The following is a 115,343-nucleotide window of genomic DNA, read 5'->3' as shown; positions in this document are numbered from 1 at the left end:
CCATACCGATTTCGAGCGTGGCTTCATCCGCGCCGAAGTCATCGGTTACGACGACTACGTCGAACTCAGGGGCGAAAAGGGGGCCAAGGAAGCCGGCCGCCAGCGCCTCGAAGGCAAGGAGTACCGGATGGTGGAAGGCGACGTCGTCCACTTCCGATTCAACGTCTGAATGTCGCCGCCGGCAGCGACTGAAATCATCTGCCGACAAGCCTTGACAGGATATGTCCGGGCGAAGAAACTACGCGGCTTTCCGGCTATGTAGCTCAGGGGTTAGAGCACAGCATTCATAATGCTGGTGTCGCTGGTTCAAATCCAGCCATAGCCACCAACATAATCAGGGCCTTACGGCGCCTGGCCCGCATGCTCCCCTCGGTCCGGGGGAGCTGTGGGGAACCTGCCTTCCCTCGCCGTGTCATTCGGGGGCGCTTGTCTTTGCGACTACGCGTTTTCGCCCATGCCAAGCGCGCGGGGCAAGCTGATAGACTCGCAGCTTTGCGGGCACCCGACACACGGCATGGCTGATCCATCGAAAGGCGGTCGTAAAAAACCGCTCAAGCTCAAGACCGGCTCGTTCGACCGCAATGCGGCCATGGCTCGCATGGGGATGCTCGCTGGGGCGCAGTATGCCGGCCACACGCTCGGCAACCTGTTCCGTAACAAGGCCGACCGCGAAGCCCGCAACCGTGATTTTTACGTCCGGCAGGCACAGTTTCTGGCCGACGAGCTCGGCCAGCTCAAGGGCAGCGTGATGAAGGTCGGGCAGATGCTGTCGGTCTACGGCCAGTATTTCATGCCGCCCGAAGCCATCGAGGTGTTGCGCAGTCTCCAGGACGACAGTCCGCCGGTGGCCTGGTCGGATCTGGAGCCCGTGGTCGTCGAGCGGCTCGGGCGTCGTCGTCTCGACGAGCTGGAGATCGATCCCGAACCGCTGGCCGCGGCCTCGCTGGGTCAGGTGCACCGGGCATGGCGGCGCTCGGACGGCCGCGAGCTGTGCGTCAAGGTTCAGTATCCGCGCCTGGCCGATGCCATCGACAGCGATATCCGCACGCTGACGCAGATTGTGCGTCTCGCCCGGCTTGTGCCCAAAGGCATGGAGCTGAACGCGATCATGGAGGAAGTGCGGGAGATGATCTATCGCGAGGTGGATTACGACCGCGAACTGCGCATGACCCGCGAATTCGCCGAGCGGCTGGCCGAGGACGATCGCTTCGTGGTGCCGGAGGTCTTTCCCGAATATTCCACCGAGACCGTGCTCGTGACGTCCTACGAGTCGGCGCACCATGTCCAGAGCGAGGCGGTGAAGCAGCTCGACCAGGCGCGCCGCAACGCGCTGGGCGAGCAGGCGCTCGAGCTGTTCCTGCGCGAGTTCTTCGTGTGGGGCATGGTTCAGACCGACCCGCACTTCGGCAATTACAAGATCCGGCTGAACTCGGAGGGCCCGGACCAGCTGGTGCTGCTGGACTTCGGCGCCACCCGCGAGTTCGCGCCGCGTTTTCTGGGGTCCTATTACGCGGTGGTCACCGGCGCCTTTCACGAGGACGCCGAGCAGCTCATCGACGGCGCCATCGGCATCAATCTGCTGCGCCGGGATTCGCCGCAGCACGTCTTCGATGCCTTTGCCCGCGTGGGTATGCTGGTGATCGAGCCGTTCGGACGGCATCCGCCGGATGCGCTGGTCACCGCGGACGGCGCCTATCGCTGGGGCGAGTCCGACCTGCCGTTCCGCGTCTCGCGGGCGATCTCCGATGCGGCGATCTCGCGCTGGTTCCGGATCCCGCCGCGGGAGATCGTGTTTCTCCACCGGCGCATGGGCGGCGTTTTCGTGCTGCTGGCTGTGCTGGACGCCGAGATCAAGGGGCGGCCGATGCTGGCCCACTATCTCGAGCGCGAGGACGTCCAGCACGAGCGCGAGCATCGACAGTCCCCATGAGGTGACGCGCGCACCGCCGCTCTCTGGACCGGCCGGCCGCGTCGCCGCCATCCCATTAGTCACCGTTTGCACGGAAGAAACCGCCGATGAAATTCGAGGAATCGTTCGATTTTGACCACGATGTGGATACGGTCGCCCGCATGTTCGGCGACCGCGACTACTACGTGGCCAAGTACGAGCGCCTGGGCGGGCGTTCGCCCGAGATCGTGGCCTGTGACCGCGCGGGCGATCGTTTCTCCATCACGGTGCGTCACGCCCTCGAGGCCACGGCGATGTCGCTGCCGGATCTGCTCAGAAAGCGTATCGGCAGCCGCCTGACCCTCGAGCAGACGGATGTCTGGCAGTTGGACGCCGGCCACGGCCGTATCGACATCGATATCGAAAAGACACCGGTCGCGATCACGATCGATCTGCGGCTGCGGGATGATCGCGGCACCGCGCGGCTCGACCTGCGGTTCGACATCGATGCCGAGGTGCCGCTGCTCGGCTCCAAGATCGAAAAGGCCGTCGCCGAGCCGATCACGCGGCGCGTGCGGGACGATCTCGAAGTCTCGCGCGCCATGGCGGCGGACTACGCCGAGCCTGCGGCATGAGCGCCCGGCACCGCGACAACGCGAGTGAGAGCGACGACGGGCAGCGGCCGCCGACGCTGTGGCAGAGCTGGATGAGCGTGCTCGCGGCGTTCTTCGGGGTACAGTCCAGCGCCAATCGCGAGCGCGACTTCACCCGCGGCCGGGCGAGCCACTTCATCCTGCTGGGGCTGCTGGCGACGGCGCTGCTGGTGCTGGTCCTGGTCGGCGCGGTCTGGCTGGCCATGGCGATGGCGGACGCCTAGACGGCCCACGCATTCGATGATGCCGCGCGCCGAGCGGTGCGTCCGCGGCCGGCGGACATGGTTGCCAGATGTCGGCGCGGTCGCGCGGTGTCCATCCAGTCGGACGTTTCGCGCCCTCATCGTCGCGCCGTCCACGGCTATTCCGTGTCCGTTAGGGCCTTTAGACGATAGATCGCCTCCAGCGCCTGGCGTGGTGTCAGGTCGTCGGCCTCCAGCTCGGCCAGCGCCTCGCGCAGCGGATCCGGCGCGTTTGTCCGCGCATCCTCGGTCGGCGCCGTCTCGAACAGGCCCAGCTGTGGCCCGGCCTCGGCCCGGTCGGCGGACTCGAGCTCGGCCAGATGCTTTTCCGCGTTGCGGATGACGCCCCGAGGCACGCCCGCCAGCGCGGCCACTTGAAGCCCGAAGCTGCGTGAGGCCGGACCCGGCCGGATGGCATGCAGAAATGCCAGTTTCTGCTGCCCGCCGCTGTTGTATTCGGCGACCTCGAAATGGGCGTTGCGGCTGGCCGGCCAGTCGTCGGCCAGCCGGGTCAGTTCGAAGTAGTGGGTCGCGAACAGCGTGTAGGCCCGGTTGTGCCGGGCCAGCCGCTCGGCGACCGCGCGCGCCAGCGCCAGACCGTCGTAAGTGGAGGTCCCGCGGCCGATCTCGTCAAGTAGTACCAGCGAGCGATCGGTCGCGTGATGCAGGATCTGGGCGGTCTCGCTCATCTCGACCATGAACGTCGACTGGCCGGCGGACAGATCGTCGCCAGCGCCGATGCGCGTGAACACGCGATCCAGTGGGCCGATGGTCGCCGCATCGGCCGGGACGTAGCTGCCGATGTGCGCGAGGAGCACGATCAGCGCGGTCTGGCGCATATAGGTCGACTTGCCGCCCATGTTCGGGCCGGTGATCAGCAGCAGGCGGCAGTCCTCGTCGAGGCGCGTGTCGTTGGCCACGAAGGGCTCGTCGGCAAAGCGCTCGACGACCGGATGACGGCCGCCGGTGATGGCGATGCCCGGGGTGTCCTCCAGCACCGGCGCGACCCAGCGATGATCCAGCGCGCAGCGGGTCAGCGCGCAGAGCACGTCGATCTCGGCCAGCGCGGCCGCGATCGCCTGCAGGCGTGCCAGATGGCCTGCGAGCGTGTCCACGAGTTCGCTATAGAGCGCCTTTTCGCGCGCCAGGGCGCGTTCCCGGGCCGACAGGACCTGATCCTCGAAGCGCTTGAGCTCCGGGGTGATGTAGCGCTCGACGGCCTTGAGCGTCTGTCGGCGCTGGTAGTCGGTCGGCGCCTTGTCGGCGTGCGTTCGGCCCATCTCGATGTAGTAGCCGTGCACGCGGTTGTAGCCGACCTTGAGCGTGTCGATGCCGGTCCGCTCGCGCTCGCGCGCTTCCAGTTCGGCAAGAAAGCCGTCGGCGTTGGCCGACAGTTCCCGCAGCTCGTCGAGGGTCGTGTCGAACCCCGCGGCGAGCACGCCGCCGTCGCGCACGACCACCGGGGGATTGTCGACGATCGCGCGCTCCAGCAGGTCGGCGACCGCGGTCACCGGGTCGAGCCGTGTGTCGAGCTGTGCGAGCAGCGGGGCGTCGAGATCGGCGAGATGCACCTTGACCCGCGGCAGTGTGGCCAGCGCGATCGACAGTCCGGACAGATCGCGCGGGCGGGCCGAGCGCAGCGCGATGCGGGTCGCGATCCGCTCCACGTCCGCGATCTCCGCGAGCACGGCGTGCAGCGGATCGTGGCGGCCCGCGGAAAGCGTGTCGATGGCCTGATGACGGTGCCGGAGCGTGTCGAAGTCGCGCAGCGGCTCGGCCACCCAGCGGCGCAGGGCGCGCGCGCCCATGGCGGTCGCACAGCGGTCGAGCAGGCCGACCAGGCTGTGGCGGGTGTCGCCGGTGGCGCTGCGATCGATCTCCAGATTCCGGCGCGTGGCGCCGTCGAGTACCAGGGTGTCGGTGACCGAATAGGTCCGCATGGCCGCGATATGCGGCAGCGCGGCCTGCTGGGTGGTCTCGACGTAGTCGAGCAGGGCACCGGCGGCGGCGATCGCCCGCGGCTTGTCGGCACAGCCGAATCCGTCCAGCTGGGCCACGTCGAAGAAGGCGGTGAGCTTGCGGCGCGCGGACACCGCGTCGAACAGCCAGGCCGGGCGTTCGCTCACGGCCGCGCCCGCCGGCGGCTGTGCCAGCGCGCTGTTCTCGGCGATCACGATCTCGCTGGGGGCCAGCCGCGCCAGCTCGGTGGCGAGCGCGGTCTCGTCGGCGACCTCCGTCACGGCGAGGTCGCCGCGCGCGAGCTCCAGCACCGCGAGGCCGATGGCGCGCCGGGCCGGGGCGATCGCGACCATCAGATTCGCACGGCGGGCATCCAGCAGCGCCTCGTCGGTGACGGTGCCGGGCGTGACGATGCGCACCACCTCCCGACGCACCGGGCCCTTGCTCGCGCCCGGCGCCTCGAGCTGCTCGCAGATCGCCACCGACTCGCCGCGATCGAGCAGACGCGCGAGATACTGCTCGGCCGCGTGGTAGGGCACGCCGGCCATCGGAATCGAGGCGCCGGCCGATTCGCCGCGTGCGGTCAGGGTGATGTCCAGGAGATCGGCGGCGCGCTGCGCGTCGTCGTAGAACAGCTCGTAGAAATCGCCCATGCGATAGAACAACAGCATGTGCGGATAATCGGCCTTGATCGCCAGGTACTGGCGCATCATCGGCGTATGCGCGGACTCGGGCGGGTTCTCGGCGCGGTTCCGGGGGCTGCGCTCGGGCATCGGCGGGCTCGTGGTCAGGCTGCGTGGGCGGCGGGGCGGTCAGGGCGCTCCGCCGAGCGCCGATTGTAGGCGTGGCGGCGCCTTTTCGCAGGCGCCGGTGTTGGCATAATGCGTAGATGATCGCATCGTACGACCCGAACCAGTCCATCGCCGAGCTGGTCGAGCAGCTCGCCACCCTGCTGCCCTCGCGCGGCCAGCGGCTGGCCACCGCCGAATCCTGTACCGGCGGGCTGATCGCGGCGGCCTGTACCGATCGCGCCGGCAGTTCGCATTGGTTCGAGCGGGGTTTCGTGACCTATTCCAACGCCGCCAAGCAGGCCTGTCTCGGCGTCGACGCCGCCTTGATCGAGGCGCACGGCGCCGTCAGTGCGCCCGTGGTCGAGGCGATGCTGGCCGGCACGCTGGCGCACAGCCCGGCCGACTGGGCCGTGGCGGTCTCCGGCGTGGCCGGCCCGGACGGCGGCAGCGATGACAAGCCGGTCGGTACGGTCTTCATCGGCTGGCAGGCCCGGGGCGACGCGCCCGACGTGGTGGGCTATGCCTTCGACGGCGATCGCGCCGCGGTGCGTCGCGAGAGCGTGCTCGCCGCGCTGGTGGGCCTGCGCGAGCGCGTCGACGCGCAATAACCGATGGCCGGGGCCGGGTCGCGTGGCGGCCGACTGTTCTTCGCGCTGTGGCCGGACGCGGCGACCGCTACTGACATCGACGCCCGGGCGGCGTCGCTGGCGATACGCGGTCGCCGCATTGCACGCCGGCGTCTGCACATGACGCTGGCCTACCACGGGCTCTGCGATGCCGCGCAGGCGCGGGCGCTCGTGCGGCGGGCGGAGGCGATCCGGGTGCCGGCCTTCGACCTGATGCTCGATCGCTGCGGCGGCTTCGAGCGAGCGGGTGTCGCCTGGCTCGGGCCGGCGAGTCCGCCGTCGGCGCTGCATGAGCTGGCCTCGCTGCTGGCCCCCGAAGGACTTGATTCTGCGGCCTTCGTACCCCACGTCACGATCGCGCGCCGAGCGGAGCCGCCGTCGCGGACGTCCATCGCACCATTGCCATGGCCGGTGACCGGTTTTCATCTGGTGGAAAGCGCGGCCGGCGCCCGCTCCGGTGCCTACCGGAGCCGGGGCTACTGGCCGCTGACACCACGGCCGATAAAGCGTGCCGGGGTGTGAAATAATGCGCCGGTCACGAAGGATCCACGCGCCCCGGCGGCGCCGTCAACGCAAAAGATGACTTATGGATGAAGATCGCAAGAAAGCACTCGCCGCGGCGCTGACGCAGATCGAGCGCCAGTTCGGCAAGGGATCGGTCATGCGCATGGGCGACGTGGACCATTCGAATGTCGCCTCGATTTCCAGCGGCTCGCTGTCGCTGGACATCGCGCTCGGCATCGGCGGCTACCCGCGTGGCCGTGTGGTCGAGATCTACGGTCCCGAGTCGTCCGGCAAGACCACGCTGACGCTGCAGGCGATCGCCGAGACGCAGAAGGCCGGCGGCACCGCGGCCTTCATCGACGCCGAGCACGCCCTGGACCCGACCTATGCCGAGGCGCTGGGCGTGGACATCGAGAATCTGCTGATCTCGCAGCCGGATACCGGCGAACAGGCGCTGGAGATCGCGGACATGCTGGTGCGATCGGCCGCGGTCGATATCGTGGTGATCGACTCGGTGGCGGCCCTCACGCCCAAGGCCGAGATCGAGGGCGAGATGGGCGATTCGCATGTCGGTCTTCAGGCCCGGCTGATGAGTCAGGCACTGCGCAAGCTCACGTCCAACATCCAGCGCACCGGCACCACGGTGATGTTCATCAACCAGATCCGCATGAAGATCGGCGTGATGTTCGGCAGCCCGGAGACCACGACCGGCGGCAACGCGCTCAAGTTCTATTCCTCGGTTCGGCTGGACATCCGCCGCATCGGCTCGATCAAGAAGGGCGACGAGGTGATCGGCAACGAGACCCGCGTCAAGGTCGTCAAGAACAAGATGGCGCCGCCTTTCCGCAAGGCCGAGTTCGAGATCCTCTACGGCGAGGGCAGCTCGCGCGAGGGCGAGATCATCGATCTGGGCGTGGCCCACAACCTCATCGAGAAGGCCGGCTCCTGGTATTCCTACAACGGCGACCGGGTTGGCCAGGGCAAGGACAACGCCCGCCAGTTCCTCAAGGACAACCCCGAGATCGCGCAGAAGCTCGAGGCCGAGTTGCGCGCGAAGCTGATGCCGGCGCCCAAGCGCAAGAAATCCGAGGAGAAAGCCGAAGCCGAAGCCGCCGGCGACGCCGATCTGCTCGGCGCGGACGACAAGAGCGCCTCCGGCAAGGCGTAATCGAGGGCGGCGCTGATGGAGGCGGACGGCGACCTAGAGTCCGGTCGGGATGCGCGGTTGGCGGCTCGTCGGCAGGCCATGGATCTGCTCGCCCGGCGCGAGCACGCCCGCGCCGAGCTGGCCGCCAAACTGAAAAAGCGAGACCACGACGCCGAGACCGTCGAGGTCGTGCTCGACACGCTGATCGATGACGGCCTGCTCAGCAACGCCCGTTACGCCCGGGCGGTAGTCGCCGCGAAGTCCGCCCGCGGCATCGGCCCCGTGCGTATTCGCGCCGAACTGGCCGCACTCGAGGTCGCGGACGCCGAGATCGAAAGCGCGATCGACGAGGCCGAGGTCGACTGGTCGGCGCTGGCCGAATCCGCTCGCGTCAAGCGTTTCGGTGCCGCGCTGCCCGACGATTTCCCGGCGCGCGCCAAGCAGATGCGGTTTCTGCAGCGGCGCGGCTTCGATGCCGACCAGCTGCGGTCGGCTTTCGACGACTGAACGGCGCCCCGCGCGGCGACGCGGCCTGCCGGGCCGATTCGAATGAACCCGTGTCGGGCCGGCGATGGCATGATGGGCATCTCCTGTTCATCGGAGCCGAACCATGCGCGTCACCGCGGAAATCTGTGTCATCCCGCTCGGCGAGGGCGTCTCCGTCTCGCGCTATATCGCGGCCTGTGGTCCGATCCTCGAGGCTGCGGGTCTGAATCCGCAACTGCACGCCTACGGCACCAACGTCGAGGGCGAGTGGGATGCTGTCTTCGCGGCGTTCAAGGAGTGCCATCAGACCATCCACGACCTCGGCGCGCCGCGAGTGTTCACCACCATCAAGGTGGGTAGCCGGACCGATCGGGAGCAGACCAACGCGGACAAGATCGCCAGCATTCGCGGCGACAGCGACGTTCGGTGACGGTATCGCTTCGGCCGTCGGAACGGCTCTGCTAGACTAGCGCGCTGTTTACGTAGCGCCTTTTCGGGAGACGCGGCTAGCCATGATGTCCACCAACGCCCTGCGTGCGCGTTTCATCGAGTATTTCCAGAATAACGCGCACCGCTTCGTGGCGTCATCGTCTCTGGTGCCGGCTTCCGACCCCACGCTGCTGTTCACCAATGCCGGCATGGTGCCGTTCAAGGACGTCTTTCTCGGCCGCGAGACGCGCGACTACGCGCGGGCGGTGTCCTCCCAGCGCTGCGTCCGCGCGGGCGGCAAGCACAACGACCTGGAGAACGTCGGCTACACCGCGCGCCATCACACCTTCTTCGAGATGCTGGGCAACTTCAGCTTCGGGGACTACTTCAAGCGCGAGGCCATCCATTTCGCCTGGGAATTTCTCACCGGCGAACTCGGACTGCCGGCGGAACGCCTCTGGGTGACGATCTACGAGGAGGACGAGGAGGCCGCCGATATCTGGCTGAACGACATCGGCGTCTCGGCCGATCGTTTTTCGCGGATCGGCGCCAAGGACAATTTCTGGCAGATGGGCGACACCGGCCCCTGCGGGCCGTGCTCGGAGATCTTCTACGATCACGGGCCGGATGTGCCGGGCGGCCCGCCGGGCACGCCGGAAGAGGACGGCGACCGCTTCGTGGAGATCTGGAATCTGGTCTTCATGCAGTACGACCGCCAGGCCGACGGCGAACTGCAGCCGCTGCCGAGCCCGTCGATCGATACCGGCATGGGCCTCGAGCGGGTCGCCGCGGTGCTGCAGGGCACTTACGACAACTACGGCATCGACGTCTTCCAGACGCTGATAGGCGCGGCCGCCGATGCCGTGGGGGTGGACGCGGCGACCGGCGACGAGCGGCTGGCTTCGCTCAAGGTCGTTGCCGATCACATCCGCGCCACCGCCTTTTTGATCACCGACGGCGTGATGCCGTCCAATGAAGGCCGCGGCTATGTGCTGCGCCGGATTATGCGGCGCGCCATCCGCCACGGGCACAAGCTCGGGGCGACTGATGCCTTCTTCTACAAGCTGGTCGCGCCGCTGGTCGAGCTCATGGGCGAAGCGTTTCCCGAGCTGGCGGATTCCCGGGCGCAGATCGAGCGCGTGATCGAACAGGAGGAGCAGCGTTTCGCGATCACGCTCGCCCAGGGGATGCGCATTCTGGAGGATGCGATCGAGAGCCTGGAGGGCGACGAGATCCCGGGCGAGACCGTGTTTAAGCTCTACGACACCTATGGTTTCCCGGTCGATCTAACCAACGATGTCGCGCGTGAGCGGGGGCTGACGCTCGATACCCGCGGCTTCGACGCCGAGATGCAGGCCCAGCGCGAGCGCGCCCGGGCGGCGAGCCAGTTCGGCGCCGACTACACCGCGCGTGTGGATCTGAGCCAGGCGACCGAATTCCTCGGCTACACCGAGACCGAGGCGTCGGCCCGGGTCGTCGCGCTGGTGCAGAACGAAGCGCCGGTGGATGCGCTCACGGCCGGCGATGAGGGTGTTCTGGTGCTCGATCGGACCCCGTTCTACGGCGAGTCCGGCGGCCAGGTCGGCGATACCGGCGTGATCGCGGGCGAGGGCCTGCGCTTCGAGGTCAGCGACACCCGCCGACAGGACGGCGTGTTCCTGCATTTCGGCCGCGTCGCCGAGGGCACGTTCGAGGCCGGCGTGGCGGTCGAGGCGCGTGTCGATGCCGGCCGCCGGCACGCCACTGAACTCAACCACACGGCCACGCATCTGCTGCACGCGGCGCTGCGCGAGACGCTGGGCTCGCACGTGCGTCAGAAAGGCTCGTTGGTCGCGCCCGAGCGGCTGCGTTTCGATTTCGCCCACTACGAGCCGGTTTCCGCCGAGGTGCTGGCCGATATCGAGGCACAGGTCAACGCCCGGGTGCGCGAGAACATCACGGGCGAGTTCTATCTGCGCCGCTACGACGACGCGATCGCCGAAGGCGCGCTGGCGTTCTTCGGCGAGAAATACGGCGAAGAGGTGCGGGTGGTGCGCTTCGGCGACTACTCGGTGGAGCTGTGCGGCGGCACGCACGCGCCGGCCAGCGGCGCTCTGGGTCTGGTCAAGCTCACGGACGAGCGAGGTGTCGCCGCCGGGGTCCGACGCGTGGAGGCGGTGACCGGTGCCGAGGCGTTGGCTCGGGTCCAGGAGCTGGCGGCCCGCGAGCAGCGCGTGTCCGCGCGTCTGAAGGCCGCACCCGCGGAACTGGAGGACAAGCTTGACCGCACGCTGGATCGCGTGGCCGCGCTCGAACGCGAACTCGACGCCGCGAATCAGAAACTCGCCGCCAGCCAGGGCGACGATCTCGCGGACAGCGCGCGCGAGATCGGCGGTGCCCGCGTGGTGGTGCAGCGCATGGACGGCGCTGATCGCAAGGTCCTGCGCGACACTGTGGATTCGCTCAAGAACAGGCTCGACAACGCCGTAGTGGTGCTGGGCGCGGCCGATGGCGGCAAGGTGGCCCTGATCGCCGGTGTGTCGAAATCCCAGAGCGGTGCGCTGCCGGCGGGCGATCTCGTCAATTTCGTGGCCGAGCAGGTCGGCGGCAAAGGCGGCGGGCGTCCGGACATGGCCCAGGCCGGCGGCAGCCAGCCGGAGCGGCTGGACGAGGCGCTGGCCAGCGTCTATGACTGGGTCGAACGGGCGCTGGCGACGTAGGATAGGCCTCGGGATCGTTCAATTCACGGCGCGGGCATCGCGCCCGGCGAGGGAATCGACAAGTCCATGGCACTGATAGTCCAGAAATACGGCGGTTCGTCCGTCGGCTCGGTCGACAAGATCAAGCGCATCGCCGAGAAGGTCAAACGCTATCGCGACAACGGCGACGAGGTCGTGGTGGTGGTGTCGGCGATGGGCGGCGAGACGGATCGCCTGCAGGGTTTGGCCGAAGAGCTCGATGGCCGTCCGGTGGCGCGCGAGATGGATGTGCTGCTCTCCACCGGCGAGCAGGTGACCATCGCGCTGCTGGCCATGGCGTTGCGCCACCTCGGCGCCGAGGCGCAGTCGTTCACGGGTTGGCAGGTCCCGATCGTGTCCGACGACGCCCACGCCAAGGCGCGCATCCAGCGGATCGAACCCGACAATCTCCGCAGTGCGCTGGACGCGGGCAACGTCGCCGTGGTCGCGGGCTTTCAGGGCATCACCGAGTCGGGCGAGATCTCCACCCTCGGGCGGGGCGGCTCGGACACGACCGCCGTGGCGCTGGCTGCGGCCCTCGGTGCCGACGAATGCCAGATCTATACCGATGTGGACGGCGTCTACACGACCGACCCGCGCGTTGTGCCCAATGCCCGCCGGCTGGAGCAGATCACCTTTGAGGAGATGCTCGAGATGGCCAGCCTCGGCTCCAAGGTGCTCCAGATCCGCGCGGTGGAGTTCGCCGGCAAGTACGGCGTGCCGCTGCGCGTGCTGTCCACCTTCGACGATGGCCCCGGCACCCTCATCACCCTGGAGGATCAAGTGGAAGAACCGATCATTTCCGGCATCGCCTTCACCAAGGACGAGGCCCAGCTGACCGTGCTCGGCGTCCCCGACCGGCCCGGTATCGCCTACTCGCTGCTGGGGCCCATCGGCGAGCACAACATCGAAGTGGACATGATCCTGCAGAACGTCTCCGGCGATTCCAGCAGCGATTACACGCTCACCGACTTCACCTTCACCGTGCACAGCCGCGACTTCGATGCAGCCAAGGAACTGCTCGAAAAGTCCGCAAAGGAGCTGGGTGCGCGTGAAGTCTCGGGCCAGTCGGGCATCACCAAGGTCTCGCTGGTCGGCGTGGGCATGCGCTCGCACGCCAACGTCGCCGCCCGCATGTTCAAGGCGTTGTCCGACGAGAACATCAATATCCGCATGATCTCGACGACCGAGATCAAGATCTCGATCGTGATCGAGACCAAGTATCTCGAACTCGCCGTACGCGCACTGCACGACGAGTTCGAATTGGACGAGGAACCGCAGCGGGTCGACTCGGGACTCACGCCCACGGCGGATCAGGACTAGACACCGCGGATCCGGATCGGGCCGGTCTCGATCCCGCATTTGCGGCGGAGGCCTCCTCGGGACGCGTGTGTTCCGCAACGTGGGTCTCGAGCGGCGGGGTGAGGGTGATCCGAACCGCGCTGCGGCGATCATGTCGGGCCCGATGGGTCCCGTTGCAGCGTTCCGAGTGGGCGGGGCGGGATCACTGCTCCCGTCTCGGCCGATACGGGGGTTTACCCGCAGTGCCCGAGTCGATATAGTCTTGCGCCTCGCGCAGCGGGTTTAGTTTGTGATCAAGACGGCCCGTTTCGATGTCGGTCGCCGGTCGAAACCGGACCCGATGAGGCCGGCAACCATGTCGGCGGCGTGGTACGGAATACGGGAGAGGTGGCCGAGTGGCTGAAGGCGCTCCCCTGCTAAGGGAGTAAGGGGTTTATAGCCTCTTCGAGGGTTCGAATCCCTCCCTCTCCGCCATTCCCCGTGCTGGCGTGCCGAATCCTTCGGGACTTTCTATTGGTCCCACGGCTGTGTCGCTCCAATCGCCAGTGTGTTGCCGCGTCGCGTCGTTCGTGACGGCAACCGCTGTTGTGCAGGCGGCGGCAGAGATGGCGCGCGTGACTTGCCGATTGACGCGGCACCGCCTGGCGAGCGTGCCGGCGAGCGGAGCGACAGTGCGGCGTCGGGCGATACGAGTGTTCAACCAGTCGTCCGGTCGTCTGATACAGCACTGGACCCGTGTTTCAGGCTCGCGTACAATCACGATCTCTCGGTGGGGTAACGTCCTAAAAACGGTTGATAACTCTTTTGGAGTCAACGGTTTGAATTGGATCCGGTCGAGTAAAGTCAAAGCGCCCGTAGCTCAGTTGGATAGAGCGTGCGGCTACGAACCGCAAGGTCGGGAGTTCGAATCTTCCCGGGCGCACCAGTAGCTAAAGCCAGACGCCTCCGGCGTCTGGCTTTTTTATGGGTATAGCCGAGCCGAGAGGCTCGATAGGCTTTTCTACGGTCGGCATACGAAAAACAGACTCGAGGCATCCCGTCGCTCTCGGCAACGGCGCCAGCGCCAGGCTTGTAACCCTATTGCGGACCGATGTGCCCGCCGACGATCTGGCATCGCGCGTCCCGAATGTTCTTCCATGGCCGCCAGCCCGCCAGCCCGCCAGCCCGCCAGCCCGCCAGCACGCCAGCACGCCAGCACGCCAGCACGCCAGCCCGCCAGCCCGCCAGCCCGCCAGCACGCCAGCACGCCAGCACGCCAGCACGCCAGCACGCCAGCCCGCCAGCACGCCAGCACGCCAGCACGCCAGCACGCCAGCACGCCAGCACGCCAGCACGCCAGCACGCCGTGCCCACGTTCGTCAGGCGGCGCCGATCCGGCGCGTCCGTCGGCAACGCGCGACAGGGTAAGAACCCCGTCGCTTCAACCCGAGATGTCCCGCGCGGGGACGGTTCCCATGAAACGAGCCTATCAGGCGGCGCGTGGCCGCCGCGGGTTCTGCATGTCGCTCTTGGCCGCCCAAGCCGCCGCTTCATTTATCGCGTCACGAAGCGTTAGCGGACGTCGTCGCAGTGTTCGTGGTGCTGTCTGCGATTCCGGTGCCTATCGTGACGATTAGACACATCGGTATAAGGCGACGGAAGATCGACGTCGACCGTAACCCTTGACCATTCAGAGATCGCAATACCCGCCGATACCCCTTCACGAGTGGGGGAGGCGATACGATTTTCGTTTCGAAACGGTGGTTCGCGCCGTCGAGGTCGGCTCAAGCGCCGGCTGGGGCGAGAGCACATCGAATCGCCAACCGCATGACAAGGGCAAACCTGTCGAAAGGCAGTGACGCAAAGCCACGGATCTAAAGCACGCGGGACACCGCGGGTCACGACCGCCGGGCTGCCGTTGGCAGACGCCATACGGCGAACACTTGAGCAATCAAGGTTTCCGCACATGGCGCGTGCCTGAACACGTCTGTCGGAAACCTCCAACAGGTGGTTTCGCGCATGCGTATTCGAATGTCCTGGGGTGTCTTGGCGTTGTTGTCGACGCTGCTGCTGTTCGGCTGCGGCTCCGGTGGCGGTGGCGGCAGCGACGATGACGGCGGCGCAACGGAGGCGCCGCCGGCGTCGCAGGAGGCCGAAGCCGGCGAAGAGGGTCCGAGCGAAGAAGGCCAATCGCCCGATCCTCAAGACTCGGCGGACGGCGATGACCCGTCTTCCTCTCCCGACGAGACGCCGTCCGCGGCTCCGAATGACGAGGATGCCTCGGACTCCGACAGCGACGGAGACACGACTGACGGCGGCACTGTGGTCGTCACCCCGCCGGCCGAAGATGTCGCGGATCAATTACCGAATGAGCCGGAAGACGGCTCCGTCGTCGAGTCCCCGCCCAATGGTTCCGACGACACCACAGACGATGCGTCGAACGACAGCCCGGACAATGCCTCGGATGATTCCTCGGACGACTCCCCGGACGACTCCTCGGACGACTCCCCGGACGACTCCCCGGACGACTCCCCGGACGACTCCCCGGACGACTCCCCGGACGACTCCCCGGACGACGCCACGGACGACGCCACGGATGACGCCACGGATGACGCCACGGATGACGCCACGGATGACGCCACGGATGACGCCACGGATGACGCCACGGATGACGCCACGGATGACGCCACGGATGACTCCACGGATGACTCCACGGATGACTCCACGGATGACTCCACGGATGACTCCACGGATGACTCCACGGATGAGGGCGTCGTCGAAGATGATCCGAGCGAAGACCCAGCGCCCGAACCGGGCGACGACATTGGAGAGGCGCCCGAAAACGACGGTGGCGAGCTGCCGGATGAGGCGACACGTGTGGTCGATGTCGGCCTCGCGGCGGCTGCGGATGTCCGTTCGGCCCGCGCTTTCTCCGCGGCGGCCACCACGCCGGTCACCTTCGGTCAGGTTTTTCGCCGAGGCGACGTACCGTCCGGGCACACTCTGATCGCCGAGACCGACGGACAGGCGCTGCCGACGCAAGTGGACGCCAAGGCGACCTGGTCCGATGGCTCACTGCGCCATGCGGTCATCACCGTTGCGCCCGGCAGCGCTTCGGAGTTCGCTCTGTACAGCGCGGATTCCGATCGCAAGTCGTTGGATGCCGGTGACGCGGCGGTGCAGATCGGCGATCTGCTGGCGACGAGCTTTGATGCACGACTTGAGATCACGCAAAACGGCTCGATCTACGTCGCCAACGCGCGCGATGCGCTGACAGCGGCTGTTCAATCGGGAGATTGCCCGGCATGGGAGGACAGACGCTGCAGACAGTGGCTATCGGGTCCGCTGGCCTCCGAGTGGATCGTGCCGGCGGCGCTGGTCTCCGGTTCGCAGACGAACGACCGGCTCCAAGTCTATTTTCATGTTCGCGCTTACCGCAGCGACGGGCGCATCGATAATGTGCGCGTGGATACCGTGGTGGAGAATGCGCTCGCCTATGGCGTCACGCCGCAAAACCGTCATTACAATGCCGAGATCACCGTCGGCGCGAATCGCTATTCGGTAGCGGATCTGACGCAGTATCGGCAGTCGCGATGGCACAGAATCCTCTGGTCGGCGAACGCGCCCTCCCGCACCGCTCGGATCGACACCGATTACCTCCAGAGCACTCGGGCCATTTCCAGTTACGCCACATTGACGCCCAGTGATGACCTGCTTGATAGCGTGCGTCAGGACATCGAGCCGATGACTCACGGCGATCAGACGAAGTCGATGGGCAACACGGGTGCGCAGGCCGCCATCGGTCCGCTGCCTCGGTGGACATCGGCGTACGTGGTGTCATCTGATCCGCGGGCCTATCGCTGGATGTTGGCCAATGACGACGCGGCCGGTAGTTATTCCTTTCACTACCGGGACGGTGAAACGGGACGCCCGCTCGAGATCACCCGCCACCCCTACGTGACTCTCGCTAACCGGAGCTATGCATCCAGTGCAGGAGGCCAGTTTCAAGACGATTTGCTGCCCGGCTGCCCATCGGATTGCGGCTCGCCCTTGAGTTTCGACATCGCGCATCATCCGTCCATCGGGTATGTGCCCTATCTCGTGTCGGGTGACTACTACTATCTGGAGGAGCTGCAGTTCACGGCCTCTTATGTTCAGCTGTGGGCCAACCAGCGTTATCGCGACTATGACAAGGGCCAACTTCTGGGCGCACAGGGGCAGGTGCGCGGGCAGGCGTGGGCGATGCGCTCGATTTCGGACGCCGCATTCGCGACCCCCGACACGGATCCTTTGAAGTCGTATTTCACGGACCAGATCGAATGGATCATCCAGGATTACGTCGAATCCTTCGTCAACGATGACGAAGGCAATCCGTTCCATGTCATCGACAACTGGGGTGCTGTCATTTATCCCGCGAACGGCCAGAGTCGGGTCGGCGTCGGCCCCTGGCAGGCCGACTTCCTGACCTGGTCCGTGGGCCACGTGGCGGAGCAACAGGTCGAGGGCGCCGCGAAACTGCTCGCCTGGCTGTCCCGCTTTCAAGTGGACCGCATGACCGATTGGCAGTCGGATCCCGAGGACGGATACTGCTGGATCGTGGCGTCGACCTATTCTCTGCAGATTCGACCCGCCAAGGGCGCCGAGAACTTCCCGGATATTGCCACCGCGTACAAGGCGGCCTATCCGGAACTGAGCGGCCTGCCCTGTGGTGGCCAGGAAATGGCCAATGTGTTGAGTCGCGACGGCAGCCGTCGGTATGCCGCGGGGGAAATGGTGGGTTACGCGGACTCGGCGACCGGCTTCACATCGAATCTGCAGATCGGTCTGGCGATGGCGGCCGGAAGCGGCATAACCAAGGCGACCGAGGCATGGCGCGTATTCGACGAGCGGTCGGTCAAGCCCAACTATGACGACTACCCGAATTTCGCGGTCGTTCCCCGGTGAACGTTGAGCCGCACTGCCATTGTGACTTGATGCAAAGTCGTTAGACTTGCGGCTGAATCAAATCACTGAAGAAGCGAATGAGTGCAACGGTTCTGGTCGATGTGATCGCAGCGGCGCGTCCGAATTTCATGAAGGTCGCGCCGCTTTATCACGCGCTTTCCAAGGTGTCCTGGTGTCGAGTGCGTCTGGTGCATACCGGCCAGCACTACGACGCCAATATGTCGGATTCCTTCTTTCGCGATTTCGGTCTGCCGAAACCAGACGTCCATCTGGAGGTGGGCAGTGGCAGTCACGCGGAGCAGACGGGCCGGGTGATGATGGCCTACGAGAACGTGTGTCTCGAAGAGCGGCCCGATTGGGTCATCGTCGTCGGGGACGTCAATTCGACGGCGGCCTGCGCGCTGGCTGCAGTGAAACTCGGGATTCGTGTCGCGCATCTGGAAGCCGGGCTTCGAAGCCGTGATCGCAGCATGCCGGAAGAGATCAATCGGCTGGTTACCGACGCCATCGTCGATCTGCTCTGGACACCTTCCCGTGATGCCGATGCGAATCTGCTTGCGGAGGGGATTCCGCCGGAGAAGATCGACTTCGTCGGCAACATCATGCTGGATTCCTTCGAGCTGGTGCGTCCGCGGATTGCCAAAGCGGATACGCTGGCCAAGCTGGGCCTCGACCTCGATCGCTATGCCATCGTCACGCTGCATCGGCCTTCGAACGTCGACGATCCCGCCACATTGGCACTGCTGGTCGAACAGCTGGTCGAGTCGAGCGAACGGGTGCCGCTTGTTTTTGCCGTTCACCCGCGTACGCGAGCTCGCCTTGAGAGCAGCGGTCTTCTGGAGCGTCTGGAGTCGGCACCGGCAGTATATCTGATCGAGCCTCAGGGCTACATCGATTTCATGCATCTGGTGACCTCCGCGCAGATCGCAATCACCGACTCGGGCGGAATCCAGGAAGAGACGACCTATCTCGGCATCCCGTGTCTCACGCTTCGGGAGAATACCGAACGGCCGGTGACGCTGACGGAAGGGTCGAACCGGCTACTCAAGCCCGCAGAGCTCGTTGCGACCGTCGACCAGGTGCTCGGGGATGAGATCCGTCGTCGCACGCCGCCCGAACTCTGGGACGGCCAGGCGGCAGGTCGTATCGTCGCGAGTCTGGCGCAGCGTATCGGCTGAGCGTCCGGGCATGACTGGAAACCTTTAGTGGCTTCGATGTCGACGTTCCTTACAGGTAACGGCAAGACGAGCGGTGACGCATGCGTGGCCGGGGCTAGCGTCCTGGAGAGGAGCTGGTAAAATCAGGCTTGTAGATGGACTTCAATTTTCAGGCACGAGTGTTGCATCTGTTCATGTCGGCAGACTCGTGAGTCGAGCGACCACGGCATGGAGGCTTTGTAGGATATGCGTAATCGTTTGATCAAAATGCTCGCGGGCGGTATCGCCATCGCGGCGATGACGGCCTTCGCCGGCCCGGCCTGGACACAGGGTTCCGGGAATGCTGCGCCAACTGGGGCGGCCTATCTGACATGGAATGGAAATGCGTCGCATGCGGGCAATCACTCCGGCGGCAACGGTATTCCCGGCCCTCGCCAGACTTGGCACGATATCCCCGAGCCGTCCTCGTGGGCGCTGTTCGGGATCGGGCTCGGCATGGTCGGGTTGATGCGGTTCGCCGCCAGTAGAAACCGCGGATAACCCGCACAAGCCGATCGCTGACACGGTTCGAGAAATCGCGCCAGCGTCGATGACCTGAAAGCCATGGCCGTTTCGCGGTCATGGCTTTTTTGCGTGTGGGCGTTGCGTCGGTTCTCGCTTCAGCCCGACGTTTTCGCGGTAACCGATTATGTCGCTTTATCTTACACAATGCTGAAGACGATATTTTCGCGACGGACGGACAGGAAAAAAAACAAAGTCATAACAACGTTTTGAGCTGTTATCGAAGATTGGCATCCGAATTGCATCACTGTTCGGCAGCCGTATGGCACGAGGAGCCTCGACGGCATTCTCAGCATCCCCAAGGAGCAGTTCTGATGACATTTGGTAAATACATAAGCCGCAGCGTCGCGATCGCGGCCCTTTCGACGTTCGCCTGTGCCGGCGCTTCTGCGGCCACGATCAATTTCGATCAGGATTCCAGCGCCGCAACCGGCAGCTTCAGCTATGACGGTCAGGGCGGCGGCCTGGTAGGCCAGGGCATTTCCTTCAGCTTCGTCTCCGCCGATACCGGTACGGGTTCGAAAGTCAACTGCGTGAACTGCGCACTGAATTTCGTTACCGGTGACAACATTTCCGAGGGTGACAGTGTCGGTACCAACTACGCGTTCGGTAGCGGTGGCTCGTTCACGCTGACGGGTGAGGTCGTCAACGGCGGTTCCTCGATCGCCAGTGGCACGTTGCTCGACGGCGAGTTCACCGGCACCCCGAATCTCACGCGCGCCTCGAATCGCACCGGCCTGTTCAGCGCCATTGGCGTGAATACGGTCAATGATGAACTCGCAAGCTTCTTCGGCATCGAGTCCGGGGCGGATTTCACCTTCGCCACGACCGAGTTCAGCTTCGGCGAGCTCGCCTTCAATGGCGACAACGGCTTTTCCGGTAACGTGACCGCGGCGGACCTGCAGACGGGCACCGACGTTCCGGAGCCGCAGGAACTCGCGATCTTCGGTCTCGGCCTGGTGCTGCTCGTCGGCGGTATCGCGGCGCGTCGCCGCAGCACCGATGGCGATCTGATCGGCTGATCGATCGTGTGAATGCGGCCCGGTCACAGGGCCGTCGACCCATCAGGGTCGAAAGGGGCGGCGTCTTCGGATGCCGCCCCTTTTTTGTCGAAAACTCTTACAGCCTGCGCACAGCCATGCATTCGATGGTATAAATGCCCGCGTTGTTACTCGTGCGTGGCCCTGGGGCGGCCGGCTTGTCAGCATGCGGACCCTGGCGAGTTGGCCGGTGGCCCTAATGGATGCGCGAGATCAGCCGATGTGGTGATACGTGGGGTGGAGCGCCACACGCCGCATCTCGCCAAGACATGCATTCCCGGCTGCGGCACCGAATGAATACGCTACGTATATTCAATCACCACATCCACATCAAGTTCGTCATTCTCGGTATCGTGCATTTCGCGCTGGCCGCGGCCTCCGTGTATGCGGCTACGGAGATCCGCTACGTCGGAGACGACGCGGCGATGATGCGCGACTACGCGGTGTTGATGTGGCGTGCCGTGTTCTTCGCGGTCGTGGTGGTGGCCTGCCTGAGTGCGATGGGCGTGTACCGTCCGCAGCGTCAGAATCGCCATGTGCCGGTTCTGGTGCGGGTCGTGGCGGCCATGGTCATGGCCTCGCTGGTCGCCGCATTTGCGTTCTACGTCCTCCCGGGTCTGTTTCTCGGGCGGGGCATCCTGTTCATGGCGCTCGTGCTGTCGCTGATTGGTTTGAGCATCGTTCAGCTGGGCTTTTATGCGTTGATCGACCAGCGCTCCGCGCCGTGGCGCGTGCTGTTCTACGGCGCCGGACACAATGCGGCCGAGACGCTGGCCTACATGCGGCGTCGCAGCGATCATTCATTGTTCAATCTCGTGGGCTGTATCCTCGCACCGGGGGAGACGCCGCAGGTGGATTCGCAGCTGGTCCTGCATGCTGACTGTTCGCTTGCCGAGTACGCGCGGCGTCACCGCATCGACGAGATCGTGGTGACCATGGACGATCGTCGGCACCAGTTTCCGTCGGACGATCTCATCGACTGCCGTATCGCCGGCGTCAATATTGTCGACACGCTGACGTTTTACGAGCGCCAGACCGGCAAGGTGAAGACCGAGCTGCTGCAGCCGAGCTGGATCATCTTCTCGCACGGTTTCCGGCGCAGTTTCGCGCAGGATGCGGTCAAGCGTCTGCTCGATCTGGCCGTCGCCTCGGTGCTGCTCGCGATCGTCTGGCCGATCATGCTCGCTACCGCAATCGCGATTCTCGTCGAGGACGGGCTGCGCCAGCCCGTGTTGTTTCGGCAACGACGCGTCGGCCTGAACGGCGGGATCTACTGGATATACAAATTCCGGAGCATGCGCACCGATGCCGAGACGCCTGGCGTGGCCCAATGGGCCAGCGTCGACGACCCGCGGGTGACGCGCGTCGGCTTCTACATTCGCAAATATCGGCTCGACGAACTGCCGCAGCTGTGGAACGTCTTCAAGGGCGACATGAGCCTGGTGGGCCCGCGGCCGGAGCGCCCCGAGTTCGTCGATCAGCTGGCCGATACGCTGCCTTACTATCGAGTGCGCGAATGCGTCAAACCGGGCATTACCGGGTGGGCGCAGCTCGGTTATCCCTACGGCGCCTCGGAAGAGGATGCCAACGGCAAGCTCCAGCACGATCTCTACTACGTCAAGAATCGCAGCTTCTTCCTCGACCTGCTCATCCTGATGAACACGGTCGAAGTCGTGCTTTTCCGCAAGGGCGGACGCTAGCGTCCGCCGGCGGCCCCGATCGCGCTGCCTACATCCGTGTTTCCCGAGCTGACCTCGATCGAGCTGTGGGTGGTATCCAACGGTATCGGGGCCGTTGCCTTCGCCCTGCTCACGCTGTTTCTGGTGCTTATCGAGCCGCATCATTCGGCCGTGCGGCCGCTGGCGGCGGCCTGCGGCGTCAACACACTGTGGCTCGGCCTGCTCGCCGCGGCGCCGCTCATCGGTGCCGGCGGGCCGGTGCTCGATCTGGCGGAGACGACCCGCAACGGCATGTGGCTGGTGCTGGCCTCTTCGCTGCTGCCGAGCTTTCCGGGGCGGGCGACGCGGCCGCTGCTGATTGGTGTCGCGCTCGGGTTACCCCTGCTTCTGCTGGTCTACCTCGCCTGGCGCCTTGCCTCGACGAGTGTCGTGGGCTCGCCGATGTCCGGCCACAGCTTCCTCTTTGCCGTCGGTGCCACGCTCACGAGTTTCTGGGCGCTGGTGCTCGTGGAGCAGACCTGGCGCGTCGGCGGCACGGATCGGCGCTGGGCCATCAAGTATCTGTGTCTGGCGCTCATGACCTTGTTCGTCTACGACTTTCTGATGTATTCGTTCGCGCTGGTCTATGCGCATATCGATATCAACGTCTGGGACGCGCGCGGTGCGGTCAACGCGCTCGCCGCGCCCATGATCGCGATCGCGGCGATGCGCCATGCGAGCTGGTCGGCTCGCGTGGGCATGTCGCACCAGGCGGTCTTTCGCTCGGGCACGGTGCTCGCGGTCGGTGTCTATCTCGTGATCGTCGCGCTCGGCAGCTATTACATCCGTCGATTCGGCGGCAGCTGGGGCTCGGTGGCCGCGGTCTTCTTCCTCGCCGCCACCACGATCGGCCTGTTCGTGCTGCTCGCTTCGGCCCAGATCCGCGCGCATATGCGCGTGTTCATCAACAAGCATCTGTTCAGCTACAAGTACGATTATCGCGAGGAGTGGCTCGCTCTTACCCGTCGCCTCAGTCATCAGGAGGCGGGCGTGGACCCCTACGGACGGGCCATCCGCGCCGTCGCCCAGCTGCTCGACAGTCCGGCCGGTGCGCTCTGGCTCGATCGCGATGACCAGTTCGTGGTCGTCGCGGAGTGGAACCTGCTCAAGGCGACGGAGATCGAGCTCCCGGTGGATTCAGAACTCGCGACCTTCCTGCATGAAAACGGCTGGATCGTCGATTTTCGGGAATCGGGCAACGTTTCCGCGGCCGCGTCGGCGCTGGCTCTGACGCGCGCGTTCCGGGAGTTGCCGCGGGCACGACTGCTGCTGCCGTTGTTCGCCGAAGAGCGCCTGCTCGGATTCATGGTGCTGGCCGAGCCACGCGCGCAGTATCGTCTGGGCTGGGAGGAGCTGGATCTGCTCAAGACGCTCGGACGCCAGGTCGGCGTGTTCCTGGATCAGCAGGAGAGCAATCAGGCATTGACCCAGGCCCGTCAGTTCGAGGCGTTCAATCAGCTCACGGCGTTTCTCATGCACGATCTGAAGAACATCGCGGGCCAGCAGTCCCTGATTCTCCAGAACGCGGAACGCCACAAGCACAATCCCGCCTTCGTCGACGACATGATTCTCACGGTTGAGAACTCCGTTGCGCGGATGCAGGAGGTTCTGCGCCAGCTCGAGCGCGTCTCCGCCGGACCGCGCCAGGGCGGACGCGTGGCCATCGACGCGCTGGTGACGGAGGTCCTGGACAACCTCGCCGGGACGTCGCCGGTGCCCGAGCGTCAGGACGACGGCTGCGACGCGATCATGATCGCCGATCGCGAACGCTTTGCCATGGTGCTGCGGCACGTCATCAAGAACGCGCAGGATGCGACGGGGCGTGACGGCTGGGTGGGCATACGCGCGACCGTCGAGGCCGGAACGGTGGCGATCGCTGTCAGTGACAACGGCGAGGGAATGACGCCCGCGTTCATTCGTGATTCTCTGTTCAAACCGTTCTTCAGCACTAAGTCGGCGCGGGGAATGGGGATCGGCGCGTATCAGGCCCGCGACTTCGCGCGGGGAGCGGGCGGCGATGTCACCGTCGACAGTACGCCGGGCGTCGGCACGGTGTTTACACTGCGTCTACCGGCGGCGGAATCGGAGCATGGACGGAACGGCGAGTTGAACGGGGATACGGGGGGACCGCAACAGTCATGAAGACTCAAACCGAGCGTCTGCTCGTCGTGGAGGACGATCCGGGGCTGGCACGCCAGCTCCGCTGGTCGTTCGACCGCTACGAGCTGCTTTTTGCCGAGGACAGGGAGGGCGCCATCACGCACCTGCGCCGCAACGAACCGCAGGTGGTGCTGCTCGACCTTGGCCTGCCGCCGGAGGCCGACGGCGTCGGCGAGGGCATGAACGCGCTGGCCGAGATCCAGCGGCTGGCGCCGGGCACGAAAGTCATCGTGGTCACCGGGAACGGCGACGAAGACAATGCCCTCCGCGCCATCGGCATGGGCGCCTACGATTTCTATCAGAAACCGGTCGACACCGAGATTCTCGGCCTGATCATCGATCGCGCGTTTCACATCTGGCGTCTCGAGGCGCAGAACCGCGCCCTGCGACAGGACATCGCGCGCCCCCTCGAGGGGGTCATCGCGACCAGCGAACCGATGCTTCGCGTGGTCCGCCAGATCGAGAAGGTCGCCCCCACGAACGCGACCACGCTGCTGTTGGGCGACACCGGTTCCGGCAAGGAGGTCATGGCGCGAGCGCTCCACGGTCTGAGCAGTCGCGCCGAAGCGCGCTTCGTGGCGATCAACTGCGCCGCAATCCCCGAGCAGCTGCTCGAAAGCGAGCTGTTCGGCTACGAGAAGGGGGCCTTCACCGGCGCCAATCGCCAGACGCCGGGCAAGATCGAACTCGCCGAGGGCGGCACGCTCTTCCTCGACGAGATCGGTGACATGCCCGGACAGCTCCAGGCCAAGCTCCTGCGTTTTCTCCAGGAGCGGGTGATCGAGCGCGTCGGCGGGCGCCAGGAGATTCCGGTCGACGTGCGCGTCATATGCGCCACCCATCGGAATCTGCGGGAGCTGATCGATGCCGGCGATTTCCGTGAGGATCTCTATTACCGAATCGCCGAAATCACGATTCTCATCCCCTCGCTGCGCGAGCGTCCGGGCGACGCCACCGCGATGGCCAAGGTCTTTTTCGAACGCGCGGTGACCGAGCATCAAAGTGGCCTTCGGGGGCTCGCCCCCGAGACTCTGGCCGCGATCGAGGCCCACGACTGGCCCGGCAATGTCCGCGAACTGGAGCACCGTGTTAACCGGGCGGTCATCATGGCGGATGGCAAACTACTCACACCTGAGGATCTCGGTCTGGTTCCCGCCGAAGACGGCGGGGAACAGCTCGAGCTGAACCTGCGAAAAGTCCGCGATGACGCGGAACGCGGTGCGCTCGAAAAGAGTCTCAAAGCGGCGGACGGCAACGTCTCTCAGGCAGCGCGCCTGCTAGGCGTGTCGCGTCCGGCCATCTACGACCTGATGCGAAAACACCATATGGCGCCGGATTCGGCCTAGGACGACACGGTGGACACCACGGACATGGCCGAGGGGGCCGAATAACGACAATGAAACAGCATGCGTCCAGACGCCGCGTTGCGGCGACCATTGCAGCAGGCCTGTTGGGCCTGTCGGTTACCGCCTGCGGTCCCGGCACGACGACGGGTGAGCGTATCGACCGTGCCGAGCAGAATCTCGCCGGCGGCGAGTATCGCGAGGCCGAAGTCCGGCTCAAGCAGGTGCTACAGGACAACCGTGATAACGGTAGAGCATGGCGCATGCTCGGTCGCGCCTCGCTGGCCCAGGGCCGCTACGAGGACGCGGTGCACCAGTTCGAGCGCGCGCGAGAAAGCGGTGAGCCGCTGGATACGTTCGCGCTCGCCCTCGCGCAGGCTCATCTGGGCAGCGGCGAGGACGCGCAGGCACTGGAGGTGCTCGAGTCGTTTTCGCCGGACGAAGACGATGAACGCCTCCGGGCGCTCGTGGTCGAGGGCAACGCGCTCTCTCGTCTGGAACGCAGTGATGAGGCCGGCGCCGCCTACGCTCGGGCGCTCGAAATCGATTCCGGCCATGCGCCGGCGCTCATCGGCCAGGCTGAACTCGCCTCGGCCGCGGGTAATGATGATCGAGCCCGCAGCCTGCTCGAGCGCGCCGTCGAGGCGCAGCCGGACTACGCGCCCGCACGGGCCGCTCTGGCACGGCTGGACTACAGCGAAAACCAGTGTGAGCGCGCCATCGACGGCTTCAAGAAGGCGCTTGACCAGAGTGGCCCGAGCGCGCTGCATGCCGGCCAGCAGTTTCAACTGCGGACTTTCCTTGCCGACTGCCAGCTGCGCACCGATCAGCCGGAGGCCGCCGCGGAGGTGGTCGCCGGCCTGGTCAAGGCCGCGCCGGACAACCCTTATGTGAATTATCTGCAGGCCATCATCGATCTGCGTTTTGAGCGTATCGACGATGCGGCCTCGCACCTGCAGCGCGTGCTCAACGCCGACCCGAACAACGTCCGCAGTCTGATGCTGATGGCCTCGGTCAAGATCGCCCAGGGTGATTCGCAGACCGCGCAGACCTATCTCGACCGCGTCATCGCGCGCACGCCGGACAACACGGACGCGCTTCGCATGCGGGCGAACATCTATTTGCGGCAGGGCGAAGAGCAAAAAGCGCTCGATAGCGTCCGCAGCGCCTACGAGGAGAACGAGGACGCGCCGGGCGTGCGCTCGCTACTGGCCGAAATCATGGCCGGGCTCGACGCTGAAACGGGTTCCGCGGATATCTCGGAAGGCGGCAGTGATACGGCGCTTCAGATCGATCTCGCCGCGGCCCTGGCGCGCCAGGGCAACGATGCGGCCGCGCGCGCAGTGATGCAGCGGGTCACGCCCGGAACGGCTGACGAACGCGCACGGCTGGCGCTGGTGCGCATCGGAACCGACCTGGCGGCCGGGCGGACCGCGGCGGCGGTTTCCGAAGCCGAATCGCTGGTCGAGCAGAGCCCGGAGAACACGCGCGCCTACCGGGCGCTCGCACGCGCCTACGTCGCCGATGGTCAGGACGCCAGGGCGGCCGAGGCCCTGGTGCGTGCGGAGGAGCTGGCGCCGGACGATGCCGGCGTCGCCCGTGATCAGGTTCGGCTGGCCGTTCAGCAGGAACGCTACGACGATGCCGCGCAGCGGCTGCAGGCGCTGCGGGCCGCCTCGCCGGACGACGTGCAACTGACGCTCGATCTGGCCGGGGTCTATGCAGCCGCCGGGCGTACCGAAGAGTTGGTGTCGATGCTCACCGGGGCGCATGAAGACAAGCCCGACGAGCTGCGTATCGCGGTCGCGTTGACGAACGCGTATCTTGCGGCCGCCGAGCCCGAACGAGCGGTCGCGCTCGCAGACGAACTGGTCGAGACCCACGCCGACAACGCCGATCTGCGTCGCGTGCAGGGGGTGGCTCGGCTGGCGGCCGAGCAGACCGATGCCGGGCTCGAGAGCTTGGCCCGGGCCGTGGAACTGGCCGATGACGGCCAGCCGGCCTATCGGTTCGATCTGGCTCAGGCGCAGCTCGGCGCGGGCCGCGTCGATGCCGCGGTGGATACCCTGCAGGCCTTGCGCGAGCACGCGCCCGACTTCATGCCGGCGGTGCGACTGCTGGCTGCGACCCTCGCGAGTCAGGGCCGCACGGACGATGCGTTGCCGCTGGTCGAGGTGCTGCGTGACAACGGCAACCCAGTGGCGGCGTCGATACTCGAAGGCGATGTGCGACGGGCGGCCGGCCAGAACCGGGAGGCCGCCGCCGCCTACGAAAGCGCCTTTGCGGAGAGTCCCAGCGCGGAACTGGCGATCGGCCTGTTCGAGGTTCGCCGCCAGGCGGGAATCGACGCGCCACAGCGATCGCTCGAGGACTGGAGCGAGCGGCAGCCGGACAATACCGCGGTCGCGCTGCGCCTTGGTCAATGGTATCAGTCGAATGGCGAGGACGCGGCCGCGGCCGAACAGTATCGACAGGTTCTCGACGCGCGGCCGGACAACGCGATCGCGCTGAACAACCTGGCCGTCATCTATCAGGCGCAGGACGATTCGCGGGCACTTTCGGTGGCACGCCGCGCCCACGACGCGGCGCCCGACAGCCCGGCGGTCGCCGATACGCTGGGCTGGATCCTGGTGCAGGCAGGGCAGCTGGCCGAGGGGATCGAACTGCTCGAAACCGCCACGGAAGCCCCCGAGTCGCCCGCCGGCATCCGTTATCATCTGGCCTATGCGCTGGCGCAGCGTAACGATGCCGGCGACGAAGAGCGCGCGATCGAGATCCTGCGGGATCTCGGCGATTCAAAAGTGGCGTTCGATGAACGGGACGAAGCGCGTCAGCTGCTGGAAGAACTCGTTGGTGAGGGGACGCCGTAGATGATAACGGCGGCGGGTACCGTTTAGCGGCTGTTCATGGAAAACGGATACAATACGCCGTTCGTCGTATGGAAGTGCCGTGCTGTTTCATGTTCGCGCGGTCGGGTGTTCGAAGAATCGGCCGCGTCCCTGGCGCAGCCTGGCGTGGCGGGTGGGCCGCCGCGAACGCGAATCAATAACAAGGGGTGTTCACGTGCAACGTCATAATCCAATACCGGCGCTTCTGGCCGGCTTGATCTCGCTCGTCCTGCTTGCAGGTTGCGCGGCTTCGCCGCCTCCCGCAGCCAGCGATTCGCCGATTGAGAGCAGCTACCGGATCGGGCCTGGGGACGGCCTTCAGATCTATGTGCGCAACAATCCGGATCTCACCATGCAGGTGCCGGTCCGCCCCGACGGCAACATCTCGATCCCGCTGGTGGAGAGCATGGCCGCTGCGGGCAAGACGCCGCAGGCGCTCGCGGACGATCTCGAGGAATCTCTGTCGACCTATATTCGCAATCCGATCGTCACCGTGATCGTGACCAACTTCGTCGGCACCTATGCGGACCAGGTTCGAGTGGTCGGTGAGGCCGCACGGCCCCAGTCGATGCCCTACCGCGAAGGCATGACGCTGCTGGACGTGATGATCAATGTCGGTGGCCTCACGCAGTTCGCCGCCGGCAATCGAGCGAAACTCGTGCGCGAGACGGGCGAGGAGGGCGAGACCACCTACGGTGTGAATCTCCAGGAGCTGCTCAACGGCGAGATCGACAACAACGTGCCGGTTCATCCGGGAGACGTGATCATCATCCCGAGAACCTACTTCTAGCAAGGCAACCGCGGGGCCGCGCGTGACGTGCGGTATTCGAATCCGACGAGCGATCCACCATGCAGGAACTCTTCTCCCTAGTTCTCGAGCAGTTGCGCAATATCTGGCGCTTCCGCTGGCTTGCGCTGGCGATTGCCTGGGTGATTGCCATCGTCGGCTGGGTGTATGTCTACAGCATGCCGAACGAGTATCGCTCGCAGGCACGCGTGCACATCGACACCAAGTCCGCCATTCGGCCCCTGCTGAGTGGGATGGCCGTCATGCCGGACGTGTCGCGCCAGGTCGAGCTGCTTATCGGCACCGTGCTCAGCCGCCCCCACCTGCGGGATATCGCCCGCCGCACCGGACTTGATCTGCAGGCCACGACGCCGGAGGAAGAGCAGGCGTTGCTCGACCAACTCGATCAGCGCATTCAACTGTCGAGCGTCAACCGCAACACGGACGTCTACCGGATCTCCTACACCGGCGGCGATCCCGAGGTGGCGCAGGCCGTGGTGCAGCAGGTGCTCAACATCATGACCGATATGGCGGTCTCGGATAACGCCAACGGCGAGGATTCGGCGAACGCCACGGCCTTCCTGAGTGAGGAAGTCGACAATTACGAAGAGCGGCTCGCCGAGAGCGAACGCAAGCTCGCTGAGTTCAAGAAGAACAACGCCGAGCTGATTCCCGGCAGCGACGACTACGTCTCTCGCGTCAAGCGTGCGAATGCGCGGATCGACGAACTCAACGACCAGCTCGCCATGGCACGCCAACGCCGGTCGAGTCTGCAGCAGCAGCTCAGCGGCCGGGGCGGGTCGGCTTCCGTGACCCCGGAGCGGAGTCAGCAGGTGCAGAGCATCGATGCCCGTATCGCGGAACAGCAGCGCAAGATCGAGCAACTGCTGACCAAGTACACCCCGCAGCATCCCGATGTCGCCTCCGCCCGGCGCGAGATCGAGCGCCTTCGCGAGAGTCGCTCGGACACGATCGCCGAACTCCGGGCGAATCCGGGCCAGGCGATATCCGCCTCGGCGGCCGTGGACAATACGAGTGTGCTGAGCCAGCAGCTGGATGCCGCGAATGTCGAGATCGAGACCCTGCAGTCGTCGATCGAGCGCCAGCGTTCCCAGATGGAGGAGCTGCGTTCGGGCGCCGACGAGATGACCGACGCCCAGGCGCAGCTGGCCAAGCTGACGCGCGACTACAACGTCACGCAGGACCAGTATCAGAAGCTGCTGACCCGCCTGTATTCGGCGCGGCTGTCGACCGATGTGCGTCAGCACAACGATCCGCTCGAGTTCCGGGTGATCGATCCGCCGGAAGAGCCCGCAGAGCCCTCCGGCCCCCAGCGCGTCATCCTGCTGACCATGGCGCTGTTCGCCGCCACCGCGGCCGGCATCGCCTTCGCGTTCTTCATGGGCCAGATCCGCCCGGTGTTCATCAACCGCAAGTCGCTCACCGATGCCACCGGCCTGCCGGTGCTCGGCTCCGTCTCCATGGCCTGGAGCACGGGCCAGCGCGCCCAGCGTCAGACCGGTCTACTTCTGTTTCTTGTCTGCGCGGGTACGCTCATCGTGGGCTACGTCGGCGCGGTCGTGCTGGCACCTCTCGGCGCGCGTCTGGTGCCGGCATTGTTCACAGGCCAATTGCTATGAGTATCGTCGAGAAAGCCGCGCAACGATTGCAGCGCGAGAAGGGGCGAGAGCAGCCGACCAATCGTACGTCGAACACGGAGCAAGCCGCGGAGACCGGTGAGCGCCGCCCGACGGCCGTCGAACGCAGCGTGAGCCGAAAGACGCCGGAGCCGAGGCTTGCGGAACATGCCGGCGAGTCGGCTTCCGGCGGCGCCGTAACGTTGGACTGGGCTTCACTGCGCCGTAGCGGGGTGGTGCCACCGAAGTCGATGAGTGCCCAGCTGGGCCGTGAATTCCAGCGCATCAAGCGCCCGATCCTTGCCGCCTTGAATCCGAACGACGGCACGGCGCTGCCCAACGCGAATCGCCTGATGGTCACCAGCGCGCATCCTGGCGACGGCAAGACATTCATGTCGATGAACCTGGCGATGAGTCTGGCGCGCGAGATGGATCACTCGGTGCTGCTGGTCGACGGTGACGTGGCCAAACCCGGCGTGAGTCGTAGTCTCGGGGTGTCAGACCGTCCCGGTCTCATGGATCTTCTCGAGGATAGCGACGCGGCCGTCGAGGACGCGATGGTCGCCACCGACGTGCCCAATCTGTACGTGCTGCCGTCCGGGCAGCGCAGCGAAGAGGCCGCAGAGCGGTTGGCGAGTCGTCGCATGGCGTCGATCGTCGCCGAACTCGCGGCCGATCCGACGCGCATCGTGATATTCGATTCGCCACCGCTGCTGGCCACGGCCGAAGCCCAGTCGCTGGCGTTGTCGATGGGTCAGATTCTGCTGGTCGTGCGCGCCGGCCAGACCGAGCGTCGCGCGCTGGATTCCGCTTTGTCACTTATCGAGCCCGCGAACGCGGCCATCAGCCTGGTGCTGAATCAGACCCGCAAGGGTTTCGGGGAGGACTACGATGGCTATTACGGCGTCTATTCGGGCGAGGGTGAGAAGGTTGGTTGACGATCACGCGACCGGTGCGGGCGTCGATGACGGCCGGTCGGCGTCGCCGATGACGTCGGTCCGCAGTGAGGCCATGCGCCTGCGCGCGGCCTGTGCGCTGCTGGCCGTTCCGGCATTCTGCTTCCCGCTGGCCGTGCTCGCGCAGGACGGTGATGGCGGCTCGACCGGTGGCGCGAGCTCGGGCGCGAGCGGTGCACAGGGCGGCGATAGCGAGGGCGCTGCGGCTGCGTCGGGCGGTGCCAATCCGTTCGCGCGCCTGTTCGGCGGCGGCGACGCCTCAGGGCTCCTGGGCATGAGCGGGCTCGCGTTCCGGCCAGGTTTCGGTGGGGGTTGCGTCGCGGCAGCCGGGTTCAGTGGCGCCGGTGAGCCGGGTGTCTACGAGTCGCTGGAATTGACCAGCGCGTCCGCTGGCAACGACGGACGTTATGCGCGCTTGTCGGTCTCGGCCTCGGAGACCTACACCGACAACCTGAATCAGGAGCCCGACGACGAGGCGACGAGCGACTACATCACCGCGGTTTCGCCCCGTCTGGATGCCTGTTCCCAGACCGGCCGCATCCGCGGCCAGCTCAGCTATCAGCTCGAAGGGCTGATCTACGCCAACAACAGTCAGTACAACGACGTTTACAACGATATCCAGGCGGAGACCACGATCGAGCTGGTCCCGGGCCGGTTCTATCTGGATGCCGACACGCGTTACGGCCAGACGGTGGTCGATCCGTCGATCAATTTCTCGGCGTCGAACAGCATTCGCCCCGACCAGAACAAGACCACGGCCTGGGTCAGCAACGTGAGCCCGTATCTGGTGCAGTCGTTGGGTCCGGTCGGGCAGGCGATGCTGCGTTACCGCTACGGCTACTCGGACTACGGTGACCGCGACGTGCCCGACAGCACCGTTCAGGGCGTTTTCCTGAACATCAACAGCCCCGAAGCGCGACAGCCCCTGAGCTATCAGTTCAGTGCCCTGACGCAGCGCGTCGAGCGTAGCGGCGGTGATGAGTCGCGTTTTTTCGAGAGTTTTCCGGAAGAGCTGCAGGATTCGCCCTTGCTGCCCGATGAAGAGGCGCTGGAACGCGACCGGACGACGTATTTCGACCGCGTCATGCTTGATCTGGGCTATCGCCTTACGCCGACACTGCAATTGGTGGGCGCCGGTGGTCTGGAGAACCGCTACAACCGCGACGGCACCACCGACCGTCTGGAGGAGCCGTTCTGGAACGGCGGATTCCGCTGGGATTCAGCACGCAATTCGCTTGAAGCTCGCGTCGGCGACCGCTACTACGGCACGTCGTACGAATTCAGCGCTTCGCATGACGGGCGCCTTTTCGATACCCGGGTCGGCTACGACGAGGAGACAACCAACCAGGCGCTGAACACGCTCAACGGCGGTGGCTCCATCGGCTCCTCGGGCGGTGGACTCGGCGGCTTTGGTGGTTTCGGCGGGACAACGACCTCCCAGTTCGATCGCGGCGTGTTTGTGCAGAAGCAGTTGTCGGCGTCGATTGACTTCGACACGGCGTTGACGGAGACCAGGCTGACCGCCTCCCGTCAGGAGCGCGAATATCAGGACAGCGACGAACCCGACGAGACGTACAAGCGGCTGGATCTGGAGACGCGTTACAACGTCACCCGCCGCATGACGTTCGTGCCGCGCGCGCGCTGGCAGAACCGCGAGGGCTCGTCCCGCGGCGGCGAGTACGACACCTACGCGGTGGGCACGTCGCTGATCCGCTCGCTGACCCCGACCTCCCAGGGCGCGGTCGGCTATGTGCGCAGTTGGCGCGATGACGATTCGGACGCGTCGGAGTACGAGGAAAATCGGATCGTCGTGCAGTTCCGCAAGAGTTTCTAGCCGCATGTACGAACGTTTCTACAAGCTGAAGGGGCGCCCCTTCCAGCTCATGCCCGATCCGCGGCTGCTGTTCGAAAGCCGCAATCACACGCGGGGCCTGTCGTATCTGATCTACGGCGTGGAGCGCAACGAAGGGTTCGTCGTCATCACCGGCGATGTCGGCACCGGCAAGACCCTGCTGCTGCAGACGCTGCTCAATCAGCTGCAGACCCAGCATCTGTCGATCGCACGCGTGGCCATGGCCAATGTCGACGGCGATGCGGTGCTGCCGGCGGTGGCCGGCGCGTTCGGCGTGGCGTACAAGGCGCGCTCCAAGTTTGAGCTGCTGGACGCCCTGGTGGCGAAGCTGGCGCCGAATCGGTCGCGCGGGTCGCTGCTGATCGTTGACGAGGCCCAGACCTGCAGCCCCGAGGCGCTCGAGGAGCTGCGGGTAATCTCCAATCTGCAGGCCGATGGCCAGGCGCTGCTGCAGGTGATTCTGATCGGCCAGACCGAGTTGCGCAGCGTGCTGTCGCGCCCGTCCATGGCGCATCTGCGTCAGCGCATCGTGGCCTCGTACCATCTCACGCCGCTGGATGCCGACGAGATCGCCGGCTACATCGAGCATCGTCTGGAGAAGGTCGGCTGGCGGTCCGGGCAGCCGTCGTTCGAGCAGGGCGTCTATGCCCGTGTGCATGAATGGGCGGGCGGCATTCCGCGCCGCATCAATCTGATCATGGATCGACTGCTGCTCTACGGTTATCTCGACGAGCGGATGATGCTCACGGTCGAGGACCTCGAGGTCGTCATCCAGGAGTTCGAGGACGAGTTCGCCAGTGACGACCTGGCGCTCGACGACGCGCCCGCGCCGAGCGGCACCCACAGCGCGGTGTCGACGAGCGCGAACACATCGGTCACCGCGCTCACCGACCGCGTCGCCGGGCTCGAGCGGGCCTTGCGGCGGCAGTACGGCGACGCGCGCGCCGATACCCTGCTGGCCGAGCATGCGGCCAGCGCGGAACAGCGGGCACTGGTGGATGCGCTGTTGCGGGTCGAGCGTCTGGAGACGCTGCTGTCACACGCGCCCGATGAGACGCCTCGAACCGACGCCGACGCTAACGCGGATGCATCGCAGCCGGCGGATGCCGAAACCCCGGCTGAGCCCGATGCGTCGGCGGCGCCGGCCGCCGAGATCGACGACGAGAAGCTGTCCTGGTCGTCGCAGTCGCGCTTCAGCGAGACCGAGGATTCGGCACTCACCCGCTATTTCCGTTGGGGGCGTCGCTATGAGTGACGCATTCGTCTCCGAGCCGTTGGCCGCGACGGACGCCAATCCGATCAATGCCATGAGCGTCGACGTGGAGGAGTACTTCCAGGTATCGGCGTTCGAGTCGCATGTGCCCTTCGAACGCTGGGAAACCATTCCGGGGCGCGTGGAAGCGGCGATGGATCGTATTCTGGCGATGTTCGAGCTCGCCGGCGTGCGCGCGACGTTCTTCACGCTCGGCTGGATCGCCGAGCGCCATCCCGGGATGCTGCGGCGCGTGGTCGATGCCGGTCACGAGATTGCCAGTCACGGCATGCATCATGTCCGCGTGATCAACCAGGATCGCGCGACCTTCGCTGCCGACATCCGGCGGGCAAAGGGCATGCTGGAGGACGTGACCGGGCAGCGTGTCCGGGGGTATCGCGCCCCCAGCTACTCCATCGGCCGCACCAATCTCTGGGCGCTTGACGAGCTGGCCGAAGCCGGTCACGTCTACAGCTCGAGCATCTTTCCGGGTGCGCACGACGCCTACGGCATGGCCGAGGCGCCGCGGTTCGCGTTCCGGGTCCAAGACAGCGGCATCCTGGAGATCCCGGTGACCACGGTCGAGGCCGGCGGCAAACGTTTCCCCTGCGCGGGCGGCGGGTTCTTCCGGCTCTACCCGTATGCGCTGACCCGCGCGGCCCTGCGCCGCGTGAACCGGCGCGACGGCCGGGCGGCGCTGTTCTATTTCCACCCCTGGGAGCTGGACCCGGCCCAGCCGCGGGTGCCGGGCGTGAGCCTGAAGACGCGTTTTCGTCATTATCTCAACCTTCACCGCGTCGAGCCGCGCTTGGCGCGGCTGCTGGCCGACTTCCGCTGGGATCGCATGGATCGCGTGTTTCCGGTCGAGGGCGCTGCCTCGACCCATCGCGACGTGTTCGACAACCCGCCGTACAAGACTGCGAGAGCCTCATGACCGCCAGCACGCCCGTCGTTCACGTGCTCGATACGGATACCCATCGCTGGGATGCGTTCGTGGCCGAAGCGCCCGACGCCACCTTCTTCCACCAGGCCGGCTGGAAGCGCGTCATCGAGGGGGCGTTCGGCCACCGCTGCCACTTCCTGTACGCGGAAACGGACGGACGGATCGAGGGCGTGCTGCCGTTGGTGCACGTCAAGAGTCGTTTGTTCGCGAACGCGCTGATCTCGACCCCGTTCTGCGTCTATGGGGGCGCGCTGGCGGCCACCGAGCGTGCCGAGGCCGCGCTCTATGCCCATGCCTGCGAGCTGGCGCGTCGTCTCGGCGTGGACTATCTGGAGGCCCGCGAGCGCACACCGCGCCACGCCGACTGGCACGGCAAGGATCTTTATTACACGTTTCGGCGCGAGATCGCGGCCGACGACGAGGCCAATCTCCAGGCGATTCCGCGCAAGCAGCGGGCGGTCGTGCGCAAGGCGATGAAGCTCGGGATGGCGGCCGAGATCGACAGCGACGTCGAGCGCCTGTATCCGCTCTACGCCTACAGCCTGCGCAATCTCGGCACGCCGGTGTTCTCCAAGAAATACATGACGCTGCTGCTGGAGACCTTCGGCGACGCCGTCGAAGTGCTGACCATCACCCACGAGGGCGAGCCGGTGGCCAGCGTGCTGAGCTTCTATTTCCGCGACGAGGTGTTGCCCTACTATGCGGGCGCCGGCGAGCGCGCCCGCGAGCTCAAGGCCAACGACTATCTCTACTGGGCGCTGATGTCGCATGCCGCGGCGCGAGGCGTGCGGGTTTTCGACTTCGGGCGCAGCAAGCGCGAGACGGGCCCGTTTCACTTCAAGCGCCACTGGGGTTTCGAGCCGCAGCCGCTGGCCTACGAGTATTATCTGGTCGAGGCCGACAGCCTGCCCGATCTGAGCCCGGCCAATCCGCGCTACCAGCGTGTGATCCGGGCATGGCAGAAACTGCCGATCCCGGTCACGCGCGTGATCGGGCCGCTGCTGTCACGCAATCTGGGCTGAGACTCCCGCCATGGGCGACATCCTCTTTCTCTGCCACCGCATTCCGTATCCGCCGAACAAGGGCGACAAGATTCGTGCCTATCACTGGCTGCGCGCGCTTGCGGCGCACCACCGCGTGCACCTGGGCACCTTCGTGGACGATCCCGCGGACTGGTCGCATCGCGAGGCGCTCGACGGACTGTGCGCGGAGCAGTGCTATCGGCCGCTGCCGGGGCTGCGTGCCAAGGCGCGGAGCCTTAACGGTCTCTGGCGCGGTGAGGCCCTGAGTTTCGGCTACTACCGCGACCGTGCCATGACCCGCTGGGTGCGCCGCGTACTCGGCCAGCATCCCATCGACGCGGTGTTCGTGTTCTCGTCGACGATGGCGCCCTATGCCCTGGACGCGGGGAGCGATGTGCGCCGCGTGCTCGATTTCGTCGACGTCGATTCCGACAAGTGGCACCAGTATGCCGGCAGCAGCCGCCTGCCGATGCGCTGGGTCTATGCGCGTGAGGCGAAGCGGCTGTTCCAGGGCGAGCGCGCGCTCGCGGCCCGGTTCGACGCCAGTGTTTTCGTTTCCGAGGCCGAGGCCGACTTCTTTCGCCGTGCCGCGCCCGAAGTCGCCGGGCGCGTGCATGCCCTCGGCAACGGCGTGGATGCGGACTATTTCGATCCCGGTCTCGGGTACGACAACCCGTACGGGAACGAGACGGGCTCGCAACTCGTGTTCACCGGGGCCATGGACTACGGTGCCAACGCCGATGCGATGGTCTGGTTCGTGGAGGCCGTGCTGCCCCGGATTCGGGAGACGCGGCCCGAGGCCCGTCTGAGCATCGTCGGCACCCGCCCGACAGCGCGTGTTCGCGCGCTGGCGTCGCATCCCGGGGTGCAGGTCACCGGCGCGGTGCCGGACGTGCGGCCGTATCTCGCGCATGCCGACGCCGCGATCGCACCCATGCGGATCGCGCGCGGCATCCAGAACAAGGTGCTCGAGGCGCTGGCGATGGGGCGGCCCACGGTGATGACCGAGCAGGCGGCCGCCGGACTGGTACCCGCGCCGGCGCAGGTGGCCCCGGTTGCCGGCACGGCAGACGATTTCGCCAGCGCGGTCGTCGAGATTCTCGGCCGCGAGACCGGCCGCGCCGAGGCCGCCGGCCGCGCCCGGGATTACGTGCTGCGCCACTACGGCTGGGACGCGCGCTTCGCCGAGTTGCGGTCGCTGGTCGGTGTCGGTGAGTCGGCTGGTGCGGCGATGTCGGGCACGACCGCGGGGCTGTCGGCATGAGCCGCGCCGGGACGACGGCGGGCACGATGTCGGGTACGACCGCGGCCGGTGCATCGGTCAACCGGGCCCTGCACGCGGGTTTCGTGCTGACCATGGCGGTCTATGTCGCGGCGTTCGTCTCGACCTATGCCTCGCTCGTCGCGACCTGGGGGCGTACCGGTACGTTCGAATACGCCTATCTCATCTTTCCGGTCTGTGCGGTCCTGGTCTGGGGGCGCCGCGCCTGGCTGGCGCGCGTGGCCGCCGAGCCGCGGCCGCGGGCATTGTTGCTCGCCCTGGGTCTCGGCGGGCTGTGGCTGATCGGCGCGGCGGCGCGCATCAACCTGTTCCAGCACGTCGCCGTGGTGGCGATGTGGCCGGTGCTGATCTATGTCTTCTACGGGCGGGCCGTCGCGCGCGTGCTGGCGTTTCCGATGGGCTATGTGCTGTTCGCGATCCCGTTCGGCAATTTCATGGTCGAGCCGCTGCAGACGGTGACCGCGCATCTGTCGGTGTTCGCACTCGGATTCACCGATGTGCCGGTGTTCATGAGCGGGCACATGATCGATACGCCGGTCTCGGCCTGGCATGTCGCCGAAGCCTGCAGCGGGATCAAGTTCTTCGTCGCCACGACCGCCTTCGGCGTGCTCTACGCCTATCTGTTCTATCAGAGCCTGCATCGGCGCCTGATCTTCATCGCGGCCTCGATGATCGTGCCGATCATCGCCAACGGTCTGCGTGTGTTCTTCACGATCCTCATCGGCGAATACTTCGGTCTCGAATACGCCACCGGAACCGATCACGCCATCTTCGGCTGGCAGTTCTTCGGCACGGTTCTGGTGTTGCTGTTTCTCGCGGGCTGGCCGTGGCACGAGCCGCCGCCCCGACCGCCGGCCGCGGCAGCCGCCGACCGGCCGGTGGCCGGCCGGCGAGCGATCGTGGTCACCGCTCTGGCGATGGTCGTGATCCTCGTCCCCGCGGTCTGGTTCGGCGTCGCCAGCGCCATGGCGCATGCCGCGGACCGGGCCGCGCCGACGCTGCCGCAGACGCTGGCCGGAAAGAAGGCGGACGATACCGGCCCGTGGGACGGGCCCGGAATGCCGCTGGCCTCCGAGCGCCCGCATGTCAGCCGTGTCTATGGTGAGAGTCAGGGCGCGATTCGCGTCGACTATGTCCGCCTGGCGCCGGACGATGCTGCGGATCGCGTCCATGACGACCAACGCTGGCAGGTGCTGCGGCAGGGCAGTGCGGCGTTGACGGGCGACGCCGCGCCGACATTCCGGCGGCTCGAACTTCAGCGCCGCAACGCCAGTCAGCGCTTGGAGATCTGGTCCGTGGCGCGCATCGGTGACCGCTGGCTCAACCCCGGGCCCATGCTGCGTGCATGGCAGGCGCTGTATATGCTCTCCGGCCAGCCCGGCGATGTGGCCGTGCTGCGTCTGGCGCAGGCCTCCGCTGCGGCTGCGGAGGACGACGCAGCGCTCGTCGACATGGCCCGCGCCGCGGTCGAAGCCGTCGAGCGCGAACGGTCGTGACCGGCATGCCGCGGACCCAGGCCCACGCCGAGCATCCGATCGCCGCGGCGCGACCGGTGATCGTGCATGTGCTGGACGAATTCGGTGTCGGCGGTATGGAAACGGTGGCGCTCACCGTCATTGCGCGAACCTGTGATCGCTATTCGCATCGCGTCCTCTGCCTGCGTGGCCGGGGCGTGCGCGCCGATCGGGCCGAAGCCCTCGGAGTGCCGGTCGAGGCGCTGGGCAAGCGGCCGGGCAAGGACGTGGCCGCCTATCTGCGCCTGACGCGCCGGCTGCGTGCGCTGCGTCCGGCCATCGTGCACACCTACAATATCGGGGCGCTGGACGTGGCCTTCTGGGCGCGGCTCGCCGGCGTTCGGCGGATCGTGCACGCCGAGCACGGGCGCGATGTTTCGGATCCGCAGGGCAGCAATCCCAGATATCGCTGGATGCGGCGAGTGCTGGCGCCGGCCATCAGCCGTTTCGTGCCGGTGTCCGCGGATCTCGAACGCTGGCTTGTGGACGAGGTGCGGGTCGGGCGCGCGCGCACGCAGCTGATCTATAACGGAATCGATACCGCGCGCTACACGCCGTCCGAAAGCGAGATTGGAATCGATCGCGCCGCACCGGATCTGGTTGCGTGCGATATATTGTTCGGTACGGTGGGGCGTCTCGACCCGGTGAAGGGCTTCGACACGCTCATCGATGCCTTCGCCGAAGCCTGCGCGGCCGAGGGCGATCAGCGGCTGGGACTCGTCATCGTCGGCGACGGCCCGGCGCGGGCCGCACTCGAGGCGCGGGTGGCCGAATACGGTCTCGCGGACCGGGTCCGGCTGCCGGGTTCGCGCGATGACGTCGAGGCGGTGCTGCGCGACCTGGACATCTACGTCTGCTCGTCGGTGGCCGAAGGCGTGGCGCTGACGATCCTCGAAGCCATGGCCAGCGGCCTGCCGGTGGTGGCCACGGCGGTGGGTGGCAACCCGGAATTGGTGGCCCCGGAACGCACCGGCATGCTCGTGCCGTCCGGCGACGCCTTGGCGCTGGCCGAAGCGATGCGGTCGCTCGCCGCGGCACCGGAGACCCGGCGCGCCTACGGCGAAGCCGGCCGGGCCCGCGTGTGCGAGGCGTTCAGCGTGGCGGCCATGACCGACGGCTACATACGCCTCTACGACCAGTTGCTCGGAGACTAGCACTCGACGCTATGTGTGGATTGACAGGCATCGTCACCGCCGACGGACGCACCCCCGAACGGGCGACCCTCGAGGCGATGAACACGGCGCAGGCGCACCGCGGGCCGGATCAGCACGACTGCGCGCTGCTGGCCGGGGCGGGGCTAGGTCATCGTCGGCTGACGATCATCGATCCGGCCAGCGGCGAGCAGCCGATGCGTAGCGAGGATGGGCGCTACACGCTCGTCTACAACGGCGAGATCTACAACTACCGCGCGCTCAACGCCGAGCTCGAGCAGGCCGGTTATCATTTCGACGGTCACTGTGACACGGAAACGCTGCTGCGGGCCTGGCAGCATTGGGGCGAGTCCTGCGTCGATCATCTGCGCGGCATGTTCGCCTTCGCGATCTGGGACGCGCAGACACAGCGCGTGTTTCTTGCCCGCGACCGGCTCGGCATCAAGCCCCTGTACTACGGGCTGACGGCCGACGGCGATCTCGTCTTCGGCTCCGAACTCAAGACCTTGATGGCGCACCCGCGCATCGGGCGCAGCGTCGAGCCGCGGGCACTGGAATGCTATCTCGCGCTCGGCTACGTGCCCGAGCCGTACGCGATCTTCCGCGACACCTTCAAGCTGGCCGCCGGGCACACGCTGTCATGGCAGCCCGGTGCGGCGCCGTCGCCGACGGCCTACTGGGATCTGGACTTCGAGACCCGACAGAGCGACGCGCCCGAGGCCACGGCCACCGAGCTGCACGAGCGGCTGGACGAGGCGGTGCGCATGCGTCTGGTCGCGGACGTGCCGCTCGGGGCGTTTCTGTCCGGGGGTGTGGATTCCAGCGCGGTGGTCTCGCTCATGGCCGGTGCCTCCGACGAGCCGGTCAAGACCTGCGCGATCGGCTTCGACCATGCCGACTTCGACGAATCCGACCACGCCCGTCAGGTCGCGCGTCAGTTCGGCACCGATCATCGTGAGCATCGGATCGCGAGTCAGGAATTCGGCCTCATCGATACGCTGGTCGACGTCTACGACGAACCCTTTGCCGACAGCTCCGCGCTGCCGACCTATCGCGTCTGCGAGCTCGCCCGGCAGCAGGTGAAGGTCGCGCTGTCCGGCGACGGCGGCGACGAGAACTTCGCCGGGTATCGTCGCCATCGGCTGCACTGGAACGAATCGCGTGCGCGCGCCAAGCTGCCGGCCTCGATTCGCAAGCCGGTGTTTGGTGTGCTTGGCGCGCTCTACCCGAAAATGGATTGGGCGCCGCGCGTGTTCAGGGCCAAGACCACCTTCCAGTCGCTGGCCATGGACACGGCGGAGGCCTACTGCCACAGCGTCTCCGTGATCCCGCAGGATCTGCGCGAGCGCCTGTACAGCACGGCGTTCAAGTCCGAACTCGACGGTTATCGCGCGCGGGACCTGTTCCGCGCGCACGGCGATAACGCCGGCACCGAGCACGCGCTCTCGATCGCCCAGTATCTGGATTTCAAGACCTGGCTGCCGGGCGATATCCTCACCAAGGTCGACCGGGCCAGCATGGCGCACGGGCTCGAGGTGCGCGTGCCGCTGCTGGATCACGAGTTCGTGGGCTGGTCCGCGAGCCTGCGCCCCGACCTCAAACTGCATCGGGGACAAGGCAAGTACGTGCTCAAGAAAGCCTTTGAGGGGCACCTGTCGGACGACATCCTGTACCGCCGCAAGCAGGGATTCTCCGCGCCGATCGCGGACTGGTTCCGCGGGCCGCTGCGCGACGCCGGCGAAGGCGCGCTCACGGCGGGGCCGCTGGTCGACTGCGGCGTGTTCGACCGCAGCGCACTCGCCGACCTGTGGGAACAGCACGTCTCCGGGCGGCGTGATCACGGCCCCGCGATCTGGTCGCTGCTGATGCTCTCGCGCTTTCTCGCGCGTCAGCTCGGTGGAGCGACGCACGACGTCACGACGACGGCGGAGCCGGCTCATGCCTGATCGGGATACCGTGACGGGCGATGGCTACATCCTGCTGTTCGGCATGCCCCGGTCGGGCACGACCTGGATCGGCAAGTTGTTCGACAGCCATCCGGACGTGCTGTATCGGCACGAGCCGGACAGCTGGTCGCCGCTTGCGATGCCGCGCGATCCGTCTCTCGATGATGCCGCGGACCATGCCCGGGAGCTGCAGGAGTTCGTGGCGCGCCTGCCCGATATCCGCGCGCAGCGGGTGGCCGGTAAGCGCCCCCTGTTCGCCAAGGCCTATATGTCGACGCCGCGCGCACGGCTGATGGATGTCGGCGTCGAGTTCGCGCGCGTGGTCAGCCGCTTCTACCCGGATTTCCCCGTCCTGTTTCACGTCAACGCCCGTCGGTACGCCGATCGCCGGATCGTGTGGAAGTCGATCAACTCCCTGGGCCGTCTCGGCACCGCGCTCACGGTGCTACCGGAGGCCCGGGGCGTGCATCTCTTGCGTCACCCCTGCGGCTATATCGCATCCGTGAACCGCGGTCTGGCGGGTAACAGCTTTTCGAGCGCCAATTCCAACAGCGAGGACTACGGGATCTTTGCCGCGGTCGAGGGCACGCCGCTCGGTGAGCGCTACGGCATTGCCATCGATCGCATGAAGACGCTGACGCCGGTCGAGCGTCTCGCCTGGCGCTGGGTGCTGATCAATGAGAAGGCGTGGCGGGAAAGCCGTGATGCCGGACGCTATCACTGCGTCTATTACGAGGACGTCTGTCGGGCGCCGGAAACGCGGTTGCGGGCCTTGTTCGACGCATGCGGCCTGTCCTGGAACGAGCAGACGGCCGATTTCGTCGCGCGGAGTACGCGCAGTGCGCGCTCCGGGTACTACAGCGTGTACAAGGACCCGGAAATCTCCGCCTGGCGCTGGCGTGAGGAACTCGACGCGGACACGGTCGAGAAGGTCATGGCGATCGTAGCGCGCAGCGAGATCGGCGCGCCGTACATGACGATGCAGCCGCCGGCCGAGCACGCCCGATGACGCGCGCGGAGAGGCGCCCGATGCGGGTTGCGGTGGTGACCGGTCTGTATCCGAACAGTCGGCAGCCGCGCCACGGTATTTTCGTGGAGGAGCGCCTGCGCCAGCTGGTGGCTACCGGCGAGGTCGAGGCGCGCGTGGTCGCGCCGGTGCCGTGGTTCTTTTCCACGCACGAACGTTTCGGTCGCTATGCGCGCATGGCGGCGGTGCCGAAACGGGAAGTGCGCCACGGCATCCTCGTCGAACATCCGCGCTATCTCGTCGTGCCGAAGGTCGGCATGATGCTGTCGCCACTGACGATGGCCCGATCGGTCCGCGCGACGCTGAAACGCTGGCGGCGCGAGGGGTTCGATTTCGATCTCATCGACAGCCATTATTTCTATCCCGACGGCGTGGCCGCGGCCTGGCTTGCCGGCTGGTTTCGCCGGCCGTTCGTCGTCACGGCCCGGGGTGCGGATCTGAACCAGATCGCCGGCATGCGAGGTCCCGGGCATCAGATCCGGCGCGCCGCACGCCGGGCGAGCGGTCTGGTGACGGTTTCACGCTCGCTGGCGGCTCGGCTCGAAGCGCTCGGCATCGACCGTGATCGTATCAGCGTGCTGCGCAACGGCGTCGATCTGACGCGTTTCGCCCCGCGGGATCGCGAAGCCGACCGTGCAGCGCTTGGTGTGAACGGCCCCGTGTGGCTGTGTGTCGGCCACCTGATCGAGCGCAAGGGCGTGGATGTCGCGATCGACGCGCTCGTGCACGTGCCGACCGTCACGCTGCTGATCGCCGGCGACGGGCCGCTGGAAGACGGTCTGCGCGATCAGGCGAGCCGGCTGGGCGTTGTCGACCGCGTACGTTTTCTGGGTGCGATCGAGCACGACGACCTGCCGATGTATTACAGCGCCGCCGACGCGCTGGTGCTGGCGGCGCGCTCGGAAGGTATGCCGAACGTGGTGCTCGAGGCGATTGCCTGCGGTACCGCGGTCATCGCGACCGACGTCGACGGCATTCCGGAGGTCATCACCGGTGCGCCGGCCGGCGTATTGATCGAGGCGCGAACGGGCGCTGCCGTGGCTCGAGCCTGGGCCGAGCTCGACGGCGAGGCGATCATGCCCGAGGGGCGGCGACGGCGGCGGCATTACGCCGAGGATTTCGGCTGGGACACCACGACGCGCGGTCAACTGCGCATGTTTCGGAACATTCTCGATCACGGCGCGGCGTCGGAGACGAGCCGCGTGACCAACGGAGCGGCGGACTGACGCATGCGGATAGTGCACGTACTCGATCATTCCGCGCCGCTGCACAGCGGTTACACCTTTCGCACGCTGGCGCTGATGCGCGAGCAGGTCGCGCTGGGATGGGAGCCGGTGCTCATGACCGGTCCCAAGCAGGACAGCGGCGATTGTCTGGAGGCGGATGCCGATGGTTGGCATTTCCATCGAACGCCGTCGCCGCGTGGCCGCCTCGCGCAGGCGCCGATCGCAGGGGAGCTGGCCGTCATGCGCGCTATCGAACGGCGGTTGGAGCGGCTGGTCGAAACCGCCCGGCCTGCGCTCATTCACGCCCATTCGCCGGTGCTCAACGCGCTGCCGGCCTGGCGCGTGGCGCGGCGTCATGGCCTGCCGCTGGTCTACGAGATTCGTGCGTTCTGGGAGGACGCCGCGGTGGAACACGGCAGCTGCCGCGAGGGCGACGCGCGCTATCGCGCGACGCGTGCGGCCGAGACCTTCGCCATGCGGCGCGCGGATGCAGTCACGACGATCTGTGACGGGCTGCGCGGCGCGATCGCCGAACGCGGCGTGGCCGACGATCGCATCACCGTGATACCCAACGCGGTCGACGTCGAGCGATTCACCACGCACCTGCCCGAAGATGCCGAGCTGGCGTCGTCGCTGGGTCTGTCGGACGACTATGTACTCGGTTTCGCCGGTTCGTTCTATCGCTACGAGGGCCTCGATATCGCGGTGCGGGCCATGGCGCAGCCGCCGCTGCGGGATGGGCGCTTCAAGCTGCTTCTGGTCGGTGGCGGCCCGGACGAGGCGGCACTGCGCTCGCTCGTGTCGGCGCAGGGTCTCGAGGACCGCGTGATCTTCACGGGCCGCGTCCCGCACGACCAGATCGAGCGCTATTACGGGCTCATGGATCTGTTGGTCTTCCCGCGGCTGCGGCATCGGCTCACCGAGCTCGTCACCCCGCTCAAGCCGCTGGAGGCCATGGCGCAGGCGCGTCTCGTCGCCGCCTCCGACGTGGGCGGGCATCGGGAACTGATCCGCGATCGTGAGACCGGGTTCCTGTTCGAGCCCGAGTCTCCGGCGGCGCTGGCCGAATGCGTGGCACAGCTGGCTGCCGCACCCGAGGCGCAGCTGGATGACGTCCGCGCTGCGGGGCGCCGGTTCGTCGAACAGGAGCGTACCTGGCGCGCCAGCGCGGCGCGCTACGCGCCGTTGTACGAGTCGCTGCTGGGCGAGAATCGTCGCGATACGGCGCGCTCGTGAGCAGGGCAAGCGACAACGTGCCGGCGGTGATCGTCGGGGCCGGCTTGAACGGTCTGGGCGTGCTGCGAAGTCTGGCGGCCGCCGGCGTACCCAGCGTCGTCGTCGGCACGCATGGCGATGAGCCCGCGATGCGCAGCCGTCACGGTCGCAAGGTGTTTTATGACGCCGCCGGTGGCGGCGAGGCGCTGCTCGCAACGCTGGAGCGTGTGGCGGCCGATGCGGCGGACCGGCCGGTGCTGATACTGACGATGGAGGAAAGCGTCGTCCACGTCATGACGCATTACGCCCGTCTGGCGACGCGTTTTCGAATGACGCTGTCGGCGCCCGACACGCTGGCGCCCCTGTTGAACAAGGACGGCGTGCGCGCTGCCGCCGAGGCCGCGGGACTGGCGATACCCAGAACGCTGAGAATCCAGAGTGCGGCGGATGTGAGCGGACTCGATGCGCTGACGCCGCCCCTGATCGTCAAACCCGCCCGACGGGATGCGGGCTACGAGGCGGCCTTCAGCAAGGCGTATCGGTTCGACACGCACGTCCCGGCCCGTGAGCTGGTCGAGCGCATACTGCCGGTGCTGCCCGATGTGATCGTTCAGGAGTGGATCGAGGGGACCGATTCGGATCTATACTTCTGTCTTCAACACCTGCCGGCCGATGGGGCCGCGCCGACGAGCTTCGTCGGGCGCAAGATCCGTTCCTGGCCGCCGCGGGTGGGGGGCACGGCCAGTTGCGGCCCGGCGCCGGAGGCGGTCGAAATCATCGAATCGACCACCGCGTTCTTCCGGCAGGCCGGCGTGCACGGGCTGGCGAGTATGGAATACAAGCGAGACCCGCGTAGCGGCCGATACGTGGTCGTGGAGCCCACGGTGGGACGCACTGATTACCAGGAGGAGGTGGCCACGCTCAACGGCGTGAATCTGCCGCTCGCCGCCTATCGGAGCGCCTGTGGTCTGGCCCCGCCGCCGGCCGGCGGGAGTGCGGCGCGGCGAATCTGGCGCGAGCGGATGTCGGACACCCAGTCGGCCGAGCGTACGCCGGCCGAGGAAACCCGGACGATCGAGGGCGCGCGCAGTGTGGATGCCCTGTGGCGCATCGACGATCCGGGGCCGGAACTCGCTCGGCTGGCCTCGCGTGTTCGGGTACGCTTGAAGCGACTATTGCGGAGTGATCGTTGATGGGTCTTGTATCCGGTTTGATCCGACGGATGGGCGGTGGCCGCCCGGTGCTGGCGTCGTTACGGCCGGGGCTGGACGCGGCCGCGGAATGGCTGGCGCGAGCGCAGGATGCGACGCCGGACGACGGCGTGGCGGCCTACTATGACGTGAAAAAAAAGCAGTGGGCGGCGTCGTATCCGGAAACCACGGGCTACATCATCCCGACGCTCTACGATTACGCTCATCTCACCGGCCGGGCGGAATTCGCCGATCGTGCGACTCGCATGGCCGTGTGGGAATCGGAGATCCAGCTGGCCGATGGCGGCGTGCGTGCGGGGAACATGGACGCGCCCAAGGTCGTGCCCACGATCTTCAATACCGGGCAGGTGCTGTTCGGCTGGGCGGCCGCCTACGAGCAGACCGGCGAGGCACGATTCGCCGAATCGCTGCGTGCCGCCAGCGACTGGCTCGTCGCCGCCCAGGACGACGACGGTGCGTGGCGACGATTCGGATCGCCGTTCTCCCATGCGGGCGTCAATGTCTATAACACGCGCGTGGCCTACGGCCTGGCGCTGGCCGGGCGCACGCTCGGTGAGCCGCGTTACATCGAGGCCGCCTGCGCGAACGTCGACTGGGCGTTGACGCAGCAGCAGCCCAACGGTTGGTTCGCGCACAACGATCTCGAGCACAATGATCGCCCGCTGACCCATACCATCGCCTATGCCACACGCGGTGTTCTGGAAGTCGGCGCGGTCGCCGGGGTTGAGGCCTACGTCGATCGGGCGCGTACGGCGGCGGCTGCGGTCGCCGCAGGTCAGCGGCGCGACGGCGCGCTGCCCGGCCGTCTCGATGCCGACTGGCGTTCGGCCGCTCGCTGGTCCTGCCTGACCGGCAATGTCCAGATGGCGGTCGTCTGGCTGCGTCTGGTGGAACTGGGTGCGTCGGCGGACGAGCCCGACTGGCTCGAGCATGCCCGTGGCTGCATCGCCTTCGACCAGAGTCGTCAATCGCTGGCACATGCCTGCGGCGCGCGGCGCGGCGCCATCGCGGGATCGGCGCCGATGCGGGGCGAATACATGCGCCATCGCTATCCGAACTGGGCCGCCAAGTTCTACATGGATGCGGTCATGCGCTACATGGCCGCGACCGGGGTCGACTGATGCGTGCGCTCGCGCTGCTGATGTTCGTTGCCGCCACCGTGCCCATGGCGTTCATGCGGCCGGTGATCGGTCTGATGCTGTGGATTCTGTTCAGCTACATGAATCCGCACCGCATCGCCTACGGCTTCGCCACCGCCTTTCCCTGGGTGATGATCGTCGCCGTGGTCACCATGGTCAGCACGCTGGCCCACGCGCAGCAGCGCCAGGCGCTGCGCATGACGCCGTTGATGGTGCTGATGACGCTGTTTCTGCTCTGGACCGGGTTGTCGACACTGGATGCGGTCGTGCCCGCACAGGCCGAGATCGAATGGGTGCGCTTTTTCAAGATCATGCTCATGGTCTATTTCACGGCGATCCTGGTCACCGACAAGCAGCGCCTGCACTGGGTGCTGTGGACCATCGTGCTCTCGTTCGGCTTCTGGGGATTCAAGGGCGGCTTCTTCACGCTGATCACCGGCGGGAGCCACAACGTCATGGGGCCGATCAAGAGTTTCTACCGCGACACCAACGGTTTCGCGCTCGTCATGTGCATGTGCCTGCCGCTCATGCGTTACCTGCAGTTGCAGGATCACCGCAAATGGGTTCGGGTCGGGCTCTGGGGACTCATGGGGCTGACCGCCGTCGCCATCGTCGGTACCTATTCTCGTGGCGGTCTGCTGGCGCTGGGCATCACCGTCCTGATGCTGATCTACAAGAGCCGGCGTCGGGCCTCGCTTTTTCTGGTCGTTCCGATCATGGCTGTGCTGGTTGCGTCGTTCATGCCGCAGGAGTGGTACAGCCGCATGAACACGATCGACGAGTACCAGCAGGACAAGTCTGCCCAGGGGCGTATCAATTCCTGGAAGTTCGCCGTGAATGTCGCGATCGATGATCCGCTGCTTGGCGGCGGTATGCGGGTCTGGTCCAGTGACGCCATGTGGGATACGCACGGGCCGCCGGATGCCGTGCATCGTGCGATCCACAGTATTTTCTTCCAGGTGCTCGGCGAAGCCGGCTTCGTGGGGTTGGCGTTGTTCGTCGCCATGCTCGCGGGCGGCTGGTTCGGGCTCGCCCGCATTCGACGCAAGGCGCGGGCGGGCCCCGATACCGCCTGGATGGGGGATCTGGCCAGCATGATGCAGGTCAGCCTCGTCGCATATGCGGCGGCGGGATCGCTTCTGCCGATGCCGTATTTCGACCTGTTCTATCAGATTCTAGTCATGACCACGGTGCTCGACGTGCTGCTGATGCGCGCCCATGCGAGTGGCGAGCCGCAGACCGCGACGGAGAGTCCGCGGCCGGCGTCCGGTCGTCGCCCGGTGGGCGGGCGAAGGCCGACGATCGGACGACCGCTGCGCCCGGGTACACAGGGCGGCGGTCAGCAGGATCTGCCGTGGTACTGATCCGCATGAGGAATCTTGCTCGTGAGTGACGAACACGATGATGCTGCGGGCCCGAAGGGCGGGGATCGCAGGGTTTTGCTGATCGCGTTCCATTTTCCGCCGGATGCGTCGTCGACGGGTCGTCTGCGCACGCTCGCCTTTGCGCGGCATCTGCGTGCACGCCGCTGGAAGCCGTGGGTTCTGGCACCCGCCCCCCGAGTTTACGAGCGGCTCGACACACAGGGACTGGAAGACATACCCGCCGACGTCCACGTCCAGCGCAGCCAGGCGTTGGATGCGCGTCGGCACTTGGGTTGGCGCGGGCGCTATCTTTCGGCGACCGCTATTCCGGACCGCTGGATATCGTGGTACCCGAGCGCGGTACGGGCAGGTCTGCGATTGATTCGCCGACAACGCATCGACGCGCTGTGGTCGACCTATCCCATTGCGACGACCCATCTCGTCGGCGCTTCTCTGGCTCGATTGTCCGGTTTGCCGTGGATCGCCGATTTTCGGGACCCGGTGGTGCCGGCTGGAACATCCGCGCAGAAGCGCGCCATGCGTGCCATGGAACGCTGGACGATCAAGCGTGCGGATCGGATCGTATTCACAACGCCGGGGGCACGCTCGCGCTACGCGGAGCGGTTTCCGGACGCGGCGAACCGAATGCATGTCATTGCCAACGGGTTCGAAGGGGAAACGGTGGCAACCGTACCCTCTCCGAGCCGGGGAGCTGGCGGCCCCGTCAAGCTGGTCCACAGTGGCCTGTTGTATCGTGAAGGTCGAAATCCGGTTCCTTTTTTCGAGGCCATCGCCCGGCTTCGCGAAGCCTCGGTCATAACGCCGGACACGCTCGAAGTCGTCCTGAGAGCCAGTGGTCACGAAGCGGCGTACGCCGAGGAACTGGCCCGTCTCGGGATCGACGATATCGTTACGCTGGCGCCTCCGGTGGGTTACAGGGAAGCGCTGGCCGAACAAGCCGGCGCACACGGGCTGCTGCTGTTTCAGGGCGGCGAGTTCAACGCGCAGATCCCGGCCAAGGTATTCGAATACCTTCGGATCGGACGCCCCGTTATTGCGCTGACGCCGCCGGATAGCGATACGGCCGAGCTGTTGCGTACCACCGGCGGGGCGCTGCGCGCGCCCATCGACGATGCGGAAGAGATCGCAGCGGTACTCCGCGATTTCATGATTCGGCTGGATGGTGACGACATGCCCGAGATCGATGCCAAAGCCCTGAGTGGCTACACGCGCAAGGCCGGCGCCATGAAACTGGCCGGGTTGCTCGACGAACTGACGGGGATAGAACGATGAGAGAAACTGCTGCGACGCGGCGGCGTTTGCCGTCGGGCCTGAACACCTTGACGCGCGTTGCTGTACTCGCCGTCGCCGTTGTCTTTCTGGGCGCTTGCGCGGGGAGCGTGGCGCCGGCACAAGCACAAGGACAAAAACGCGCGGCTTTCGCAGCGCCGGCCGATGCGCCGCCCGGCACGATCACGTGGATACATCTTGAGAAACTGACTGGGCAGGATTGCGCCACCGCCCCGGTGACGTTCGGGCAGGTGTTTCGTCCCGGCGATCTCCCCGGCGAATCGATGCTCGTGGCCAAGTACAACGGTCGCCCGCTTCCTACCCAGGTCGACGCCCGTGCGACGAATGACGACGGCTCGATCCGGCACGCCGTTGTGACCGTTCAGGTCCCCTGTGATGCCGACGATGCAGCGATCGCCCTGGTCAAGACGGAAGGCGGGAGCAGCGGGGATCATCGCAAGTCTGTGGAGCTGAGCGATGTTCTGGCGACCGAGTTCGACGCCCGGTTGCGTCTCGATCGATCGGGTCGCACATGGAGCGCGTCGGCGCGGGATCTCGTGGAGCGTGTGCGCCAAGCCGGGGGATGTGACGGCGTCGATTTCTTCTGTCGGCGCTGGCTTTCCGGCCCGCTGGTCTCCGAATGGATCGTCGGCGCACCGGTATCGGGCCCCGATGGAGGGGCGCACTCGCACTTGGCAAGCTATTTCGCCATACGCGCCTATGGTCCGACGCCGGTACAGCGGGTGCGCGTCGACGTGGTCACCGAAAATAACTGGGCGTACGTCGACGGCGTCCGCAACTACGACTACGACGCCCGCATCGACGTGCCCGGTCAGGCGCCGACCGTTCACGAAGACGTGACGCACTATCGACAGGCACGCTGGCACGAGGTCCGCTGGTGGGGCGCCAGCGATCGTGCGCCGTTCCATGCAGCTCAGGATCCCGCGTACCTCCAGTCGACCCCCGCCGTGCCCTCCTACGGCGAGTTCAAACTGTCGGATAAGATGCTCGCCGATGTCAGGCAGGATTGCCCGCCCATGCGAGCCTGCGACATCTACAAGCAGATGCAGACGACGGGGGCGCAACCGCAGATCGGCCCGTTGCCGCGATGGAGCAGTGCCTACGCGATCAACACGGGCCATCGTGTCTTTCGCTGGATGCTGGCCAACAGCGATGCGATGGGCGCATACGGCGTTCACTATCGTGACAAGAAAACCGGAAACGCCCTGTCACTGAAAGCCCATCCCTGCGCCACGACGCTCTGGCCGGCTCGCACCGCCGACTGTCCGGTGCCGCCGCATGGCGACGATCGTTTGCCCGGTTGCGGCGGTGAAGGCAAGGCCGCCTGCAAGAGCCCGCTGAATGCGGACGCAGCGCACCACCCTGCACCGACTTACATGGCCTATCTCGCCACCGGCGATTGGTTCTACGAGAGCGAGATGCGGTTCTGGGCCAACTGGGCGTTGTTGTGGCAGAACCCGAAGTATCGCGACTATGCCGCCGGGCTGGTGCACAATACCCAGCTCAGGGGGCAGGCTTGGATGCTGCGTTCGTTGGCCTATGCCGCCTACCTGTTGCCGGACGAAGCCTCGCACAAGGCATATTTCAACGACGTCGTGCGCCGCAATATCGACTGGTACAACGAGAGGTACACGCATAATCCGAAAGCGAACAAGCTGGGCGCCGTGACCAGTTACTATTCCGTGATCTATCCAAGCGGCGGCCAGCAGCGGACGGGCTATGCTACGTGGCAGCATTCCTTCTTCGCGTGGTCCGCGGGCAATATGGCCGATCTGGGGTTCGACGGCGCCGACGCGCTGCGCGACTGGGTCAGTCAGTTCCAGATCGGGCTAATGACGGCGCCAGGTTTCTGCTGGGAGCTGGCGTCGTCTTACCACGTGCGCCTGCGCGACAAGCGCAAGTCGCCTTACTACACCAGTTTCGCCGAGGTCTATCGGAACTCGTTTCCCGATCTGGTGGATGCGGGGTGCGAGCCGCAGGCGCTCAATCGTGCCTTGACACAAAGCAAGGGCAAGCAGCGGTTCAATTTTCCGCCGCGAACCATGGTTGGCTATCCGAAGTCGGGAACCGGTTTCGTCGCCAATTTTCAGCCCGGCCTTGCCGCTTCGGCGCGCGCGGATCGGCCCGATGCGGAACAGGCCTGGCGCCGATTCATGGATCGTACCCTGCCGATCGACTACGGTTCGAACCCACAGTTCGGAGTGGTGCCGACGGAGCCGAACAGGCCGTGAGCGGGCCCGGTATCGAGGGCCCGCAGGGGCATCGTCACGAAGGCCCCGAGCTGGCCGTGATCGTGCGGACGATGGCCGATGCGAATCGCGCGGATGCCTTGCTGCGGGCCCTGGATACGATCGACAACCTTCAGAGCGTGGCCGCTTATCCGATCATCGTAGTCAACGGACGGCGCTATGATCCCGATCTCGTCGATAGGCTTCGACGCCGCGACGGCAGCGTCTTCCACTATATGTCGCGCGCCTCGGCGGGTGCCGCGGTCGTTCAGGGTCGACGACTCGTCGAGAGCGAATTCTTCATGTATCTGGATGACGACGATGAGTTGCTGGCCGACGGAATCGGTCCCGTGCTGGTGGAGCAGGCGGCATCGCTCGACTGGGATCTGCTGGTCCTGAATGGAGAGCGGCGGTCTGCCTCGGGCGGGAAGCCATGGGTGGAGCAATGGGCGGCACATACGGCCGATCCATTACGCAGTCTGGTCGAAGAGAACTGGCTATCGCCCGGCAACACGGTCTTTCGAGCCGCGACAGTGAACAGCGACGTCCTGGACGTCGATCGTGATCACCACGAATGGACGTATATTGCGTACCGGCTGATGTTGGAAGGCTACAAAGTATCGTTTCACGACAAGAGCGTGACCCGCTACAACGATACCGAGGACTCGTTATCTAAACGCGATACGCACGACCCGGGAGAGACAAGACTGCTCGAAGACCTGCGGCGTGAAGCACGGCTGCCCAGAGATCTTCGGGCGGCCCTGGAAGCCAAGTACCGAAATCATCTTCACGTCATGGCAGAACGGAATCGTTTTCAGGGGCGTTTTGCATCAGCATGGCGTTATCACCTGCGCAGCCTCAAACCGCCGTTTACGCTTCGCTATCTACCCTATACGCGAAAGCTCCTCCGCTTTTAAAGGCGAACTCCCGCGCCGAAGCAGACGCGGGAACGAAATGTGGCCTGGTTGGCGATCGTCGTAGGATGAGCGCGCGCAGGGTGCCGCCTCAGGGTGGTCACATGCCGTTTGAGACTTGATGAAAATCGGCGCTGTGGTTGGGACCGAATTCTATTTTCAGCATCGGTGGATATCGATCACCGGTGATCCCGCCTCTGGATAGGGTCGCGCTGGACTGCACCAATCGGCAGACCCGCGATCAGAAGGCTGAATCGCTGGATGATACGAGCTACATTGATCATCTCGCCTGCGTGCCATTCGCGATGCGCGGTCCAGTAAAGACCTCGGACCATGGCTGTCAGCGCGGCGCGGTCAAATCCCGTGCCGCCGCCGAGTCGGTAGAAGAACGTCGATGGTTTGGGGAGCGTCATATCCTCGATTTGTGTCATGCGTGCGATGAGTGCTCCTTCGCGAACCGTAAGCGGCCGGCTCCCACGCAGCGCATTCCACTTTGCAAAATCATTCAGCGCTTCCTCGTATAAATTGTTTGAGGCCATGATCAGGCTTCTCTGGAGCACGGCCTGTCGACGGAGCAGGGGGGGCAGCTGGCTCCCCGCTTGTTGTAGCGGCAAGTAGTCGCCGAGCGTTAGTTCGTTGTAAAGCCGAGAAAATATCTGTCGCCGGTAGCGTGCCCAGACCAAAGCACGTTCGGACTCATCATGTCGATCAGCTCCGGCGCCACGCTCGCCGGCGTGGATTCGAAGCGCAAACGTCGGTTGCTTCAAGTGTCCTGCCTGATACCGATGCGCAAGCCGGAGAATCATGTCGTGATCCTGGGACCGGCGAAGACTCTCGTCGAACGGTCCGACGGCCGTCAGGCACGCCTTTGGAATGAGCATGCCTTGCAGCATCGTGTGCATCGATTCCATCGTGCGAATGAAGAACTCGTCCGACGGGATATCCGGTAGTTCGGGTACGGGTTGCGAATCGATGACGCGCATCGAGAATTCACCACTGAACACGTATTTCGGGCTGTAGGTGAAGTCGCATTCCGGATGGGCCCGGAGAAAAGACAGGTGTTGCTCCAGCGCCTCGGGCAGGGCGATGTCGTCGTCGTCGAATATCAGTACGTAATCGCAGCGAATCTCTTCGAGACCGCGGTTGAGTGCGCTTGCCTTGCCCCCGTTGGCCTGTTCCAGCAGGCGAACGTGATCGCCGAAGGCATGCACCACTTGGCCGGTGTGGTCGGTCGCGCCGTCGCTTACCACGAGTATGTCATCGGGCAGGCGTGTCTGGTTGCAGAGGCTCCGGAGTGCCTGCTCCAGGTAGTCGGCTCGGTTGTAGGTGGCGATGAGCACCGCCACCGTCGGCTCCGGAGAAATGACGGGTCGTTGAGTCGGCTTCATGGGTGCGCGCTTGTGCTATTTCTGATGACAGGCGCCCAGGGCGATGACCGCCAGGCGCCGTAGGGACATTCGAAGACTGTGTGGATCCCGCTTGCACCATAGGTCACGGCGAGCGCTCCAGTACAGGCCGCGCAGTAGCGGCGGCGCGATTGCCGGATGTGTGCGGCATCGATGCCCGATCGCCCGATAATAGACCGTCGGTAGTGCAAGATCGGGGGCTTGCAGGTAGGCGAGTTTCGAAATGAGCATCTGTTCCGCCTGGCTGGTCGCATGCTTATCGATGTCGCGTAAGTCCAGGTATGTATCGAGATCCGTCAGCGCGCATTCATGCAGACCGTGGATCGCCATGATGACACCGCGCTGCAGATACCCGTAGCGCTCGATTGCCCGGGGCTTGGCGACCAGTGTATCGGCGATATCCCTCGGCACGTATTCGGCGATGTCGACGCTTTCTCTGAGTTTTGTGAACACGTGTTGCTTGTGCGCCATCCAGGCGGCATAGCGTTCGTCGGCGTTGTGGCCATCGAAGCCCGGTCCACGACGGCCCGAATGTTCACGAAGCGCCCAGAGCGCGTGCGGAATGCGGCGGGCACGGAAGCGACGCGCCAGACGCATCACCATGTCCCGGTCTTGACTGCGGGTAAGCTCGACGTCGAACAGTCCGACTTGTTCAAGACAGGTACGGCGGATCAACATGCCCTGCATCGGTGTGGGAAGGAAGGGTGATTCCAGTATCCAGTTGAAGAAGCGGGGCGCGGATACGTCCGGGAGCGCCTTGACCGGTGTCTTGTCGACGGCGTCGGGGGGCGTCGTATCGTCGAATACGTGATTCAGGCAGTAGGTGAAGCCGACCTCGGGATGCGCTTGCAGTTCCTGCAGATGAGTCGCCAGATTATTCGGCAACATGATGTCGTCATCGTCGAAGATGCAGACGTTGCGACTCCGGCTTTGGGGGATGGCGCAGTTCAATGCGGACGACTTGCCGCCGTTGCGCTGGGTTATGATGCGGATGCGGTCGCCGTAACGACGTAGCACGGCGGCGGTATCGTCGGTGGAGCCGTCATTGACCACGATCAGTTCGTCGGCGGGACGGGTCTGGGCGAGTACGCTGTCGAGCGTCTCGCCAATGAGATGAGATCGGTTGTAGGTGGCGATAATGACCGCAATGCCGGGCGCATCGTGTCGTGACCCGTCAGCGGTCGATCCGTTCTGATTTGCAGCCATCGTGCTGGCTCCTGTTGCATGTCAGCAACGGCTGTTTAGTGGAACGGGTTCGCGGCGGCGCGCGGCGGTTATCAGTGGCCGAGTCGTCAGCAGCCGGCGGCAGCGGCTCTGGTGTTGCGTATTATAAGGCGCTTCTATTATCCGCAGGCTGCGCCTGGGCACGCGTTGCCTGCGATATCCCCGTAGAATACCGCGCTCGCGCGTGCCGCGTGGCACGCTCGTCATGGCCGATATAAAGACGCGCCCGAATGAAAAAAACCAGTACCGAAAAGAGTAGTGGGGCCATGCCCTCTATTCGCCGCTCGCTCGTGCTCTCGTTCGCGCAGAAGTACACGAATCTGCTGATCTCGTTGCCGACCATCATGGTGCTGAGCCGCCTGCTCACACCCGCTCAGGTCGGCGTGTATTCCGTGGCCGTCGCTTTCGTGAATATCGTCCAGATGCTGCGCGACTTCGGCACCTCCGAGTATCTGGTGCAAGTGCGCGAGCTGGACGACGCCACGGCGCGGTCGGCGTTCACCGTCACCTTCATCATCGCCTGGGCCCTGGGCGTCGCTCTTTTCCTGTGCAGTCCGCTGATCGCCTCCTTCTTTAACGAGGAAGGGCTGCGACTAGTGCTGGAAGTGATGAGCATCAACTTTTTCCTGTTGCCGTTCGGTTCGACCGTCAACGCACTATTGATGCGTTCAATGCAGTTCGGCATCCGCTACCGGATCGCCACGACCGCGCAGCTCGCCCAGAGCGCGGTGACGTTGACTTTGGCGTGGCTCGGTTACGGCTACATGAGTCCTGCATGGGGTTCGGTGGCCGGTATGGTGGTCAACGTTCTGGGTTGTCTGAGCTGGGGCCGCGATTATCGAATCCGTGGTGTGGGTCTGGCCCACTGGCGACCCGTGGCCAGTTTCGGCGTTCAGAAGACGTTCGGCAGTATCGTCAACCGGGTCGGCATGAGTGCGCCGGATTTCATCATCGGCCGCATGCTCGGTTTTGCCGAGGCCGGGCTGTTCAGTCGCGGCAACGGGCTCGTGCGCATGTTCCGGGAGAACATCATCGGGGCGATCGGCAGCGTGGCCTTCTCCGCCTTCTCGCAGCGGCATCGCGATGACAAGAGGCCGAGCGATCTTTTTCTCAAGTCGATCACGTTCGTGACCTGCATAAGCTGGCCTTTCTTCGCATTTTCGGCGCTCATGGCATTTCCCGTGATGCGAATCATGTTCGGCGACCAGTGGGATGCTGCCGTTCCCATTCTCCAGTTTCTTGCCATTGCAGGACTCATCAGCACGAGCCTGTCCCACAATAGCGAGCTTTTGACTGCCACGGGGCGGATCGGCGTGGCAACGACCCGCATCACTGTCCTGCAATCGGTTCGGGTCGCCGCGATGATCGCTGCCGCGTTCTACAGCTTGAATGCGGTCGCCGCGGTCCAGGTTCCCGTGGCGTTGTTCGGATTCGTCTATACGGCGAATGCCCTGATTAGATATTCGGGAATCACCTGGCGTGATCTGTTTCGTGCTCTGGCACCGACGATTCCGGTCACGATCGCGACAATGACCATTCCGGCCCTGGTTTATCTGCTCGATACGCCATCCGGTGATAATCTCTGGTCGCCGCTGCTCGGGAGTATGGCGGGAGCGGCGTTCGGGTGGCTGTTGGGAATCTGGCTTGTCAGGCATCCGGTCTGGTTTGAACTTCGGGATTTTCTGTCCGCACGGATAAATGCGCGACTAGGTCGCACTTAATCTTGCTTCGCCGGGGCGATAGTCGTTGCGAGCACTGATAGGCAGGGTATGGTGCGAGACCTCGGGGCGACAGAGATGGCTTGAACCGTTGTGGGCAATCTGATGCCAACAGCGCATAATGGTGCCTTGTGAAACGTCAGGTGCCTCTGGCCGAATGATGTAAACGCTCGTAGTCTCAACGGAGGAGCGTGGGGTTTCGTGAGGCCGTGTGGCTGAACGATATGATGCGACTGTGCTAACGCGCGGTCCTGGAATTCTCGAGCATCCGGCTATTTGCTCGCAACGAGAGTTTTTCTTGTAGCGATGCGGTCACGCCGTCCCGGTGTTCCGCACGAGGGCGGCGGAGTGTGTCGTCAGAGGCGCCATCGGTGACTACCGCAGAGCTGTGCGCTATCCGGGGCCTATTCTGGAATGGACTCCGCGTCTAGGGGCACTGCCGGCCGATTTGAATTGGAGATTGTCGGAATTTGATTTTATTGATTCAGATCCTGGTGCTCGGCGTGTTAGCTGTGGCGCTCACACAATGGTTGCGTCACCTGCCTTATCCGTCGCCTCTGGTGCGTCCTTTGCTCCCGTCGCGGCAGCGTTGGCCCGAGCTGCAGATTCGGGAATGGCTGGAGACGACACGTTTCCATTCCGGTTACCTGCGATTTTTCTACCGCGATCCACCACGGGTGCTGCCTGCAGACGACGGCATAATCGCGCCGGCGGACGGCTTGGTTACGAGTTATGAAGCACGCGCCGGTGTGCGTTATATCGTGATCGCGCTGTCTTTCTGGGACATGCACGTGCAGCGCAGTCCTCTGGACGGGCGCGTAACGAACGTAACGCCGAGTGGCGATGCGCATATGGATGGCGAGGGGCGCGATTTCGCGTTTCTGAGGGACAAGTACTGCCCCGTGCAGACCCGTATCGCCTTGGAGACCGACATCGGCCCCGTCGCGATCCGGTTGATCACCAGCGTGGCGGCGCGACGGATCGAGACCTGGGTCCACGCCGGCGAACAGATCCGGCGTGGACAGCGCGTGGGGCGGATTCTTCTGGGCAGCACCGTCGTGCTTGAAGTGCCGGATGAATATGTCTGTACGTGTGAGCTGGGTAGCCATGTACGCGCCGGCGAAACGATCCTGGCTGCGAAGGCGAGTGTGTGATCATGATGGATTGGCTCTGGCACGACGGGCATTTGAGCTGGCCGTTATTCGCCGTCCTTGTTTATACGTCCCTGATCATCCTTGGCGCCGATCTGGTATGGCGAACGACCTCGGGCTCGACACGGAAACTCGCACTTTGGGTGGCGTCGGTTTGGCTGCTTGGTGTGGTGTCCATATACGGGTTGGCCGTTTTCTGACCCATCAGGCTCGGGGGCAGGTTCAGTGAAGCCTGCGGTGTATCGACTGGAGCATCCGGTCACCATCAAAACGGGAGTGCGCGATGACCAGGTCGAACGGAATGGCGGGCGTTTCGGCTCGAACAAGTCGGTCGCCTCTGCGTTTCGATCTGCGGACGTTGCCGCGATTGATGTATCTCGCCACGCTGTGTCTTACGGTGACGGGAGCCGGGATCGTCGCCGCAAAGATGCTGTATCGTCCGGATGGCGTCTACGGGCTATATGCGTTGCTCGATCTGAACGGCGACTCGAGCGTGCCGACCTGGTACGCCGCGTTCACATTGTTGCTCTGTGCGGGTTTGCTCGCGCTGCACGGGCACTACAGTCGCCAACGCGGGGATGCAAACGCCTTCCACTGGCGGCTCCTCGCGTTGGTCTTCGCCTTGATGTCCGTGGACGAAGTCGCGCGGATACACGAAGTTGTCGGCTCGTTTCTGGGTGCCCAGATCAAGCCGGCGGTGGGCGAGCTGAATGGGTTCTTTCATTTTGACTGGGTGGCCGCGGGCATGGCATTCACGCTCGTCGTTGCGTTGTTCTACATACCGTTTTTGCTGCGGTTGCCGCGCCGGGTTGCAGGCCGACTGATGCTGGCCGGGGCCGTTTTCGTCGGCGGCGCCTTGGTCGTCGAAATCTTCAATGCGAGAACCCAATATCTACTCGATGTGCACAGCGTCTACTATCAAATGGGAACCGTCGTCGAAGAATGCCTGGAGATGCTCGGAATCGCGATTTTCGCCGATTTTCTTATTCGTCATCTCGCGGATGACACCAAGCATACCGCTGTAGATGTGCTGTTTACGATCGCGGATTCGGACGGCCTGGGTAAGGTAAGTCAAACTGAAGACCCAGACGTTCGTGGTGGGTAGCGCTGGGTATGCTGAGTCCGACACGTGTGTGTTCGATGGCCCTCGAGCTGCTTGACGGCCTAGCTATCCGACGAGTGCGGCACTGGTGGTATGACGTATCGACCTGCAATAGGAGTCGACTTCGAGAAATTCTGTCATTAGTGCGGACTTGTGAAATTGTTCTGTTTTTGCGCCTGGTATGCAGCGGATTTCTCGGGTACAGCCGTTCTAGCCTTCAATAGATAGAAGCATATGACCATCGCAACCAATATCTCGAACTTGACGCAACGTCTAGAGGCCCTGTCACGACCGCGTATCAAGCGAATTCGCCAGCGCTTAGTCCGCCCGTTCAATGGCGATGCGCCGAGGCTGAATCTTTTCGTCGCGGGCGCCCAGCGTTCGGGCACCAACATGGTCATGGATCTGCTCGAACGCTCTGCACAGACGGAAGTCTTCCACGAGCGCGACCCGCGTGCTTTTGACAATTATGAGTTGCGGGGCGATGACGTCATTGAAAGGCTGGCCCGGCGTTCACCGGCGCCGAAAGTCGTATTCAAGGCATTGTGTGAGTCGCAGGACGTCGGGCGGCTGATACAGCGTTTTGCGCCGGCACAGGCGATATGGGTCTATCGAGACTATGAAGCCACTGTGCGTTCCCATGTTCGCAAGTGGACGGGCATGCCCTCGACGATGCGTATCATCGTAGAGGAGAGCGGTACCGATGGCTGGCGAGGTCGTGGGATGTCGGCTGAAACTCGAGAATTTATCGAAGACTGCTATCACGACGACCTCAATAACGAATCCGCTTGTGCACTGTTCTGGTATATGCGCAACGTTCTACTTTTCGAACAGGCCCTGGATCAAGACAGTCGGTGCCGCTTGGTTTCGTACAACAGGCTCATGACTGAAACGGAAGCCAGCGCACGGGACATCTTCGATTTTGCTGGCTTGCGCTTTCATCCCGGCTACTGTCGATTCGTGACGCGCCCCTCGCGAGACAGACGCGTTGCCCATCGACAGCCGTATACGCGAAGCATGCGACAATCTGCTTTTGCGGCTGGAGGCATCGCTCGTGCCATTGCGCGGCGGTTAGGACGATGAATTTCCGCTATCCCCGGCGGCGGGTTCGGTCACGGGCTTTTCGGAATTTCAGTATTAGAGTCCTTGGCCCGGATGCAGGTGGACGAAGCCGTTGCACGGTGTTGCACTGACATTCGGTTGCAACATGCCCGCGAAAACGATCGGCTGACGACACTTTAGAACGCCGAGCCTCGGCGGCGGACCAACGAACGATATCTCCGGATGACCGGACGGTTGCATATGACGATTCTTCTTACCGGTGGCGCCGGCTTCATCGGCTCGCATACCGCTCTTGTGTTGCTCGAGGCGGGTCACGAGGTCGTGGTGTATGACAATCTATCCAATGCGTTCCGGGAGTCGCTCCTGCGGGTGGAGGCGCTCGCGGGGCGGTCGCTGGCGTTCGTTGAAGGCGATATTCGGGATACGGCCCGCCTGCGCGACACGCTGACCGGCCACGGTGTCGATGCCGTGATTCATTTCGCCGGCCTCAAGGCGGTCGGTGAAAGCGCGAGTCGGCCGGTCGCCTACTATGAGAACAACGTGGGCGGAACGCTGTCGTTGTGCAACGCGATGGACGCCGCCGGCATCAAGACGCTCGTGTTCAGCTCCTCGGCGACCGTTTACGCGGAGTCGGGCACGATGCCGCTGGCCGAGTCGGCGCCGACTGGCCGCCCGACCAATCCCTACGGCAGTTCCAAGCTGATGATCGAGTGGCTGCTCGAGGATCTGCAGCGTGCCGATCCGGCGTGGTCGGTGGCGTTGCTGCGCTATTTCAATCCGGGGGGCGCGCACGAGAGTGGGGAGATCGGCGAGGATCCGAACGGCCTGCCCAACAATCTGTTGCCGTTCATCACGCAGGTCGCGGTCGGTCGCCTCGACTCGCTGTCCGTCTACGGCAACGACTATCCCACCGCGGACGGTACCGGCGTACGCGACTACATCCACGTCATGGATCTGGCGGCGGGCCATCTCGATGCCCTGCGCGTTATCGCGGACACCCGCGGCCTGTACACTTGGAATCTCGGTACCGGGCGCGGGTATTCCGTACTGGAGGTCATCGAGTCCTTCGAACGTGTCACCGGCAAGGCCGTGCCGTATGCCATCGCGCCGCGGCGGGCCGGCGATCTCGCCGAGTGCTGGGCGGACGCGAGCCGCGCGAACGATGAACTGGGCTGGCGGGCGATGCGCGGGCTGGACGACATCCTGGCCGACGCCTGGCGATGGCAGCGCCGCAACCCGGCGGGCTATCGCGGCTGACCGGGCCGGGGCCCGATCTCGACGGATGACGGCCTCGCCGATCGCGGGCCTTCGCATCGCGTCACCGTCCGCCGTAGCTCAGTGCATGTCCTCGGCATAGTCGTCGACGTCGATATCGTAGGTGCCCGGCTGCAGCACCCGGGCGATACGGAAGCTCGGGAATCGTGACAGATCACGCACCCGCTGCGGATAGTAGCGGCGCTTGCGGTGATCGAGGACGATGAGCACGACCGGCTCTTCCGCGCCGACCGAATCCGGCAGTACGAGCCCCACCTCGCCGGTATTGAGCTCCACCACGCTGCCGGGCGGGTGCACGCCCATGGTCTGTTCGAACACGCGCAACATCCGGCCCTTGAATTCGCGGTCATCGGTGCCGTGCATCAGCTTGAGCGCTTCGGCGGGCGTGCGGCCCTTCTGATAGACGCGGTCGCTGGTGACCGCGTCGTAGACATCCGCGATGGCCACGATCTGGGTATAGGTGGACAGCTGGGCCCCGGCCAGGCCGTTCGGATAACCGCTGCCGTCGAGGCGTTCGTGATGGGACAGCACGATCTCGAGGCTGGCCGGCGTGAGATCGGGCGAGTCGCGCAGGATGTCCACACCGTATTCCGGATGTCTGCGCATGAGTGCGAATTCCTCATCGGTCAGCCGACCGGGCTTGTTGAGGATCGCCAGCGGGATGCGGATCTTGCCGACATCGTGCAGCAGGGCGCCGACACCCATCTCCTGGACATCGGCTTCGTCCAGATCGAGTGCCGAGGCCAGTGTGATCGACAGCATGCAGACGTTCAGGCTGTGCAGCGCGGTATAGGCGTCGCGGTTCTTGATCTGCGTGAACCAGAGCAGGGCGTCCGGATGACGCGCCACGCTGTCGATCATCTCTGCGACGACCTCTCGCGCGCCGCGCACGTCGACCGTACGTCCGGATTCTATGTCCGCATGCACGGTCGTGATCAGGTCCCGCGCCTGCTCGCGCAGCATGCGCGCCCGCGGTAGCTCCTCGCGAAAACCGCGCGGCGTGCGCTCGCGTATCGCGTTATCACTGCTCGACTCACGGCCCGCGTCCGCGCCCCTGAAAGTCGAGCGGCGGGCGTCTTCAGCGCCTGGCTGCGTCGGCTCGTCCAGTGTTGCCGGGCTGACATAGACATGCCTGCAGACCGCGCGCAGGCGCTCGATGTCCTCGGTCGTGTCGACGCGCATGCCCTGAAAGACGAAATCGGTCTCGGTCCACGGCCGGTCGAGCGCTTCGACATACATGCCGGCGCGTATCTCCTCGACCGCTATTCGTTTTGCATCACGTGACATCGCTACCTCGCCGCATGCCCGCTCGCCGCCCCGGCACGATTATGAGGCAGGTGCGTCCGTGGTGCGCACGTCGTTGGCGTGGCGGATAAAAAATCGCAGGCCGGGGTGGACCAAAGCCGCATTGTCGACGGTCGATCTTTCATGATTAGCTTACGCGACCTCTGGCCGAGGTCATTCAATCATCTGCGTCGGCGTGCCGGATGAGGCAGTCGGCCGAACCAATTCGGGGATCCACAGGGAAGACGCTATGACTTCAATCTTGATGTCGCTTCTGGCATTCACACCGCTGGTGCTGGCGGGTGTGATGCTGATCGGCTTTCGAATGCAGGCACGCACGGCCATGCCGGTCGTGTTCATCGTGACCGTGCTGATCGCACTCCTGGCCTGGGACATGACGTTCACACGCGTGGTGGCCTCCAGTCTTCAGGGGCTGATGCTCACGATATCGATCCTCTGGATCATCTTCGGTGCCATCCTGCTGTTGAACACGCTCAAGCATTCGGGGGGTATCGCGGCGATTCGCAACGGCTTTTCCGGGATCAGCCCGGATCGGCGCATTCAGGCGATCATCGTGGCGTGGCTGTTCGGCTGCTTCATCGAGGGGGCTTCGGGTTTCGGCACGCCGGCGGCGGTCGCCGCGCCCCTCATGGTCGCGCTCGGTTTTCCCGCGCTGGCGGCCGTCGTGGTGGGCATGATGATCCAGTCCACGCCGGTGTCCTTCGGCGCGGTCGGCACGCCGATCATAGTGGGTGTCAGCGGTGGCCTGCACAAATCGAGCATCACCGAGGAGCTTGCGGCCAACGGTTCATCCTGGGATGCCTACTTCCAGCTCATCACCTCGCAGGTGGCGATCACGCACGCGATCTGCGGCTTCCTCATGCCGTTGATCATGGTGACCGTGATGGCGCGCTTCTTCGGTGAGCGCAAATCCTGGGGCGACGGTCTGGCCGTGGCGCCTTTCGCACTCTTTGCGGGTGTAAGTTTCGTCGTGCCCTATGCGTTGGCCGGCGTCTTTCTCGGACCGGAGTTCCCGTCCATGATCGGCGCCATGGTCGGCCTGGCCATCGTCGTGCCGGCGGCGCGGCGCGGTTTTCTCATCCCGAAGAAGCCCTGGGATTTCCCCGAGTCGAGCCAGTGGCCGGCGGAATGGATCGGCAACATGGAGATCAAGGCCGATCACGTGGCCGGGCGCACGCCGCTCACGCCGCCCATGGGCTGGGCGCCGTACGTGCTGCTGGCCATTCTGCTGGTCATTTCGCGCACCGTGGAGCCGATCACCAACGCGCTCCAGTCGGTGGCGATCAGCTGGAGCAATATCCTGGGGCAGACTGATGTCTCGGGTTCCATCCAGCCGCTGTACCTGCCGGGCGGTATCATCTGCATTGCCGTGCTCATCACGTTCTTTCTGCATCGGATGCGCGCGAGTGCGATGGGGGCGGCGTTCAAGGAGTCGACCAACACCATCCTCGGCGCGGGCTTCGTGTTGATCTTCACGATCCCGATGGTCCGCATCCTGATCAACTCGGGGGTGAACGGATCGGACATCGTGTCGATGCCGGTGGCCATGGCGCAGCTCGTGGCCGATGGCGTGGGACATATCTATCCGCTGTTCGCACCGGCCGTGGGCGCGCTCGGTGCCTTCATCGCCGGTTCCAACACGGTGTCGAACCTCATGCTGTCGGACTTCCAGTTCAACGTGGCCGCCACGCTCGGCCTGTCGACGGCGATGATGGTCGCTCTGCAGGCCGTCGGCGCGGCTGCCGGCAACATGATCGCCATCCACAACGTGGTGGCGGCTTCGGCGACGGTCGGACTGCTGGGCCGTGAAGGCACGACCATGCGCAAGACGATCCTGCCGACGCTCTACTACTGCCTGTTGAGCGGCATCATCGGCCTGATCGCCTTCTACGGCATCGGTGTGGTCGATGGCCTGATGGCCGGCGGCGGATAACCGCCACTCCTTAGTATCCGGCGTTGACGGCGGCCCTCGCGGCCGCCGTTTTTGTTCGTGAAACCGGTTCGGCCTTCGGTAGAATGCAGGTCGTTCCAGACACCGATTCCAAGGACTGTTCCCATGCAAGACAAGACCGTGCTCTCGCTCGCCGACGCCGAACGCATCCTCGATGCGGCCCAGAAAGAGGCCGAAAGCCAGGGCTGGAAGGTGGCCATCGCCGTGGTCGACGACGGCGGTCACGCGTTGGCCCTGCGGCGCCTGGACGGCTGTGCGCCGATGGGGGCCTACGTCGCGACCGAAAAGGCGCGCAGCGCGGCGCTCGGTGGCAAGGAAACGCAGGCGTTCGAGGACATGATCAACGGCGGCCGCGCGGCCTTTCTGTCGGTGCCCGAGCTCAAGGCCACCATGACCGGCGGCGTGCCGGTCATGGTCGGCGGCGGGCTGGCCGGCGCCGTCGGCGTCTCCGGCGTCAAGCCGGAGCAGGATGCCCAGACGGCCAAGGCCGGCGTCGCCGCGATCTCGGACTGATCGAGGCCGCCTCGGTTTGAGCCCGGCACGCCACGGCGGCGCTCGTCAGGTCAGGGTGGCGTGTCCACCGTATCCGTGCCGTAACCGAACCGCGCGGCGACCGGGGCCGTGATGTCCCGAATCGTCGCGTATTCCTCGTCGCTGAAGGCGGGGCGATAGTAGCCCGGCAGCCGCAGGCGCGCCGCCGCGCGTGAACGCTCGTCGTCGCCGATGTGCAGCGCGCAGTGCGCGTGCACGCGGCGCAGCGTTTCCTCGGCGTCGCCGCACAGATCCTCGTAGCGGACGACCAGACAGGCGTCGCGCAGTGCGGCGTCGGTGTCGAGTTGGTCGGCCAGCGCGCCGTAGACCGTGGCCCAGTAGTGCGCCCAGCCCGCAACCTCGTGGCCGTCCGCCCAAAGCTGGCGTATGCGTTCGGCTGCCGCATCGTCGCCGGTATGAATCGCGCGTCGGTCGAGGCCGAACTCGAAATGGCCGACGCGACGCATGTGCTCGAGCGCCCGCGGATGGGCGGTTTCACCCGCCTCGAACAGCGTCTGCTGCTTGATCAGCGAGGCGATGTGCCAGACCGGGTCGCGGATCAGCAGCACGAAGCGCGCATCCGCGAAAAGCGTCTGCAGGTACGCCAGTCGCATCAGGTTGTAGTTGCCTTTCGACGCATAGCGGCTGGCGCCGCGAATCGCCAGCAGCTTGCGGATGTGCTCGCTGTAGAAGCGCTCGAATTCGGGATTCGAACTCGTACGATCGAGCACGTTGCTCTGCTGCGGGTCGTGAATGGCGTCGAAGAACGCCATCCAGACGACTTCCTCGAAGGCTTCCGGGCTGCGCGACGTAACGGCGATGCCGTCGCCGTGCGCGCGCTCGGCCGCGGTCTCGGCGCGCTGGGGCACCCGCGCGAGCCACCGGTCCCAGAGCCAGGGGGTCATCACCGGAGGGAAATCGCGGTACTGGTGGGTGCCCACCGCCGGATGCGCCGCCAGCGTCTCGAGCACGATCGTGGTGCCGGCCCGCGCGATACCGGCGATATAGATCGGCCGGTCGACCGAGATCCGCGCGATGGCGTCGCCCGCGACGCGGGTATCGAAGTTGCCGAGCCGGATCGCAGCCTGCGGATGACGGTGTTGCCAGCCCCCGAGGCGATGCATCCAGGTCGGTACGGCGAACCCGGCGACCGCGCTTTCGCTGGGACGGGATCGGGGCGTGCGCGGTGTGTCCTGTCTCGTGGTCATTCGATTTTCGCCCATCGGTAGATGGCCAGCGAGACGATGAACATCACCGGGATGAATATCGCCAGCCAGCCGCGCATCCAGTCGGGCCCGAACGACAGATAGTGCCGCTCGGGCAGTTGGATGCGAATCTGCTCCACGGCGGCGTCGTCCGGCAGATAGCCGAGCGGGTTGGCCGCCAGCCAATGCCACCAGGGTTGTTTCGTGACCACGCCCACCGGCGCCACCATGGCGATGTCGGCGATCGTCTCGCCGTTTCGGGTCACCCGCACATGCGGCGCCTCATCGGCGGCTCGCCATTCGCCGGTGAAGCCCTCCGCGGGCGTGATGGTGATCGCCGGCGCCTGGCCGGGCTCGGGCAGCGCCTGGCCGTAATGCGTCTCGGCCCAGAGCAGTAGGCACAACAAGGGCAGAACGGCCAGCATGGTGCCCGGAACCACAAGACCGACGTGGCGGAACGCGCTCGCGAACTGATCGCGGATCAAGGGGCCGGCATCGGCGAAATCGCCGTCGAAAGCGTTCAGCCGCTGGCGTGCCGCCTTCGCCCGGCGCTTGGCCTCGCCGATGCGCGCTTGTGGCGAGAGCATTTTGTAGAGCAGCATGGTCCCGATCGCGCCGATCGCGGCCCAGACCGCGAGGCGGGCCGCGGCCGGCAGGACGCCTGCCATGCCGGCGTCGACGATATTGAACAAGGGCGCGGGCAGATTGAACAGCCCCATCGGCATCTCCGGATCTGTCGGGCACGCGCTGCGCCGCCGTCTTGACCGCGGCGGGCGCTGGCGCGGCCCGATGTCGTTACGAGTGGTGCGACGACTTCGAACGGTCGTGCGGCTCCGCGCCGGGGGCCGTATCGTCGGGCCGCGACTGCTGTGCGGCCGTCTCGCGTCGGCGCCGCATCATGCGCCGCAGCGGCCAGAGGATGACGAACAGCAGGGCGGCGCCGATGGCCGCGATCACGCCCCAGAGCGCACCCAGCAGGCTCAGACCGGCGCCGGGGCCGACATAGGCCTGCGCCGCCAGCGGTGCGAGCATGATGGCGATGGTGAGTGGGGCGCGTATGTACGCGATGTGCTTGCCGTTGGAACGATTCTGATCCATGACATGCCTCCTAGGGAGTGTTGAGTCGGGCACGGAAGGCCGGATCAAGCGCCTCTGGTTTGATGCGCTGGCCGGATGAAACCACCGGTATGTACTGATCCCGATCCCCCTCGCGGACCGGATTGACGAACTCCCAGACGATGTCGCGCTCGGGTGTCACCTCGAACAGCCGACCGCCGTCGGACTCGGTGACCAGGTGATTGCCGTTGGGCAGCGTCGTGCTCGCGCCGCGCAGCCGGCTTTCGAAGGGCTGATCGCGGGTGCCCTGATAGCGCCAGACGATCTCGTCGGTGCTCGGGTCGATCTCGAGCAGGCGCGTGGTGTTGCCCGGCTCGAAGTTGCCGATGTTGTCGAACAGCGTGAAGTTGCCGTTCGGCAGGGCGCGAGCGAAGTGCTGGCCCAGCCACCCGCCGCGTGTCGCCCAGGTCATCTGGCCGCTGTCCAGATCCACGAGACCCGGCGCGCCGGGATGACGGAAGGACAGCAGCACCTGATTGCCGCGTCCGTTCGCGGGCGCAAAGCGATCGGCCAGGCCTTGGTCGATGTACTGCACGCTGTTGGTGTGCAGCGGATCCTCGACCGCAAAGCTGGGTATCGCGGTCAGCAACGGCTGAAAGCGGGAATCATAGAAGGCGTCGAACAGCGAGATCCTGCGCTGCTCCTCGCCGGTGTCGCCGTCGAGGACGACCAGGAAATCGTTCAGCCACGGTCGGGCCAGCGTCGGGAAATCGGGGAATTCGCGGTAGCTGAACTCGTGCGTCAGGGTGATCACGCGGCCGTCCGGCGCGATGTCGATATCGTGATGAGTCGCGCCCTTGTAGCGCCAGATCACGTTGGAATCGGCATCGAGCCTGACGAGGCCGTAGCCCCAGGGCGTGTCGCCGGCGGCGATGTACATCGCCAGCAGATCGCCGTCGGGGTACATGATGGCCTTGCGCCAGTAGATCAGGTCGTCGGACCGGGCCGCCCGGCCGCTCGGGTTCGTGTCCCAGACCTGGCTGAACGGTAGCGCCCAGCGATGCACTTCGCGCCCGTCCATGTCGATCAGCGAGGCGTAGGCGCCGCCGCCCGAGGTGTATAGCGTGTAGCCGTTATAGGCGCGTTCGGGATCGTGGATGGTCGTGCCGCGCTCGGTCGTGCGGGCGAGGCGCCACTGGTCGGTCTGCGTGTAGCGATCATCGATCGCGCCCTGGGCGATCAGCGCGTGGGCCGCCTTGTAGGCGTCGTTGATGTGCTGATAGGGGAATACTTGCGTCAGCACGATCAGCGTGCCGCCGATAAACGCCAGGAAAAGGCACGCCAGAAAGAACCCAGCGAATCCGACGCGATCGATTGTATTCATGCTGCGACCCGTTCCGGGTCCCCCACAAGCCGACGCCGATGGTTCGGCGTCAGTGCGCTCGGCCTTACAGAGACACGATCATACGATAAAAGTTTCGATCGCGTAGTGGTGGCGACAAGAAAAGATTACGGGGCGCCAGCGCCGCTATCCAGGCTGTGCCGCGGATCGATACGCCCCGGGCCGCGTTGCCGAAGTGCCCCTAACCCCGGCCCTCAACGCGGTAGTGCCAAAGCGCTCGGGCCGCGATCGTCGGTCCAGGCGAGGATGCGGCGGGCCAGCACGCGCAGCAGAACGCCGTACAACGGCACGAACAACCCCAGGCTGATGACGAGCTTGAACGCATAGTCGACGCAGGCGATCTCGAACCAGTGCTCGGCCATGAAGGGGTTGCGGCTGCCCATGAAGGCGATCGAGAAGAACAGCAGCGTGTCCAGCATGTTGCCGAACACGGTGGAGGCGGCCGGGGCGACCCACCAGCGTTTGAGCCGGCGCAGACGGCTGAATACGACGATATCCAGGAGTTGCCCGTACAGATAGGCGGCGAAGCTGGCGATGGCGATGCGGGCCACGGGGACGTCGAATACGGTGAGCGCCGCCCAGCCCGCGAAACGCGCGTCCACGAACAGCACCGACAGCAGATACGACACCGCCAGGGCGGGCAGCATCACCCAGAAGATGATGCGGCGGGCGAGCCCGGCGCCGAACAGGCGAACGGTGAGGTCGGTCGCGAGGAATATGAACGGGAAGGTGAACGCGCCCCAGGTGGTGTGGAAACCGGCCAGCGTGAACGGCAGCTGCACGAGGTAATTGCTGGAGGCGATCACCGCAACGTGAAACGCCGCCACCACGGCGAGAACGCGCCGCGCCTGACGTGTGGACAGATCGAGCATGACGGGCCTTTTTTCTGGCGGGGTGAGGGAACCCGCATCGCCGCGCGAGCCGCGCCGAGCGATACAGCATGAACCGGCGAAAGTATAACAATCCGCCGGCGGGTCCGATCAGGCGTCGGCGTCGTCCGGCGGATCGTAGGCGCCCGCCGCGATCGCCTCCAGCTCGGCGATCAGCGGGGCCTGGCCCTTCATGCTGCGCAGGATCCAGTACAGACCGCTGAGGGTGCGCATCAGAAAGACCAGCTCCGGTGCGGCGTTGAAGCGTTTCCAGTGACGCAGCGACTCGCGGATCTCGGCGTGGATCGACTGGATCAACCCGTCGTCGTCGAAGACATAGTCGGGCTGGGCGCGCAGCGGTTCGAGCGTGGCCTCGGCATGCCGTCGATAGATCTCGGCGTAGGTGCGGCCGTGGTCCGCCCAGCTGTCCGCCGGGACCACGCCGAGACGCTCCAGGGCGTCGTGCACGCCGTGCCAGTCCGCGATCAGGGCGGCAGCGACCACATCGCGCAGCGCGTCGCGGGTCGCCCGGTCGAAGTATTTCACGCAGCCGAAATCGAACAGGGCGATGCGTTCGTCGTCGGTCACGCCGAAATTGCCGGGGTGCGGGTCGGCGTGCAGGGCGCCGAAGGTGAACACCTGGCGGCAGATCGACGACACCACGGCCGCGCCCAGCCTCGGCGGCGCTTCGGCGATCGGACGCGACGCCACGTGCGTTGTCACGAGCACCGCCTCGGTACACAGCTCGGATACCGGTTCGGGCAGCACGTAGCCCGGCAGCGTCATCGCCCGAAGCGTCTGAAGATTGGCGAGCTCGTGGCGGTAATCGGTCTCCTCGATGAAGCGCAGCCGCAGTTCCTCGAGCACGGCGTCGATGTCGCTGCCGCGCACGGGCAGAAAACGCGAGAGCTTGAGCAGGCGGGCGAGGTTGTCGATGTCGGCGTCGACCGCGTCGGCCACGCCGGGGTAGCGAATCTTGACGACGACGTCGCGGTCGTCGTCCAGCCGGCCGCGGTGGACCTGGCCGATCGACGCCGCGGCGATGGCCTCGGTGTCGATCTCGACCAGGCGGGCGCGCTGGGCTTCGCTCCAGGTCGCATCCAGCACCGGGGTGAGTCGCGCGTAGTCCCAAGGCTCGGCGTTGCGCTGCAGGCGCGAGAGCTGATCGACCAGCTGTTCCGGCAGGAAGTCGCGATACTGCGACGCGATCTGGCCGAGCTTCATCGCCGCGCCCTTGAGCGAGCCCAGCGTGTCGTACCAGTCCTGGCCGGTCTTCTGCCAGCTGCGGGCACGATCGTAGCCGGGCATCGTATGCAGCATGCTGCGGCCGAGCGTGCGTACGCCGGCGCCGAACATGCGCCGGCGCCGACGGCGTTGTTCGCTGTTATCCGACGCCATGGCCGTCCATTCCGGTGGCGTTGCGCAGCCAGCCGTGGAGTTGCTGGGCCTCGCTCGGCCGTACTCGCGTGTTGGGCAACACGGCCGTGGGATGCGGCCGGCGGTCGAAGAAGAACTCGCCATTGATTCGACCCGCGGCCCGCGATGCCCCCAGCCACACGGCGGTATCCGCGCCCATTCGGGCATCCCGCAGGAAGCGGCCCAGCGCGCGGTTGAAGCCCGGCAGCGACTGGGCCACGCCTGCGGTCGCGACCCAGCCGGGATGCATGGCGTTGAAGGTCACGCCGGTCTCGGCGTAGCGCCGTGCCCAGTGTCGGGTCAGCGCGACCAGGCCGCGCTTGGCGCGGGCGTAGGCCTTGGTCCCGTCGAAGCGGCCCTCGGCGAAATTCAGGTCCGCCAGGACCAGCGGCTGAAGATACATGCCGCCGCTGGACATGTTCACCACGCGGCCGCGGGCCGCGCCGAGCGCCGGCATCAGGCCCTCCGTCAGCACGAACGGCGCGACCAGGTTGATCGCGAACGTGCGCTCGAAGCCGTCCGCCGTGGTCGCGCGTTCGGCGAACAGGGCGCCCGCGTTGTTGACGAGCACGTCGATGCGCGGATGCGCGGCCACGAGTGCGTCCGCGGCCGCGCGGGTCTGGGCGAGATCCAGCAGATCGGCTTCGACGGTGGTCACGCGCTCGGCCGCGCAGCCGGCGAAATCGCGCACGCGCGTCGCGGCCGCCGCCAGACGCTGCGCGTCCCGGCCCACGATCACCGTGGTCGCGCCCAGGCGGGCGTACTCCGCGGCGATGGCTTCGCCGATCCCACCGGTGGCGCCGGTGACCACCACCACGCGGTCGTCCATGAACTCGCTGTGGGCCTTGTCGTCCAGCGCCAGATAACCGCGTTCGGTGAAGCTCGGTGCGGCGGCGATCAAGCTGCGGTCGGCGATGTAGTCTCGCCACCCCTGGCGCGGCGGGGTCGTGTCGATTTCGAGCGCGTCGCGCAGACCCGCGAGCGCCGCCCCGGTCATGCGCTCGACCAGCGCCCGGGCGGCCGGCTTAGACCAGCCGAGCAGGCCCGTCAGCGTGAAGTCGGCCCGGTATTCGACGGTCGTCGCATCGCCATCGGCGACCAGTTCGATCCGCTCCTCGGAGACCATGCCGGCACCGGTGCCGCAGAGCACGATGGCCGTGCCGGGCGCCAGGGATTCGATGCGATAGCGTAGCTCGCGCCGACGGCCGAACAGCGAGACCGTGACGTCGAATTCGGTGCCGACGCCGGGCGCGCCGGGGGTGCGCTTGGCGGCCCGGTAGACCGCGGGGTCCCATTGCTCGCTGGTCGAAAAATCAACGAGATAGCGATAACAGTCGGCGACGCCGCGGGCGACGCGGATACTCTTCCGGATACGGATCATGGGGACAGGCGTGTGTCGTGTACCCAGTATGACACCAGTTTGTGCAGTGCAGTGCCCGGCTGCAAGGCGCGTTTTTCGGCAGGCGGTTCGGCGCCGCGCTGCAGGCTGGTTACACTGGCGGACATGAATGTGTTCGACCGCATCTACGCGCTGCATCGCCAGCTGGCCGGCGCGCGCCGGCCGATCCCGAAGGCCACGCTGGAAGAGCGCCTCGAATGCTCGCCGGCCACGGTCAAGCGCATCATCCGCGACATGCGGCTGTATCTCGATGCGCCGATCGAATACGACCGCGAGTATAACGGCTACTACTACGCGCTGGCCGACGGCGCCTCGCCGGACGCGCATTTCGAACTGCCGGGGCTGTGGTTCAACGCTTCCGAGCTGGTCTCGCTGCTGGCCATGGATCAGCTGCTGGAGACCGTTCAGCCCGGTCTGCTCGCCGCCGATCTCGACCCGATCCGCAAGCGCCTCGAGCGGATTCTGGAAAGCCGGGCCATGGGCACCGGCGAACTGGCGCGCCGGACCCGCATCCTGCGCGCCAGCGCCCGCCGGCCCGGCGCCGCCTTCGCGGACGTCGCGGGGGCGCTGGCGATGCGGCGCCGGCTGGATATCCGCTATCACGGCCGCGCCCGCGACACCGAGAGCCGGCGCACCGTCTCACCCCAGCGGCTCGTCTACTATCGCGACAACTGGTATCTGGACGCCTGGTGCCACGACGCCGAGGGCCTTCGCAGCTTCTCGCTGGACCGGATCCGTCGGGCGGAGATCACGGAGGCGACGGCGATCGACATGGACGCCGCGGCGCTGGACCGCGAACTGGGCAGCGGCTACGGCATCATCTCCGGCGCGGCCACGCAGATCGCCGTGGTCCGGTTCTCGGCCCGCGCGGCCCGCTGGGTGGCCGACGAACAGTGGCATCCGGATCAGAGCGGCCACTGGCACGACGACGGCGGCTACGAGCTGCGCGTGCCGTATGCGGCCCCCGAGGAACTGCTGCAGGACGTGCTCGCCTATGGCCCTGAGGCCGAGATCATCGCGCCTGCGGCGCTGCGCGAGGCCGCCGCCGACCGGCTGCGGCGGGCCGCGGCGCGCTATGCCGATACGGCGGTGGATACCGAAAAATTGTAGATTCATACAGCCGCGGGTCGCCAATTGACCCACCGCCGCGGCCACCCTGTGCTCGACGCCAACACAGGGAGTCGAGCATGACCACATCGAATACCGCCGGCACGCTGATTCACCCCGCCCACGGCACGCTGTACCGGGCGGCCCGCGACGAACGCCGTCGTCTGGCCCGCGCGCTGTCGATCGAGGCGGACTGGCGTTTCCACGACGGTCCCGAGTGGGCGGCGCGCTACTGGGCCGCCTTCGGCGACCTGCGCCGCGACCGCGCCAGCGCGCCGGAAATGCGCATGGCCGCCGCCCAGGCCGAACGCGAGCACTGGTCGACACTGACGGCGACCGAGGCCGCCGTGGCCCGCGACAGCTTTCGTGCGCTGCTCGCGCTGCTGCATCCGCGGGTGGTACCGCAGGCCGCCGCCGCGGACGGCGACGGTCTCTGGCCCCGCGCGATGGCGGCCTATCGCCACGGCGACCGCGAAACGCTGGCCCGGCTGCTGCCCGAGGCCCGACCGCTGGCGCGTCACGCGCGCCTGCCGCAGGCCGTGGTGGCCCTGCGCCGGGAGCATGACCGGCTGTGCGCGGCGCGTGAACACGCGGACCGGCGTCTGGCCGAGCTCAGCCAGCAGTTTCCCTTCTGTCTGCGCGACCGGCTGGCGGATGCCGACTGGATCCGTCGGCAGCGCCTGGCCCTGCGGCAGGCGCTCGCACTGACGGCCGCGCCGCAGTCTGGGGTGGCCCCGCGCAAACGGGTATCCTGAGACGCCCGCCCACGAAGCCAACGGTACGCATGGCCGGAGCCGAACAGCAGCGACTCGATCTCGACGACGACGACCCGCAGGCCCGAGCCGTCGAGGCCACCGCGCACTGGATCATGCGAGCGCGCGAGATCACCGGCGCCAGTGCCGCGCGGCTGCCGGTGCCGGCGGTGCGTTTCGATCTGCGCGGCCGGGCCGCGGGCCAGGCGATTCTCTCGCGTCGCCGCGGCGACTGCGCCATCCGCATCAACGCCGCGCTGCTGGCCTCTCACCCGCGCGAGATGCTCGCCGAGACCGTGCCCCACGAGGTGGCGCACGTCGTGATCCATCGGCTGTGCGGCCGTCGCGCAAAGCCGCATGGCGCGGAATGGAAAGCGCTCATGCGAGCCTTCGGCGTCGAGCCGGCGCCGTGCCATACGCTGCCCGCCGAGCCGACACGGCGGCTGACGCGTCATCGCTATCGCTGTCGCTGCGATGAACCCGCCTGGTTGACCAGTATCCGCCACAAGCGGGCGCAGGCGGGCACGACCTACCTGTGCCGCCAGTGCGGTGAGACGCTCGTCGCGGCGCCCGAGGCCGGCTGAGCGATCCCGATTTTCAGACGGTCCTGCGGCCCCTGTTGGTTCCTCTGTCCGATGAACGGATTCATGCCAACTACGAGACGCTCGCCGCACGCGCCGGGCATTTCGAACTTTCAGAAGACGAAAGGGCGACAATGCTGCCGAGCGGTCAGCAGTCGGTATTCGTGAATCGTGTGGTGCGGGCCCAGGTGCATCTCAAGGCGTGGGGCGGCCTGATCGATTTGCCGGCGCGCGCCGGCTATCGCATCACGCCGGCGGGCCGGGCGGCCTCGTCGAGGAAAAGAACGAATCGATCTTGGATACCGCAAGCGCTTTGAGCCGTATCGGCACTTCCGCGGGCCGAGTGAAAGAAACAGCCGTCGACGAACCAAAACGGAAAACGGCGACGCTGTAGCCGAGTCAACGACCCGTGCGATTAGATCGAGCAGCGCGATCCACGCATGCGAGACGCGCTCGAAGTCGAACTTCTGGACAAAGTGCTGGCTGGCTCGCCGGCCCTTTTCGAACGGCTGGTCGTCGAGCTGCTGGTCGCGATGGGCTACGGCGGCTCGCGCCGCAGCGCCGGTCAGACGTTCGGCCAGTCGGGTGACGGTCGCGTGGACGGCGTGATCAAGGAGGATCGGCTCGCGCGGGACGCGATCCATGTCCAGGCCAAGCGCTGGTCGAGCGTGGTGGGGCGGCCCGAGATACAGAAGTTCGCTGGCGCCCTGCAGGGCAGACGCGTACGCAAGGGCGTCTTGATCACCGCTTCGGATTTCAGCGGTGAAGCGCGGGCGTACGCCGGGGCGATCGATACGCGGATCATCCTCGTGAACGGCGCGGAACGGGCCGGCTACATGATCGATTTCGGCGTTTGTGTGGCGCGCGTCGCGACCTGAAGGTCAGCGACTCAATCACGACGACTTCGAATTCTAGAGTGCGTCGTCGGCTGAAAATCGCCCCGCCCAGTCGCGGGCGAACTGTTCTGCGGTGCGCCCGGAACGATTGCCCCGCGCCAGCGCCCACTGCAGCGCTTCGCGCTCCCAGGGCTGGTCGATGCCGACTTCGGCTTCGATGCCGTGGGCGGCGAGATGGCGGGCCGCGATCGCCAGGTAATGGCTCTGATCAAAGGGGTAGAACGATAGCCACAGCCCGAATCGTTCGGACAGCGAGATCTTTTCCTCCACCGCCTCGCCGTGATGGATTTCGCCACTGGCCGCGTCGACCGTGCGCGAGGCCTGATTCTCGGACTGGTACTCCGGCAACAGGTGGCGTCGATTGGACGTCGCGTAGATCAGGACGTTCTCGGGGGCTGCGGCCAGCGACCCGTCGAGCACGGCCTTGAGCGCCTTGTAGCTGCCGTCGCCCGCTTCGAACGATAGATCGTCGGAGAAGACGAGAAAGCGCTCGCTGCGCCCGGCCAGCGTGGCCACGAGGTCGGGCAGATCGACCAGCCGGTGGGCCGGCACCTCGACGATGCGCAGGCCGTCGTCGGCGAATTCGGGCAGCAGCGCACGCACGAGCGACGATTTGCCGGTCCCGCGCGAGCCCCAGAGCAGGGCGTTGTTGGCGGGCCGGCCGGCGACGAACTGGCGCGTGTTCGCGAGCAGCCGCGCCTTCTGGCGGTCGATACCGTGCAGCCGGTCGAGTGGCATCGTGGCCGGCGCGGGAATCGCCTGCAGGCGGCCGTCGTCGCGCCAGCGGAACGCGCGCGCGGACCAGTCGATATCACCGCCGACCGCGCGCCGTTCGTCGGCGAGCCGGGCTTCGTCGATATCGGCCAGCCGGGTCAGCTGGGTGAGTATTCGTTCCAGGGTGTCTGTATTCTGCATCCGGCCAGTCTAGCCAATGCAGCGCCGGCCATGAAGCGCCGATCGTCTTGCTCCGGCGTGGTGACGGCATATGCCCGGGCTGTTGCAGCGTGAGGCGCGTGCGGTCGCCGAGCCTCGACGGTAGCCGGGCGTCGGCCATCGCCAGCCGGACACCGGGGCGCGATTCCGGCCGGCCGCGTGCCGTCGCAACGCCGTCGTGTGGCACGGGCATGCTCGTGCCACACGACGGGTCGGCCGAGGGCGATCCGCGCGTTCAGGCGCGCCCGTCCTTGGGCGAGCTCATCACGATATAGGTGGTGATGGCGCTGACGTGGCGGTGGGTGCCCAGATCCTCGGTATGAAAGTGCTTGTAACTCGCGAGGTCGCGGCTCTCGACGCGCAGGAGATACTCGAACGCGCCGGTGATGTTGTGGCACTCGACCACATCCGGTGCGGCGGCCATGGCGCGTTCGAACTCCTGTTGTGCGGACTTGGTATGCGATGAAAGCCCGACGGTGACATAGGCCACGAATCCACGTCCCATGCGCGCCGGATCGGTCACGGCCCGATAGCCTCGGATCACGCCGGTGCGTTCGAGTTCCTGCACGCGGCGCAGGCAGGTGGACGGCGACAGGTTCACGCGCTCGGCCAGCTGGACGTTGCTGATTCGCCCGTCGATTTCGAGATCCTGCAATATACGCCGATCGGTTGCATCCATGATGATTTATAATTGCATTAAATGGGCCATTAAGGCATTAATTAGACCATAAATTGCGTTGAATTCGACCTATAATTGTTTTGCGACAAGGAGGTCATTCAATGGGACTTTCAGTACTGGCGGCGCTGCTCGGATTCGCTTTCGTGGCCACCGTCACGCCGGGCCCGAACAACCTGATGCTGATGGCCTCGGGAGCCAATTTCGGCTTCGGCCGGACGCTGCCGCACATGGCGGGCATCGTCGCCGGTCTGGCCGTGCTGATCCTGCTCGCAGGCGCCGGCCTGATGGCACTCTTCGAGGCCGTGCCGGTCGTGCGCACGCTGCTGCAGATCATCTGCGCCGTCTACCTGCTCTGGCTCGCCTGGAAGGTGGCCACCGCCGCGCCGCTGGCCTCGGCGTCATCGGGCAGCCGCCCGATGACCTTCATGCAGGCGGCGGCGTTTCAGTGGGTCAACCCCAAGGCCTGGGCCATCGGCCTGTCGGCGATCACGATCTATGCGCCCGATCGCTCGTTCGTGTCGGTGATCCTCGTGGCCGCCGCGTTCACGCTGGTGTCCTTTCCGGCGATCTCCGTCTGGGCCTGGCTCGGTACGGTGATCCGGCGATGGCTGTCGGATGCGAAACGCCGCCGGACGTTCAACGTGGCCATGGCCTGCCTGCTCGTCGCCTCGCTCTATCCCATTCTCGGCGCGGGCGGCTGAGACACGATCGAGTGGTCGCAGGGCGGATTCGGCCCGGTGGGTTGTCGCCCGCTTCGAGGCGGAGCGCGGGGCGTGCATGGCCGGGGGTGCATCGAGCAGCGCCGGCCGGCGTCCCCTCGGGTCGGTGACCCGATGAAGCCGCACCGGCGCACTGGAGGGGCGGTGGCGTGATCGGGCGGGGCGCCGTGCAGCCGTGCCGCGGCTCGAAGGAGTGGAGGTATTTCGCGTTTCCCGCCGTGCGGCTCCATAGCGTCTCAACGCAGTGTGCGATCGCCGCGGTCGGTGCCATTCGGTCGATCGGCCGGGGCACGGCTCGGCAAGCCGTCGATCCGACACGGAAGGACGGTTGCCGGCCGGCACAACGGGACCAACCGGCCAAGGCCGGACCGGGCGAAGCCGCCGCGGTCTCTGCGTGAACGATGTTCCGGCCCGGCGCCGGTCATGGCTGCGGCCGACTCGGCCGGACGGCGCTCGTCTTGGGGGTTGATCGCCTGATGCGATGTGAGCACCCCGATCAGCGCCCGGCGCTGCGTTGTCGGCTCGTCGCGGCAGTGGTCAGCAGCGCTGCGCCGGACGCGGCCCGCCTTGGGCTGAATCCCGGCCAAGACAGCCACCAATGGGCTCGTCGAGGCGCGGATCGAGCCGGCTCGGCGCGCGGGCGCGCTACGGCGGGCAGGAACGGTGACGCTCGGCCGGGGACCGAGCGGCGGGCCGCCGGTCGGCTCGAAATACTCCCGTCACCGTCAAGTCGCGACGAGTGGCCGTCTATCGGAGGAGATAGCCTTCAGCGGCGCCGGCGAACTTTCCGTCGATATTCCCCGCCGGAGCCTCGGTCCGCCGATACCGGAGTCGACGGTGCGCACGCCGCCGCGCGGTGCGGCCGCCACTCGGTCCGCGCCGCGCGTGCCCGTGCCCGGTTCAGGCCAGCTTGCGGTGCTTGGCCTTGGCCGATCCTTCGGAGGCGTTGCCCAGCCGGCGTTTGCGGTCGGCTTCGTAGTCCTGGTAGTTGCCTTCCAGGAACACCACGCCGTCGTCCTCGAACGCCAGGATATGGGTGGCGATGCGGTCCAGGAACCAGCGGTCATGTGAGATGACCAGTACCGCACCCGGGAATTCCAGCAACGCCTCTTCGAGGGCGCGCAGGGTTTCGACGTCGAGATCGTTGGTCGGCTCGTCGAGCAGCAGGGTATTGCCGCCCTTCTGCAGCAGCTTGGCCAGCTGTAGCCGGTTGCGCTCGCCGCCGGACAGTTCCGAGACGCGTTTCTGCTGGTCCGAGCCCTTGAAGTTGAAACGGCCCAGATAGGCGCGCGAGGGCACTTCGTAGTTGCCGATCTGGAGAATGTCCTGACCGTTGGAGACTTCCTCCCAGACCGTCTTGTCGGAATTAAGCTCGTCGCGCGACTGGGTGACATAGGCCAGATCGACCGTGTCGCCCACGCGAATCTCGCCGGAATCGGGTTCCTCCTCGCCGTTGAGCATGCGGAACAGCGTGGTCTTGCCGGCGCCGTTCGGGCCGATGATGCCGACGATCGCGCCCTGCGGCACCTTGAGCGAGACGTTTTCATACAGCGTGTGGTCGCCGTAGGACTTGGTCACGTCGTTCATCTCGAACACGAGATCGCCCAGCCGCGGGCCCGGCGGGATATAGATCTCGTTGGTCTCGCTGCGCTTCTGATATTCCTTCGACTGCAGTTCCTCGAACTGCTTCAGGCGCGCCTTGGATTTGGACTGGCGGCCCTTGGCGTTGGAGCGCACCCATTCCAGCTCGGACTGGATCGCCTTCTTGTGCGCGTCCTCGGCCTTGGCCTCCTGTTCGAGGCGTTTTTCCTTCTGTTCCAGCCAGGAGGAATAGTTGCCCTGCCAGGGAATGCCGTGGCCGCGGTCGAGCTCGAGGATCCAGCCGGCGACGTTGTCGAGGAAGTAGCGATCATGGGTGACCGCGACCACAGTGCCGTCGAAGTCCTTGAGGAAACGTTCCAGCCAGGACACCGATTCGGCGTCCAGATGGTTGGTCGGCTCGTCCAGCAGCAGCATGTCGGGCTTGGACAGCAGCAGGCGGCACAGCGCCACGCGGCGCCGCTCGCCGCCGGATAGATTGTCGACGTGCGCGTCCCAGGCCGGCAGGTTCAACGCTTCGCCGGCGCGGTCCAGCGTGTTGTTGATCTCCCAGCCGTCGACCGCGTCGATGGCTTCCTGCAGTTCGGCCTGTTCGGCCAGCAGGGCTTCGAAGTCGGCGTCGGGATCGGCGAAGGCTTCGCTGATCTCGTTGAAGCGCGCCAGCTTGGCGGCGATATCGCCCAGGCCGTCCATGACGTTGCCGCGCACATCCTTGGACGAATCCAGTTCCGGCTCCTGCGGCAGATAGCCGATATGGATGCCGGGCATCGGCCGGGCCTCGCCCTCGTATTCCTTGTCGACCCCGGCCATGATGCGCAGCAGCGTCGATTTGCCCGCACCGTTGTAGCCGAGCACGCCGATCTTGGCGCCCGGAAAGAAGGACAGCGAGATGTCGCGCAGGATGTGCTTCTTGGGCGGCACGACCTTGCCGACGCCGTTCATCGTGTAGATGTACTGGGCCATGGGTTTCACGAGGGGTTCATGACAGCCCGCTAGTGTAGCCAACTTTGACAACCCCGGCAGCGGCGAACCGCGCCGTCATCCCATAAGCATATGCGCCAACGGTATAACCCAAGGCCTTTAAAATAACATCGCAGTACTTAGAATCAGCGGTCCACAGCCAATGAACGCCCGTGTGGCCCAGCGGCACGGGTACGGACGAGGACGAGTCATGCAAGTCGATATCGCGAAAGCCAACGCCGAACTCGCCGGCCAGCATCCCAAGCAGATCGTGGAATGGGCGGCCGGCCTCGACGGCAGGACCATCGTCACGACCAACTTCGGCCCGAACGAGGCCGTGATCCTGCATCTGGCCAGCCAGGTCCAGCCGGACATGCCGGTCGTGTGGATCGACTCCGGCTATGCCACACGCAAGACCTATCTCTTCGCCGAGAAGCTGATCAACGATCTGAACCTGAACATCCACGTGTTCAATCCGCTGATGTCGGCCGCGCGCCGCGACGCGCTGATGGGCATCCCGGATGTGGACGATCCGCAGCACGAGGAGTTCACCCGTCAGGTCAAGCTCGAGCCCTTCGGTCGCGCGATGCAGGAGATGGCGCCGGACGTCTGGCTGACGGCCGTGCGCCGGGACCAGACCGAGTTCCGCAAGAACATGGAGATCGTGTCGCAGGACAAGCCCGGCGGTGTGGTCAAGGTCGCGCCGGTGCTGGAGTGGACCGAGGCCGACATGCAGGCCTATCTCGACAAGCACGACCTGCCGAACGAGACCAGCTACTACGATCCCACGAAGGTGCTCGGCAATCGCGAATGCGGTCTGCACAACCGTTTCACCGCCTGAGGGCAGGGCGTACTTCGGTTTCCGGAGAGCCGCGTGTTCCGCACGCGGCTTTTTTAATGCCCGGAGTGCGGGGGCGTATCCGTCGGGCGGGGCGCGAAGCGGATCGAAAAGCCGGTCCCGCGGGATCGAGCGGCCCGCGTCGCGCCGCCGCCCGGGGATGACCGACGGCGGCACGCTGCGCCCGAGGCGATGCCCTCATCGCCGCTGCGCCCGGTGCCTCGCTAATCGCGTCAGGGCGCTGCCGGCTCTAGAAGGCCGGTGACTCGATGGAGATCTCGGGCGATTCGTCGGCACCCGCGCCCGCCGCACTCTCGTCCTCGCTCAGGGCCGCCGGTTTTTCGGTCCGGCTGTCGTCCGTCATCCAGACCAGGATGTCGTAGTAGGCGCGGACGTTGCCGACGTAGGCCCGGGCTTCCAGCCCGCGGGCGTAACCGTAACGGGTTTCGTCGAGATAGCGGTCCTGCGTCAACCAGGGCAGAGCGTCGCGCAGGTTGATCCACAGGTCGGGATCGCGGTCGCGGGCCTCGAGCAGGCGGCGCGCGTCCATGACGTGGCCGTAGCCGATGTTGTAGGCGGCCAGGGCGAACCAGATGCGGTCGGGCCGGGTGACCGACTCCGGCATGCGCTCGATCATGCGCTTGATGTACTCCGCGCCGCCGTTGATGCTCTGCAGCGGGTCGCGGCGGTCCTCGACGTCGACCTCCTCGGCCGTGGCCTCGGTCAGCATCATGATCCCGCGCACCGTGGTCGGGCTGACCGCGTCCTCGTCCCAGTGGGATTCCTGATAGCCGATGGCGGCCAGCAGACGCCAATCCAGATCGTGGCGCCGGCCCGCGCGCTTGAAGTAGGGCCGCCAGCGGTCGAGGCGCGCCTCCACCTGTCGGGCGAACTCGCGGCCGCCGACGAATCCGAGCCGCTCGACGTGGCCGAAGTATCGATCGCGCAGAATGCGCATCCGCCCGGTCTCGCGGGTCCGCTCCAGGTAGGCGATCGCCTTGTTGAACAGGCCGTCGTCGCCGGCGGTGGCGCCGCGGCGCGCGAACGCCCAGGCCGTGCGCTGACTGGCCCCGGGCACGTCGAAGGCCACGCGCAGGTCGGGATAGTAGCGCTGGTTCATCGCCACCACGTGGGCGTTGGCGATGGTCGCGGTCAGCGCGCCGTTCGCGACCCGGTCCATGAGCTCCTCGGCGTTGGCCCGGGCCGCCACGCTGAATTCGAGATCCGGATGATCGCGCCGCAGCCGGCCGGCCAGCGCGCTGCCGGCCGGCAGGGTCAACGCGCCCGAGAGTGCGGCCAGGTCGTCGGGTTGATCATCGTGGACGTTGTAGACCACCTCCAGCGGTGTTTCGGCGTAGATCGGCGTGAAGCGCACGCGCTGACGGCGCGCGTCGCTGACCGCCAGACCCACGCCGATGTGCGCGCGGCCGCTCGTGACTGCCGTGAGCACCGCCTCGCGATCCGGCACCACCATCACGTCCAGCGCCAGACCGAGCTCGTCGGCGAAGGCGTGCGCGAGGTCGTATTCGAAACCGGCCGGGCCGTCGACGTCCAGGTAGTAGGTGGTCGCGGAATTGACCGTCGCCACGCGCAGCGTGCCGAGCGTTTCGATCTGTTCGAGCAGCCCGGGGCGCTGCACGCAGGTGCCCAGCGCGAGCGCGAGCGCGGCGATCGCGCCCACGCGCAGGAACCGGAATAACAGACGCATGCAGGCGGTTGACGCCGACTCAACCGCGCCGGCCGGCGCAGGATACGGAAACGTCTTCGCTCATCGCATCAGACCTTTTGCACGCGAGTGTTGGGAAAGTGCACCGAATCCTTTAAGATACGCGACTTCGCCAGCCGCTGACAGACAGACTGGCGCAGCCACGATGGCTCGCGGCTGAACGCGCAAGTTACAGGAGAGGTACCGAAGCGGTCATAACGGCACCGACTCGAAATCGGTTGGGGGCTGACGCCCCACGTGGGTTCGAATCCCACCCTCTCCGCCATTCTCCCGCCACCGCCCGCGATCTGCAGCCATGGCCACTGACCGTTCGTCGCAACGCCTCTATCGCGTGGCCTTCTTCAACCAGGGTCAGGTCTACGAGGTCTATGCCCGCTCGGTCGCGCAGGGCGCGCTGTTCGGCTTCGTCGAGATCGAGGAACTGGTCTTCGGCGAACGCGCCTCGGTAGTGATCGATCCGGCCGAGGAGAAGCTCGCCAGCGAGTTCGCGGACGTGCAGCGCTCCTACGTGCCCATGCACTCGATCATCCGCATCGACGAGGTCACCCGCCGGGGCACGGCGAAGGTCACGCCCGCCGAAGGCGACAGCAAGGTGCGCCCGTTCCCGCTCTACACGCGCCAGGGGCCGTCCGGCGGCCACGGGGGCGGCAGCGGCTCTTCGTGAACGACGGCGCAGGGGCCATGCGGTTCGCGCTGCTGGGCAGCGGCAGCAAGGGCAACGCGCTGGTGGTCGAATACGCCGGCACCCGCGTGCTCATCGACTGCGGTTTCTCCGCCCGCGAGATCGTACGGCGGCTCGCCCGACTCGATCTGGTGCCCGCGGACATCGATGCGGTGGTCATCACCCACGAGCACGATGACCACTGGCGCGGCGTATCGCGTTTCTCCCGCGCCCACGGCGTGCCCGTTTGGCTCACGCCCGGCACGCTCGCCGCCCGCCGCGCGAGCGAGCTCGCCGCGATCGAGCTGTATTCGCCGCACGAGCCGTTCGCCATCGGCGACATCGAGCTGTTTCCCTATCCGGTACCGCACGACGCGCGCGAGCCGGCCCAGCTGGTGGTGGGCAACGGCGACAAGCGGTTGGGCGTGCTCGCCGACATCGGCCACGCGACCCCGCATGTGCGCGAGATGATCGACGGCTGCGACGGGCTGGTGCTCGAATGCAACCATGACCCGCAGCTGCTGGCCGCGGGGCCGTATCCGGCGTATCTCAAGGCGCGGGTCGCCGGCCGGCTGGGGCATCTGAGCAACGCCCAGGCCGCTGAGCTGCTCGCCGGCATCGACGCCAGCGCGCTGCAGCAGCTGGTCGTCGCCCATATCAGTGAATCCAACAACCGCCCGGAACTGGCCCAGGCCGCGCTCGCCGGAGCGCTGTCGTGCACGGCCGACTGGGTGCATGTCGCCAACCAAAGCGAGGGTCTGTCGTGGCGAACTCTGGTCAACCGCTGAACGATTCGTCCAGGGCCGCGGTCGAGGTGATCGCCGGCGGTCCCGCACTGGCCGAGTTCGAGCTCGAGCGCCTGCGCGGCGGGCTCGGCCGGGCCGGCATCGACGTCGGCAGCCTGGTCGCGCGCGAGGTCTTCGTGGCGGCCTTCGAGCGGGCGCCGTCGGCCGAACAGCGACAGCGCCTGCACGCGCTGCTCGGCGCCGACGCCGACGAGCCGGTGCCCGCCGGCGTGATCGCCGTACCGCGGCTAGGCACGGTCTCGCCGTGGTCGACCAAGGCCGAGGACATCGCCCACAACAGCGGCCTGACGTCGCTGCGTCGACTCGAGCGCGGCGTGGTCTTCGCCTTCGGCAGCACGCCGGATTTCGAGGCGCTGGTCGCCAGCGGCGTGCTCCACGATCCCATGACCCAGTCGCTGCTGCCCGACGCCGAGCGCCTGCCGCGGTTGTTCGAGACGCTGGCCCGCCGCGGCCTGCGCCGCGTGCCGCTGGCCGCCGAAGGCGAGGCCGCGCTGGCCGCCGCCAACTGCGACTGGGGTCTGGCGCTGGCGGACGACGAGATCGCCTATCTGGCCGCGCAGTATCAGGCGCTGGGGCGCGACCCCACCGACGTCGAACTGATGATGTTCGGCCAGATCAATTCCGAGCACTGCCGGCACAAGATATTCAACGCCGCATTCGTCATCGACGGCGAGACACGGGCGAAATCGCTGTTCGACATGATCCGCGACTCGCACCGCGCGGCCCCGGACGGCGTGCTCTCGGCCTATCGCGACAATGCGGCGGTGATCGCCGGGCCGACGGCCACGCGCCAGCTGGTCGACGGCGAGCGCGTGTACCGCCGGGTCGAGGAGCCGGTGCACCTGCTGATGAAGGTCGAGACCCACAACCATCCGACCGCGATCGCGCCGAATCCGGGCGCGGCCACCGGCGCCGGCGGCGAGATCCGCGACGAGGCCGCCACCGGCCGCGGCGGCCGGCCCAAGGCCGGACTCTGCGGCTTCTCCGTCTCCGATCTGCGGCTGCCCGACGATCTCCAGCCCTGGGAGGTCGACGACGGCCGCCCGGCCCGCATCGCCACGCCGCTCGAGATCATGCTCGAAGGGCCGATCGGCGCGGCGCGCTACAACAACGAGTTCGGACGGCCGAATCTGGCGGGTTATTTCCGCAGCTATCAGTATCGCTCCGAGGCGACCGGCCTGCGCGGCTATCACAAGCCGATCATGATCGCCGGCGGCATGGGCAACGTGCGCGCGACGGACGTCGAGAAGCAGTCGGTGCCGGTGGACGCGGCCCTGGTGGTGCTCGGCGGCCCGGCCATGCTCATCGGTCTCGGCGGCGGGGCGGCCTCCTCGATGGCCAGCGGCGCGGCCTCGACCGAACTCGATTTCGCCTCGGTCCAGCGCGCCAACCCGGAAATGCAGCGGCGCTGCCAGGAGGTCGTCGAGGGCTGCATCGCCCGGGGCGAGGACAATCCCATCGCCTCGATCCACGACGTCGGCGCGGGCGGGCTGTCGAATGCCCTCCCGGAGATCATCGACGCCGACGACCGCGGCGGCCGCATCCGCCTGCGCGACATCGACGCCGCCGACGTCAGCCTGTCGCCGATGGAGATCTGGTGCAACGAGTCGCAGGAGCGCTACGTGCTGGCGATCGCTGCCGACCGGCTCGCCGGTTTCGAGGCGCTGGCCGCCCGCGAGCGCTGCCCCTTCGCCGTGGTCGGCACGGCCACCGCCGAGCCGCAGCTGATCGTCGAGGACGCCGAGGCCGAGACCGCCGACGCCGAGCGCCCGGTGGACATGCCCATGGCCGTACTGCTCGGGCGGACACCGAAGATGCAGCGCGACGTGGCCCGTGCGCGCACGGCGGCGCCGGCCTGGAACCACGCGGGCGTCGACATCGCCGAGGCCGTCTCGCGGGTGCTGCGCGTGCCGAGCGTGGCCAGCAAGTCGTTCCTGATCACCATCGGCGATCGCAGCGTTGGGGGCATGACCGCCCGTGACCAGATGGTCGGGCCGTGGCAGGTCCCGGTAGCCGATGTCGCCGTGACCACCACGGACTTCATTCACACCACCGGCGAGGCCATGGCGATGGGCGAGCGCGCGCCCCTGGCGCTGCTGGATGCGCCGGCCTCCGGGCGCATGGCGGTGGCCGAGGCGGTGACCAACATCGCCGCCGCCCGCATCGCGGGGCTCGGCGACATTCGCCTGTCCGCCAACTGGATGGCCGCCTGCGGCGAGCCGGGCGAGGACGCGCGCCTCTACGACACCGTGCAGGCGGTGGGCGAGCAGTTTTGCAGCGAACTCGGTCTGGCGATCCCGGTCGGCAAGGATTCGCTGTCCATGCGTAGTGTCTGGCAGGACGACGACGGCGACGAGCAGCGCATGAGTGCGCCGCTGTCGCTGATCGTCTCCGCCTTCGCGCCGGTCACCGACGCCCGCACCACGCTCACGCCGCAGCTCCTGGCGCCGCGCGACGGCGCCACCGCGCTCGTGCTGGTCGATCTCGGCAACGGCCGCAACCGCCTCGGCGGCTCCGCTCTCGCCCAGGCCTACGGGGCGCTCGGCGACACGCCGCCGGATCTGGATTCGCCGAAGCAGCTGCGTCAGTTCTTCGAGGTCGTGCAGCGGCTCGCCGGCGAGAACCGCATCAAGGCCTATCACGATCGCAGCGACGGCGGACTGCTGGCCTGTGTCGCCGAAATGATGTTTGCCGGCCGGGTCGGGGTCGACATCGCGCTGGACGATCTGGATGCGGATCCGCACGCCGCGCTGTTCGCCGAGGAGGCGGGGGCGCTGATCCAGGTGGGCGCCGACGACGCCGCCGTGGTGGTCGGTGAATTCCGTGCCGCGGGCGTCGCCGCCCATGCGATCGGTACCGCGACCGCCCGCGCCGAGCTCGTGGTCCGCCACGCCGGCGCGGCGATCTACCGGAACACGCGTACCGAAATGGAATGCCTCTGGGCGGCGACCAGCCACGCCATGGCGGCGCTGCGCGACGATCCCGACTGCGCCGATGCCGAATATGCCCGTCTGCGCGATGAGAGCGATCCCGGTCTGCCGGCCGAGGTCTCGTTCGATCCCGACGACGACGTGGCCGCCCCGTTTGTGAACACCACCCGCCCGCGGGTCGCGATCCTGCGCGAACAGGGGGTCAACGGCCACAACGAGATGGCGTTCGCCTTCTCCCGCGCGGGCTTCGATGCGGTCGACGTGCACATGAGCGAGATCGCGGCCGGGCGCGATCTGACCGATGTGCAGGGTCTGGCCGCCTGTGGCGGCTTTTCCTACGGCGACGTGCTCGGCGCCGGCCAGGGCTGGGCCCGGTCGATCCTGTTCAATGCCGACGCCCGCGCGGCGTTCGCGGCGTTCTTCGAACGCGAGACGACCTTCGCGCTCGGCGTGTGCAACGGCTGCCAGATGCTGGCCGCGCTGGCCGAGATCATTCCCGGCACGGATCACTGGCCGGCGTTCGTGGCCAATGCCTCGCGCCAGTTCGAGGCCCGCACGAGCGCGGTGGAGATCACGGATTCGCGTGCCGTGCTGCTGGACGGCATGGTGGGTACGCGGGTGCCGATCGCGGTGGCCCACGGCGAGGGCCGGGCCCGGTTCCGGGCCGACGACGATCTCGACCGGCTGAGCGCGAATGCCCAGATCGGCATGCGCTACGTCGACAACCGGGGCACGGCAACCACGGCCTATCCGGCCAACCCCAACGGCTCGCCGGCGGGAGTGACCGGGCTGTGCAACGCGGACGGCCGCGTGCTCATCACCATGCCGCATCCCGAGCGCGTCACCCGCAGCGTGAATCTGTCCTGGGCGCCGGCGGGCTGGGGCGAGGCCAGCCCCTGGGCGCGGCTTTTCGCCAACGCGCGGCGCTTCGTGGGTTAGCGCCCGTAGAGCTTTCCCGTAGCGATTTTCAGGGGACGCCGCGCGGGCGGCCTTCGGGGGCAAGACGCGGCGCCGGGGTGCCGCGTCGCCCGGCGACAGGAACGCGCGGCCGTGCCGGGTCGATGAAGCCCGTCGCTGCGGCTCGTCGGGCGGGTCCGATATGCGCCTGAGCGGCGGGACCCGGCTCGACTCTTGAATCCGAGGCTGCGCGTCGCCTCGTTGCGCATCGCGACTCCGGCGCTTCAACGCGACTGCGCCGGCGATGTCGACAGGCCCGGCCAATCGCGCGCCGCGCGTTTCCGGCGGGCCGGTATGGAGATGGCGGTCGTGCCGGCGGGGCACTACAACCGCCCCCGCCCGTGAAATGACCCCCGTGTCGGGTCATTGATCGCAAGCGGCGGTTCGATACCGGTTCCTCCCGTATAGCGGCGCTGTCCGAAACGGGCGACGGCTGCATCATGAGCGGCCATGCAAGCCATCGTGCTGGGAGAACGGCGCCTCCGGCCGGGTGGTAGCAGCTCGGCGGGGAGCGGGTTCGGTTCGCTGCCCGGAGGTGCGGGCTCAACGCGCGCTGATCGTCGATCGCCCGGTCTGCCGCGATGACGCCGAGACGCCTGTCCAGTGGCGCCTCGGCTGCCATCCGGAAGCCCGCGATCCCGCTCAACGAGCGCGTCGGAGCCGAGGCTTAGCCGCCGCGACGGGGAGCCGTCGGCGGCGCGCGTTTCAGCCGTCGATCGCGCCGCAGTCCGCCGCGGGGGCGCCGTGTTCGCGGGCCACGTCGGGCATGTCGCGGGCGTAGGTCACGCGCACGGGATAGACCTCGCCGTTGGCGTCGTGCATGTTGCCGATGCCGCGATACTCCAGCAGCCGTTTCGTCTCGGGATCGTAGGTCAGCTTGAGCGAGTCGACGAAGAAGTTGATGAACATCATGTCGAGCTCGGCCTCGAACTGCACCGCCGGCCGGCCCTCGAAGGTGGTCTCGCCGATCTTGTGCGCGCGCAGCTCGATGACGCCCTGGCGTCCGGCCGCGGCGAAGCGGAAATCGACGGTGTCGCCGTTCTGCAGCGCCTCGAAGTGGTTGCGCAGCAGCGGATCGAAGCCGGAGTCGGCGGCCATCGGTTCCTCGATGGTGAACGCCTTGGTCTGTTCGTCCGCCTCGCGTGATTCGCGCCGGAACATGGTCCAGCCGTCGTCCCGGCGGATGCCCTCGACATAGCCGTCGGCCGGGATCTCCATGCGATAGGTCGGCACCGTGGGGTGGGCCGAGAAATCCATCGTCTTGGTCGCGATGGTCTCGCCGTCGCGGCCGACGTAGGTCACGTCCCAGCTTGTGATGCGGCCGTCCGCGCGCTGCTGTTCGTGATGCTCGGTGTAGCGGTATTCGCCGCCGTCCAGCGTGTAGGCATAGCCGTTGAAGCAGCGCCGTTCGCCGCCGTCCGTCGACTGGGCCGCGGCGAGCGGCGGCAGCAGTAGCAGCGCGGCGGCGAGCGTCGAGATGCGCAGGGCGTGTGTCATGAGGCCTTCTCCGATACCGGTGGTGTCTGCGGGCGCGGCGTGAACAGGTAATGGCCGATGCCCCACTGGTTGCCGCGGTCGCTGCCGAACAGCTCCGCGACCGCCATGAAGAACATGCGCCAGCGCTGGAACCAGCGCTCGGCGTCGGCCCCGTAGGTGTCGCGGAACAGATCCATGATCGGCGCGCGGGCGGCGTCCATGTTCGCCAGCCAGGCGTTGGCCGTGTCGCGGTAGTGGCTGCCCGACAGCCACCACTGGTCGGCCAGCACCAGGTCGCGCTGAAAGCGGGCGAACAGGTTCTCGCTGGGCATGATGCCGCCGGTGAAGAAGTGGCGGGCCATCCAGTCGGAGGCGCCGGCGTCCTGGAACGGGTAGGCCAGCAGCTTGTGCGCGAACACGTGCACGAACAGGCGTCCGTCGGCGGCCAGCCAGCGCCGGATGCGGCCGAACAGCTCGCGATAGTTGCGCATGTGCTCGAACATCTCGATCGACACGATGCGGTCGAAGACGGCCTCGCCGGGATCGAAGTGGTTGATGTCGCAGGTCTCGACGCGGAGATTGTCCAGGCCGCGCTCGGCCGCGGTGGCCGCGATGTATTCGCGCTGGGCGTTTGAGTTCGAGACCGCGAGGACGCTCGCGCGCGGATAGCGCCCGGCCGCCCACAGCGCCAGTGAACCCCAGCCGCAGCCCAGATCGAGTATCCGCAGGCCGTCGCGCAGGCGGGCGCGCTCCGCGGTCAGCGCCAGCATGGCGTGCTCGGCCTGGTCCAGGTTGTCGATGCCGGCCTCGAACAGACAGCCGCTGTACTTGCGATGCGCGCCGAGCACGTGCGCGAAGAACGCCGGCGGCAGCTCGTAGTGCTGGGCGTTGGCGTCGTCGGTGTGCTGGGCGATGGGCCCGGTCGCGGCGCGCTCGACGAAGGCGCGCATGTGTTCGCTGCGGCGTTCCGGATCGCGGGCCTCGGCGCTGGTCAGGCGGGCGTTGATCAGCCGCCGCATGCCGGCCCGGGCCAGCGTGTCGGGCACCCAGCCCCGTTCGCAGAGTTCGATCGGCAGATTGTCCAAGGCGGCGTTCTCCCGAGTCATGACTTCGGCGGCCAGGGGATGAAGGCGCTGGTCCGGCGCACGTACTCGTCGTGGCCCTCGCGCTTGTCGGCCGCGGCCCTGTTCTCGATGGTGGGAATGCCGGAGACCTTCAGCAACAGCCCGGCCATGATCAGCGGGCTGGCGAGCGTGGCCCACCAGTAGGGCGCGCCGATGGCCAGCACGACGTAGGTCACCCAGTGCAGGGATTCGAAGAAATAGTTGGGATGACGCGAATAGCGCCACAGCCCTTCGGCGCAGACGCGGCCGCGGTTTTCCGGGCGCTGCTTGAACCGATGCAGCTGGGTGTCCGCCGTGCCTTCGCCGACGACCGACACGAACCAGACCGCGATCGCCGCCAGCGCGACCCCGAGCGAGGGGGCCTCCGGCATGTAGGCCACCACCAGGAACGGAATCGACAGGACGGCGGCGATCAGCGCCTGGAACAGAAAGAAGCCGAGCATGTACAGGTCGGCGCGCGCGCCCCAGGCCCGTCGTGCGGCCGCATAGCGTGAATCCTCCGGCGCCCCGCGCATGCGTTTCGCCAGGTGACCGGCCAGACGCAGCGCCCAGGTCAGCGCGAGCGCGGCCAGCAGGATGCGTGCCGCGGCGGGGGCGTCGCCCAGCAGCGCGTACGCCGCGGCGATCAACCCCACCGCGGCCGACCACACCACGTCCACGAGCCCGGCGTTGCGGGTGAACAGCTGGATGATCCAGACGACGGTCAGCAGGGCCGCCGCGATGGCGAGCCCGATGCCGAATGCGGCCAGCGGCGTCATAGTCTTCCTCGTGGACACGGGCGGCGTTGCCGCCCGTGCGGGACGTTGGGGCAGGCCCTAGTCTACGTCGACGATCGGCAGGTCGATGCGACCGGAGACATCGACATGACCGCCGATGGGCGAGAAGCTCGACAGATACTGCGGATGATAGCCGTAGACCAGCAGGCCGACGGTATCGCCGGGCTGCAGCCGGAAGGCGACGCCGTTGAGCTCGACCTCGTGCAGGCCGCTGCCGCGGATCGGGCGCACCTGCTTGTTGAGCAGCAGCGTCGCCGAGACGCCGGGCCGCTGCACGCCGATGCCGAGAAAGGCGATCGGTGCGCGCACGTTGCCGCCGATGTCGATGACCGCGTGCGGCAGGCCGGCGAGCGCGCAATCGCGGTCGATGTCGGTCAGCGGGATGAAGCTGCCGCCGCTGGCCAGCTCGTCGAGATGATCCGAGGGCAGGGCATTGACCAGGCGGGCGAGCAGCCCGGTGTCGCGGCCGTCGGCCTGGCCGCGGCCGCGGATCAGCTGAACGATGGCACGGGTGGTGTTCGCCGCGGCCCCGCGGCCCAGCGACCACAGGTGCGCCAGGCTCTGGCGCCGCAGCAGGCCCAGCAGCAGGTCGATGCCGCCGGTCGCGGCCGCACCTTCGAAGTCGAAGGCCGTCGTATAGCCGGAAGCCAAGTCCGGCAGCGTGTCGAAGGTCAGCGCCGTGGCGTCGTCGAGCACGACCATGCAGCGCGGAAAGGCGTGCTCGGGCGCGATGCCCTTGAGCTTCCAGTCGAGATACGCCAACTCCAGGGCCGCGGTCTCGACCGTCTTGCCGTGCCAGGCCAGCGTCGCGTCGGTCTGGTAGGCGATGCGTTCGATGTCCTGCAGAAACGGCAGGCTGTGGCCGTACTGCATGGCGATCATGTGCACGTCGTTGCCGGCGTCGGCCAGCGCCCGTGCGTTCGCGGCCGCCTCGTTGAGATTGAACAGCGTGTCGCCGACGCCCTGTACCAGCAGCGCATCGACCCGGGGCGTGCTGCGGTCGGGGCAGGCTACGCGCTCGCCGTCGCGGGCGATGGTGCCGTCGTAGAACGACGCCGGGCTGCTGTTGTAGAGCCAGTCGCTGATCGGCGCCGACAGGCCGCGGCCGGTCAGCGGCGATACGAGCGCCTCGATCAGGGCGCGGTAGAGCCGCGGGTCCACGCGCACGCCGGACGTGGGCACGCCGAGGGCCACGAGGGCCGCGCCCCAGGCCGTCTTGACCACGTTGTCCGGGGCCAGGCTGTAGGTGAGATCGTGCCAGGCCGCGGTCGGCACGATCGCGGTGAAGCGCGGATCCACGCAGGCGCCGATGAGCTGGAAACCACCGCCGTAGGACAGCCCGAGCCCGCCGACCACGAGCTGTCCGTCGCGGCGGGCCAGGCGCTCGCCGTGGTCCATGTCGTGTTCGGCCCAGTCGAGAATGGCGCGGATGTCCTCGCCCTCGATCGTCGGGTCCATCACCTCGACCCGGCCGCCGGACTCGCCGAAGCCGCGCTGATCGAAGCTGATCACGAAGTAGCCGGCGTCGGCCGCGCGCCGGGCGGCCTCGGTCGAGGGCAGGATGCCGCCGGAGAGCTGCTCGTAGACCGAGAGTTCGTCGCGGCTCTGCAGACGAGCGCCGCCGAAACCGTGACCCTGCAGGATCAGCGGCGCGTACTGGCCGGCCGCGAGCACCGGCTGCATCACGGTGATCGCGATCACCACGCCGTCGTCCGGGTTGCAGACGCGAGCGTGGTAGTCGCGGGCGGGCAGTTCGTTCGGGCTCATCCTCGAGGTCCCCTGTCTCAGTCGTCTTCGGGGCGATGGAGGGCGGCGAGCGCGTCGCGGATGCCCGGTGGTATCGGTGCGGCGCGCTGCGTGGCGCGATCGACGAACACGTGCACGAAATCGCCGTGGGCGCAGGCCGAGTCCTCGCCGGGCCGGAAGATGCCGATGACGTAGGTCGCCGAGCGGTTGCCCAGATGCCGCACCGCCAGCCCGGCCTCGAGTGCTTCGGGAAACGCCACCGGGGCGTGATACCGGCAGTGCGATTCCACCACGAACCCGATCACCGGCGCGGCGTGGATGTCCAGGCCGCCGACCTCGATCAGGTAGCGGTTCACCGCGGTGTCGAAATACGAATAATAGGTGACGTTGTTGACGTGGCCGTAGACATCGTTGTCCATCCAGCGGGTGGGCATGTCACAGGACCAGACGTAGTCGCGGCGTAGAGGGCGTTCACTGGCCATGAGACGGCTCGACGGTGGTTGACGCAAAAAAAAGCCGGGCCCGTCGGCCCGGCTTGTCCCGGCAGCGGCGTTACGACTGCACTTTCCAGGTGCCGTCCGACTGGCGGCAGGCGGTCCCGGTGACGGTGTCCGGCTGGCCGTCGACGGTCGCGTTCATGGTGAACTCGCGACAGGGCCGGTCGCCGCTTTCGTAGGTGTGGGTCGGTGTGACCGAGTAGCTGGCGTCGTTGTCGGGGTTCTGCCAGCTGCTGGTGTTGCCGGTCTGGTTGCTCTCGAGCGCGCTGCCGAACTCGCGACGGTCGGACTGATCGAAGTTCGAGCCGATGCGGTTGCCGAGTGCGGCGCCTGCGAGGGTGCCGACGACGGTGGCGATGGTCTTGCCGCTGCCGCTGCCGACCTGGGAGCCGGCGGCGCCGCCGAGCACGCCGCCGAGGACTGTGCCGGTGTCCGAGTTCTGCCAGCCGGCGCAGCCGGTCACCAGGGTCAGACTGACGAGCAGGGCGGTGAACAGGCCGAGAATCCGGTTCATGTCGTTCTCCGTGTGCGTGGATGAGTGCTGTATGAAGCAGATGCCGTAGTTTGGCAATTATCGCGCGTCATGGCGAACCGTGGCTGAACCGCCCACGCTGGCGGCGGGGCGGGCGCGGCGTTAGGCTGCGCACATCGTCATCCGGAGCCCTCGATGCACAGCTGGCTGCTGCTTGCGCTCGCGATTCTGCTCGAAGTGGTGGGCACGACCTGCATGAAACTGTCCGACGGTCTCACGCGGTTCTGGCCCGCCATGGGCATGGGGGTGTGCTACATCGCCTCCTTCGGCTGTCTCGCCCTGGTGCTGCAGCGCATCGACATGGCCGTGGCCTACGCCGTCTGGGCGGGGCTCGGCATCGTGCTCATCACGCTGGTGGGCGTGGGCTTCTTTCACGAACCGATGACGGCCTGGCGCGCGACCTGCATCACGCTGGTGCTGCTGGGCGTGGTCGGGCTCAACCTGTCGCACCGATAGTTTCTTTCACACGACACCGACACACGACACAGAAGGAGAGAGTCATGCGGGCATGGCTGATCGAGGAACCCGGCGCCCCCGAGGCGCTGCAGCTGGGCGAACTGGACACCCCGAAACCGGGGCCGCAGGAGGTCCGGGTCGACATCCGCGCCATCGGCATCAATCGGGCGGATCTGATCCAGCGCAAGGGTGGCTATCCACCGCCGAAGGGCTTCGACCCGCGCTGCCCGGGGCTGGAATACGCCGGTGAGGTCGTCGAGGTGGGCGATCGCGTGATCGGCCGCCGGGTCGGCGACCGCGTGATGGGCCTGATCGGGGGCGCGGCCTACGCCGAGCAGCTGGTCACCCACGAGCGCGACACGCTCGACATCCCCGCGCACTACGACTACGCCCAGGCCGCGGCCATCCCGGAGGCGTTTCTGACCGCCTATCGGGCCCTGTTCCTCGTCGGCGAGCTGGCGCCGGGGCAGTGGGCGCTGGTCCGCGGTGCGACCTCGGGTGTCGGCCAGGCCGGGCTGCAGCTCATCCGCACGCTCGGCGCGCGCAGCATCGCCACCAGCCGCAGCCAGGCGCGGCTGGACGATCTGGACGCGCGTCTGCGCGCGCTCGGCCACGACCGCGGCTTCGACCTCGGTCTGGTCGACGGTGACGACGGCGTCGCCGAGCAGGTCCACGCCGAAGCCGGCGGCGCCCACGTCATCATGGATTTCGTCGGCGGTCCGGCGCTCAAGGACAACCTCGACGCCCTGCGCGACGAGGGCCGCCAGGTTCAGGTCGGCGTCATCGGCGGCCCCCGCACCGACATCAACATGGGCAAGCTGCTCATGCGCCGGCTCAGCGTGATGGCGATGACCATGCGCAGCCTGCCGATCGAGCGCAAGATCATGCTGGCGCAGCTGTTCAACGACCGCCTGCGGCCGCTGTTCGAAGCCGGGCGCCTGCGCCCCGTGCTGGATCGCACCTTCGACTTCACCGAGGCGGTCGAGGCGCACCGGACGATGGAGGAGGGCGAGCACGCCGGCAAGCTGGTGCTGCTGCGCGAATAGCCCGCCGTCGGCCGCCGGCGGCACGGATCGTGCATTGTTTGCAGCGGAATGTTCGGGCGGCGGACGCCGCCCGATCGCGGCGCAGACGACACCGGTGGACTGACATGACGAACCCGATACAGCGGACACGCCTTACGGCGACCGGAGCGGCCTGATGGCCGAGTTCGTACCGGTCGCGCCGTTCGATCTGGTGATCTTCGGCGGTACCGGCGATCTGGCCCAGCGCAAGCTCCTGCCGGCCCTGTTTCATCGCGACAGCGACGGCCAGTTCAGCGACGACAGCCGTATCGTCGCGGTCTCGCGCGGCGAAATGGAACACGCGGCCTACGTCGACTGGGTGCGCGAGGCGCTGATCGGCCGGATCGACGGCGAGTTCGACGAGAAGGTCTGGTCGCGTTTCGCCCAGCGCCTGCACCACGTTCAGCTCGACCTGGCCGACGGCGACGACTGGTCGGCGCTGGCCGCACCGCTGGACGCCGAGGGCCGGCGCACCCGGGTGTTCTATCTCGCCACCGCGCCGTCGCTGTTCGGCACCGTCGCCGGCCGGCTCGACGCGGCGGGGCTGGTCGACGCCAACGCGCGCATCGTGCTGGAAAAGCCGGTGGGCCACGACTTCGATTCCGCGCGCGCGATCAACGACGCCGTGGGCGCGGTGTTCGACGAATCCCAGATCTACCGGATCGATCACTATCTGGGCAAGGAGACGGTGCAGAACGTGCTCGCGCTGCGCTTCGGCAACTCCCTGTTCGAGCCGCTGTGGGCGCGGGGTGCGGTCGACCACGTGCAGATCACCGTGGCCGAGGACATCGGCGTGGGCCAGCGCTTCGACTTCTACCAGCGCACCGGCGCCCTGCGCGACATGGTCCAGAACCACATGCTGCAGCTGTTGTGCATGGTCGCCATGGAGGCACCGGCCAGTATGCACCACGACGACATCCGCAACGAGAAGATCAAGGTCATGCGGGCGCTCAAGCCGATCACGGCCGAGGGCGTCGACCGGGTCAGCGTGCGCGGGCGCTACACCGCCGGCATCGTCGACCGCGAACCGGTTGCCGGCTACGCCGAGGAGGGCGGGACGCGCGACGCGCCGGCCGAGGCCGACACGGAGACGTTCGTGGCCCTCAAGGCCGAGATCGACAACTGGCGCTGGAACGGCACGCCCTTCTATCTGCGCACGGGCAAGCGCATGGCCCGAAAGCTCTCCGAGATCGTGTTTCAGTTCAAGCCGGTGCCGCACTCCATCTTCGGCGAGCAGCCGCTGGAACCGAACCGGCTGGTGCTCAGCCTGCAGCCCGAGGAAGGCGTCCAGCTCACGCTGATGACCAAGGAGCCCGGGCCCGGCGGCTTTCGCATGCGCTCGCTGCCGCTGAACCTGAATTTCCCCGATGCCTTCTCGGTGACCTATCCGGACGCCTACGAGCGCCTGCTCATGGAGGTGCTGCGGGGCAACCCGGCGCTGTTCATGCGCCGCGACGAGATCGAGGCCGCCTGGCAGTGGATCGACCGCATCATCGACAGCTGGGCGAGCCGCGGGGTGCGCACCCACGAATACATGGCCGGCAGCTGGGGCCCGACGGACTCGTTCGTGCTGCTGGATCGCGACGGCCGCCGCTGGGCGCAGCCGATATGAGCGGGTTCGCGATGCGCGTCGTACCGACGGACGTCCCGACCGCCGCGGCCCGACGCCCGCGGGCGCGACGCTCGACGGCGACACGCGCGGCCGTGTCGGCGGCGCCTCAGGAGGGCCGCTGCTGATGGCCGATCTCCACGCCTTCGGCCGCCGCGAGGACGCCGCGGAGGCACTGGCCGAAGCGGTGCTCCACCGGCTGGCGACGGGGTTGTCGGCACGCGGCGCGGCGACGCTGGTGGTGCCGGGCGGCACGTCGCCGGCGGCGTTGTTCGCCTGTCTTCGGTGCGCCGACCTCGACTGGTCGCGGGTGACCGTGGTGCCCAGCGACGAACGCTGGGTACCGGTGACCGATCCCGAGAGCAACGAGCGTCTGCTGCGCGAGACCCTGTGCATCGATGCCGCCGCCGACGCCCGCCTGCTGGGCCTCTACCGGGATACGCCGACGCCCAGGGCGGCGCTGGGCGAGGTCGCCGCCGCGCTCGACGCGCTGCCGATCGTGGTCGACGCCGTGGTGCTCGGCATGGGCGCGGACGGGCACACGGCCTCGCTGTTTCCCGACGCCCGCAACATCGCGGCCTGCCTGGAGACCAGCGCGCCCTGCGTGGCGCCCCAGCGGCCGCCGGGCGAAACCCCGCGGCTGAGCCTGTCGCTGGCGCGGCTGCGGGCGACGAAGTCGCTGAGCCTGCTGTGCTTCGGCGAGGACAAGCGCGCGGCCTACACGCGCGCCGCCGAGCCGGGCCCGAGCACGCAGTACCCCGTGCGGGGCGTGATCCACCAATCGCGCGTGCCGCTGTCCGTCTACTGGGCCGATTGACGCGGGCGACGCGCCCGCCGGAGTGACGAGTGATGAGTCTGAACCCCGTGATCGCCGCCGTGACCGAACGCATCGTCCGCCGCAGCCGCGACAGCCGGCGCGAGTACCTGGCGAAGATCGAGCACGCCAAACGTGTCGGCCCGCACCGCGGCCGCCTGTCCTGCGGCAATCTCGCCCACGGCTTCGCGGTCAAGGACCGGCCCGGCAAGGAGGCGCTGGCCGGCGACCGGCGCGCGAACATCGGCATCGTGTCGGCCTACAACGAGATGCTCTCGGCGCACGAACCGCTGGGCGCGTTCCCGCCCCTGATCAAGGAGGCCGCCTGGCAGGCCGGCGGCGTCGCCCAGTTCGCCGGCGGCGTGCCGGCGATGTGCGACGGCGTGACCCAGGGCCAGCCGGGCATGGAGCTGTCGTTGTTCTCCCGCGACACCATCGCCATGGCCACGGCGATCGCGCTCACGCACAACATGTTCGACGCCGCGCTGTGTCTGGGCGTCTGTGACAAGATCGTGCCGGGGCTGATGATCGGGTCGCTGTCCTTCGGCCATCTGCCGGTGATCTTCGTGCCGGGCGGGCCGATGACCTCGGGGCTGTCGAACAAGGTCAAGTCGCAGATCCGCCAGCAATTCGCCGCCGGCGAGATCGGCCGCGACGAGCTGCTCGAGGCCGAGTCGCAGTCCTATCACTCGCCGGGCACCTGCACCTTCTACGGCACCGCGAACTCCAACCAGCTGCTCATGGAGTTCATGGGCCTGCATCTGCCCGGGTCGTCTTTCGTCAATCCCGGCACGCCGCTGCGCGATGCGCTGACGCGGGCGGCGGCCGAACGCGTGCTGCGGATCACCGAAATGGCCGACGACTACCGCCCCATCGGCCGCATCGTCGACGAGAAGGCGCTGGTCAACGGCATCGTGGGCCTGCTGGCCTCCGGCGGCTCCACCAACCACACGATGCACATCGTGGCCATGGCGCGGGCGGCCGGCGTCGTCATCGACTGGAGCGACTTCGCCGAAATCTCGGCCGCGGTGCCGCTGATGGCGCGGGTCTATCCCAACGGCACGGCGGACGTGAACCACTTTGCCGCGGCCGGCGGCATCCAGTTCATGATCCGCGAATTGCTGGCGGCCGGGCTGCTGCACGACGACGTCTCCACCGTGGTCGGCGACGGGCTGCATCGCTATACGCAGGAGCCGTTTCTGGAGGACGGCGCGCTCGTCTGGCGCGAGGGCGTGGCGGCGAGCCACGACACCGACGTGCTGCGCGGCGTGGCCGAGCCGTTCGCGAGCACGGGCGGCCTGCGCGTGCTCCAGGGCAATCTCGGCCGGGGCATCGTCAAGATATCGGCGGTCGAAAAGGAACATCGCACGCTGCGGGCGCCGGCACGGGTCTTTGCCAGCCAGGAACACGTGCTCGCCGCCTATCAGGCCGGCGAGCTCGAGCGCGACACCGCCATCGTGGTCATCAATCAGGGCCCGCGGGGCAACGGCATGCCCGAACTGCACAAGCTCACGCCCTCGCTCGGCGTGCTGCAGGACAAGGGCTATCGGGTCGCCCTCATCACCGACGGGCGCATGTCCGGCGCCTCCGGCAAGATTCCGGCGGCGATCCAGATCACGCCCGAGGCGCGGCTCGGCGGGCCGATCGGGCGCATCCGCGACGGCGACATGATCGCGCTGGACGCCGAAGCCGGCGAGCTGACCGTGGAGGTGGACGACGCCGAGCTGGCAGCCCGAGAGCCGACCGTCTTCGACGACGAACCCGAAACCGAATTCGGCTTCGGCCGCGAGCTGTTCGCGGTGTTCCGCCGCAACGTAGGCTCGGCGGAGGAGGGCGCCTGTGCGCTGCTCGACGCCCAGCCGGCCGCGGCCGACACACGCACCACGGCACGCGAATCGGAGCCGGCCGAATGAGATATGACGCCACGCGTGAGGTGATGGCGATCGCGCCGGTGATTCCGGTCGTGGTCGTGCCCGATGCGGCATCCGGCGTGGCGATCGCGCGGGCGCTGGTGACCGGCGGCATCCGCGTCATCGAGGTCACGCTGCGTACCGCGGCCGGCCCGGCCGCGATCGAAGCGATCGCGGAACGCGTCGACGGCATCTGCGTGGGCGCGGGTACGGTCTGGACGCCGGCCCAGGCGCAGCAGGCCATCGATGCGGGCGCCGAGTTCCTGGTCTCGCCCGGCATCGCCGATGCGGTCAACGCGGTGGCGCAGTCGCGCGATATCGCCTATCTGCCCGGCGCGCAGACGGTGAGCGAGATCGCGCATCTGGCGCGTCAGGGCGCGACCGCGACCAAGCTGTTCCCGGCCTCGGTTGTCGGCGGGCCGGCGGCGATCAAGGCGTTCGCCAGCGTGTTTCCCGACGTCGTGTTCTGTCCGACCGGCGGGATCACCGAAGATACGGCGGCCGATTATCTGGCCTTGGATTGTGTGCCTTGTGTGGGCGGGAGCTGGTTGGTTTCGGCCGACGCCGTCGAGGCGGGTGACTGGGGCGCTATTCGGGCGGCCGCCGAGCGTGCTTCGGTTCTGGGGGATCGGTGATCGGGCGTGGTTTGAGGGGTCGGGGCTCGTGGTCGTGGATCGAGCACACGGTGGCTGAAGACGGGGGAATTCGAACCGGTGAGTGCCCAAAGGCTCGCTGATTGAGCCTGCGAGTTCTGAATACACGATAATGGTTTGATCGGATTAGGGTTTCGCGCTGCTGCGCGAGTCACTTTCATTTGCTTGTCCAAATGAAAGTGACCAAAGCAAACGACACCCTCTCTCGCGTCGGCGCTACGCGCCGATACCCTGCGCTGCTCGCCCGGCCGGGGCGCAGCCGGAACTCGCCGCGCTGCGCGCGACTCAGACATCCGGCTGCTTCATCCCCGTCCGTGCTGCGCTGCTCGGCGCTTCGCCAAGGGATTGAATACAGGCAAGCTCGCTATCGCTCGCTCAAGGTCACGTACTTTTGTTCCTGTAGGTCGGCTCAGCCGAAGGCGTAAGCCGACAGGAAGCAAGTGCAGTCAGTAGCCGAAGCGCAGTAGCGCATTAAGACTCAACGCCTGGCCCGCCGCCTGTATTCCGCCCCGTCAGTGCAGCGACGGAGAGGCGTAGGGGCGACGGGTGTCCGGCGCACAGCGCCGGTGCGGCAAGCTGTTTGAGCATCGCCAAAGCGATGCGAGTTTTTGCCGCATCCCGTCGCCGCTGCGCATCGGAGTGAACCGGCGTAGCCGGCGCTGTGCCGGGTGTCTTTTCCTTTGCTTCCTTTCGTTTGGACAAGCAAACGAAAGGGAGTCGCACGGCAGTGCGAAACAAGAGGTACGACAAACTCGTGAGCGCAGACACAGTGGTGGCCTGGAAGTCGCGAGCTCTGAATCGATCCGGCGGTGTCGCGCACGGGCGCAAGCGGTCCCAAACTAAAACTACAACTCCGTAGCCCGCCACATATACCAACTCCCCACCGACCGATACGGCCGCCACATCTCGCACTCGCGTTCGAGCTGCTTGGGCTTGGGCAGCTCCTCACGCCCGTAGGTGATCGCGTAACCCTTGCGTACGCCCAGGTCGTGGATGGGCATGACGTCCGGCCGGCCGAGGTGGAACAGCAGCAGCATCTCCACCGTCCAGCGGCCGATGCCGCGGATCGCGGCATAGCGCTCGATGAGCTCGGCGTCGTCGTAGTCGTCGATGCGGAATTCGTCCGGCAACTCGCCGGCCAGCTGGGCCGCGGCCAGGGCCTGCAGACTGAGCATCTTGTTCTGCGACAGGCCGGCACCGCGCAGGGTCTCGTCGGATGCCGCCGCGATGCGTTCGGCGCCCGGCGTGTCACTGCCACCGAGTGCGTCGAGCAGACGCCGATGGATCGTGCCCGCGGCCTTGCCGGACAACTGCTGGTAGACGATTGCGCGCATCAGCGAATGGAAGACGTCCGGTGCGGCGGTAGTGCTCGGCGCATAGGGCCCGACGCGCGCGATGAGCGCGCCGAGCACCGGATCGGCGGCTGCGAGGTGCGCCACGGCCGCGTTGGGGTCGAAGGCCAGCTTCGTCGGTCGGTCGTCGTGCGGGCGTTCGGCCATCAGACGCCGCGGACGGCTTTCTCGATCGGCGTGTCGCCGGCCAGCAATTCGAAGCTGCGGCCGACGGTGTTGGGCGAACTGAGCACGGTGTAGAGCACCTCGGCCACGTCATCGCGCGGTACTTCACCGTAGCGGTTCAGCGTCTTGGCGATGGCCACGCGCCCCGTGCCTGCGTCGTCCGTCAGCCGGCCCGGGCGCACGATTGTGTATTCCAAATCGGTCGAGCGCAGATGGTCGTCGGCCGCCTTCTTTGCCGCGAAATAGTGCTGCATGTGTTCCGGCCCGTTCTCGGGCGTGTCGGCGTTCATGGACGAGACGATCACGAAGCGGCGTACGCCGGCTGCCACGGCCTGGTCCATGATCGAGATCGCGCCGTTGCGGTCCACGTCCTCGGTCTTTTCCGGCGGCGTTTCTGCGCCCGAGCCGGCTGTGAACACCACGGCGTCGCAGCCATCGAGTGCCTCGCTTACGTCGCCCTCGATGTCACCGATTACCACCTCGGTCGCGCCGAGCGACTGCATTTCGGCGCGCTGGGTGGCGTGACGGATCATCGCGCGGGTCGTGTGTTCGGTGCCGTTCATCACGCGCACGAGCCGCTGTCCGATCTGGCCGTGGGAACCGACAATCAATACATGCATGGCGCACTCCTTCGCCGGGGTGGCGGGTTGGCCGGGTTGAAAAGCGTCGTCATCTAGACAACGTTAGGCCGTGTTCGGATCCACACAAGCCGCAAGGCAAGGACACACCATGATCGATCTCTACACCTGGACCACGCCCAACGGCCACAAGGTCCACATCATGCTTGAGGAAATCGGGCTGGAATACACGGCCCACCCGATCAACATCGGCAAGGGCGACCAGTTCGGCGAGGACTTCCTTAAGATCAGCCCCAACAACAAGATCCCGGCGATGGTCGACCAGGACGGCCCGAACGGCAAGCCGTACGCGATGTTCGAATCCGGCGCCATGCTCATCTACCTGGCCGAAAAGACCGGCCGCCTGCTGCCGGAGGACACGGTCAAGCGCCACGACGTCATGCAGTGGCTCATGTTCCAGATGGCCAGCGTCGGCCCCATGCTCGGCCAGGCGCACCACTTCAACCGTTATGCGCCGGAAAAGATCGAGTACGCCGTCAAGCGCTACGAAAACGAAGCCAACCGCATCTACGGCGTCATGGACCGCCGGCTGGCGGAGCACAAGTTCCTGGCCGGCAACGACTACTCCATCGCCGACATCGCCACCTGGCCGTGGCTGCGCAGCGCCGAGACCCAGGGCGTGAACATCGATGACTACCCGAACGTCCGCCGCTGGTTCGAGATGATCGGCGACCGCGACAACGTCAAGGCCGGCTTGCGCGTGCTGCAGGACCACAAGACCGACCTGACCGACAACGAGGCCTTCGAGAACATGTTCGGTAACAAGCAGTACGAAAAGCGTTGATGCACCCAGCCCGACCGCGGGCAAAGTGACGAACCCGAGCCTTTGATCAGGAAAGTGAATCACCCCGGGATTTCTGGAAGCTCCAACTCTCTTGATTATGTACGAAGTTCAGCGCGGTCACGATCTGACCCAGTGGCTGTGGATAATAGAGCTATGACACATACGGAATTTTGTCATGGCGATCAATCGAGTACAGATGCAGCCGAGACTGTCGCGAACTGAGTTCATTCAACACTACGGCACCGAGGCGCAATGCGAACAGGCCTTGGCCGCGCGGCTTCGCTTGTCCGGCCTGCCGCTGTCGTCGGCATACGACGTTCCAGCGCGCGGGCCGCGGCTACTGGTAGTGCCAACGCTGCCACCACCAGACGACCGGGACTGCCGGCACGATCTTCGATTCGACCAAGCTTGCCTTGACGACGTGGTTTCTGGCGATGCATCTACTGACCCAGGCCAAGAACAACGTCTCGGCGCTGGAGTTGAGACGCCAACTCGGCGGGAGTTGGCGAACCGCCTGGCGCCTCAAGCACAAGCTCATGCAGGTCATGGCACAGCGCGAGTCGAAACGCCAGCTGCCCGGTCGTGTCGAGATCGACGAGGCCTATCTCGGCGGTGAACGCGCGGGTGAACCCGGCAAGCGAGGTCGGGGATCGCCCAACAAAATCCCGTTTTGTGATGGCCGTCTCCACGACCGCGGATCGCAAGCCGCATCCGGTGGCGATCCGTTGCATGCCGTTCACATTGGAGGCCGTACGGGATTGGGCCAATGAATCGTTGGCAGCCGAAACGCAGGCCGTTTCGGACGGGTTGGCGGCTTTTCGAGCGTTGCGCGCTGAGATCGACAGCCATCTCGCGATCGTGACCGGCTCGAGCCGTACATCGGCCGAGCATCCCGAGTTTCGATGGGTGAACATCCTGCTGGGCAATCTCAAGAACGCCCTGACCGGCACCTATCATGCGTTCAAATTCGCCCCGTATGCGCCGCGCTATCTGGCCGACTTCCAATACCGGTTCAATCGCCGCTATAACTGACCTGCGCTCGATCCTGCCGCGACTGCTCCGATCTGCCACCACTACGCGGTCCTGGACTGAGCGCCAGCTCAAGGCTGCTGAGCTTGGTACATAATCAAGTTCGATCTTGGGAGGGCGCCCATATTTTCTGTCGTATCCGCGGCTACCTGTCGACGTGTCGAAAAAACGGCGTCGCTGCAGCCGAGGCCTTGGCGCTGGTTTACCAGGGGCAACATCCGGCGTTCATGAGCAATGGCACGCTGTCCGCGATGGTTCCAGCTGCTGAATAGTTAACCACTGTTTTCATTTCACCGCGCTCTGGCCCGAGGTCGAGCGGCTTGCCGAGCATGGTCTGATCGGCCTCGCCATGACGCCGAGCCATGCCTGGGTGGCGCCGTTCGGCGGTACGCAGGGCCTGCTCGGGACCAACCCATTGGCGTTCGCCTGGCCGCGCGAGAATGCGCCGGCCTATGTGTTCGATTTCGCTACCAGTGCGGTCGCGCGTGGCGAGATAGAGCTTCATCATCGCGAGGATCGGCCGTTGCAGCCGGGCTGGGCCGTGGACGCGCGTGGCGAACCCACGCGCGATCCCGCAGCCGCGCTCGACGGCGCCATGCTGACGTTCGGCGGCCACAAGGGCTCGGCGCTGTCGACCATGATCGAACTGCTGGCCGGGCCACTGATCGGCGATCTCACCAGCCAGCAGTCGCAGACTTTTGATGCCGGCCGTGGCACAGCGCCGTATCACGGCGAGCTGGTGCTCGCGATCGATCCGCAGGCGTTCGGTGCGGCGGCCGCGGACCGCACCGGGGCGGAGCAGCTATTGGCCAGCTTTGCTGAACAAGGTGCACGGCTGCCATCGCAGCATCGCCGTGCGGCGCGCGAGCGGACCCGCGCCAACGGTTATGTGCGCATGAACGCCGCGCTTGTCGCCGAACTGCAGGCGCTCGCCGGCGGCTGACGTCGCCATGAAAAAAGCCCCGCCGGCGATTGGGTCGATCGCCATGACAGGGCTTTTCGTTCGGCGGCATGGCGCCCGCACGCGGCGGGCGGCCGTGCGGTCAGGCTATTACTGCCAGACCTGTTCGGCCGTCTTGACCACCCGTTCCAGCTTGGCCCACTGGACATCCTCGGTGATCTCGTTGCCTTCTGCGGTGCTCGAGAAACCGCACTGCGGGCTCAGGCACAGCTGATCGAGCGGCACGTATTTGGCTGCTTCGTCGATGCGCGTGGCCAGTTCGTCGTGGCTCTCCATGTCCTGCAGCTTGGAGGAGACCAGCCCGAGCACCACGTCCTTGCCCTTGGGCACGAACCGCAGCGGGGCGAAGTCGCCCGAGCGCTCGTCGTCGTATTCCAGGAAATAGGCATCCACGTTCAGTTCGTTGAACAACACGTCGGCGACCGGCTCGTAGCTGCCCTGGGCGAACCAAGTGCTGCGATAGTTGCCGCGGCATAGATGCACGCCGACGGTCATGTCGTCCGGGCGATCGGCCAGCGCGGCATTGATCAGCTCGGCATAGCGATGCGGCAGCTCGTTCGGGTCGTCGCCGCGATCGGCAGCGGCCGCGCGCATGTCCGGGTCGCAGAGATAGGCGAGGTTGGTGTCATCGAGCTGGATATAGCGACAGCCCGCGGCATGCAGAGCGGCGATCTCGTCGCGATAGCACTGGGCCAGATCCTCGAAGAACTGATCCATCTCCGGATAGGCCTCGATATCGATGGCTGCGCGCCCGCCGCGAAAATGCACCATCGTCGGCGACGGGATCGACACCTTCGGCATCACCGAACTCTGGGACGCCAGATACTCGTAGTCGGCGACCTGGATATCGCGCGCATGGGCGAGCTTGCCGGTGACGCTCAGCTTGGGCGGGGTGAAACCGTCGCCCGAGGCCTTGGCATCCTTGTTCGCCTTGATCCCGCCGGTCACGGTCACGCCGTCGAGTTCCTGCAAGAAATCGAGATGAAAATAGGCGCGCCGGAATTCGCCGTCGGTCACGCAGCGCAGGCCGACGTTCTCCTGCTTGCGCACCACGTCTGCAATCGCCTCGTCCTCGATCTGGCGCAGCGCGTTCGCATCGATCTCGCCGCGCGCCCGTTTTTCGCGCGCGTCCATCAGATGGGCCGGGCGCAGCAGGCTGCCGACATGATCACAGCGAAAGGGCGGTTGGGTTCGTTGCATGGCTTTTTCTTTTCGCTTGGGAAATGACCGGCTCAGCCTGATGGCTCCCGGCTGAATAAACAACCCGTCAGACAAGCGTTTCGGTACTGGTCAGCCTCCGGGCAACACTTATCGAGCCGCGCCGATATCCGACGAAGGAAGGCAGGGTCGAATCAACGTCGGACGCGGCTGACTTTCGCAGGTATCGGCACGCCCCGTGCCACCGCGCTGTCGCTTCGAATCAACAACGTCGTCCTTTGAAGTCAATCGTGGCTTCCGATTATTGCTTACTGTCGATTGCAACACTCCGGTGACCGTATTTGGGTCGCCCCAACCGAACGAAACCGATCATGATCGATATCGCACACGAAATCCGGCATTGCATGGATGCCACCACGCGGTTGCTGCATGTGACCGAGAATCCCCTGCATGCCGCCATGCTGCGTAACTATCGGCGGCACGTGCATCTGGAAGGTTCGGGCCAGTTCGAGAAGATCGTTGCGCCCGACATGATGGCCGACGATCCAGTCTATCGAGTGAACTGGGGCGACGATGCCATCGTGGTCGAAGGTCGCGACGATGTGCTCGCTTTCTACCGCAGCGTCAGCGAGGCGGTGCTCTGGAATACCGCCAACCGCCTAGCAGTCGCCGACTGGGGCATCGCCGACGAGCTGACTTTCCATCAGTTGGTCACTGGCAACGCCCTGGCCGGACGCGGCTTCCAAATCGATGATCCGGACGCCTATTACCACTACGAAAGCCGTCAGGCGTTCGTCTGGCCCTACGACGAGCAAGCCCGCCTCAAAGGCGAGCACCTCTATGAGGATCGCAGCAGTATTCGTATCGAGCCAGTGGCGCTAGCCGACGTCATTACGCCGCAGCAGGCGGCAGCCATCCATCTTGAGCTGCTGGCCGAGCTCGATGACGAGGCCGCGGTCCCGGCGCGCCGTGCCGGCAACCGCTGAATTTCAGAGTCGTTGCACTAGCCACGCCTCATTAAAAAGGAGATAGAACCATGCCGACCGTTGCCAAGAAAAACATCACCCCTGTACCGGAGCCGTTGGCCCATCGTATTGCCGAATACGGCCTGGAAGGCAGTTATGTATCCGCCTCGGAAAAGGATTCCCCCTGGGTGCCTTTCGGTGATTCCGCCTTCATCCGGCATCTCGCTTTCGATGTACGGACTAATTCGTTCTGCAACATCTTATGGGTCAAGTCCGGCGGCCAACTGGGCACCCACAAGCATCGCGGTGCCGTATCGGCCATGACCCTGGAGGGCAGCTTTCGGTATCTCGAATACGATTGGGTCGCGCGCCCGGGCGATTTCATCACTGAATTGCCTGGCACCGCCCATACGCTCGTGTCTGACGATCCGAACGGTATGAAAGCCGTGTTCTGGATGAACGGCACACTCGAATTCTATGACGACGGCGGCGACCTGGAGCAGGTCTTCGACGTGTTCTGGTTCATCGACCACTACGTCAGTTACTGCGAGGAAAACAACCTGCCGATCAATCAGGAATTGTTCGTCTAGCCAGCGGTTCGCACAGAGGAGTGGCGAGATGGAGCAGAATCTTTTTTCGGTCGAGCGACTGGCTACGGTGGTCACGGGTGCGGCAAGCGGCATCGGCCTCGCCTATGCGCAGGCCATGGCCGAAAACGGCGCCCGCGTTACGTTGATGGATATCGATGGGCAGGGTGCCGAGCGCGCCGCGCAGACGCTCCGCGACAGCGGCGCCGATGCCCGGGCCGCCACCGTCGACGTGACGAATCGCGAGCAGCTGTTCGCTGCCGTGGATGCGGCCGCCGAACACTATGGCGCTCTCGATGCGGTGTTCGCCAACGCCGGTATCGATGCAGGGCCAGGGTTTCTCACTGCGGAGGGCGAACGCAATCCGGACGGCATGCTCGAATCGATCGATCCGTCCCATTGGCGTGCGGTCGTCGATACCAATCTGGGAGGCGTGTTCACGACGTTGCAGGCGGCCGTGCCGCATATGAAGAAAGCGGGCGGCGGCCGGATTGTGGTGACCACCTCGAATGCCGCCGTGATCAACGAACCGATCGTCGGCACGCCCTATATGCCGGCCAAGGCGGGCGCGGCCTCGCTCGTACGCCAGGCGGCGCTCGAACTCGCCCAGCACAACATTCGTGTGAATGCGATCGCGCCTGGGCCCTTCGCGACCAATATTGCGGGCGGGCGGTTGCGCAATCCGGCGGACCGGCGGGTAGTGTCCCGGGATGTGGTGTAGGAACTGGCATCCAACTGCTTCTTCATAGCTGGTGTCGCTCGTTCACTGAGCGGCGATCATTGCCGTCTCCTCATCATGGTTGCACACGGCGGTTAGCTTTTCTACCGGCATGTAGCGGCGAGAGACGGCCCACTCATCATTTTGCTCCAGCATGAGCGCCCCGACGAGCCGAATGACGGCCTCTCGATTGGGGAAGATGCCGACGACGTTGGTGCGCCGCTTGATCTCCTTGTTGACGCGCTCCAAGGGGTTGGTGCTGTGCAACTTCGAGCGCAGGCTCTCGTCGAACGCCATGTAGGCCAGCACATCGTGCTCGGCCTCGTCCATTAGCTCGGCTACATCGCGGTACCGGTCACGCAGGTTGTCGGCGACCTCGCGCCAGCGCAGATGAGCCTGATTGCGGTCCTTTTCGGCGAAGACGGTCTTCACCACGGCGCTGACCACCGGTTTGTTGGTCTTGCTCGTCCGGGCCAGCAGGTTGCGCTGGAAATGCACTCGGCAGCGCTGCCATCCAGCACCCAGGACCTTGCGCGCCGCGGCCTTGAGGCCTTCATGTGCATCGCTGATGACCATCCGGATGCCGCGCAGTCCGCGCCGGGTCAGCGAGCGCAGGAAATCGGCCCAGAAGGTCTCGGCCTCGGATGGCAGGACGGTGATTCCCAAGATCTCGCGCCGCCCGTCAGTGTTGACCGCCACCGCCACTATCACCGCCATGGATACGATCCGCCCGCCCTCGCGCAGCTTTACGTAGGTAGCGTCCAGCCAGAGGAAGGGCCAATCGCCCTCGAGGGGGCGGTTCAGGAACGCCTGGACCCGCTCGTCGATCTCCTCGCATAGCCGTGACACCTGGCTCTTCGAAGTGCCGGACAGCCCCATGGCGCGCACCAGGTCATCCACCGCGCGGGTGGAGACGCCTTGGATATAGGCCTCTTGGATCACCGCCATCAGCGCCTTCTCGGCGGTCCTGCGCGGCTCGAGGAAGGTCGGGAAGTAACTGCCTTTACGTAGCTTCGGGATGTTCAGGCCGATGGTCCCCGCCCGGGTATCCCACTGTCGCGGCCGATAGCCGTTACGCTGGTTCTCGCGGTCCGGGCTGCGCTCGCCATGCGCGGCGCCGCAGACAGCGGCCACTTCGATGTCCATAAGCCGCTGCGCGGCGTCCTGGATCAGCTCGCGCAGAAAATCTGCGTCATCGCTCTTGGCGATCACCCCCGGAAGGTCGATTATGGGGTTGGTCATCGTGTTCTCCTTCGTTGTCGTCGGTCTTTGAGCAACCTCAGACTACGAAGAAACGCGGTGGCCGCCAGCCCGGCCGCGCGCTGCGCTAAGCCAATGGCTTCGCGCGCGGCCTCCTACACCACGGGGTGGGGCACTACCGACCGGCGTGCATTCGAGACACGCGTGCCGCTGGGCCGGGTCGCGGATACCGACGAGATCAAGGGGCTGGCTTTGTTTCTAGCTTCCGAGGCGTCTTCCTTTGTTACCGGCGCCCAAGTCGTCATCGACGGTGGTGCATCGCTCGGCGCGGTCTGAAAGGCCAATCTTATTTTCCACGGAGACAGGATATGCAAGCTGCATTCTTCAATGCGATCGGCGAGCCGCTGTCGGTCCGGGATACCGAGTTACGGGCGCCGACGCCGGACGAGGTGGTCGTACAGGTCGGACGCTGCGGCATCTGTGGCAGCGATCTGCACATGACCGAAGATCCCGCGTTCGGGGTCGAAGCCGGCACGGTACTGGGCCATGAATACGCCGGTGAGGTGGTCGAGACCGGGCGAGGCGTCTCGACGCTGCGGCCCGGCGATCTGGTCTCCGTCATTCCGTTGCGCGGCTGCGGCGAATGCCATAACTGTCGTATCGGCCGGCCGTCCTGGTGCAGCGAGATGCAGCTCGAGGGCGGCGGCTATGCCGAGTATTCGGTGACCGAGGCGCGTCAGTGCATTCGCCTGCCGTATGCGATTTCCCTTGCCGACGGTGCGCTGGTCGAGCCTCTGGCCGTCGCCCTGCATGGGCTAACCCAATCGCGTATGACGGCCGGTGATCGGGTGCTCGTGCTCGGCGCTGGGCCGATCGGTCTGGCAACGGCTTTCTGGGCGCGACGTATGGGCGCGGCGAGTGTCACGGTAATCGATCTGAATACCTGCCAAGCGAAGCGCGCCTATGAAATGGGGGCGACCGCTTTCTTCGGCACAGGCGAACGGCTCGAGGCGCCGGTGCCGGACGACCTGGGCGGCACGCCGGATATCGTCTTCGAATGTGTGGGCAAACCCGGGCTCATCGAACAGGCCATTGGTCTGGTGCGTCCGCGCGGCAGTGTGGTGGTGCTCGGACTATGCACCATGCCGGATACCTTCATTCCGTTCGAGGCCGTGTCCAAGGAAGTCTGTATTCAGACTTCAGCCTTCTTCAGCGTAGATGAGTTTCGGGCCGCGCTTGATGCGCTGGACGATGGCAGCGCCACGCCGCGCGCATTGGTTACCGAGACCGTATCCCTGACCGATGTGCCCCAGACCTTCGAAGCGCTCAGGAACCGCACGCACCAATGCAAGGTGCTGATCGATCCGGGCTGACCGGGCTCGCGAGTGGAAAAAGAAGACAACACTGCCTAGCCCCGTTGATCGAACCGGCGTCGCGAACGGCGCCTGCGCCGGTCCGACGGTCCTAGCTCGCCATCAAAAGACTAATAACCAGAACCTGCACTAGATCGCGCGGGCCGGGCGCGCACGTCGCCCCGTGCCTTCCTTCGAGGAGAACACAATGCAACAAGAACGCATGAGCATGAGCGCCGGCCAGCCGGTCGCCGCGGGCCGTTTCGGCATTCCGTATCACTGGAAGCTCGTCTTCATACTGAGTCTGGCTTTCGGGGTGGTTTTCTTCGATCGGAACGCGGTGGCATTTCTCACACCCTATATCAAGGAAGCGCTGGATCTGAGTGCTGGCCAGATCGGTTTGCTTTCCTCGGCGCTGTCGCTGACCTGGGCTATCTCAGGGTACCTGATTGGCGCGATTTCGGACGCGACTGGTAAGCGCAAGGCCATCCTGGTTCCCGCCTTCGTCCTGTTCTCGTTGACCTCTATTTTGTCCGGGCTTGCGACCTCCTTCTTCATGCTTTTTATTGCCCGCATGCTCATGGGCTTGTCGGAAGGGCCGGTCAATCCGATCGCCCAGTCGATCACCTCTGCCAACACGCCGCCCGAGCAGCGCGGCATGGCGATGGGCGTGATGCAGAACTTCGGTAGCAACCTACTGGGTTCGTTTGTCGCGCCGCTGGTAATCGTGGGCCTGGCCGAAGCCTTCGGTTGGCGTACCGCGTTCTATGTCGCGGCCATCCCAGGCTTCATCATGGCGGCGATTATTGCCGGCTTCGTACGCGACGGCGTCACGCGATCAAATGGCGAGGGCGGCGGCTCGCGTATCTCGCTGGCTGGCGTGATGACCCTGTTCGCCTACCGTAACGTAGTGCTCTGCGTGCTGATCACGATTGTCGGCGTGTCCTATATGGTGCTCGCTTGGGTATTCATGCCTCTCTACTACATCGAGGTCAAAGGCTACGACTCCCACACCATGAGCTGGTTGATGGCCATCCTCGGTCTGTCCGC

Annotated in this window: 94 protein-coding genes, 4 tRNA genes, 2 pseudogenes and 1 riboswitch (2 of these 101 cut by a window edge); of the genes and pseudogenes, 75 read left to right on the top strand and 25 right to left on the bottom strand. The window is 66.2% G+C overall.

The window, feature by feature from the left end; translation table 11 throughout:
* From ychF to SAOR_RS07670, 5 genes are all read left to right on the top strand, one after another.
* A protein-coding gene (ychF, locus tag SAOR_RS07690; protein ID WP_123589708.1) for a redox-regulated ATPase YchF crosses the window boundary here: on the top strand, positions 1-169 show its final stretch. It extends 923 nt beyond the left edge of the window; the window shows 169 of its 1,092 coding nt (coding positions 924-1,092); its start codon lies beyond the left edge, outside the window; its stop codon occupies positions 167-169.
* Between the two features lie 83 nt (positions 170-252).
* Positions 253-328, top strand: a tRNA-Met gene (locus tag SAOR_RS07685).
* A 186-nt stretch (positions 329-514) separates the two neighbouring features.
* Positions 515-1,930, top strand: a complete 1,416-nt coding sequence (locus SAOR_RS07680) for an ABC1 kinase family protein (protein WP_123630904.1) — start codon at positions 515-517, stop codon at positions 1,928-1,930.
* A gap of 86 nt (positions 1,931-2,016) precedes the next feature.
* A complete protein-coding gene (locus tag SAOR_RS07675; protein ID WP_123630903.1) occupies positions 2,017-2,523 on the top strand; it encodes a DUF2505 domain-containing protein in 507 nt (168 codons plus the stop codon).
* Positions 2,520-2,765 (top strand): DUF2970 domain-containing protein, encoded by a 246-nt coding sequence (locus tag SAOR_RS07670; protein WP_123630902.1) that lies wholly within the window; start codon positions 2,520-2,522, stop codon positions 2,763-2,765. Before SAOR_RS07675 ends, SAOR_RS07670 begins: the two co-directional genes overlap by 4 nt.
* A 137-nt stretch (positions 2,766-2,902) precedes the next feature.
* On the opposite strand, the gene mutS is transcribed toward SAOR_RS07670, so the two are convergent.
* The gene (gene mutS, locus SAOR_RS07665; RefSeq protein WP_221179917.1) at positions 2,903-5,515 is read right to left on the bottom strand and encodes a DNA mismatch repair protein MutS; all 2,613 of its coding nucleotides are present in this window, start codon (positions 5,513-5,515) and stop codon (positions 2,903-2,905) included.
* Positions 5,516-5,631: 116 nt separating this feature from the next.
* Between mutS and SAOR_RS07660 the strand changes: the two genes are divergently transcribed.
* From SAOR_RS07660 to SAOR_RS07475, 37 genes are all read left to right on the top strand, one after another.
* Positions 5,632-6,141 carry a CinA family protein gene (locus SAOR_RS07660; protein ID WP_123589704.1) on the top strand — a complete coding sequence of 170 codons (510 nt, stop codon included), beginning with the start codon at positions 5,632-5,634 and terminating at the stop codon, positions 6,139-6,141.
* A 3-nt stretch (positions 6,142-6,144) separates the two neighbouring features.
* Positions 6,145-6,681: a 2'-5' RNA ligase family protein gene (locus tag SAOR_RS07655; protein WP_123630901.1), complete on the top strand. Its 537-nt coding sequence runs from the start codon at positions 6,145-6,147 to the stop codon at positions 6,679-6,681.
* Between the two features lie 64 nt (positions 6,682-6,745).
* Positions 6,746-7,831 (top strand): recombinase RecA, encoded by a 1,086-nt coding sequence (gene recA / locus SAOR_RS07650; protein ID WP_123630900.1) that lies wholly within the window; start codon positions 6,746-6,748, stop codon positions 7,829-7,831.
* 15 nt (positions 7,832-7,846) lie between these two features.
* Complete coding sequence (locus tag SAOR_RS07645) at positions 7,847-8,317, top strand: regulatory protein RecX (RefSeq protein WP_123630899.1); 471 nt, start codon at positions 7,847-7,849, stop codon at positions 8,315-8,317.
* Positions 8,318-8,420: 103 nt separating this feature from the next.
* Positions 8,421-8,726: an MTH1187 family thiamine-binding protein gene (locus SAOR_RS07640; protein ID WP_123589700.1), complete on the top strand. Its 306-nt coding sequence runs from the start codon at positions 8,421-8,423 to the stop codon at positions 8,724-8,726.
* A gap of 82 nt (positions 8,727-8,808) precedes the next feature.
* A complete protein-coding gene (alaS, locus tag SAOR_RS07635) occupies positions 8,809-11,424 on the top strand; it encodes an alanine--tRNA ligase (protein WP_185015590.1) in 2,616 nt (871 codons plus the stop codon).
* A 66-nt stretch (positions 11,425-11,490) separates the two neighbouring features.
* Positions 11,491-12,765, top strand: coding sequence for an aspartate kinase (locus SAOR_RS07630; protein WP_123630898.1), 1,275 nt, complete (start codon positions 11,491-11,493; stop codon positions 12,763-12,765).
* Positions 12,766-13,125: 360 nt separating this feature from the next.
* Positions 13,126-13,218, top strand: a tRNA-Ser gene (locus SAOR_RS07625).
* Positions 13,219-13,592: 374 nt separating this feature from the next.
* Positions 13,593-13,669 (top strand) — tRNA-Arg (locus SAOR_RS07620).
* A gap of 879 nt (positions 13,670-14,548) precedes the next feature.
* Positions 14,549-14,643, top strand: a riboswitch (cyclic di-GMP riboswitch).
* A gap of 99 nt (positions 14,644-14,742) precedes the next feature.
* Positions 14,743-17,667 (top strand): RIFT barrel domain-containing protein, encoded by a 2,925-nt coding sequence (locus tag SAOR_RS07610; protein WP_123630897.1) that lies wholly within the window; start codon positions 14,743-14,745, stop codon positions 17,665-17,667.
* 77 nt (positions 17,668-17,744) lie between these two features.
* Positions 17,745-18,845, top strand: coding sequence for a non-hydrolyzing UDP-N-acetylglucosamine 2-epimerase (wecB, locus tag SAOR_RS07605; protein ID WP_123630896.1), 1,101 nt, complete (start codon positions 17,745-17,747; stop codon positions 18,843-18,845).
* A gap of 225 nt (positions 18,846-19,070) precedes the next feature.
* Complete coding sequence (locus SAOR_RS07600; RefSeq protein ID WP_123590141.1) at positions 19,071-19,364, top strand: PEP-CTERM sorting domain-containing protein; 294 nt, start codon at positions 19,071-19,073, stop codon at positions 19,362-19,364.
* Between the two features lie 80 nt (positions 19,365-19,444).
* Complete coding sequence (locus SAOR_RS07595; protein ID WP_123630895.1) at positions 19,445-20,407, top strand: hypothetical protein; 963 nt, start codon at positions 19,445-19,447, stop codon at positions 20,405-20,407.
* Between the two features lie 311 nt (positions 20,408-20,718).
* The gene (locus tag SAOR_RS07590) at positions 20,719-22,125 is read left to right on the top strand and encodes a TIGR03013 family XrtA/PEP-CTERM system glycosyltransferase (protein WP_185015589.1); all 1,407 of its coding nucleotides are present in this window, start codon (positions 20,719-20,721) and stop codon (positions 22,123-22,125) included.
* 36 nt (positions 22,126-22,161) lie between these two features.
* The gene (prsK, locus tag SAOR_RS07585; RefSeq protein ID WP_185015588.1) at positions 22,162-24,285 is read left to right on the top strand and encodes an XrtA/PEP-CTERM system histidine kinase PrsK; all 2,124 of its coding nucleotides are present in this window, start codon (positions 22,162-22,164) and stop codon (positions 24,283-24,285) included.
* Entirely contained in the window at positions 24,282-25,649 is a 1,368-nt protein-coding gene (gene prsR, locus SAOR_RS07580) for a PEP-CTERM-box response regulator transcription factor (protein WP_123630892.1), read from the top strand. Before prsK ends, prsR begins: the two co-directional genes overlap by 4 nt.
* 50 nt (positions 25,650-25,699) lie before the next feature.
* A complete protein-coding gene (prsT, locus tag SAOR_RS07575) occupies positions 25,700-28,516 on the top strand; it encodes an XrtA/PEP-CTERM system TPR-repeat protein PrsT (RefSeq protein WP_123630891.1) in 2,817 nt (938 codons plus the stop codon).
* 193 nt (positions 28,517-28,709) lie between these two features.
* Positions 28,710-29,324, top strand: a complete 615-nt coding sequence (locus SAOR_RS07570) for an XrtA/PEP-CTERM system exopolysaccharide export protein (RefSeq protein ID WP_123630890.1) — start codon at positions 28,710-28,712, stop codon at positions 29,322-29,324.
* A gap of 59 nt (positions 29,325-29,383) precedes the next feature.
* Complete coding sequence (locus SAOR_RS07565) at positions 29,384-30,961, top strand: XrtA system polysaccharide chain length determinant (RefSeq protein WP_123630889.1); 1,578 nt, start codon at positions 29,384-29,386, stop codon at positions 30,959-30,961.
* Positions 30,958-31,896 carry an AAA family ATPase gene (locus SAOR_RS07560; protein WP_123630888.1) on the top strand — a complete coding sequence of 313 codons (939 nt, stop codon included), beginning with the start codon at positions 30,958-30,960 and terminating at the stop codon, positions 31,894-31,896. Before SAOR_RS07565 ends, SAOR_RS07560 begins: the two co-directional genes overlap by 4 nt.
* Positions 31,889-33,748 carry a TIGR03016 family PEP-CTERM system-associated outer membrane protein gene (locus SAOR_RS07555; RefSeq protein WP_185015587.1) on the top strand — a complete coding sequence of 620 codons (1,860 nt, stop codon included), beginning with the start codon at positions 31,889-31,891 and terminating at the stop codon, positions 33,746-33,748. Before SAOR_RS07560 ends, SAOR_RS07555 begins: the two co-directional genes overlap by 8 nt.
* 4 nt (positions 33,749-33,752) lie before the next feature.
* On the top strand, positions 33,753-35,021 hold the full coding sequence (locus SAOR_RS07550; protein ID WP_185015586.1) for an ExeA family protein: 1,269 nt from the start codon (positions 33,753-33,755) through the stop codon (positions 35,019-35,021).
* Positions 35,014-35,952, top strand: a complete 939-nt coding sequence (locus SAOR_RS07545) for an XrtA system polysaccharide deacetylase (RefSeq protein WP_221179915.1) — start codon at positions 35,014-35,016, stop codon at positions 35,950-35,952. The genes SAOR_RS07550 and SAOR_RS07545 overlap by 8 nt, the downstream gene beginning before the upstream one ends.
* Complete coding sequence (locus tag SAOR_RS07540) at positions 35,949-36,983, top strand: FemAB family XrtA/PEP-CTERM system-associated protein (protein WP_123630885.1); 1,035 nt, start codon at positions 35,949-35,951, stop codon at positions 36,981-36,983. The genes SAOR_RS07545 and SAOR_RS07540 overlap by 4 nt, the downstream gene beginning before the upstream one ends.
* A gap of 10 nt (positions 36,984-36,993) precedes the next feature.
* Complete coding sequence (locus SAOR_RS07535) at positions 36,994-38,247, top strand: TIGR03087 family PEP-CTERM/XrtA system glycosyltransferase (RefSeq protein WP_123630884.1); 1,254 nt, start codon at positions 36,994-36,996, stop codon at positions 38,245-38,247.
* Between the two features lie 26 nt (positions 38,248-38,273).
* Positions 38,274-39,761, top strand: a complete 1,488-nt coding sequence (gene xrtA, locus SAOR_RS07530) for an exosortase A (RefSeq protein WP_185015585.1) — start codon at positions 38,274-38,276, stop codon at positions 39,759-39,761.
* A gap of 5 nt (positions 39,762-39,766) precedes the next feature.
* Positions 39,767-40,933: a TIGR03088 family PEP-CTERM/XrtA system glycosyltransferase gene (locus SAOR_RS07525; protein WP_123630882.1), complete on the top strand. Its 1,167-nt coding sequence runs from the start codon at positions 39,767-39,769 to the stop codon at positions 40,931-40,933.
* An 11-nt stretch (positions 40,934-40,944) separates the two neighbouring features.
* Positions 40,945-42,876: an XrtA/PEP-CTERM system amidotransferase gene (locus SAOR_RS07520; protein WP_123630881.1), complete on the top strand. Its 1,932-nt coding sequence runs from the start codon at positions 40,945-40,947 to the stop codon at positions 42,874-42,876.
* Positions 42,869-43,885, top strand: a complete 1,017-nt coding sequence (locus SAOR_RS07515) for a sulfotransferase family protein (protein ID WP_123630880.1) — start codon at positions 42,869-42,871, stop codon at positions 43,883-43,885. The genes SAOR_RS07520 and SAOR_RS07515 overlap by 8 nt, the downstream gene beginning before the upstream one ends.
* A 20-nt stretch (positions 43,886-43,905) precedes the next feature.
* On the top strand, positions 43,906-45,129 hold the full coding sequence (locus SAOR_RS07510) for a glycosyltransferase family 4 protein (RefSeq protein ID WP_123630879.1): 1,224 nt from the start codon (positions 43,906-43,908) through the stop codon (positions 45,127-45,129).
* Positions 45,130-45,132: 3 nt separating this feature from the next.
* Positions 45,133-46,365, top strand: a complete 1,233-nt coding sequence (locus SAOR_RS07505) for a TIGR04063 family PEP-CTERM/XrtA system glycosyltransferase (protein WP_123630878.1) — start codon at positions 45,133-45,135, stop codon at positions 46,363-46,365.
* Positions 46,362-47,537 carry a carboxylate--amine ligase gene (locus SAOR_RS07500; RefSeq protein ID WP_123630877.1) on the top strand — a complete coding sequence of 392 codons (1,176 nt, stop codon included), beginning with the start codon at positions 46,362-46,364 and terminating at the stop codon, positions 47,535-47,537. Before SAOR_RS07505 ends, SAOR_RS07500 begins: the two co-directional genes overlap by 4 nt.
* Complete coding sequence (locus SAOR_RS07495) at positions 47,537-48,676, top strand: prenyltransferase/squalene oxidase repeat-containing protein (protein WP_123630876.1); 1,140 nt, start codon at positions 47,537-47,539, stop codon at positions 48,674-48,676. The genes SAOR_RS07500 and SAOR_RS07495 overlap by 1 nt, the downstream gene beginning before the upstream one ends.
* Positions 48,676-50,058, top strand: coding sequence for a putative O-glycosylation ligase, exosortase A system-associated (locus SAOR_RS07490; RefSeq protein WP_123630875.1), 1,383 nt, complete (start codon positions 48,676-48,678; stop codon positions 50,056-50,058). Before SAOR_RS07495 ends, SAOR_RS07490 begins: the two co-directional genes overlap by 1 nt.
* Positions 50,059-50,079: 21 nt before the next feature.
* Positions 50,080-51,351: a glycosyltransferase gene (locus tag SAOR_RS07485; protein WP_123630874.1), complete on the top strand. Its 1,272-nt coding sequence runs from the start codon at positions 50,080-50,082 to the stop codon at positions 51,349-51,351.
* Complete coding sequence (locus SAOR_RS07480; RefSeq protein ID WP_123630873.1) at positions 51,348-53,600, top strand: hypothetical protein; 2,253 nt, start codon at positions 51,348-51,350, stop codon at positions 53,598-53,600. The genes SAOR_RS07485 and SAOR_RS07480 overlap by 4 nt, the downstream gene beginning before the upstream one ends.
* On the top strand, positions 53,597-54,514 hold the full coding sequence (locus SAOR_RS07475) for a hypothetical protein (protein ID WP_123630872.1): 918 nt from the start codon (positions 53,597-53,599) through the stop codon (positions 54,512-54,514). The genes SAOR_RS07480 and SAOR_RS07475 overlap by 4 nt, the downstream gene beginning before the upstream one ends.
* Before the next feature lie 176 nt (positions 54,515-54,690).
* On the opposite strand, the gene SAOR_RS07470 is transcribed toward SAOR_RS07475, so the two are convergent.
* Both SAOR_RS07470 and SAOR_RS07465 read right to left on the bottom strand, forming a co-directional pair.
* Positions 54,691-55,857 carry a glycosyltransferase family 2 protein gene (locus SAOR_RS07470; protein WP_185015584.1) on the bottom strand — a complete coding sequence of 389 codons (1,167 nt, stop codon included), beginning with the start codon at positions 55,855-55,857 and terminating at the stop codon, positions 54,691-54,693.
* 57 nt (positions 55,858-55,914) lie between these two features.
* Complete coding sequence (locus tag SAOR_RS07465; RefSeq protein ID WP_123630870.1) at positions 55,915-57,123, bottom strand: glycosyltransferase family 2 protein; 1,209 nt, start codon at positions 57,121-57,123, stop codon at positions 55,915-55,917.
* 248 nt (positions 57,124-57,371) lie between these two features.
* Here SAOR_RS07465 and SAOR_RS07460 point away from each other — a divergent pair, with 248 nt between their 5' ends.
* From SAOR_RS07460 to galE, 5 genes are all read left to right on the top strand, one after another.
* Entirely contained in the window at positions 57,372-58,862 is a 1,491-nt protein-coding gene (locus SAOR_RS07460; protein ID WP_123630869.1) for a lipopolysaccharide biosynthesis protein, read from the top strand.
* A gap of 476 nt (positions 58,863-59,338) precedes the next feature.
* Positions 59,339-60,013: a phosphatidylserine decarboxylase gene (locus tag SAOR_RS07455; RefSeq protein WP_221179913.1), complete on the top strand. Its 675-nt coding sequence runs from the start codon at positions 59,339-59,341 to the stop codon at positions 60,011-60,013.
* Positions 60,014-60,377: 364 nt separating this feature from the next.
* Positions 60,378-61,115 (top strand): hypothetical protein, encoded by a 738-nt coding sequence (locus tag SAOR_RS07450; RefSeq protein ID WP_185015583.1) that lies wholly within the window; start codon positions 60,378-60,380, stop codon positions 61,113-61,115.
* Between the two features lie 231 nt (positions 61,116-61,346).
* Positions 61,347-62,195: a sulfotransferase family protein gene (locus SAOR_RS07445; RefSeq protein WP_123630866.1), complete on the top strand. Its 849-nt coding sequence runs from the start codon at positions 61,347-61,349 to the stop codon at positions 62,193-62,195.
* Positions 62,196-62,414: 219 nt separating this feature from the next.
* Positions 62,415-63,431, top strand: a complete 1,017-nt coding sequence (gene galE / locus SAOR_RS07440) for a UDP-glucose 4-epimerase GalE (protein WP_123630865.1) — start codon at positions 62,415-62,417, stop codon at positions 63,429-63,431.
* 78 nt (positions 63,432-63,509) lie between these two features.
* Here the strand turns inward: galE and SAOR_RS07435 are convergent, their stop codons facing one another.
* Positions 63,510-64,736 (bottom strand): cyclic di-GMP phosphodiesterase, encoded by a 1,227-nt coding sequence (locus SAOR_RS07435; RefSeq protein ID WP_123630864.1) that lies wholly within the window; start codon positions 64,734-64,736, stop codon positions 63,510-63,512.
* Between the two features lie 247 nt (positions 64,737-64,983).
* Here SAOR_RS07435 and SAOR_RS07430 point away from each other — a divergent pair, with 247 nt between their 5' ends.
* Positions 64,984-66,687, top strand: a complete 1,704-nt coding sequence (locus tag SAOR_RS07430; RefSeq protein WP_123630863.1) for an L-lactate permease — start codon at positions 64,984-64,986, stop codon at positions 66,685-66,687.
* 123 nt (positions 66,688-66,810) lie between these two features.
* A complete protein-coding gene (locus tag SAOR_RS07425) occupies positions 66,811-67,218 on the top strand; it encodes a heme-binding protein (RefSeq protein ID WP_123590108.1) in 408 nt (135 codons plus the stop codon).
* Positions 67,219-67,268: 50 nt separating this feature from the next.
* Here SAOR_RS07425 and SAOR_RS07420 read toward each other — a convergent pair whose 3' ends face one another.
* The 7 genes from SAOR_RS07420 to SAOR_RS07390 all read right to left on the bottom strand — a co-directional run bounded on the left by SAOR_RS07420 (position 67,269) and on the right by SAOR_RS07390 (position 74,565).
* Entirely contained in the window at positions 67,269-68,444 is a 1,176-nt protein-coding gene (locus tag SAOR_RS07420; protein ID WP_245965420.1) for a sulfotransferase, read from the bottom strand.
* Entirely contained in the window at positions 68,441-69,160 is a 720-nt protein-coding gene (locus SAOR_RS07415) for a hypothetical protein (RefSeq protein ID WP_123630862.1), read from the bottom strand. Before SAOR_RS07415 ends, SAOR_RS07420 begins: the two co-directional genes overlap by 4 nt.
* 76 nt (positions 69,161-69,236) lie before the next feature.
* Positions 69,237-69,539 carry a hypothetical protein gene (locus tag SAOR_RS07410; protein WP_221179912.1) on the bottom strand — a complete coding sequence of 101 codons (303 nt, stop codon included), beginning with the start codon at positions 69,537-69,539 and terminating at the stop codon, positions 69,237-69,239.
* 10 nt (positions 69,540-69,549) lie between these two features.
* Positions 69,550-70,881 carry an arylsulfotransferase family protein gene (locus tag SAOR_RS07405; RefSeq protein WP_123630861.1) on the bottom strand — a complete coding sequence of 444 codons (1,332 nt, stop codon included), beginning with the start codon at positions 70,879-70,881 and terminating at the stop codon, positions 69,550-69,552.
* A gap of 212 nt (positions 70,882-71,093) precedes the next feature.
* On the bottom strand, positions 71,094-71,771 hold the full coding sequence (locus SAOR_RS07400) for a 7-cyano-7-deazaguanine/7-aminomethyl-7-deazaguanine transporter (RefSeq protein ID WP_123590104.1): 678 nt from the start codon (positions 71,769-71,771) through the stop codon (positions 71,094-71,096).
* Positions 71,772-71,879: 108 nt separating this feature from the next.
* Complete coding sequence (locus SAOR_RS07395) at positions 71,880-73,166, bottom strand: ABC1 kinase family protein (RefSeq protein ID WP_184947314.1); 1,287 nt, start codon at positions 73,164-73,166, stop codon at positions 71,880-71,882.
* A complete protein-coding gene (locus SAOR_RS07390) occupies positions 73,153-74,565 on the bottom strand; it encodes an SDR family NAD(P)-dependent oxidoreductase (RefSeq protein WP_185015582.1) in 1,413 nt (470 codons plus the stop codon). Before SAOR_RS07390 ends, SAOR_RS07395 begins: the two co-directional genes overlap by 14 nt.
* 123 nt (positions 74,566-74,688) lie before the next feature.
* Between SAOR_RS07390 and SAOR_RS07385 the strand changes: the two genes are divergently transcribed.
* The 5 genes from SAOR_RS07385 to SAOR_RS07365 all read left to right on the top strand — a co-directional run bounded on the left by SAOR_RS07385 (position 74,689) and on the right by SAOR_RS07365 (position 77,901).
* Positions 74,689-75,693: a helix-turn-helix transcriptional regulator gene (locus tag SAOR_RS07385; protein ID WP_123630859.1), complete on the top strand. Its 1,005-nt coding sequence runs from the start codon at positions 74,689-74,691 to the stop codon at positions 75,691-75,693.
* Between the two features lie 77 nt (positions 75,694-75,770).
* Positions 75,771-76,445, top strand: a complete 675-nt coding sequence (locus SAOR_RS07380) for a hypothetical protein (RefSeq protein WP_123630858.1) — start codon at positions 75,771-75,773, stop codon at positions 76,443-76,445.
* 29 nt (positions 76,446-76,474) lie between these two features.
* Positions 76,475-77,026, top strand: coding sequence for a SprT family zinc-dependent metalloprotease (locus SAOR_RS07375; protein WP_123630857.1), 552 nt, complete (start codon positions 76,475-76,477; stop codon positions 77,024-77,026).
* Positions 77,023-77,340: a winged helix-turn-helix domain-containing protein gene (locus SAOR_RS07370; RefSeq protein WP_123630856.1), complete on the top strand. Its 318-nt coding sequence runs from the start codon at positions 77,023-77,025 to the stop codon at positions 77,338-77,340. The genes SAOR_RS07375 and SAOR_RS07370 overlap by 4 nt, the downstream gene beginning before the upstream one ends.
* 123 nt (positions 77,341-77,463) lie before the next feature.
* Positions 77,464-77,901, top strand: coding sequence for a restriction endonuclease (locus tag SAOR_RS07365; protein ID WP_123590098.1), 438 nt, complete (start codon positions 77,464-77,466; stop codon positions 77,899-77,901).
* Positions 77,902-77,934: 33 nt separating this feature from the next.
* On the opposite strand, the gene SAOR_RS07360 is transcribed toward SAOR_RS07365, so the two are convergent.
* Positions 77,935-78,834 carry an ATP-binding protein gene (locus SAOR_RS07360; RefSeq protein WP_123590097.1) on the bottom strand — a complete coding sequence of 300 codons (900 nt, stop codon included), beginning with the start codon at positions 78,832-78,834 and terminating at the stop codon, positions 77,935-77,937.
* A gap of 253 nt (positions 78,835-79,087) precedes the next feature.
* Positions 79,088-79,531: an Lrp/AsnC family transcriptional regulator gene (locus tag SAOR_RS07355; RefSeq protein ID WP_123630855.1), complete on the bottom strand. Its 444-nt coding sequence runs from the start codon at positions 79,529-79,531 to the stop codon at positions 79,088-79,090.
* A 101-nt stretch (positions 79,532-79,632) separates the two neighbouring features.
* On the opposite strand from SAOR_RS07355, the gene SAOR_RS07350 reads away from it, so the two are divergent.
* A complete protein-coding gene (locus SAOR_RS07350) occupies positions 79,633-80,232 on the top strand; it encodes a LysE family translocator (protein ID WP_123630854.1) in 600 nt (199 codons plus the stop codon).
* A gap of 918 nt (positions 80,233-81,150) precedes the next feature.
* Here the strand turns inward: SAOR_RS07350 and ettA are convergent.
* Positions 81,151-82,812 (bottom strand): energy-dependent translational throttle protein EttA, encoded by a 1,662-nt coding sequence (gene ettA, locus SAOR_RS07345; RefSeq protein WP_123589677.1) that lies wholly within the window; start codon positions 82,810-82,812, stop codon positions 81,151-81,153.
* A gap of 208 nt (positions 82,813-83,020) precedes the next feature.
* Between ettA and SAOR_RS07340 the strand changes: the two genes are divergently transcribed.
* Positions 83,021-83,650: a phosphoadenosine phosphosulfate reductase domain-containing protein gene (locus SAOR_RS07340; protein ID WP_123589676.1), complete on the top strand. Its 630-nt coding sequence runs from the start codon at positions 83,021-83,023 to the stop codon at positions 83,648-83,650.
* Positions 83,651-83,897: 247 nt separating this feature from the next.
* Here the strand turns inward: SAOR_RS07340 and mltF are convergent, their stop codons facing one another.
* Complete coding sequence (gene mltF, locus SAOR_RS07335; RefSeq protein ID WP_123630853.1) at positions 83,898-85,355, bottom strand: membrane-bound lytic murein transglycosylase MltF; 1,458 nt, start codon at positions 85,353-85,355, stop codon at positions 83,898-83,900.
* A 192-nt stretch (positions 85,356-85,547) separates the two neighbouring features.
* Here mltF and SAOR_RS07330 point away from each other — a divergent pair.
* From SAOR_RS07330 to purL, 4 genes are all read left to right on the top strand, one after another.
* A tRNA-Ser gene (locus SAOR_RS07330) sits at positions 85,548-85,638 on the top strand.
* A gap of 30 nt (positions 85,639-85,668) precedes the next feature.
* A complete protein-coding gene (locus SAOR_RS07325) occupies positions 85,669-86,037 on the top strand; it encodes a DUF1820 family protein (protein ID WP_123630852.1) in 369 nt (122 codons plus the stop codon).
* Between the two features lie 17 nt (positions 86,038-86,054).
* Positions 86,055-86,822 (top strand): MBL fold metallo-hydrolase, encoded by a 768-nt coding sequence (locus tag SAOR_RS07320; protein ID WP_123630851.1) that lies wholly within the window; start codon positions 86,055-86,057, stop codon positions 86,820-86,822.
* A complete protein-coding gene (purL, locus tag SAOR_RS07315) occupies positions 86,798-90,709 on the top strand; it encodes a phosphoribosylformylglycinamidine synthase (protein ID WP_123630850.1) in 3,912 nt (1,303 codons plus the stop codon). Before SAOR_RS07320 ends, purL begins: the two co-directional genes overlap by 25 nt.
* 723 nt (positions 90,710-91,432) lie before the next feature.
* Here the strand turns inward: purL and SAOR_RS07310 are convergent.
* The 6 genes from SAOR_RS07310 to SAOR_RS07285 form a co-directional block, all read right to left on the bottom strand.
* Complete coding sequence (locus SAOR_RS07310; RefSeq protein ID WP_185015580.1) at positions 91,433-92,224, bottom strand: hypothetical protein; 792 nt, start codon at positions 92,222-92,224, stop codon at positions 91,433-91,435.
* Entirely contained in the window at positions 92,221-93,288 is a 1,068-nt protein-coding gene (locus tag SAOR_RS07305; RefSeq protein WP_123630849.1) for an SAM-dependent methyltransferase, read from the bottom strand. The genes SAOR_RS07310 and SAOR_RS07305 overlap by 4 nt, the downstream gene beginning before the upstream one ends.
* 17 nt (positions 93,289-93,305) lie before the next feature.
* A complete protein-coding gene (locus tag SAOR_RS07300; RefSeq protein WP_123630848.1) occupies positions 93,306-94,085 on the bottom strand; it encodes a DUF1295 domain-containing protein in 780 nt (259 codons plus the stop codon).
* Positions 94,086-94,142: 57 nt separating this feature from the next.
* On the bottom strand, positions 94,143-95,870 hold the full coding sequence (locus SAOR_RS07295; protein WP_123630847.1) for a CocE/NonD family hydrolase: 1,728 nt from the start codon (positions 95,868-95,870) through the stop codon (positions 94,143-94,145).
* Between the two features lie 17 nt (positions 95,871-95,887).
* Entirely contained in the window at positions 95,888-96,331 is a 444-nt protein-coding gene (locus SAOR_RS07290) for an acyl-CoA thioesterase (protein ID WP_123630846.1), read from the bottom strand.
* A 70-nt stretch (positions 96,332-96,401) separates the two neighbouring features.
* Entirely contained in the window at positions 96,402-96,860 is a 459-nt protein-coding gene (locus SAOR_RS07285) for an RT0821/Lpp0805 family surface protein (protein WP_123630845.1), read from the bottom strand.
* A 153-nt stretch (positions 96,861-97,013) separates the two neighbouring features.
* Between SAOR_RS07285 and SAOR_RS07280 the strand changes: the two genes are divergently transcribed.
* The 6 genes from SAOR_RS07280 (at position 97,014) to SAOR_RS07255 (ending at position 103,366) form a co-directional block, all read left to right on the top strand.
* Positions 97,014-97,334, top strand: coding sequence for a DMT family transporter (locus SAOR_RS07280; protein ID WP_123589667.1), 321 nt, complete (start codon positions 97,014-97,016; stop codon positions 97,332-97,334).
* A 44-nt stretch (positions 97,335-97,378) separates the two neighbouring features.
* Positions 97,379-98,380, top strand: a complete 1,002-nt coding sequence (locus tag SAOR_RS07275) for an NAD(P)H-quinone oxidoreductase (protein ID WP_123630844.1) — start codon at positions 97,379-97,381, stop codon at positions 98,378-98,380.
* A gap of 154 nt (positions 98,381-98,534) precedes the next feature.
* Positions 98,535-100,010, top strand: a complete 1,476-nt coding sequence (gene zwf, locus SAOR_RS07270) for a glucose-6-phosphate dehydrogenase (protein WP_123630843.1) — start codon at positions 98,535-98,537, stop codon at positions 100,008-100,010.
* A gap of 124 nt (positions 100,011-100,134) precedes the next feature.
* Positions 100,135-100,824, top strand: coding sequence for a 6-phosphogluconolactonase (gene pgl, locus SAOR_RS07265; RefSeq protein ID WP_123630842.1), 690 nt, complete (start codon positions 100,135-100,137; stop codon positions 100,822-100,824).
* A gap of 29 nt (positions 100,825-100,853) precedes the next feature.
* Complete coding sequence (gene edd, locus SAOR_RS07260; RefSeq protein ID WP_123630841.1) at positions 100,854-102,734, top strand: phosphogluconate dehydratase; 1,881 nt, start codon at positions 100,854-100,856, stop codon at positions 102,732-102,734.
* Entirely contained in the window at positions 102,731-103,366 is a 636-nt protein-coding gene (locus SAOR_RS07255) for a bifunctional 4-hydroxy-2-oxoglutarate aldolase/2-dehydro-3-deoxy-phosphogluconate aldolase (RefSeq protein ID WP_123630840.1), read from the top strand. The genes edd and SAOR_RS07255 overlap by 4 nt, the downstream gene beginning before the upstream one ends.
* Positions 103,367-104,229: 863 nt before the next feature.
* Here SAOR_RS07255 and SAOR_RS07245 read toward each other — a convergent pair.
* Complete coding sequence (locus SAOR_RS07245) at positions 104,230-104,883, bottom strand: DNA-3-methyladenine glycosylase family protein (RefSeq protein ID WP_123630838.1); 654 nt, start codon at positions 104,881-104,883, stop codon at positions 104,230-104,232.
* Positions 104,883-105,521 (bottom strand): SDR family oxidoreductase, encoded by a 639-nt coding sequence (locus SAOR_RS07240; protein ID WP_123630837.1) that lies wholly within the window; start codon positions 105,519-105,521, stop codon positions 104,883-104,885. The genes SAOR_RS07245 and SAOR_RS07240 overlap by 1 nt, the downstream gene beginning before the upstream one ends.
* 109 nt (positions 105,522-105,630) lie before the next feature.
* On the opposite strand from SAOR_RS07240, the gene SAOR_RS07235 reads away from it, so the two are divergent.
* The 3 genes and pseudogenes from SAOR_RS07235 to SAOR_RS07220 form a co-directional block, all read left to right on the top strand.
* Positions 105,631-106,323 (top strand): glutathione binding-like protein, encoded by a 693-nt coding sequence (locus SAOR_RS07235; RefSeq protein WP_123589658.1) that lies wholly within the window; start codon positions 105,631-105,633, stop codon positions 106,321-106,323.
* A 175-nt stretch (positions 106,324-106,498) separates the two neighbouring features.
* Positions 106,499-107,449, top strand: a pseudogene (locus tag SAOR_RS07230) (IS1595 family transposase).
* Positions 107,450-107,623: 174 nt separating this feature from the next.
* Positions 107,624-108,295: pseudogene (locus SAOR_RS07220) on the top strand (Ldh family oxidoreductase); the annotation flags it as partial.
* Positions 108,296-108,403: 108 nt separating this feature from the next.
* Here SAOR_RS07220 and SAOR_RS07215 read toward each other — a convergent pair.
* Positions 108,404-109,513 carry a 5-methyltetrahydropteroyltriglutamate--homocysteine S-methyltransferase gene (locus SAOR_RS07215; protein ID WP_123630835.1) on the bottom strand — a complete coding sequence of 370 codons (1,110 nt, stop codon included), beginning with the start codon at positions 109,511-109,513 and terminating at the stop codon, positions 108,404-108,406.
* Positions 109,514-109,842: 329 nt separating this feature from the next.
* Here SAOR_RS07215 and SAOR_RS07210 point away from each other — a divergent pair, with 329 nt between their 5' ends.
* From SAOR_RS07210 to SAOR_RS07200, 3 genes are read left to right on the top strand one after another with little or no spacing between them, the layout of a single operon-like run.
* Positions 109,843-110,457 (top strand): hypothetical protein, encoded by a 615-nt coding sequence (locus tag SAOR_RS07210; protein WP_123630834.1) that lies wholly within the window; start codon positions 109,843-109,845, stop codon positions 110,455-110,457.
* A 50-nt stretch (positions 110,458-110,507) separates the two neighbouring features.
* Positions 110,508-111,026: a 2,4'-dihydroxyacetophenone dioxygenase family protein gene (locus SAOR_RS07205; protein WP_123630833.1), complete on the top strand. Its 519-nt coding sequence runs from the start codon at positions 110,508-110,510 to the stop codon at positions 111,024-111,026.
* Between the two features lie 28 nt (positions 111,027-111,054).
* The gene (locus tag SAOR_RS07200; RefSeq protein WP_123630832.1) at positions 111,055-111,744 is read left to right on the top strand and encodes an SDR family NAD(P)-dependent oxidoreductase; all 690 of its coding nucleotides are present in this window, start codon (positions 111,055-111,057) and stop codon (positions 111,742-111,744) included.
* Between the two features lie 42 nt (positions 111,745-111,786).
* On the opposite strand, the gene SAOR_RS07195 is transcribed toward SAOR_RS07200, so the two are convergent.
* Positions 111,787-112,983: an IS256 family transposase gene (locus SAOR_RS07195; protein WP_123630831.1), complete on the bottom strand. Its 1,197-nt coding sequence runs from the start codon at positions 112,981-112,983 to the stop codon at positions 111,787-111,789.
* Between the two features lie 57 nt (positions 112,984-113,040).
* On the opposite strand from SAOR_RS07195, the gene SAOR_RS07190 reads away from it, so the two are divergent.
* From SAOR_RS07190 to SAOR_RS07180, 3 genes are all read left to right on the top strand, one after another.
* Positions 113,041-113,277, top strand: a complete 237-nt coding sequence (locus SAOR_RS07190) for an SDR family oxidoreductase (RefSeq protein ID WP_221179910.1) — start codon at positions 113,041-113,043, stop codon at positions 113,275-113,277.
* A 32-nt stretch (positions 113,278-113,309) separates the two neighbouring features.
* Positions 113,310-114,314, top strand: a complete 1,005-nt coding sequence (locus SAOR_RS07185; RefSeq protein WP_123630830.1) for an alcohol dehydrogenase catalytic domain-containing protein — start codon at positions 113,310-113,312, stop codon at positions 114,312-114,314.
* Positions 114,315-114,501: 187 nt separating this feature from the next.
* Positions 114,502-115,343, top strand: partial view of an MFS transporter gene (locus SAOR_RS07180; protein WP_221179909.1) — the 5' portion only. It continues 433 nt past the right edge of the window; only the first 842 of its 1,275 coding nucleotides appear in the window; its start codon is at positions 114,502-114,504; its stop codon lies off the right edge, out of view.

The organism is Salinisphaera orenii subsp. orenii MK-B5 (assembly GCF_003788635.1).
GTDB lineage: Bacteria > Pseudomonadota > Gammaproteobacteria > Nevskiales > Salinisphaeraceae > Salinisphaera > Salinisphaera orenii.
The sequence above is the reverse complement of the archived record's forward strand: the minus strand, read 5'-3'. Positions and strand labels throughout refer to the sequence as shown.

What these genes read in the sequence shown, in the direction of transcription:
- SAOR_RS07360 (WP_123590097.1), bottom strand. Translation starts at nt 78,834, where the DNA reads ATGCAGAATACAGACACCCTGGAACGAATACTCACCCAGCTGACCCGG.
- SAOR_RS07660 (WP_123589704.1), top strand. Translation starts at nt 5,632, where the DNA reads ATGATCGCATCGTACGACCCGAACCAGTCCATCGCCGAGCTGGTCGAG.
- SAOR_RS07340 (WP_123589676.1), top strand. Translation starts at nt 83,021, where the DNA reads ATGCAAGTCGATATCGCGAAAGCCAACGCCGAACTCGCCGGCCAGCAT.
- mltF (WP_123630853.1), bottom strand. Translation starts at nt 85,355, where the DNA reads ATGCGTCTGTTATTCCGGTTCCTGCGCGTGGGCGCGATCGCCGCGCTC.
- alaS (WP_185015590.1), top strand. Translation starts at nt 8,809, where the DNA reads ATGATGTCCACCAACGCCCTGCGTGCGCGTTTCATCGAGTATTTCCAG.
- SAOR_RS07200 (WP_123630832.1), top strand. Translation starts at nt 111,055, where the DNA reads ATGGAGCAGAATCTTTTTTCGGTCGAGCGACTGGCTACGGTGGTCACG.
- SAOR_RS07435 (WP_123630864.1), bottom strand. Translation starts at nt 64,736, where the DNA reads ATGTCACGTGATGCAAAACGAATAGCGGTCGAGGAGATACGCGCCGGC.
- SAOR_RS07300 (WP_123630848.1), bottom strand. Translation starts at nt 94,085, where the DNA reads ATGACGCCGCTGGCCGCATTCGGCATCGGGCTCGCCATCGCGGCGGCC.
- SAOR_RS07295 (WP_123630847.1), bottom strand. Translation starts at nt 95,870, where the DNA reads ATGAGCCCGAACGAACTGCCCGCCCGCGACTACCACGCTCGCGTCTGC.
- SAOR_RS07210 (WP_123630834.1), top strand. Translation starts at nt 109,843, where the DNA reads ATGATCGATATCGCACACGAAATCCGGCATTGCATGGATGCCACCACG.
- SAOR_RS07675 (WP_123630903.1), top strand. Translation starts at nt 2,017, where the DNA reads ATGAAATTCGAGGAATCGTTCGATTTTGACCACGATGTGGATACGGTC.
- SAOR_RS07445 (WP_123630866.1), top strand. Translation starts at nt 61,347, where the DNA reads ATGACCATCGCAACCAATATCTCGAACTTGACGCAACGTCTAGAGGCC.
- SAOR_RS07310 (WP_185015580.1), bottom strand. Translation starts at nt 92,224, where the DNA reads ATGACACACGCCCTGCGCATCTCGACGCTCGCCGCCGCGCTGCTACTG.
- SAOR_RS07630 (WP_123630898.1), top strand. Translation starts at nt 11,491, where the DNA reads ATGGCACTGATAGTCCAGAAATACGGCGGTTCGTCCGTCGGCTCGGTC.
- SAOR_RS07490 (WP_123630875.1), top strand. Translation starts at nt 48,676, where the DNA reads ATGCGTGCGCTCGCGCTGCTGATGTTCGTTGCCGCCACCGTGCCCATG.
- SAOR_RS07600 (WP_123590141.1), top strand. Translation starts at nt 19,071, where the DNA reads ATGCGTAATCGTTTGATCAAAATGCTCGCGGGCGGTATCGCCATCGCG.
- SAOR_RS07670 (WP_123630902.1), top strand. Translation starts at nt 2,520, where the DNA reads ATGAGCGCCCGGCACCGCGACAACGCGAGTGAGAGCGACGACGGGCAG.
- SAOR_RS07380 (WP_123630858.1), top strand. Translation starts at nt 75,771, where the DNA reads ATGACCACATCGAATACCGCCGGCACGCTGATTCACCCCGCCCACGGC.
- SAOR_RS07655 (WP_123630901.1), top strand. Translation starts at nt 6,145, where the DNA reads ATGGCCGGGGCCGGGTCGCGTGGCGGCCGACTGTTCTTCGCGCTGTGG.
- recA (WP_123630900.1), top strand. Translation starts at nt 6,746, where the DNA reads ATGGATGAAGATCGCAAGAAAGCACTCGCCGCGGCGCTGACGCAGATC.
- SAOR_RS07350 (WP_123630854.1), top strand. Translation starts at nt 79,633, where the DNA reads ATGGGACTTTCAGTACTGGCGGCGCTGCTCGGATTCGCTTTCGTGGCC.
- SAOR_RS07425 (WP_123590108.1), top strand. Translation starts at nt 66,811, where the DNA reads ATGCAAGACAAGACCGTGCTCTCGCTCGCCGACGCCGAACGCATCCTC.
- SAOR_RS07185 (WP_123630830.1), top strand. Translation starts at nt 113,310, where the DNA reads ATGCAAGCTGCATTCTTCAATGCGATCGGCGAGCCGCTGTCGGTCCGG.
- SAOR_RS07515 (WP_123630880.1), top strand. Translation starts at nt 42,869, where the DNA reads ATGCCTGATCGGGATACCGTGACGGGCGATGGCTACATCCTGCTGTTC.
- SAOR_RS07495 (WP_123630876.1), top strand. Translation starts at nt 47,537, where the DNA reads ATGGGTCTTGTATCCGGTTTGATCCGACGGATGGGCGGTGGCCGCCCG.
- galE (WP_123630865.1), top strand. Translation starts at nt 62,415, where the DNA reads ATGACGATTCTTCTTACCGGTGGCGCCGGCTTCATCGGCTCGCATACC.
- SAOR_RS07565 (WP_123630889.1), top strand. Translation starts at nt 29,384, where the DNA reads ATGCAGGAACTCTTCTCCCTAGTTCTCGAGCAGTTGCGCAATATCTGG.
- SAOR_RS07535 (WP_123630884.1), top strand. Translation starts at nt 36,994, where the DNA reads ATGGGCGACATCCTCTTTCTCTGCCACCGCATTCCGTATCCGCCGAAC.
- SAOR_RS07420 (WP_245965420.1), bottom strand. Translation starts at nt 68,444, where the DNA reads ATGACCACGAGACAGGACACACCGCGCACGCCCCGATCCCGTCCCAGC.
- SAOR_RS07480 (WP_123630873.1), top strand. Translation starts at nt 51,348, where the DNA reads ATGAGAGAAACTGCTGCGACGCGGCGGCGTTTGCCGTCGGGCCTGAAC.
- SAOR_RS07240 (WP_123630837.1), bottom strand. Translation starts at nt 105,521, where the DNA reads ATGCATGTATTGATTGTCGGTTCCCACGGCCAGATCGGACAGCGGCTC.
- SAOR_RS07560 (WP_123630888.1), top strand. Translation starts at nt 30,958, where the DNA reads ATGAGTATCGTCGAGAAAGCCGCGCAACGATTGCAGCGCGAGAAGGGG.
- SAOR_RS07680 (WP_123630904.1), top strand. Translation starts at nt 515, where the DNA reads ATGGCTGATCCATCGAAAGGCGGTCGTAAAAAACCGCTCAAGCTCAAG.
- SAOR_RS07550 (WP_185015586.1), top strand. Translation starts at nt 33,753, where the DNA reads ATGTACGAACGTTTCTACAAGCTGAAGGGGCGCCCCTTCCAGCTCATG.
- SAOR_RS07640 (WP_123589700.1), top strand. Translation starts at nt 8,421, where the DNA reads ATGCGCGTCACCGCGGAAATCTGTGTCATCCCGCTCGGCGAGGGCGTC.
- SAOR_RS07595 (WP_123630895.1), top strand. Translation starts at nt 19,445, where the DNA reads ATGGCTTTTTTGCGTGTGGGCGTTGCGTCGGTTCTCGCTTCAGCCCGA.
- SAOR_RS07520 (WP_123630881.1), top strand. Translation starts at nt 40,945, where the DNA reads ATGTGTGGATTGACAGGCATCGTCACCGCCGACGGACGCACCCCCGAA.
- SAOR_RS07375 (WP_123630857.1), top strand. Translation starts at nt 76,475, where the DNA reads ATGGCCGGAGCCGAACAGCAGCGACTCGATCTCGACGACGACGACCCG.
- SAOR_RS07590 (WP_185015589.1), top strand. Translation starts at nt 20,719, where the DNA reads ATGAATACGCTACGTATATTCAATCACCACATCCACATCAAGTTCGTC.
- SAOR_RS07400 (WP_123590104.1), bottom strand. Translation starts at nt 71,771, where the DNA reads ATGCTCGATCTGTCCACACGTCAGGCGCGGCGCGTTCTCGCCGTGGTG.
- SAOR_RS07410 (WP_221179912.1), bottom strand. Translation starts at nt 69,539, where the DNA reads ATGGATCAGAATCGTTCCAACGGCAAGCACATCGCGTACATACGCGCC.
- SAOR_RS07460 (WP_123630869.1), top strand. Translation starts at nt 57,372, where the DNA reads ATGAAAAAAACCAGTACCGAAAAGAGTAGTGGGGCCATGCCCTCTATT.
- SAOR_RS07415 (WP_123630862.1), bottom strand. Translation starts at nt 69,160, where the DNA reads ATGGGGCTGTTCAATCTGCCCGCGCCCTTGTTCAATATCGTCGACGCC.
- SAOR_RS07465 (WP_123630870.1), bottom strand. Translation starts at nt 57,123, where the DNA reads ATGGCTGCAAATCAGAACGGATCGACCGCTGACGGGTCACGACACGAT.
- SAOR_RS07280 (WP_123589667.1), top strand. Translation starts at nt 97,014, where the DNA reads ATGCACAGCTGGCTGCTGCTTGCGCTCGCGATTCTGCTCGAAGTGGTG.
- SAOR_RS07365 (WP_123590098.1), top strand. Translation starts at nt 77,464, where the DNA reads ATGCGAGACGCGCTCGAAGTCGAACTTCTGGACAAAGTGCTGGCTGGC.
- prsT (WP_123630891.1), top strand. Translation starts at nt 25,700, where the DNA reads ATGAAACAGCATGCGTCCAGACGCCGCGTTGCGGCGACCATTGCAGCA.
- SAOR_RS07385 (WP_123630859.1), top strand. Translation starts at nt 74,689, where the DNA reads ATGAATGTGTTCGACCGCATCTACGCGCTGCATCGCCAGCTGGCCGGC.
- SAOR_RS07405 (WP_123630861.1), bottom strand. Translation starts at nt 70,881, where the DNA reads ATGAATACAATCGATCGCGTCGGATTCGCTGGGTTCTTTCTGGCGTGC.
- SAOR_RS07215 (WP_123630835.1), bottom strand. Translation starts at nt 109,513, where the DNA reads ATGCAACGAACCCAACCGCCCTTTCGCTGTGATCATGTCGGCAGCCTG.
- prsR (WP_123630892.1), top strand. Translation starts at nt 24,282, where the DNA reads ATGAAGACTCAAACCGAGCGTCTGCTCGTCGTGGAGGACGATCCGGGG.
- zwf (WP_123630843.1), top strand. Translation starts at nt 98,535, where the DNA reads ATGGCCGAGTTCGTACCGGTCGCGCCGTTCGATCTGGTGATCTTCGGC.
- wecB (WP_123630896.1), top strand. Translation starts at nt 17,745, where the DNA reads ATGAGTGCAACGGTTCTGGTCGATGTGATCGCAGCGGCGCGTCCGAAT.
- SAOR_RS07540 (WP_123630885.1), top strand. Translation starts at nt 35,949, where the DNA reads ATGACCGCCAGCACGCCCGTCGTTCACGTGCTCGATACGGATACCCAT.
- SAOR_RS07290 (WP_123630846.1), bottom strand. Translation starts at nt 96,331, where the DNA reads ATGGCCAGTGAACGCCCTCTACGCCGCGACTACGTCTGGTCCTGTGAC.
- SAOR_RS07505 (WP_123630878.1), top strand. Translation starts at nt 45,133, where the DNA reads ATGCGGATAGTGCACGTACTCGATCATTCCGCGCCGCTGCACAGCGGT.
- pgl (WP_123630842.1), top strand. Translation starts at nt 100,135, where the DNA reads ATGGCCGATCTCCACGCCTTCGGCCGCCGCGAGGACGCCGCGGAGGCA.
- SAOR_RS07325 (WP_123630852.1), top strand. Translation starts at nt 85,669, where the DNA reads ATGGCCACTGACCGTTCGTCGCAACGCCTCTATCGCGTGGCCTTCTTC.
- SAOR_RS07275 (WP_123630844.1), top strand. Translation starts at nt 97,379, where the DNA reads ATGCGGGCATGGCTGATCGAGGAACCCGGCGCCCCCGAGGCGCTGCAG.
- SAOR_RS07195 (WP_123630831.1), bottom strand. Translation starts at nt 112,983, where the DNA reads ATGACCAACCCCATAATCGACCTTCCGGGGGTGATCGCCAAGAGCGAT.
- SAOR_RS07525 (WP_123630882.1), top strand. Translation starts at nt 39,767, where the DNA reads ATGCCGCGGACCCAGGCCCACGCCGAGCATCCGATCGCCGCGGCGCGA.
- SAOR_RS07395 (WP_184947314.1), bottom strand. Translation starts at nt 73,166, where the DNA reads ATGGCGTCGGATAACAGCGAACAACGCCGTCGGCGCCGGCGCATGTTC.
- ettA (WP_123589677.1), bottom strand. Translation starts at nt 82,812, where the DNA reads ATGGCCCAGTACATCTACACGATGAACGGCGTCGGCAAGGTCGTGCCG.
- SAOR_RS07645 (WP_123630899.1), top strand. Translation starts at nt 7,847, where the DNA reads ATGGAGGCGGACGGCGACCTAGAGTCCGGTCGGGATGCGCGGTTGGCG.
- SAOR_RS07510 (WP_123630879.1), top strand. Translation starts at nt 43,906, where the DNA reads ATGCGGGTTGCGGTGGTGACCGGTCTGTATCCGAACAGTCGGCAGCCG.
- SAOR_RS07545 (WP_221179915.1), top strand. Translation starts at nt 35,014, where the DNA reads ATGAGTGACGCATTCGTCTCCGAGCCGTTGGCCGCGACGGACGCCAAT.
- SAOR_RS07245 (WP_123630838.1), bottom strand. Translation starts at nt 104,883, where the DNA reads ATGGCCGAACGCCCGCACGACGACCGACCGACGAAGCTGGCCTTCGAC.
- SAOR_RS07320 (WP_123630851.1), top strand. Translation starts at nt 86,055, where the DNA reads ATGCGGTTCGCGCTGCTGGGCAGCGGCAGCAAGGGCAACGCGCTGGTG.
- SAOR_RS07610 (WP_123630897.1), top strand. Translation starts at nt 14,743, where the DNA reads ATGCGTATTCGAATGTCCTGGGGTGTCTTGGCGTTGTTGTCGACGCTG.
- mutS (WP_221179917.1), bottom strand. Translation starts at nt 5,515, where the DNA reads ATGCCCGAGCGCAGCCCCCGGAACCGCGCCGAGAACCCGCCCGAGTCC.
- SAOR_RS07355 (WP_123630855.1), bottom strand. Translation starts at nt 79,531, where the DNA reads ATGGATGCAACCGATCGGCGTATATTGCAGGATCTCGAAATCGACGGG.
- SAOR_RS07285 (WP_123630845.1), bottom strand. Translation starts at nt 96,860, where the DNA reads ATGAACCGGATTCTCGGCCTGTTCACCGCCCTGCTCGTCAGTCTGACC.
- SAOR_RS07390 (WP_185015582.1), bottom strand. Translation starts at nt 74,565, where the DNA reads ATGATCCGTATCCGGAAGAGTATCCGCGTCGCCCGCGGCGTCGCCGAC.
- SAOR_RS07430 (WP_123630863.1), top strand. Translation starts at nt 64,984, where the DNA reads ATGACTTCAATCTTGATGTCGCTTCTGGCATTCACACCGCTGGTGCTG.
- SAOR_RS07205 (WP_123630833.1), top strand. Translation starts at nt 110,508, where the DNA reads ATGCCGACCGTTGCCAAGAAAAACATCACCCCTGTACCGGAGCCGTTG.
- xrtA (WP_185015585.1), top strand. Translation starts at nt 38,274, where the DNA reads ATGTCGGGTACGACCGCGGCCGGTGCATCGGTCAACCGGGCCCTGCAC.
- SAOR_RS07255 (WP_123630840.1), top strand. Translation starts at nt 102,731, where the DNA reads ATGAGATATGACGCCACGCGTGAGGTGATGGCGATCGCGCCGGTGATT.
- SAOR_RS07235 (WP_123589658.1), top strand. Translation starts at nt 105,631, where the DNA reads ATGATCGATCTCTACACCTGGACCACGCCCAACGGCCACAAGGTCCAC.